We start from the raw sequence: 113,293 nt of genomic DNA, 5'->3' as shown, positions 1-113,293 counted from the left end.
GGGGCTCTCAATGTTTTTATGTCCTGCTCATATCGTCTCTGCCGGCACTCGGGGACACTCCTCACTCTGGTGCATTGGGGACAGGTTTGTTTGCACCAGGTTGGTGCAGATTAACCTGGCCCCATTGCACCAATTTCGTATGCGCTAGACAAAGAGCTCGCATTCCTTCCGCACGACGCAAACCTTGCTCAGCATCTGGGAAACAGCGGATAGCTTGTTGGGATCAAGCTTACGAGCGCCTCGCGGGCATACGGCAATGCAGCGCATGCAGGAGATGCACGCCTCGCCAGCTGCTCGTTTGGGGTCACCCTTGTCGATAGCACAAACGGGGCACGCCGCGGCGCATGCACCGCAGGAAACGCAATCCTCTGTTGCCTCAGGTGCCATGCGGTGACCTCTGGCTTGTTTGTAAGGACGATTGCCGGGAATAGAGGGCTCGGATGTATCCTCAGCCAACAGCTTTTGCTGAATTTGCTGCGCAAACTCTGCGAGCTGCGCCGCATCCTGCGCATCCGGTCGCCCAGCAGCAAACTGTCGCGCAATGGAATGTTCTGCAATGGCTGCAACTGCCGCGATTACCCGGAATCCCGCATGCTTCGCAACGTCCTCCAGCTCTACGAGCGTGTCCTCAAACGCGCGGTTTCCGTAGACGCACACCAGAACGGCCCGCGCTCCGTTGCCGTGAACCATGTTCAGTCGGTCGACCACCACGGCAGGGACTCTGCCGGCATACGCTGGCACGGAGATAACAGCCACGTCGTCCTTCGTCATCGAGACCTCGTGGAAATCCAACCCGCTATCGGTCAGATCGACGGTAACGGTATTCTTGTCCAGCGCTCCAGCCACAAGGCAAGACACCTTCTCCGTTCCACCCGTCGGACTAAACACAATTTCAAATACGCTCATCTAGACACCCTCCCCCTACGCTCAGCAACGCGTCAAGCCGTTTTCACATCCAGCCAGAGTATACGGCACGTGGGGTCCCCATTTTGGCGCACCAAGCACCCCAATGCACCAACCCTACGCTGCCTGCCTCTTCGTTTTGTATAAATTACGGTACAGATTGTATATATTTACGGGATGCTGCCGTGTTCTCCCAAGGTACCCCATCCTGGCCCGTGCAAAAAAACGGAGTATTCTGCAACGTGACCGCGCCAGCACCGCCGCGGGCGGGCAAAACTGTAGGGCGCTGCGTCATTTAGGGTTCCGACATAGCGAGAATGACGTACCTTTGCTTCGAAAAACGGCGAAATCTAACTCAAAACGCTCATAGGGAGTATCTGAAGGCCACCGTTGGCAATACCGAATCGTATGCAGCCAGCTAGAGCTGCTGAATACTCCAAAAAATGCACGGCGCACCCCATGGGACCCATTGCCGCATGGCAGGAAACAGGCCCACGGCATCCTCTAGATGCATTCCCGAGGAAATCACATTTGAACTAGCGATCGGATACGGCAAACAAAAAGGGCCCCGAGCGTAGTTGCTCAGGGCCCTTGGTTCACCTCGCTCTAGTGGGCGATGCGTATGCTATTTGCGCTTGCCGCCGCCGTCACCGGGACGACGGGAGCTGCCGCCGCGCTTGCCGCCACGGCTGTTGCCATAGCTGCCACGGTTATCGCGACCGCCGGCGCGGCCGCCGCGGGAGCCGGCCTGGTTGCCGCCACGCCCGCCACGATAGCCGCCACGACGCTCCTCGCGGGTATCGTCGTAGTTGCGCCAGTCATCGCGACGATCGCGGCTGGCACGCGGATCACGACGATCGCGCGACTCGTTAGAACGGCCAGCGCCGCTGCGGCCGCCATTGCCGCGAGCACCCTCGCGACGCTCGCCGCCGCGGCTACCGCGCTCTTCAAAGCACTTGCCGCCACGGGACTCACCGCCACGGGCACCTCGCTCACCGCGACCCTCGCCGCCGCGACGCTTATCACGGCCACCGCGCTCGTCATCGCGACCGGAACGACGACGGTCGCCCGAGCCGCGCTTGCCGCCACGCGAGCCACGGCCCTCGTCCTCGCGCTCGACACGACGACGGCCACCGCGGTCCTCGTCCTCGCGGCGACGGCGATGCGCCTCGCCCTGGAACTGCTTGGCACGACGCTCGGCACGGTTACCGCGCGGGGCCTGCTCGACGGCGGCAGCACCGCCGCGCTCCTCGGCAGCCACCTCGCGGGCCACGCTCTCCACAGCCTCGTCCACGCGAGCCTGAACGCCCTCGCGCACGCGGGTCTTGCCGCCGCGCTTGGGACGGCTCGGACGCTCGCCGTCGCCGCGGCGCTCGTCGCGACCGCGGTTGGAACGACCAGCCACGTCGCCGTAATCGTCGCCGTTGCGCTTGCCGTCGCGACGCGCTTGCTCGAGTTTCTTCTTGCTCTTGGACTTGCCGCGCTTGGTCTTCTTCTTCACCTTAAAGGCGGCAGGATCGCGCTCGGGGTCAACGGCGGGCGGGTTGGGACCCACGTGCAGGTCGCCCGCTTCGTAAATATCGGCCGTCTTGTCCATGAGCTTCTCAATCTCGTAGAACTCGTCGACGTCCTGCTCGGTCACAAACGTAATGGCCCAGCCCAGCTCGCCGGCGCGGCCCGTACGGCCAATGCGGTGGATATAGTCGGTCGGCTCGGCCGGCACGTCGAAGTTCACGACGTAGCGCACGTCGCTAATGTCGATGCCGCGGGCGAGAACATCGGTTGCCACCAGCACGTCGACGGTGCCGTCGCGGAAGGCAGAAAGCGCGCGCTCGCGCTGGGCCTGGCTGCGGTTGCCGTGAATCGCGGCGGCCTTGATACCCTTGCGCTCAAGGCGACGGCAGCAGCTGTCGGCGCGGTGCTTGGTGCGCATAAAGACGATGGTGCGCTCCGGGCCCTCCTTTTTGAGGAACTCAGGCAGCAGGTTGTTCTTTGCCTCGATGGACACCGGGAACACAAACTGATCGACGGTGTCGGCGGTCGACGTGGCCGGCGCGATCTCCACGCGGGCCGGGTCGCTCACCAGGTCGGTGATCTCGCCCACGGCCTCCTCGTCGAGCGTCGCCGAGAACAGCAGCGTCTGGCGCTCGGCCGGCGTCTCGCGCACAATGCGGCGGACGGCGGGCAAAAAGCCCATGTCGAGCATGCGATCGGCCTCGTCGAGCACCAGCACCTTGACCTCGTCCAGGTGGCAGGCACCCTGCTCGATCAGATCGACCAGACGGCCCGGCGTGGCGACCAGGATGTCGCAACCGTACTTGAGGGCAGCGGTCTGGGGCTTGTAGCTCACGCCGCCCACGACGGTCACGGCAACATGGCCGGTGACGTCGGCGATTTTGCTCGCGACCTCGTCGATCTGCTGGGCAAGCTCGCGCGTAGGGGTGATGACGAGCATCACGGGGCCACGGCCGTTGCCCTCGGGCTTCTTGGCACCGCGACGGCGGTTGCGGCCGCCGCGCTCACGCACGGGTTTGGGCGGAGCAATGTGCTCCAGGTTGTTCATGGTCGGCAGCAAGAAGGCGGCCGTCTTGCCGGTGCCGGTCTGGGCGGCGGCAAGCAGGTCGCGACCCTCGAGCACCACGGGGATGGAGCCGGCCTGAACGGGCGTGGGCGCCGTGTAGCCCAGATTCTCGATAGCACGGAGCATCTCGTCCGAAAGCCCCAGCTCGTCAAAGGCGGGCAGGCTCTCGGTAGCGGACTCGACGGCTTGGGCGGCATTGGCCTCATCGGCAGCATCGAAGGCAGCCTGGGTCATGGCCTCGCGGGTCTCGTCCAGAATCTCGGCGTCGGTGACGTCGGATACAGAATTACGCATATGTTGTTGTTCCTTATCTGCACGCGCAATGGGCACGGCATGCGGCCGCGCGGGCGTGCTTGGTAGTGCGCTAATACATACAAAAACGGGTGCGCACAGAGAGGACGTTGCTCAGCACGCTGGCGATCGCTTTGGCAGCCCTATCACGCGCCGTCCAGACGCAGCAGCACTAAGCGATGGAGCAGATTCGCCGCGGGTTAGTATACCCGTGCTTCGCATGCCCCCACGTAAACCACAGATGACGAGGCGGACGCGGCGGGCCCGGCTGATTGTCTCAATCTGTAACGGCTGCGAAGCAAAACCGGCCCTAAATGTTACAGAACAAGACAGAGGGGGATTTCCGTCCAGTCCAAACCAAATCTCTCAGTCTTCCTGCAATTTCGAACATGTGGCCTATAATGTTGCTTTGGTTACGCTATATATTGCGCAGCCATTTAATACGTCGCCCACCGGGGGCCATTAATTCCTATCGCCTTATTGGCTAGGAAGCAATCAAAGGAGGTATCCGTGGCAGCAGAGACGCCTTGCTCGGTCCTCTATAACGATATTCGCTCGTTCGGCGGTCTTAAACATCTCGAGATCGCCCGAATGCTCATCAATGGAAACTCTTATCTCGGCAGTACCCTGCTCGAGAAATGCTCTTCCAACCGCTCGTATCTCACCCGTTACATCGTCCATCGCGAGCCTGACCAGTGCGCGCCCGCCATCTACAGCGACTTTGCCGTCACCACGCTCAATCTTTCCGCGGCAATCTGCAGCAAGCTCGGCGGCGGCGAGTCCGCCTATCAGGCAATCGCCGAGCACTATCGCGGCCCGGCCGCCAACGAAATGATGTCGGCTCTCGCCAGCTACAAGCTGGACAGCCGCCTATATGCAAATGCCCTCAATCACATCGACAACTTTGACGGCAATGCCGTGCGCGAGAAGAGTACGCTTTACCTTATGCTCTTTGTGGCAACGGGGGCGCTCGCTGACCCCATCCAAGGCGTGGCCACCGTCGAGCGCTTTTGCAATAGCAAGACTGGCGGGCATTTTGGCACCACCGAGACCACCGTCGGCCGTGGTTTTTTGAGCAGCTTGGATCAACCGCGCACCGTCGCCCCCAACCTCGGTCTGCTCAGGACACATGCCGACAACTGCGTCGACATGCAAATCCATCCCCTCACACGCGATCCGCGCGGCACCGTGATTGGTTCTTTGCCCAAAACCTCGCCCAGCATCACCGATGTGGGCGCCGACGCATCGCGCGAGCATCTTCGCATTTGGCTTGAGGGTGAGCACTGGTACGCCCAGGGCCTTGGATCGACCAACGGCACAGTGCTCGAATCGGGCGCGGGCGACGGCTATATTGTGATTGAGCCGCCGCGCGACCAACGCGAGCCCGGCAAGATCTATCCCCCGGTTGAAATCGAAAACAGCGACAGGCTCCATCTGGGTCTCTACACGACATTCCTTGTCATTGTGGATTAGCGCGGGCGGTGATCGAAAGACGGTCGCCGTCCGTCTTTCGTCTTCTACCTTCTGCGTCGTAAACGACAATACTCAGCGGCATACGTGGACAGTGCGGTTATCATGGTATTTTACCGATATCCGCACTGCCCACGTATACGCGCGGCAACCCATGCCAGACAAAGGAACGCCATGGATACTACCGATAGCGCCTATGGCGACAAACTCATTCGTCTTGACACGTTCGACACCGCCGTGGCGGTCGACCCCAGCGCCAAGGACGACGCCAAGCGTCGGTTTATGACGCTTATTCTCCAGACGGCCCACCGCGACAACGGCAACATCGGGCACGTGCTGCGCGCGACCAACACGAGCGGCGAGGTCTTTGCCGTCAAGCTACTCAAGGACAACGCCATCCTTTCCCCCGCTGCCCCCGACCGCTCCGCCGAGCAATCGGCCGCGCACCTGGCCAACACCGCCGCGCTGTTCGAGGAGTACCGTCATCTGTGTACCGTCTCGCACCTGCGCGGATTTCCGCGCGTCTATGGCTACGGATCGTGCGAGAACGACCCGCTCATCCTCATGGAGTGGGTCGAGGGCACCTCACTCAAACAGGCGCTGCCCCTGCTTCCGCACGACGCCTTGGGCGGGCTAACCACCCAGATGGTGGCCGCCGTTGGAAACGCCGTGCTTCGTGCGCTCTTGATGACCCAAGACCTCGTGAATCCGGTCATCCATCGCGACCTGTCGCCTGCCAATATCATGTTCCGCACCACCAGCCGAACGCTCGAGCAGCAGATTGCCGATTGCTCCTTTGACCCCTGCCTCATCGACATGGGCTCCGCGACCATGGCTCTCGGCGACGCCACAATCACCCGGCGCGCCGACATCTGGCGCTTTGCCACGCCCGCATACGCCGCGCCCGAGATGCTCACGCAGGATATCGAAGGAATCGCGGCCCTTCGCCGTTCGCCGGCAATCGACGTCTATGCGCTTTCGAGCATTCTGTACCAGCTCTACAGCGGTCGCAAACCGTTTGACTTTGAGTCGACGGACGCCGCTGCAACCGGCTCGTTCTATCTCGTAAAGACCAAGACCAATCCGGCACCGCTCGAGCCGCGCTGCGAGGGCGATGAAGCGCTCGTCCAGATCATCATGAAAGGCATCTCGGTCGAACAGGGCGATCGCCCTACCGAGCAGCAGATGCTCGAGGTGCTCTCGGCATACCTCACCGACGCCGAATCCGAGGGCCGCGAAGGCACAGGAGACGAGGCTGCAATTGATATCGATTCCGGCACGCACCTTAAGGTCGACGTCGCCGGCGAGCGAGCGCGAGAGATTCTGGAGCAGGCCCGGCACGATGCCATGACCCGCCGCCGCTTTATTATCGGTGGCGTTGTCGCAGCCGTTGCGGGGCTCGGCGTTATCGGAGCCGCAACCCATGGCTTCGGCATCCCCGACTACCTGGACGGCATCCGCGGTACGCTTGACGACTACACCTGGGATCAGCTGCAAGAGATTTCGCTCAAGATTAAGGCGGCGAAGAGCAACGCCGAAGCTCGCAAGATCGCCAAGCGTTATCATCTGCTCGACGACGACGGCCGTATTCCCTACCCGAGCACCAAGCGCGTTACGCTCACCAACGGGCTGGAGGTCGGGGCGCAACTCGTGGGCATTCTTCACGACGACCTGGCGGATACCAACGGCAAGGCCGGTCTGTCATTTATCTTTGACGCAGGTATTGCCGAGCGCGATGCCTCAGAGCACCCGCTCAACGGTGGCTGGGAAGACTGCGAGCTGCGCACATGGCTCGATGAGGACGGCATTAAGCTGCTTCCCAAGGAACTGCAATCGGTTATCAGTCCGGTCAAGAAGATCTCGAACAACGTCGGCGCCACCAAAAGCACTTCGTGCCTGAGCGAGCTGCCCGCGACCCTTTGGCTGCCCGCCATGGTCGAGCTCTGCGGCGGACAGGCGCCCAAGGACTTTAGCGAGGACTGCCATTACCTATCCGGCATCTACAACGGCGAGGGCAAGGAATACCAGCTGTTCCGCGAGCTTAAGGTGAGCCCCTTTACCACGAACAGCATGATGATTCGCCAGTGGAAGGGCAAGGATGTCTGTTGGTGGGAGCGTACGGCGAGCCCCGACACGTCGGAGAACGAGGGCACGCTCTATATGAACCGCGTGGGCGACGACGGCGATGTCTTTAATTACGCCACGTCTGCAAGCAAGCCCGATAAACGGACCTGCGTGATTCCCGGATTCTGCATCTAGGCGGCGGGCGTCTTGCCGTGACGGGACCCCTCCCCGGCAATTGTCTCGATCTGTAACATTAGCTCGGCAGATACAGGTCTAGATGTTACAGAACGAGACAAACCCCAGCCCCGCGAGACAACATCTCAATCTGTAACAGTATGGGGTCAAAAACCTCTCTTGATGTTACAGATCAAGACATTTGAGTTGGCCGCGGGCGGTCTGTCTCGATCTGTAACAGTTAGAGGTCATATTTGCTGCTAGATGTTACAGATTGAGACATTGAGTTTTCTGCCAACTGTTTGTCTTGATCTGCAACAAATACTCGGTAAAACGGGGTCTAGTTGTTACAGATCGAGACGTTTGGCAGAGACGGCCACCGATTGAGCAGCCACCCTCATCTGTAATGAAAAGTCATACATTCCAACCATTACTGGACACCCCCAGGGGGTATGGGTGTATAGTATCAGCAGGTTAACAATTCCAACAGCGAACCACAGAAAGGAGAAGCCATGGCTCAAGATAAGTTCGACGTGGGTGGCATGACATGCGCCGCCTGCCAGGCGCACGTGGATCGTGCCGTGAGCAAGCTCGACGGCGTCGAGAGCGTCGCGGTCAATCTGCTCGCCGGCTCTATGCTGGTGGACTACGACCCCGCGCAGGTCACCCCCGACGACATCTGCACCGCCGTCGATCGCGCTGGCTACTCGGCCTCACCCGTCAGCACGGGCACCGACGCCGCCCAAAGCGGCAGTACGCAAGCCAGGTCCGGCGCCGCCCATATGGAGTCGCCCACCAAAAAACTGGAGGCCGCCGCCTCTGCCATGCGCACTCGTCTCATCGTCTCGATCGTATTCCTCATCCCACTGTTCTACATAGGCATGGGGCACATGCTTGGCTGGCCGCTGCCCGGCATTTTCACCGACCATACCCACAGCATGACGCTCGCCCTCACCGAGCTCGTCCTGCTTATCCCCATCGTCTATGTCAACGACGCGTACTTTATCAACGGGTTTAAATCGCTCGCGCACGGCGCGCCCACCATGGACGCCCTTATTGCCGTGGGCGCCACCGCTTCCGTCGCCTGGTCGTTCTATGCCATGTTTATCATGGCCGACCAGCTGGCCGCCGGGCAAATCCACGAGGCCATGATGACGAGCATGGGCAACCTGTATTTTGAGAGTGCGGGCACGATCCTGTCGCTCGTCACCGTGGGCAAATACCTCGAGACACGCAGCAAATCCAAGACCGGCGGCGCCATCGAGGCGCTCATCGACCTGGCGCCCAAGAGCGCGACCGTCGTGGCAGAGGACGGCACCGAGACCACCGTCGACGTCGACAGCATCCTTCCCGGCCAGGTTCTGCGCGTACGCCCCGGAGAGTCCATCCCCGTCGATGGCGTGGTGCTCGAGGGCAGCTCGGCCGTGGACGAGAGTGCGCTCACCGGCGAGTCTATCCCCGTGGAAAAGACCGCCGGTGCTACCGTTAACGCCGCCACGGTCAACCGCACGGGCTCGTTTACCTTCCGCGCCACGCGTGTGGGTGCCGACACGTCGCTCGCCAAGATTATCCAGCTCGTCGAGGACGCCAACGCCACCAAGGCGCCCATCGCCCGCATGGCCGACAAGGTCGCCGGCGTGTTCGTGCCCGTGGTGTTTGTAATCTCGGTCGTGACCTTTGTAGTGTGGATGGCACTGACCGGCAGCATGAACGAGGCGCTCACCTCCGCCGTGGCCGTGCTGGTGATCAGCTGCCCGTGCGCACTGGGTCTGGCCACGCCCGTCGCCATTATGGTGGGTACCGGCAAGGGCGCCGAGATGGGCATTCTGTTCAAGAGTGCCGAGGCGCTGGAGAATCTGCGCAGTGTGGGCACCGTGGTGCTCGACAAGACGGGCACGGTCACCCGCGGCAAGCCTGCCGTGACCGATATCGTAGTAGCCACGCGCGCTGACGGCTCGCCCGCCATGAGCGAAAAGTCGCTGCTCAAGCTGGCCGCCGCGTTGGAGCGCTCGAGCGAGCACCCGCTGGCCGAGGCGATTATGGCCGAGTGCGAGGCACGCGGAATTGTCGCGCGCATGGTCGAGGACTTTGCCGCCGTGCCCGGTCGTGGCGTAACGGCGCGCGAGGGGCAGAATGTCATCGCCGCCGGCAACGTACGCCTGATGAACGAGTTGGGCGTTACCGTGCCCGCGGGTCTTACCGAGCAATTTGCCGCCGAGGGCAAAACACCGCTGTTCTTTGCCAAGAACGGCGAGCTTGTCGGCACCATCGCCGTGGCTGACGAGGTCAAAGAGACGAGCGCCGGGGCTATCGCCGCGCTCCGCAAGCTCGGCGTCGACGTGCGCATGCTCACCGGCGACAACCGCGTGACGGCCGAGGCTATCGCCCGCCGCGTGGGACTCACCAGCGAACAGGTCATCGCCGACGTCCTCCCCGCCGACAAGGAACGCCACGTGCGCGAACTGCAGGATGCGGGCGGCAAGGTCGCCATGGTGGGCGACGGCATCAACGACTCCCCCGCCCTGGCGCGCGCCGACGTGGGCCTTGCGATCGGCACCGGCGCCGACATCGCCAAAGAAGGGGCAGATGTGGTGCTCATGCGCAGCGACCTCATGGATGTTGCGCGCGCCATCGAGCTTTCGCGCGCCACGATCCGCAACATCAAGCAGGACCTGTTCTGGGCGCTGTTCTACAACGGCATCGGCATTCCGCTGGCGGCAGGCGTGTTCTTCCCCCTCACCGGTTGGCAGCTCTCGCCGATGTTCGGCGCCGCGGCCATGAGCCTGTCGAGCGTGTGCGTCGTAAGCAATGCGCTGCGCCTACGAACCTTTAAGCCTAAAGTGGCAAAATAGGTTCACCCTTAAGTCCATTTAGAACGGGTTTTCCAGGTGCCCGAGATTGACCTGAAAGAGGAGCGACGCGTACTTTGGTACGCGAGCGACGGCTTGAAGGTCAAGGTCGGGTGCCTGGGAAAGCCGACACAACAGAGAGGAATACCCATGCGTTACACAATCAAGACTTCCGGCCTCATGTGCGGCCACTGCGACGCTACTGTCGAGACGGCACTGCTCAACGTGGCCGGCGTGACCGACGCCGACGCCGATCACGAGACCCAGACCGTCCAGGTGGAGTGCGCCGACACCGTGACCGCCGAGCAGCTCGCCGCCGCCGTCGAGGGCGCCGGCGAGAAGTTCCACGCCCTGTCCGTAACCGCCGCGTAACGACCCACGCGCACCCCGACCAGAAACGAGGACCCGCCATGATGGCAGACCATAAATCGGTGACCCGCATGCTCAAGACGGCACGCGGTCAGATCGACGGCATCCTGCGGATGGTCGAGGAGGACCGCTACTGCGTCGATATTTCCACGCAGCTTATGGCAACGCAGGCGCTCATTGCGCGCATCAACGCCGACGTGCTCAAGGCGCATATCGAGGGCTGCGTGACTTCGGCAATCGAATCGGGCGACGAAGACCTCAAGGCCGCCAAGCTCGCCGAGATCGAACGCGTCGTCGACAAGCTCTCCAAGTAATTGGGGCATTGGGGACAGACTTCTTTGCACCATCTTGGTGTATCGGGGATAGGTACGTTTGCACCATCTTGGTGTATCGGGGATAGGTACGTTTGCACCACCTTGGTGCAGATTAACCTGTCCCCCTTGCTCTAAATCGGGTATAAAGGCGTGCAGCATATCGAACGAAAGGCAATTTGCATGAATGACTTTATGAAGGGTCGCAATGGTGCCGATGAACTCACCATCGTGATGGGTTTTGCCGGCATTGTCATCGCGATGATCGGATCGATAGCCCGAATCCAGTGGCTCAGCTGGATCGCTATCGCCGTCATCGTGATTGGCGTGCTGCGCGGCCTGTCCAAAAACATCGACGCACGTCGCAAGGAGAACGAGGCCTTTGTCGCCGCGACCGCGAACGTCCCCGGCTTGGGCAAGTTCGTCTCCAGCTTGGGCGGTGGAACTGCAGCGGCCGGCACCTCGCGCGCGGCTGGAACGAGCAAGGAAGACTTTGAGCGTGCCAAGCGCACGGCCAAGAAGATGTGGAAGGGCCGCAAGACCACGGCATACCTCAAGTGCCCCAACTGCGGCCAGATGCTCTCCGTCCCCAAGGGCAAAGGCAAGATCCGCGTCACCTGCCCCAAGTGCCACGCCAAGATGGAAACCCGCTCCTAGCGCCCGCACGCGGGACAAATTAATCAGGTTTGTTTGTCTCAAATCTTAAGTATTTGTTCGATAAAAAAGCCGAGGCCTCGTGTTGAGCCTCGGCTTTTTGTATGCGGCAACGGAGCTGCACCTTTGTCACACCTACGCCACGCCGTCGCGGGCCAGCTCCTCGGCAAGCGCTTCTGCAGGCATGGCCATAATCGTGTCGAGCTCGGCGTCCACCTCGGGAATACGTTTCACCTTGAGCTTGCGTACCAGATCACCGCGACACATCACATGCGTCGGCTCACGCAGAGCGCACAGGTCATCGAGCGGATTCTTGCGCGTCACCAGGATATCGGCGGCCTTGCCGCACTCGATCGTACCGGTCTCGCCGCCCAGCCCCAGGAGCTCGGCATTGACCTGCGTAGCCGTATGCAGCACGAAGGCGTTGCTCACGCCGACATACTTGGCAAAATAGGCCACCTCACGCCACATGTCGTACTGCGTCACGAACGGGCAGCTCGAATCTGTGCCAAGGCCCACCTTAACGCCAGCTTCCAGCGCCGCACGAGCACTCTCGATAATGCCCGAGCACACGATGTCGCCGTTCTTCTTTTGCGTGTCAGTCGAATGGGTCTTCTCCGGATCGAGCAACACAAACGGCAGCGCCGGGCTGATCGTGCAGGTAACGCTGGGCGCACGATCCTCAAGCTGCGTGCCCGCGGCGCCACGGTACAGCTCCAGGATCTCGGGCGTCATCGGGGCACCGTGCTCGATCGTGTCGACCCCGGCCTCAAGCGCGGCCTTCACGCCCTCGGTGCTCTCGACATGAGCCATAACCGGCAGGCCCACCTCGTGCGCCGCCTTGCACGCCGCCGCGGCAACATCGATCGGCATGCGCAGCACGCCCGGCTCGCCAACTTCGGTCGCGTCGAACACGCCACCCGTCACGAACAACTTGATGACGTCGGCACCACGCGCGTACAAGTCGCGCACCTGTTCGGCCGCCTCGTCGGGCGTATTGGCGACCTGCGCGAACAGCCCCGCGCCGTGGCCACCCGGCACTGTAACGCCCGTTCCCGGCGCTACCAGACGCGGACCCTGATACTTGCCGGCATCGATAGCATCGCGCACGGCGATGTCGGCAAACAGCGGGTCACCCGCACCGCGCACCGTAGTCACGCCGCTTGCCAGCTGCTGCTGGGCGCTGCCTTTGAGGATGTGGCGAACGATGGCGCGGCCCACGGGATTGTCGAGCTTCTTCATCAGCGCGCCCGCATCACCCGCCGAGACCGGCATGCCCGAACCGCACAGATGCACGTGCATATTGATGAGGCCCGGCATGAGATACGCCCCTGCCAGATCGATGACCTCGGCCCCCGCTGGAGCTTGGGCCACAGCGCTCGGTCCCATCCAGGTGATGATGCCACGCTCGACGACCACGGCCATATCGGGCTGCGGCTCCATATGCTCCGAACCATCCAGAACGGTCGCATTGATAAACAATGTGGGACGATCGGCAGATGCCATATCGAGCTCCTCCCTCACGATTAACTTGAACATTTGTCCATTATCACCTAGTCCCGCTGGATTGCTGCAGACGCATCGGTTAACGGAAGGAAGAGGGGATGTGGGGAGACGGAACACGTTGCAGTCCCACCCCAGCGACACCAGGGAAATATCTCGATCTGTAACAGCTACAGGGTTATTAGGCCCCTTGATGTTACAGATCGAGACATTCGGTCGACGTTTCACCGGCTTGTCTCGATCTGTAACAATTACGAGCTCAAACAGCCTCTAAACGTTACAGATCGAGACAAAACCTCTCAGCGCCCATACCACTGGCATCTCCACTCCTCAGCCAATTCAACCTGCCGAGGAATACCCGCCAGCCTCATTTTCTCGATCAGCTTCCCCGGATTCTTGAGCTCATCAAACGTAAACCGAAGCACCTTATGCCCGAGCATTGTCAGATGAGATTCCCGCTGACGCTCTGCCACGAATGGGTCAGCCGACTCCCGACCCTCGCCGCTCTGCAAGGTGTACTTCCCCTTTCCGTCGAGCTCGCCGATGACACACGTCCCGTCCTCGAGCCGCCAAAAATAGTCGACACGAAACACCTGGCTCGGATCGAGCGGGTCGCAAAACTCCACCTGCAGCTCCGGAACCGGAAAGCCGTACGCAATAAAGAATGCTCGGAACCGAGACTCGCCGCCGTTTTCAGACAGCCCGTCCGCATACGACGCAATCACCTGTGCCCTGCGATACCCTCGCCTGCCCTCGCAATCGGCGCGGAGGCGCTCGCACAAATCCCCACGTGATACGCCTTTCGCCCGCAGTGCAGAATCGGCAATCGCCAACCCGTAGGAGAACGGTGCACGCAGTAGGCAATCCTCCACCGTGCGCCAAAACGACGTCACCTGCACGCCGTCGACTTGTTCAAGTGCGCCCGCCGCCTGCGGACGCAACAGCCGACATCCTGCACTCAGCGGCACCGAGCAACCTGTCTTAACAAGATATCGTGGCCCAAGCAGATCATTCGGCACCTCCAGACCCCACAAAAGTGCCGCGTCATAGCCCCAAAACGCCCAATCGGGATGAAACTCCGCAAGCCCTTTGATGGCCCGCAGCGCTCGCTCCGTCGGCGTCAGCGCATCCCAATCATGTTGAAAGCAGAACAAATACGGCTCGGGTTCCGCGATATCGTCGGTTCCAACATGACGCCGCAGCCACATGAGCTCGGCATTGTCATGCGTTGCGAGCAGCGCACCTTGCTCGGTCGCCTCCGTGAGTCGCGCGAGCATCCTATTCCGCGCCAACGTGTTGCGAGTCGTATGCTTGTGCTTGAAAACGGTATTAGACACTTCCATCACCACCACATCGGACAAATGGACCATCGTCACCGTTGCCTCCACCGACAAACGTCTTGATCTGTAACAAGAAGAACGATTTTTGGACTGTAGATGTTACAGATTGAGACATTCCCCCCCCCAGCCAGGTGCCAAACGTCTCGATCTGTAACAGTTAGACGTTCTCCAGGCCCCTAAACGTTACAGATTTAGACAAACCAGCGGCGCCCAAGCATTCGTCTCGATCTGTAACAGGTAGACCGGTGTTTTGCCCCCAAACGTTACAGATCGAGACAAAAAGGCAAAAGGCAAGGCAGGCGACAACTACCCATCCCCTACTCCCACTCCTGCTCGTAGATGTTGAGCGACTTTACGTACCGCCCCTGGGCGCCCATGATGTCGCGGACCAGACGCAAGAAGAAGCAGATGCACGAGGTGTCAAAGCCGTCCTGCAGGTCCTCCGGATGCACCGCACCCGGCCCATCGACCGCCGTATCGCTCAGCCGCGCGATGTCATACAGGTAGAGCTGTCCCGCCGTAAGCCAGACATCATCGACGCAGGCGAGGCGCACCGCAATCGCGCCGTCACTCCAGTGCTCCTTCTGCACGATATGCGGATCGTAGACATCAAAGCGATGATCGGTGCGCGTGTCCTTCAGCACGACCATGCCGGACGCAGGATCCTTGTCCAAAATGCCAAAGCGCGAGAAATACTGCGTGTCGCGTACCTGCTCGAGCCGCTTGAGCGAGGCAGGCGAAAGCGATGCCGGCGGCTCGTCAACATATAGCTCGAGCAGCGTTTTGCCATGGCGATAGGGGCGCTCAAACAGCAGCCAATCGGTAAACGCCATGTTGTAGGCCATGATTTCGTTTTGCGAAGGCTCGGTGCAATAGCTGAGCCACGGGTCGACAATGATCTCGAACTGTTCGCGCGCCGGCTCCAGGAATTGAAACTTCCGCAGCATCCAAAAGTGAGCCATGTCGGCAATATCGTTGCCGACGGCTTCAGCCAGCTCTGCTCGGTCAAAAGCGTGGTCAGTCATGGCATCCTCCTCAAACTGATGGACCTCAATTTGAGCTTACGAGGAGGGTGGGCAGCCACGACCAGCGCGGGCAAAATAGGCCTCCGGCTGCAAACCAGATGCTGACCAAACACTTGACGAAAAGCTTGACCGAAAATGCGCGCCGCAACAAAACCGCAGGTAAACATCGACGGCCAACCCGCCCTTTTGAGCCAGATGCCCGCAGCCACCACAGAAACAACAGGTGACCACAGCCCAAGAAGTCGACAAATGAACGCCCGTACGTCGACAAACGAGCAAACTGCTCGCAAATCCGCAAGGAGTGTCCCCGAATGCCGACAGAAAAGGAACGTCCCTAACTGTCGGCACTTAGGGACGTTCCTTTTGTGCCGGCAGTTAGGGACAGCCCTTGCCGATTCGATTGTTGAATATCTCCGTGACTACTTTACAGCTCCAGCGCGTCGGCGGCTTCGGCAGCGCAGGCCAGGGCGTCGGCCATGGCGTTCACCACGAGCGAGCTGCCGTTGCGGGCATCACCCGCCACATACACCGGCGCGGCATCCGCGGCGACACCCTCCGCGCGAGCCGCGAGATGCGAGCCCTCAGCAGCCATCACCGGCAGCGGACGACCGGCGGTGGCAACAGGCACGCTCACCGCATCGAACACGCCATGCTCGGGACCCGTAAAGCCGCAGGCGATGAGCACCAGCTGCGCCGGCACCTCGTGCTCGGAGCCCGCGATGCGCTCGGGCTTTCCCGCCGACCAGTCCAGATCGACCACGCGCAGGCCCGCGGCCGCACCCTTCTTGTCCAGCAGCACCTCGAGCGTATCCACGCCCCAGGCACGCATCTCACCACCCATCGCAGCGATAGCCTCCTGCTGGCCGTAGTCGGTCTTCTTCACGTTGGGCCACTGCGGCCAGGGGTTGCTCGCCGCGCGCTTATCGGGCGCAGCCGGCAAGAACTCAAACTGGCGCACGCTGCGCGCGCCCTGACGCACGGCGGTACCCACGCAGTCGTTTCCAGTATCGCCACCGCCAATGACCACGACATCCAGGCCGCGCGCGTTCACCGCGGGCTCGCTACCATCGAGCACCGAGACGGTCGAAGCCGTCAGGTAGTCCACCGCGTACACCACGCCCGGAGCGTCAATGTTCGCAGCCGAAAGCCCGCGCGGGGCACGGGCACCAGCAGCCACCACGACGGCGTCAAAGTCGTCGAGCCTGGCGGTAACCTTGGGATCGCTCACGTCAGCACCCAGCTCGAACACAATGCCCAGCTCACGCATGAACGCCACGCGACGCTCGACCACGGACTTCTCGAGCTTCATGTTGGGAATGCCGTACATGAGCAGACCGCCCGGGCGGTCGTCGCGCTCAAACACCGTCACGCGGGCGCCACGACGTGCAAGCTCCCATGCCGCCACCAGACCAGCAGGACCGGAGCCCACCACAGCAACCGCGGGTGCGCCCTCCCCTGCCGGCTCAAAGCGACGCGGACCGCCATTTGCCCACTCATGGTCGCTGATTGCACGCTCGTTGTCATGGATCGTCGTGGGCTGGCCGTCGACCGAACCCAGGTTGCACGCGGCCTCGCACAGCGCCGGGCACACACGGCTCGTAAACTCGGGCATGGGCGATGTGAGCGACAGGCGCTCGGCAGCCTCGTCCCAGCGGCCGCGGTACACCAGCTCATTCCACTCGGGAATCAGGTTGTGCAGCGGGCAGCCACTCGGGCGTGCCTTGCCAAAGCTCGCGCCCATCTGGCAAAACGCCACGCCGCACATCATGCAGCGGCTCGCCTGGGCGCGACGTGCATCGTCATCGAGCTCCACGTACAGCGGATCAAAATCATGGCTGCGCTCCTCCACAGGGCGCAGCTCGTGGGTCACGCGATCGATATCAAGAAAAGCACCGGGCTTACCCATGGCACTTACGCCTCCTTCTTGGTCGAAGCAACAGAGCTGGTAGCGGCCACGGGCGCAGCACCCGCAGCACCGCCCGCAGCATCAAAGCGGGCAACATCAGCAGCGTCGGCGCGACCGGTCACGATGTCAAACGCCAACTCCTCGCCCTGCGCATGTGTCTTGCCGGCAGCCTCGCTCGCAGCGACAATCGCCAGCACACGCTCGTACTCGGTCGGAATGACCTTCACAAAGTGCTTGCTCATCGTCTCAAAGCTGTAGAGCAGCTTGATGCCGCGCGGGCTCTGCGTCGCGTCCACGTGCTCCTGGATGAGCTCGCGAATCTGCGCCAGCTCGCCGGCAGTCGGGGCCTTGAGCTCAACGCTCTCGTGGTTCACGCGGGCATCGAGCGTGCCGTACTGGTCAAAGACATAAGCCACGCCACCCGTCATGCCGGCAGCGAAGTTCTGCCCGACCTCGCCCAGGATGAGCGCCAGGCCACCCGTCATGTACTCGCAACCGTGGTTGCCGCAACCCTCGACCACCACGGTGGCACCGGAGTTGCGTACGCCAAAGCGCTGGCCGGCCAGGCCGTTGATGAAGCCACGGCCGCTCGTGGCGCCAAAGAACGCAACGTTGCCCACGATGATGTTTTCGTCGAACTTATAGGTCGCATGCGGGTTGGGGCGCACCGACACCTCGCCGCCCGAAAGGCCCTTGCCAAAGTAGTCGTTGGCGTCGCCGCACACGTTGAGCGTAATGCCGCGCGGCAGGAAGGCGCCAAAGCTCTGACCGGCCGATCCATCGCAATCGATGGTGATGGAGCCGGCGGGCAGGCCCTCGGGATGTGCCTTGGTCACCGCGTTACCCAGGATGGTGCCCACGCAACGGTTGACGTTGGCGATGTCGGCATGGAAGCGAATCGGACGTAGGTGCGCACGGGCATCGGCCGTATAGGGCACGAACAACGTGGAGTCGAGCGTCTTGTCGAGCTCGCTGTCGGCAGCCATCTGCGGCAGGAAGTGGCGACCGTCGGCACCCGGGATATGGGCACCGAACTCGCAGGTCGCGCTTGCCAGCACGGGCGACAGATCGAGCAGGTTGGCCTTGCGGTTGCCCGGGACCTCGATCTGGCGCAAGCACTCGGGGTGGCCGACCATCTCGTCGACGGTGCGGAAGCCCAGGCTCGCCATGACCTCGCGCAGCTGCTCGGCAACAAAGAGCATAAAGTGCTCGACGTGCTCGGGCTTGCCGCGGAAGCCGCGACGCAGGCGGCAGTTTTGCGTAGCGATGCCGGCCGGGCAGGTGTCCTGCTGGCAGTCGCGCTGCATGAGGCAACCCATGGAGATGAGCGGCATGGTCGCAAAGCCAAACTCCTCGGCGCCCAGCAAGCAGGCGACGGCAACATCGGTGCCGTCCATAAGCTTGCCGTCGGCCTCGATCACCACGCGTGAGCGCAGCCCGTTTTGCAGCAGCGTCTGCTGGGCCTCGGCGAGGCCAAGCTCCAGCGGCAGTCCCGCATGCCAAATGGAGTCGCGCTCAGCGGCACCCGAGCCGCCATTGTGGCCGCTGATCAAGATCTTGTCGGCAGCGCCCTTGGCAACGCCGGTGGCGATGGTGCCGACGCCGGCCTCGCTGACCAGCTTGACCGACACGCGTGCGCCGGGGTTGGCGTTCTTAAGATCGAAGATCAGCTCTGCCAGGTCCTCGATAGAGTAAATATCGTGATGCGGCGGAGGCGAGATCAGGCCGATGCCGGGCGTGGACTGGCGGACCTCGGCGATCCAGGGGTAGACCTTCTTGCCGGGGAGGTGTCCGCCCTCGCCGGGTTTGGCGCCCTGGGCCATCTTGATCTGAATCTCGAAGGCACTGCACAGGTAGCGACTCGTCACGCCAAAGCGCGCACTTGCTACCTGCTTGATGGCGGAGTTCTTGGAATCACCGTTGGCCAGCGGGGTCTCGCGACGCGGATCCTCACCACCCTCGCCCGAGTTGGAGCGTCCATGCAGGCGGTTCATGGCGATGGCCATGCACTCATGCGCCTCTTTGCTGATGGAGCCATACGACATGGCGCCGGTGTTAAAGCGGCGGACGATGTTGAGCGCGGGCTCCACCTCGTCGAGCGAAACCGGCGTGCGGCCGCTGGCATTAAAGTCGAGCAAGTCGCGCAGGCGCACGGCACGGCCGGTGCGGTGCAGGCGGGCGCTGTACTCCTTAAAGGTGTCGTAGCTGTCCTCACGGCAGGCGGTCTGCAGCAAGTAGACAGTCTGCGGATCGATGAGGTGATCCTCGCCGCCGAGCGGGCGCCACTTGGTCAGACCCAGCGTGGGCAGCTGATCGGGAGCCGGGCTCTTAAGGATAGCGAGCGCGGCGTCGTAGCGCTCGTTTTGCTCGCGCTCAACGTCCTCGACACCCATACCGCCCACACGGCTCACCGTGCCGGCGAAGTACGCGTTGACGAACTCCGGCGTAAAGCCCACGGCCTCGAAGATCTGCGCCGAATGGTAGCTCTGTACCGTGGAGATGCCCATCTTGGACATGATGGAGACGATGCCGGCGGTCGCAGCCTTGTTGTAGTTGGCGATGCCCTGCTCGGCCGTCACGTCCAGGTCGCCGTGTGCCGCCAGATCGCGGATGCACGCATGCGCGTTATACGGATAGATGCCGCTCGCGGAGTAGCCCACCAGCGCCGCAAAGTCGTGCGGGGACACGGCGTCGCCGCACTCCACCACGATATCGGCAAAGGTGCGCACGCCGGCACGGATCAGATGGTTGTGCACGCAACCCACGGCGAGCAGCGACGGCACGGGGACCTCGCCCGCAGCGGCGCGATCGCTCAGCACCACGATGTTCACGCCATCGCGCACCGCAGCCTCAACGTCCTCTGCAAGCTGCTTGAGCGCAGCCTGCAGCGCACCCTCGCCGGCATTGCGGCGGTACACGGCACGAAAACGGCGGGTCTTAAAGCCCACGCGGTCGATGGCGCAAATGCGGTCAAACTCCTCCTTGCTCAGCAGCGGTCGCTCCAAGCGAACCAGCTGGCAGGCCGTACGGGAGTCCTCGAGCAGGTTACCGTGGTTGCCCAGGTAGAGCGTGGTCGAAGTCACCATGTGCTCGCGCAGGGCGTCGATCGGCGGGTTTGTGACCTGAGCGAACAGCTGATAGAAATAGTCGTAGAACGAGCGCGTCTTTTTGGACAGGCAGGCCAGCGGCGCATCGATGCCCATCGAGGCGAGCGGGGCCTTGCCCTGCTGGGCCATAGGGCGCACGACCTCGTCGACATCATCCCAGTGATAGCCGAGCTTGGCCATGCGCACGGCGGCGGGCACCTCGGCATCCTCGGCGGGCGCGGAGGGCTCATCGAGCGCGTCGACGGTCAGTGTCTCCTCGGCAATCCAGTCGCGGTAGGGCTTCTCCTTGGCATAGCGGGCGCGCAGCTCGTCGTTGTAGATCACGCGGCCGCGGGCAAAATCGACCTCGAGCATCTGGCCCGGTCCCAGGCAGCCGCTCGTCAGGATGTTCTCGGGGCTCACCTCGATGGTGCCCACCTCGCTTGCCAGCATAAAGCGGCCATCGCGCGTCACGTAGTAGCGGGCGGGGCGCAAGCCGTTGCGGTCGAGGGCGGCACCCAGGGTACGGCCGTCGGTAAAGGCGATGGCCGCCGGGCCGTCCCAGGGCTCCATGAGCATGGACTGGTAAGCGTCGTAGGCGCGGCGCTCCTCACTCAGGCTATCGTTGTGGTCCCACGGCTCGGGCAGCAACATGGACGCGGCACGCGTGAGCGGGCGACCGTTCATGACCAAGAATTCGAGCACGTTGTCCAGAATCGCGGAGTCGGAACCCTCGCGGTTGATGATGGGCATCACGCGCTCAAGATCGTGCTGCAGCACGGGGCTGTACAGGTTGGGTTCGCGGGCGCGAATCCAGTTGACGTTGCCCTTGAGGGTGTTGATCTCGCCGTTATGGATGATAAAGCGGTTGGGGTGCGCACGCTCCCAGCTGGGCGTGGTGTTGGTGGAGTAGCGCGAGTGGACGAGCGCCACGGCCGTTTTGACGGCGGCGTCGTTGAGGTCGATGAAGAAGCGGCGCATCTGTGTGGCGACCAGCATGCCCTTGTACACGATGGTGCGCGAGCTCATGGAGCACACGTAGAAGATCTTGTCTCGCAGGGCAAACTCGGCATCGGCCTTCTTTTCGATGGTGCGGCGGCACACGTACAGGCGACGCTCAAAGGCATCGCCGGCGGGCGTGTCGTCCGGACGGCCCAGGAAGGCCTGCAGGATAGTGGGCATGCAGGCGCGGGCCGTCTCGCCCAGGTCGTGCGGGTCGACGGGCACCTCGCGCCAAAAGAGCAGCGGCACGCCGGCCTCGGCACAGCCCTCCTCAAACACGCGGCGGGCATCCTCTACGCCCTTGTCGTCCTGCGGGAAGAACAGCATGGCCACGCCATAGTCGCCCTCTGCCGGCAGAATCTGACCGCACTTTTGAGCCTCTTTACGGAAAAAGTGATGCGGAACCTGGAACAGGATGCCAGCGCCATCGCCGGTATTCTTCTCGAGTCCCGTGCCGCCGCGGTGCTCCAAGTTGACCAGAATGGACAGCGCATCGTCCAGAATCTGGTGATGGCGCTCACCGTTGATATCGGCAAGCGCGCCGATGCCACATGCATCATGGTCGAATTCGGGGCGATAAAGGCCCTGCTGCTGAGCGGAATCTGCCTGCATCGCGATCCTCCCCTAGATATTTAGACAGTCAGTTGAATAGGCATACTAGGAGCATCGCCGGCCCGTTGTGTTTCCCACCCGTTTCGAAACAATCGCGTAACGCACGCCCTACGAGCGGACACCGCCGACCTCAAGGGCGACAACATAGGCCCCAAGTTCGGCCTGTTAGCTCACCACTTCAAACATCTCAATCTGTAACAGGAAGGCCCAATTACGACGACTAACTGTTACAGATTGAGATGTTTTCGAGAGACAGTTCCGAATGTCTCGATCTGTAACACAAAGGGCCGGTTTTGGCGGCAAACTGTTACAGATCGAGACATTCCATAGGACCATTTCTTCCTGTCTCGATCTGTAACACCTAGGCCCAATTTCCATCCCTCGTTGTTACAGATCGAGACATTTCGGCAGCCCCCTTTCACCATCCCATTCAAATACAACAATTTTGTTAGTCTTGGTTAACTTTTAAGCTTAAAACGGGTATCCTTTGCGGCGTCAAGCAAACGGCACGCACACCGTGCCAGATCAAGGAGGCCCCTATGGCGCACCAAGCAGACCAGCAGACGATGCAACTTGTCCTTATCCGTCACGGAGAATCCGAGTGGAACAAACTCAACCTGTTCACCGGCTGGACCGACGTAGAACTCACCGACACGGGCCGCGAAGAAGCCGCAGCAGGCGGTCGAGCCCTCAAAGAAGCCGGTTTCGACTTTGACGTCTGCTACACCTCGCGTCTCAAGCGCGCAATTCACACCCTCGACATCGTGCTCGGCCAAATGGATCGCGAGTGGTTGCCCGTCATCAAATCCTGGAAGCTCAACGAGCGCCACTACGGAGCGTTGCAGGGTCTCAACAAGGCCAATGCCGCGGCGGAGCACGGCGACGAGCAGGTGCTCATCTGGCGCCGCTCCTTCGATGTCTGCCCGCCGGCGCTCGAGCCGGACGACGCGCGCGATCCCCACACCCAGGAGCAATACCGTGATGTCGCGCCCGATCAGCTGCCCTATACCGAGTGCCTCAAGGACACGATCTCCCGCGCCTGGCCTTATTTCGAAGACGAGATTCGCCCCCAGATGCTCGCCGGCAAGCGCGTACTCATCGCCGCACACGGCAACTCCCTGCGCTCACTCGTCATGAAGCTCGAGCACCTCACGCCCGAGGAGATCCTCAAGGTCAACATCCCCACCGGCGTGCCGCTCGTCTACACCTTCGACACCGATTTCAACGTCCTCGACAAGCGCTACATCGGCGACCCGGCGACCATCGCCGCCAAGATCGACGCCGTGGCCAATCAGGGCAAAGCACACAAGTAGCCCCAACCCAAAACCGACGCGTGGCGCCGCACGGCCCAGATGCGACGTCACGCCGCCCATACACAGGAGCGCACCATGCTCAACCATCTCAAACAACACTTTGGTTCCCGGCGCACCGGCGGTCACGGAGGCCTAGACATTGCGCGGCATATCGGCCCCGGGCTGCTCGTGACCGTCGGCTTTATCGACCCGGGCAACTGGGCCTCCAATATGGCCGCGGGCTCGCAGTTTGGCTACGCGCTGCTGTGGATCGTCACGCTGTCCACGATTATGCTCATTGTGCTGCAGCACAACGCGGCGCACCTGGGTATCGCCACGGGCGCCTGCCTTGCCGAGGCCACGACACGTTACCTCCCCCGCTTCGTTGGACGCACGGTACTCGCCAGTGCCTATCTCGCGACTGTCGCCACCGCCATGGCCGAAGTCCTGGGTGGCGCGATTGCCCTTCAAATGCTCTTTGGGCTGCCCGTGCGCGCGGGCTGCGTCATCGTGGCGGCAGTATCGATGGCGATGCTCATGACGAGCTCTTACAAGCGCGCCGAACGCTGGATCATCGCCTTCGTAGGCGTGGTAGGACTCTCGTTTTTGGCCGAGCTTGCACTAGTCAAGGTCGACTGGCCGCAAGCCGCCGCAAGCTGGATCACGCCCAGTATGCCCACTGGCTCTGCCGCGATTATCGTGAGTGTCCTGGGTGCGGTCGTTATGCCACACAACCTTTTTCTGCACTCCGAGGTCATCCAATCCATGCACTTCGAAGGCCAAGGCGAGCAGGTTATCGAAGAGCGTCTGCGCTACGAGCTCTTCGACACGCTCTTTTCGATGGGCGTGGGCTGGGCAATCAACTCGGCCATGGTCATCCTGGCCGCAACGACCTTCTTTGCGCACGGCATGGTCGTAGACGACCTCGCCGTCGCAGCGGCCACGCTCTCCCCCATTCTGGGCCCGGCGAGCTCGACCATCTTTGCGGTAGCGCTGCTGTTCGCGGGACTATCGAGCAGCGTGACAGCGGGCATGGCGGCGGGGACCATCACTGCGGGCATGTTCGACGAGGAATACGATATCCACGACCGACATTCCTCGATCGGGGTGGCGGCCTGTTTCGTCGGCGCAGTGACGGCGTGCCTGGTCGTCCCAAATCCTTTTGAAGGTCTCATCTGGAGTCAGGCACTGCTGTCGCTTCAGCTACCGATTACGGTCTTTGTGCTCATACGGCTCACCAGTTCACCCCGCGTTATGGGCAAATACGCCAATTCGCGCCCGCTCAACGCGCTGCTCGTAGGGATTGGTGCCATCGTGACGATTCTCGATGTCGTGTTGCTAACGGGGATGTAATGAGACGGGGCACCTACCCAGGCAAACGTCTCGATCTGTAACATCTAGACCCGCTTTTGATGTCTAGATGTTACAGATCGAGATCATTCCGAGGGACAGCTCCGTTTGTCTCAATCTGTAACAAGTGGACCCAATTTCCACCGTTAGATGTTACAGATTGAGATCTTCTTCCGGACGGTTTTGGTTTGTCTCGATATGTAACAAGTGGGCCCAATTTCCACCGTTAGACGTTACAGATTAAGACAAAAGGTCGGCCGGACTCACAACAGACAGGATCGGCCAACAGCAACCGTGATCCCTTAGGGGCGGAGGAAAAGGGCCCCGGCCGAGAATTCGACCGGGGCCCTTGGACAGAGCTATGTGTTGCCGTGAGCCGCGTGCCGACGAGCTACTCCTCGACGAGCTCAAACTGATCGGGACCGACGCCGCACACCGGGCACACATAATCCTCGGGCAGCTCGGGCGTATCGACCTCAACCTCGTAACCGCAAACGACGCACACGAACTTATACGTCTTCTTCTCCTCAGCCATGATGTTCTCCTCTCAAACGCGACTGGTGATGTACTTCATTTATCAGTATAGATTCTCAATAATATAATGCAAGTATTTTTAAAACATTTCTAGCCTTGATACGAGGACGCCTTCGGAGGCGTCTTGCCCTTCAGGACCTTATGGTAGTAATCGTAGGTGAGCGGCGTCTCGTCACTCAAGCGCTCGGCATCCTCGACCTCGCCGATAAACAGTAGATGCGTGCCAACATCCACAGTGTCGATCAAATGGCAGCTAAACAGGGCCGCCGCGTGCTCGGGCACATAGGGCATGCCCAGAGCCGTCTCGCGGGTCTCGTATTTGGCAAACTTGTCATAATCGCTGCTAGTGCGGAACCCAAAGTTACCGATGTAGAGCATATCGGCGGTCTGATCGATCACGGTCAGCGCGAACGCTTTGGCCGAAGCGATGACGCCCGAGGTGACGTTGTCCTTGTTCACGGCAACCGAAATGCGCGGCGGCATGGACGTCACCTGCACCGCTGTGTTGATGACGCAGCCGGCGCGCAGCCCGTCTGCCGCGGCGCTCACCACGTACAGGCCGCTCGGCATGGTAAAGAACGCAGTTTTGTCCATAACGATCACTCCCCTAGCTCGGGTTGGAACCTCATGGATGTATGTACCCACAAAAAAGGCAGCGCCCATAGCGGACGCTGCCTTTGAAACATATGTGTCAGAACAGTAAGAAAGATGAGACGCCCGCAGTTGCGGTGAAATAAGGACTGAATAGCCCCTCAAACAGGCAAAACAGTCCGTATTCCACCGCAACTTATACAGAACGCCTAGCGATTGCGCTCCTTGAGGGCGCGGTCGATCTCGCGCTGGACATCGCGCTTGGCCATATCCTCGCGCTTGTCGTAAAGCTTCTTGCCGCGGCCTAGGCCCAGCAGCAGCTTTACGCGGCCGTCGGTATTAAAGTAGAGCTCCAGCGGCACCAGCGCATAGCCGCGGTTGCGAAGTTTGCCGTCAAGAAAGTCGATCTCCTTGCGGTGCAGCAGCAGACGGCGCCGACGGTCGGGATCGCGATTCCACACGCCACCATGGCTATAAGGGTGGATATGCAGGCCGACGAGCCAGCACTCCCCACCACGAATCAGTGCGAAGGTATCGGTAATCTGGCACGCGCGCTCGCGAATCGACTTGACCTCGGTACCGCTCAGCTCAATACCGCACTCAAACGTCTCATCGATAAAGTACTCGTGATGTGCCGAGCGATTCTTGGAAATGAGCTTGCGCTCGCGCTTACTGAGCATCGCCGGCCTCCTTGGCGCCATCGGCGTTTGAACCCGCAGCCTCGCGCTTTGCCCTGCGCTCGGCATTAAGCTCGGCATCGCTCTCGCGCACCAGCTTGATAATCGCCGCGCATGCCTCCTCGCCCACCAGGTCGCGGGCACGGACCGTCAGACGCGTAGCCTCCTGCTTGTCGCCGTCGCTTGCAGCATCGGTCGCGCACATGATCAGGCAGATGGCGATCTCGGCCGAAGGCGAGGTCGGCACGCCCTGCAGGGCGAGCTCACCCATCACATGGTCGTCACTCTCGTCCGCGGCATCCGGATAGGTGGTATGGATCTTGTTGAGCAGGCGCGTCGTATGCGCATCATTGGGCGCCAGGCGCAGCGCCAGACGCGCGCAGCCCACGGCTGCCGAAATGTTCTCGGTCTCGGGCTCCAAGAAGTACTGACCCAAGTTGGTGTAGGCACGTGCGGCGCACTTACCGTCGCTCGCGCGCTCCAGCACCGAGAACGAGAGCGATGCCCACTCCTGCTTGTCCTCGAGCGCGCGGAACAGCTCGGCCAAGTCCAAGCGATAGTTGCAGTTCATGGGATCCCAACGCACGGCCTGCATCAGGGCATTCCGAGCACTCACATAATCCTGCTGGCGAATGTAGGCAAACGCCATGTCGGAGTACAGGCGGTCAAAGGGAACCTCGACCTGCACCAGCTCGCGCGGATCCTTCTCCACGCGGCGATAGGCCAGGCGCTCAAACTTGCTGTCGAAGCTAAAGTACTGGCGCTTCTCCTCCGTCTTGCATTCAGCGTCGATATACTCCTCGGCAAGCTCCACCAGACGCTCCAGCAGCGGCGTCGCCGTAGCCAGGTCGCCCTGCGCCAGATAGTTCTCGGCATACGTGATGTCTTCCAAGCTGATAGGCAGGTCCATGACAACTCCTCGGTCCGGGCGGCAGACTCAACGCGCGCCTTAAATATCGGTCAATACACAAAACCCGGGTCTCTTACGAGGCCCGGGCGTTCAATTTTGGTAGCCCGTACCAGATTCGAACTGGTGATCTCCGCCTTGAGAGGGCGGCGTCCTAAACCGCTAGACGAACGGGCCATATGTAGCAAATGCAATGGCTGGGATGGAGGGAGTCGAACCCCCATTGACGGAACCAGAATCCGCTGTCCTGCCATTAGACGACATCCCAATGACTGCATCGCTGCGCTCGGCTGTGCCTTTGCGCAAGAAAGAAATATACGGGAAGTCCGGCCGTGACGCAAGCCCCAATTTTGACTTTTTTGAAATTCAGTCAAATACGGCCAACACGTGAAGGACCTGTGAAGTCGACCGCTGCACACGAAGGGCAAAACGCCGCGAGCGGTAGCCGTCAACCGTTGGCAGATTCTACCGCGAAAACGATAGCACCAGGCAACACAATCGAAGTATCAATGATCACGTAGATATCGAGGCGCCATGGACGAAGAGCTTGATTACCTATGGGAGACCCTGGGCCTCGAGATCACTGCTGACCTTTGGCCCGAACGGGACAAAATCCATCCCACTCTGCGCCCCGCCATCACGGTGATGCAGGCAAAATACCGCCGTGCATCCTTTTTGATCATGCGGATGTCATGGCACGCGGGACTCCCCGACCTTAAGCGAATCCAGGCAAGCCTCGTCGAGCTGTCCGGTATGCCGACCGTCATATCCGAGGCGCACCTGGAGCAGCGCCAGCGCGAGCGACTGCAACAGCAGCGGATCCCCTTTATCTGCCCCGGCGTTCAGGCATATCTGCCCTTTATGGACGAGGAGTACTGGAGCGGCAAGCCCAACAAGCACGTAAAGGTCTACGATCCGCACGAATGGGCGCAGTTGGAGGACTGACTGGGGCAAGCCTGCCGGCGGAAAGTGCGTCCCAGATTTCAAGCTCAAACCGGTCCCCACTTTCCCATCGAGCCCTCAACCGGAAACCGTATCCCGTAATCGAAGCTCAAAACGGGTCGCACTTTCCGCAGCCGCTACAGCAACGCCTCGACCCAAGCCGATTCCCTAAAGCCGGGAATCGCAAAGTCGTCGCCCACCAACAGCGGACGCTTGACCAGCATGCCGTCGGTCGCCAGCAGCTCGTAGCACTCCCGATCCGTCATGCCCGCATCTAGACGCGCCTTCAGGCCCAGCTCTCGATATTTCATGCCCGACGAATTAAAGAAGCGCCGCACCGGCAGTCCCGAACGAGCAATCCAGGTCGCAAGCTCATCAGCCGTGGGATTGTCCAAAACGATATCGCGGTCGATATACTCTACCCCGTGTTCGTCCAGCCATGCCTTGGCCTTCTTACAGGTCGAGCACTTGGGATATTCAACAAACAGTACGGTCATGGAAATCCTCCGAATATAGATCGGTCAACGCAGACACACGCCACACGAGGCGCCTTCGCATGATGGGCCAATTGTAGCCCACGGGTCACACGCTAAACGAACCGTACCCCGAATCCGCGTTTGATGAACGGCAGCAGCTCCATTGCCTCGGGCGTGATATGACCCGCAACGTTCATGCGCTCGTCACCGGGAAGATCGACCCGCGCAATCTCAAGCTCGCCTTCGTAGCGCCCATAGCCGCTATTGCTCACAGCGATCGACCCCGTCTTTCGTGACAGGCCGGCACCGGCATCCATCGGCACGGAATCCGGCTTAAGCGTCGTACGCGACTCCTGAGACCTAAAGATGAGGGTGCTCGAATCGGGTCGGTCGTGATGAATCTGCCCACGTACATAGGCATAACCGGGCTCAAGCTCGCATTGCAGGTCCACGTATCCGGTGGAAACATGAGCAAACTGCGTCCAGCCCGCATCGGAAAGATCGGGGTCGCCGACCAACACAATGTCGCAATCGGCGCCATGTGCAAGCTCAAGCATATTGAGAGCAACCTTTGACGCGCGACCGCGCTGCGCCTCGACCGTCGGCAGTCCCTCGAATACCGGCCCGCGAACGTTAGCATCACCCGGCACAAAAGCCATGATTTCGAATCCAAGCGCCGCAAGACGAAGATTCACCCGAGCAATGTCCTCCAGAGCTAAACCGGTATAAGGCTTGGGGTAAAAATTGTGGCAGGCGGCAAAACGAGTCACATCGGCACCGGCCTCACGCCACGATGTGATTTCATCAGAACTCACCGTCGATGCATTGACCACAATGCGAAATACACCGGACAGCTCCGCGACCCGCCGGGCGCTAAAGCCATAGTCCAAACGAAGGTATTCCAACCCCAGATCGCGCAGGTCCTCGATGCGCTCAAGCCCGAGCAAATCGCACGTGCGCGGCCCCACATCGGCAATGAGCGCAATGCCGCGGGCGGAAAGCAGCGACAGCACATGACGGACCTTATCGGCATACGCCGCTCCCCCATCCTCGGGAATATGCAGCGAGGTGAACGCATAGCGCGCACCCGCCGCGGCACCGTGTTCAATCGTCCGCTCAATATCCTGCAGAGGGCTGGAAAGATAAATCGAAATACCCGTTTTCACGCTTCAACACTCCTTTAAAAAAGGCCGGCGGAGCAGTTAGCCCCGCCGGCACAACCATAGCATCAAGAAATCTGCCGCGCGCCGCGAGCCCTAAGCAACACGGCTCGCGATATCAAACTACTCGCCAAAGAACTCGTTGATCTTCTGCTCGTCGACGCCAAAGAACCACGTCAGGACAAAGCCGGCGGCATAGGCAAGCAGCATAGCGGCAACGTAACCGAGCTGCTGGCCAGGAACGACGATCAGCAGGCCAAACAGACCGGAAACGCCCTGAGAAACCGTGCCGATGTGAAGCAGCGCCGCGAGCGCGCCGCCAAATCCGGCACCCAGGCAGGCCGTCACAAACGGACGAACGAGCGGCAGCGTAACAGCATACATCAGAGGCTCGCCCACACCCAGGATTCCAACGGGAATGGACTCTGCGACGTACTTCTTGAGCTTGGCGTTCTTGGTCTTAAAGTACAGCGCCAGACCGGCACCGACCTGGCCGCCGCCAGCCATCATAAGGATGGGGAGCAGGTAATTGATGCCCTTGGTAGCGCCGTCGGGATCGTTGAGCATAGCGTGGATCGGCGTGAGCGCCTGATGCAGGCCGACGGAAACCAGCGGCAAGAAGCCTGCCGACAGGATATAGCCGCCCAGGACGCCCAGCTTCTCGAAAATAAAGGTCAAAACGCTAAAGATGGCAGTCGTCAGCCATGCGCCAACCGGCTGGATGACGAGCATCAGAGCAAAGGCGCCGATGATGAGCACCAGCAGCGGGGACAAAAACGTGTCGAGTGCGTTGGGCATAACCTTGCGAATCTGACGCTCCATCCAGGCAAAAAATGCGCCAGCGATAAGAGCCGCGATCATGCCGCCCGCTGCGGGGTTGTACTGCGCATTGGTGAGCGGCAGCAGAATGGCAGTGGCAGGATCAGCCGCGCCAGGCGCAAGCAGGGGCATGGCACTGTTGGCGATACACATCATGCCGGCGATGCCGCCCAGCGCAGCGGAGCCGCCAAACTTACGTGCCGCGTTATAGCCCACCAAGATGGGCAGATAGGCAAACAGGGCCCAGCCCATGGAACGAATGCCCTGGTACCACCACTCGCCTGCAAGCGCGCCTGCCGTCGAGACGTTAATGACGTTGCAGATACCGTTGATGAGGCCAGCCGCAATGATGCCGGGAAGCAGGGCGACGAAGACATTGGAAATCTTCTTGAGGAAGGCCTGAACCGGCTTGGACTCGTACTTTGCCTTCTGCGCGGCCTTGTTTGTGGCCGCAGCGTCAACCACGCTCTCGTCGGCAACGCCTTTCGCAAGGCCGGTGAGCTTGGAGAACTCCTCGAGCACCTTATTCACCTTGCCCGGCCCCAGCACGATCTGCATCGTGTCGTCCTCGACCAAGCCCATCACGCCGTCGAGTGCCTTAATACCCTCCGTGTCGACGCTGCCCGTGTCTTTGACGGTCACGCGCAGGCGCGTCATGCACGCCGCGTTTGCCAACACGTTGTCTTTACCGCCCAAAAGGTCCAGCAGCTTTTGAGCCAGCTCTTTGTTCGTCATAACTCCTCCTTGTATTGGGTATCTCGTCTGGATGTCATATCAGCTCACGCCGCGCACCTATTGGGCATCGGCATTGCTCTTCTCATGGCCACTCACCGCAGCACGGACATGGCCTCTCGCTCGCTCAAGAGCTACCGCAGCCTGCTCGGCATCGCAGCCCAGCAGTACCGAGACAATAGCGGTTTTTACGTGGCCGCCGGCATCTGCAAGCGCCTGAATAGCGCGCTCGCGCGTGCAGCCGGTCGCCTCCATCACGATGTTCTGGCCGCGCACCACCAACTTCTCGTTCGTCTGCTGCACATCGACCATCAGGTTTTGGTATACCTTGCCGATCTTGACCATGGCACCGGTCGAAATCATGTTGAGAATGAGCTTTTGAACCGTTCCCGCCTTGAGCCTCGTTGAGCCGGTCAGCACCTCGGGACCGGGCACGGGTTCAATGGCAAGATCTGCGCTCTCCCCGATCTTCGACCCTTGGTTGCAGGCAATTGCAATGGTCTTGCACCCAGTTGCCTTGGCGTACACAAGGCCGCCCACCACATAGGGAGTACGACCGCTTGCCGCCAGGCCAACGACAAGATCCTTGTCCGAGAGTCCACGCTCCCGCAGGTCGCTCGCGCCAAGCTCCTCGCTGTCTTCGGCACCTTCGACAGCCTTGATAAACGCCGTCTCGCCTCCGGCAATGAGCCCGACAATCAGATCGGGTGACACGCCAAACGTGGGCGGACACTCCGAAGCGTCGAGTACGCCCAGACGACCGCTGGTGCCTGCGCCCATGTAAAAGACGCGCCCGCCGCGCTCGAGTGCCTCAGCAGCCCAGTCGATTGCTGTGGCAACCTGGGGCAGCACTTTTGTGACCGACTGGACGGCACGAAGATCCTCATCGTTCATCGTCGTAACGATTTGCAGCGATGTCATCGTATCGAGGTCCATAGACCTTTGATTACGCTTTTCGGTCGTGAATTTTGTTAAATCGAGCATTTCATTCACCTCATCTTTCCTGTTTCTCGATGTAGTTTTGCTTAATGACATGCGTCGCCCGTTCGTAGTCGCTGGCAACGTAAGCAGCGTACAGGGCATCGACAACCATAAGCTGGGCCATACGCGAAGCCATGGCACCGCTGCGGACCAAGGGCTCACTCGCAGCGACGCCGAGCACGGCATCGGCCATGGTGGCAAGCTTGGATGATCCATCTACTTTGGTCACGGCCACAACGGGACAGTTGTGACGTTGGGCCTCGGCGGTGCAGTCCAGCACCTCTTGCGTCAAGCCCGAGTAGCTAAAGGCGATTGCCATATCGCCCTCATGCATGTTCTTGGCACACAAGAGCTGATCATGCCAGTCGTCGTACAGATGGCACTCTTTGTCGACACGCATGAGCTTTTGCGCCAGATCGTGCGCGACCAAACGAGAGGCACCGATACCGAACAGATTGACTGCGCGTGCCCGCTTAAGATAGGCCGCGCATCGCTCCAAGACGGTGTAATCGAGCGTTCGCGCCGTCGCTTCGATCGTGCGCACGTTGCTTTTCATCACCTTCCCCACGATACGTTCGACGCTGTCATCCATGGAGATGTCCTCGAGGGCTACGTCTTTCTTGTCACCTAAGAGCGCCAGCTCGGCAATCAGTTCGCGCTGGAACTCCTTGTAGCCCGCAAAACCCAAACGCTTGCAAAAGCGCAAAATGCTCGAGGGCGAGGAGAACGTGGCATCGGCAAGACCGCGGACGGACAGCCCGACCACCTCGTGCGGATGATCGCTCACATATGCGATGACATTGCGTTCCGCCGGGCTCGCGCTGAGCTCACGCTCGCGAAGCCGCAAAAGCAATCCGTTTGCCATCTCAAACACCTCCGTTGAGAAGAATTAAAGACCAACGAATGATTCGTACCGGATACAAACAGCTTTTACGGTACATTGTGCCGCATCGTGGCGCACAAAGGGCGAGCGTTCTACCGCTCGCCCCTCAAATCCGACCGCTCGGAAATACGCGCGACACAAAATAATTCAACAAGGTCGCATGATCAGAAACGGGTTTGTTACCGGCTAGCGCCTCGCATGGGCGCCGATCGGCCGAGTCGCATAGCGCACCAACGCCGCTGCCAGCAATACCAACAGCATCGCGGTAACATAGCCCGCAGCATCGAATCCTAAATCGATAACGTCGAAATGCCTGCCGGGAACAAAGATCTTATGTACCTGATCGCCAACGGAGCAGACGGCGCAAAAGAGCAACACGGGCACGCAACGGGAGCATACGCTCCACGGACGCCTGGAAAAGCAAACCACGACCACCGAGGCGAACAATCCGACGAAGAAAAACTCTACGGTATGGGCAACGCGACGGACGTTCGCGCCCACCCACATGCGAATGGAAGCAAGTCGGCCAGACCGGACATTCGAAGCAGCCGAATCGGTGCCCCCGGTCATCCCGTTCTCGGTCTGAGCTTCACCCGTGGCATCGGCAGCCTGTACGCCCGTAGCCTGACCCTCCACCACACGCGCGGTGGACTCGCTCAGCAACGACGTCTGCACCGCGTTTTGCTCCGTCAGCACCCAGATGCCCGCCAGCGTTGCGACGAACAGAGCGATCGCGGTCCATCCGATTATTTGTTTTACGCGTGCCAAAGGCCAACCTCCGTTTTTTGAATATCAGCGAGTGTAGTCCAAAATGGCATCGTCACCGTATCAAAATTTGAATCGCAACAGGAAGCAACAAAGCGACGCAAACTCCTACCCCGCCTCGCGCATCCAGCGATCGAACGTCCCCACGCACACGCCCAGGCACTTTGCTGCCTGGCTGCGGGTAATATCGCCTGCCTCATAGCTATCGCGCACCAGCTCAAACTGAGGAGGGCACGGCTTGCGAGGTCGACCGAAACGAACCCCTCGCGCCCGCGCCGCTGCAATTCCCTCCGCCTGGCGCCGATGGATATTCTCGCGCTCCACCTGCGCCACGTAGCTCAGCAGTTGCAGCACAATATCGGCAATCAGGATGTTGGTCACATCCGGCGTGCCGCTGGCCCTGGCGCGCGTGTCAAGCAATGGCATGTCCAACACCACAATGGCAACCCCGAGCTCCTTGGTAATGCGTCGCCATTCCTCAAGAATCTCGGAGTAATTACGACCAAGTCGGTCGATAGAAAGCACCACTAGCACGTCCCCGTCTCCCAGGACGTGCAGCAGCTCGCGATAACGCGGTCGATCGAAGTCCTTGCCGCTCGCATGGTCGGCATAAATATTCGCCGAGCCCACGCCATAGGCGCCCAGCGCATCCAGCTGCCGATTAAGATTCTGATCGCGCGAACTCACCCGCGCATAACCATACACCGTCGCCATCTCATCCCCGCTTTCTTGTAAACCTGCCAAAAAGGGACAGGTTTATTTTGGTAGGTTTTACCTCTCCAATAGCAGGCAAGCAGGCGGCCGAGCAGACGGCAAGATAGCCACGATTCAAATGCGAAGGGCGGTCCCGAAAGGCCGCTCTCCGCCCCCACACCATGAGTCGGAATTTGGCTAATGGATAAGCTTAAAGTCCAAGTGCCCGCGCGTGGTATTGACGCGTGAGACCTCGATGATCACACGCTGCCCCAGTTCATAGCGGGTCCCCGTGTCGACACCTGTGAGCGTGAGCGCGTCCTCGTCAAACTCGAACCACTCGTTGCCCAGGCTCTTGATCGAAACCAAGCCTTCGACCTGTGTCAGGTCCAAGCGTACGAACAGGCCCATACTGCTGACCCATGAGACCGTTCCGGCATAGCGCTCGCCCAGGCGATCCTCATAGTACTGGGCAATCTTGATCTTTTGCGTCGCATGGCTAGCGGCATCTGCCGCGCGCTCGGCATCGCTGCATGCGCGGCAGATCTGCGGCAGAATGCGCGGCAGCGACTCGCGCCCCTTGCCGATCAGCCGCGGCGTACGGACCAGGGCGTCCTTGCCGCCGAGCTGCTCATAGGCCAACTGCAGTTTGAGCACGCGGTGCACCACCAGATCGGGGTAGCGACGGATGGGACTCGTAAAGTGACAGTAGCACGGCGCGGCGAGCGCAAAGTGGCCCTCGTTGCGCGGCTTGTACAGTGCGCGCTGCATGCTGCGCAGAAGCAGCGTGTTGACGAGCGGTGCGTTGGCCGTACCGGCGGCAGCATCAACTGCAGCCTGTAGCTCATCGGGACTCCCCAGGGCGATACCGGCAGCACGGCGATCGTCGATGATGCCTAGCTGCGCCAGCGCAACGGCGGCACCGTGCAGGCTATCGGGGCTCGGATCCTCATGCACGCGATAGCAGGCCTCGATATCACGGTCTGCCAGCCACTCTGCAACGCACTCGTTGGCGAGTAGCATGGCTTCCTCGATAAGCGACGTGGCACACGAACGCTCGCGCGCCACAATCTGCACGGGTACTCCGTCCTCATCCAATAGAGCGCGAATCTCGGCCGTGTCAAAATCGACTGAGCCGCGGGCACGACGAATACGACGGCGAAGTTCGGCGAGTTCGTTGGCGGCGACAAGGAAATCGCCGAGGTCGACGTTATAGCCGCGAGCAGTTTCCTCGCACGCAAGACCGCGCTCAAGCGCCTCCTCGCGCGAGGCCTCAGCAGCCGCAACATCCTCAGCGGCGCCTTCCAGCACCGAATACTCAACCGCGCCGGCACGCACCAGCAGCGCCTCGGCGCCGTCATAGTCCATACGCACACGCGAGCGAATCACGCTGGGGTAAGGATCGTAATGCCGCACGCGACCCTGCGCATCGAGCTCAATGTCAACGGTAAACGCAAGACGGTCCTCGTCAGGGCGAAGCGAGCATAGGTCACAGGACAGGCGTTCGGGCAGCATGGGAAGCACGCGATCGGCCAGATACACCGATGTCGTACGATGGCGAGCCTCAAGATCGATATGCCCGTCCCAAGCCACATAGTGAGAAACGTCAGCGATATGCACACCCAGCTTGTAGCCACCCTCGGGCGTGCGCTCAAGCGAAATGGCATCGTCAAAGTCGCGCGCGTCGACCGGGTCGATCGTGATGACAAAGCGGTCGCGCAGATCGCGGCGGAGCGGGTCCTTAAGCGCCGCGGACACATCGAGCGAAAGCCCCTCGGCCTCGTCCAGCGCGGCCTCGGGATAGCTATCGGTATAGCCGTAACGCGCCATCACGTATTGAACGCCCAAATCGGGCGCGTCATCTCCGCCAATGCGGCGTTCGATCGTCACGGTGCCCGATTCCAGGCGCGTCGGGTAGGTCAAAATGCGCGCGACAACGGCATCACCCGGGTGGACGCCCAGACGATCCGCCGAGGCATCCTCGGACAGAATGAAGAAGTCGGCCTTCAGGCGCGAATCGAGCGGCTCGATCACACCGAGCGGACCAGCGGTCTGGTACGTACCCACCACGCTTATGGCTGCGCGCTCAACCACGCCTTCGATCACGGCGCGCCGCTCACCGTGCGGGCTGTTCTTAATGCTCACGGCAACGGTATCGCCATCCATGATCTCGCGCTTACCGCGGCCCATAACCTTGTAGTCGCCGCTCTCGGTTATGACATAGGCGCCATGCTCATGGAGCTGCACGCGCCCGGTCAGGCTCAGACGGCGTTCGCTGCGCACCGGCCCACGCTTATTGCGAGCACCGCGCTTATGCTTGTTATTGCGCCCCATGGCGCCTCCTTGCTATCGATGACGAACTCCAAAGAGTCTACCCAAATGATTCGCTTTCCTGCCGTCCCCTAGAGATCAAAAAACGGGCCGCCCCATAAGAGACGACCCGTTGGAAGGGATGAATTCCAGGCATGCCTACACGCGCAGGTAGCGGCGCATGGCTATGGCAGAACCAAAGAGACCGATAATCACACCGACCAGAATCAGCGCAGCATAGGTCACCAGGTAGTACTGCATCGGCAGGGCAAACGACATCCAGCCGATGCTCTCCTGCAAACGCGGAATCATCAGATTGCGCAGCAGCTCCAGAACGCCGATGGAAAGCAGCGAGCCCAAAATGGCCTGCAGTACGCCCTCGGTGATAAACGGGCCGCGAATGAAGCCGTTGCTGGCGCCGACCAGACGCATAATCGCAATCTCACGACGACGCGCCGTGATGGACAGGCGAATCGTGTTGTTGATGAAGATGAATGCGATAAAGGTCAAAAGGCCAACGAGCACCACGGCGGCGATGCGGATGTAGTTGGTCACCTGGAACAGGCGGCTCACTTCCTCTTGGCCGTACAGCACGCTCGCGTTGACGTCGCCGTCATCCGCGATCTTCTGGAAGTCGGCGTTCTTCTTGAGCTTCTGGGCCGTGCTCTCGACCTTGGACGGATCGTCCATCTCAATTGCAAACGAAGCCGGCAGCGGGTTCTGGCCATCGAGCGCGCTCATGGTGGCGTCGGCGTTGCCCGACATCTTGCTCGTATACTCGGCCAGCGCGTCGTCCTTGTCCTTGTACGTCACGGACTTGACGTTGCTCCACGTCTTGAGCTCAGCCTCAAAGGCCTGAACATCTGCCTGGTCGGCGTCATCGCTAATAAAGGCGTTGATGACGACCTGATCCTCGACGGTGCCGATCACGGAGTTCAGCATCGCGGAGCCCATGATGAACAGGCCGATGATAAACAGCGAAAGGAAGATCGTGATGACGGCGCCGAGCGAGGTAGTCCAGTTACGGAAGAAGTGACTGATTGCCTCTTTGAAGGAGTAGCCCACGTTAGTTGGTGCCATAGTTGCCGTAACCTCCCCTCTCCTGGTCGCGGATAACGTGGCCGCCCTCGAGGGCGATCACGCGACGGTGCATGCTATCGACCATCTCGCGGTCGTGCGTGGCGACGATCACGGTGGTGCCGGTGCGGTTAATACGCTCGAGCAGCTTCATGATGCCCAGCGAGATCGCCGGGTCGAGGTTACCCGTGGGCTCGTCGCAGATCAGCAGCGGCGGACGGTTGACCATAGCGCGGGCGACGGCGACGCGCTGCTGCTCGCCACCGGAAAGCTGGTCGGGCAGCGAGTCCATCTGATCGGCCAGACCGACCAGACGCAGCACCTCCGGCACCTGGCTGCGAATGACGCCCTTGGGCTTGCCGATGCACTGCAGGGCAAACGCCACGTTTTCGTAGGCGGTCTTTTGCGGCAGAAGCTTAAAGTCCTGGAACACGGCGCCAATCTGGCGGCGCAGGAACGGAACCTTGCGGTTCTTGATCTTCATGAGGTCCTGACCGGCAACCAAGATGCGGCCGCTCGTCGGCTTGACGTCGCGGTTGAGCGTCGACAGCAGCGTGGTCTTACCCGAGCCGGAATGACCGACCAGGAAGACGAACTCGCCCGGATAGATCTCGATGTTGATGTCGTCGAGTGCAGGCTTGTTGGGCTGTGCCGGATAGATCTTGGTGACATGCTCCATAAGGATGACGGGCTCGACACCGGCCTGCTTGGCCATCTTCTTGCGGCTGGCTTGCGGATCGATGGGCGCAAACACCGACGTAAAATCGGGGTTGTTGAGCGCGTTATCGAGGCTTGCGACCTCGGCGGCCTGATCGCTCTCGACCACCGAGGCAGCAGGCTGCGTGGGATCGGGAATAGCGGCAAAGAGACCGGACTGCGCAGGCTGAGGAACCGGCGTCGCAGGGGCCATGGGGTCGGGAATGCCGGCCATGGTAGGCTGCGGCGTGGCGGCGCCAGCCTGAGGCTGCTCCACGCGAGCGGTCACGGCCTGAACGGGCTCAAAACCCGCCGTGCCGGAAAGCGCGACATCGCTGGTGGGATTGTAGGCAAAGGGATCGGATGCCGGCTGTGCCTGATCTGCCGGCTGAGCGGGGGCCTGAGCAACAGGCTGGCCCTCTGAATCCGGAGTGGCGAAACGACTGCCCTGGACGCCCGTCTGCGTCTTGGGGGCATCATCGCCCGCACCGGAGGTACGGAAGTGGTTACCCACTGGTGCTCCTTATCGTCGTGCGTTTAAACTACATGAGCGCTTAGTATTTTAGCAGCATTAGCTTTGCTGCACATAAGAAGCATGGCGGGCTTTGGGATCCCACCGGCCGGGCGCAGGGTTACCTCCCAAATCGTCCTCGCGCATGGCCGGCATTTGTCCTGCTCCTGCGGAGCTGCGGACAAACGCCGGCCTGCGCTGCGGAAAGATTTGGGAGGTAACCCTGCGCCCGGTCTGCGGCTACTATGGGGCCGACGCACCAACTTGAGATGCTGCGCATACAAAGTTGGAAGGGTCTGAATTGCACTTTGTTGGGATGGGCCCGTTTCCCCATGGGAACTTTGCTTGGCAGGACTCTAATTTAAATTCAACAAAAACAGGGGCGCCCTCTTTGGGGATGCCCCTGTTCTGGCTTGGATGTGGTTGTTGAGACGATACTTTGCCTCGTCTTGCCTTATGCCAAGAACTCCTTGGTGGTCGCCACGATGTTGGCGGCGTCCAGGCCGTACTTGTGCAGGAGCTCGGCACCCGGGCCGGACTCGCCGAAGGTGTCGTTGACGCCAATCTTCTTGAGCGGCGTCGGGCACTGCTCACACAGGACGTCGGCAACGGCGCTGCCCAGGCCACCGATCACAGAGTGCTCCTCGACGGTCACGACGTGGCCGGTCTTGGTGGCGCTCTTGACGATCAGGTCGGCATCGATGGGCTTGATGGTGTGCATGTTGATGACCTCGGCGTCGATGCCCTCGGCAGCGAGCTGCTCGGCGGCCTCGAGAGCCTCGCCGACCATCAGGCCGCAGGCGATGATGGTCGCATCGGCGCCCTCGCGCATGACAATGCCCTTACCCAACTCGAACTTGTAGGTCTCGGGGTCGTTGATAACCGGCGAGGCCAAACGGGCAAAGCGCATGTACACGGGGCCGTCGCACTCGTAGGCGGCGCGCGTCACGGCGCGGGCCTCCACGTCGTCGGCGGGAACAATTACGGTCATGCCGGGGATGACGCGCATGAGGGCGATATCCTCGCAGCACTGGTGCGTGGCGCCGTCCTCGCCCACCGAGATGCCGGCGTGCGTGGCACCGATCTTAACGTTGAGGTGCGGGTAGCCGATGGAGTTGCGGACCTGCTCAAAGGCGCGACCGGCAGCGAACATGGCAAAGGTACTCGCGAAGGCAACACGACCAGTGGTCGCGATACCGGCGGCGACGCCCATCAGGTTGCTCTCGGCAATGCCCACATCGAAGAAGCGGTCGGGGCAAGCGGCCTTAAACTTACCGGTCTGCGTGGCGGCGGCCAGGTCGGCGTCGAGGACCACAAAGTCATCGTGCTCGTTGGCGAGCTCGACGAGGGCCTCGCCGTAGCTTACACGCGTGGCGATTTTCTTGACGTCTGCCATCCTAGAGCTCCTCTCCGGCGGCCGTGAGCTCTGCCATGGCCTGCTCAAACTGTTCATCGTTGGGGGCCTTGCCGTGCCAGCCAACCTGGTTCTCCATAAAGGACACGCCCTTGCCCTTTGTGGTCTCGGCGATAATGGCGGTCGGCTGCCCCTTGGTGGCGCGAGCCTCGGCAAAGGCGGCGCGGATCTGGTCGAAGTCGTTGCCGTCGGCGAGCTCAACCACGTGGAACTTGAACGCGCGGAACTTGTCGGCGAGCGGCATGGGGTCGTTGACCTCCTCGACGGGACCGTCAATCTGAAGGCCGTTGTGGTCGACGATCACGCAGAGGTTATCGAGCTGCTGGTTGCCGGCAAACATGGCGGCCTCCCAGACCTGGCCCTCCTCGCTCTCGCCATCACCCAGCAGGGCGTACGTGCGATAAGTATCGCCCCAGTGCTTGGCGGCAACGGCCATGCCCACGGCGGCGGAAATGCCCTGGCCGAGCGAGCCGGTGGACATGTCGACGCCCGGGGTGTCGTTCATGTTGGGGTGACCCTGCAGGTGGCTGCCGATATGGCGCAGCGTCTTGAGGTCCTCTTTGGGGAAGAACCCGCGCTCGGCGAGCACGGCGTACAGGCCCGGAGCGCAATGGCCCTTGGAGAGCACAAAACGGTCGCGATCGGCCTTGCGGGGATCGGACGGGTCGACGTTCATTTCCTCAAAGTACAGATAGGTCATGATGTCGGCAGCACCGAGCGAACCGCCCGGATGGCCGGACTTGGCAGCGTGCACGCCGGTGACGATGCCCTTCCTTACCTCATTGGCAACCTTTTTGAGCTCTTCGTCGCTCATTGTGCCTTCCTTTCATCCTCTTTAGACAAGATGCGCACGGCACCGAAGGTAATCCCAACACAGCCGCAATGCACGTACGTCATTCATTATGCTGGAAACTGATGGCTTTACCAGAGTTTTTATCATTATTTGAACAATTTAGCAGGCAGAACCGCTGATGAAACGGTTTATCAATGTGAACGTCTTTTGGATGGAACGCGGTCGCCCCTACGCGCTAATGTCCTTGAATCCCTCGCCGAAGGCTTCCGTAACGTCAGCGACCGTCACAATGGCGTGAGGATCGCGCTCGCGCACGATCGTCTTGAGGGTATTGAGCTCTCGACGGCTCACGATGACCATGATCACCGGCTTCTCGGCACCCGAATACATGCCAGTCGCCTTAAACTTGGTACAACCACGACCCAGGCCATACATAATATCGGCAGCGATATCAGGGAACTTGTCCGAGATGATGAGTACCATACGGCGTTTGTTGCCACCATCGACCACGGCATCGATCACGTAGCCGCTAATGACCATCGAAAGGCCTGCATATAGTGCATTTTCGATTGAAAAGACCGGAGCCGACAGCGCACATACGGCAACATCGATCGCCATGACGGTCGAGCCCACGGGCAGCGAGGTATTACGCGAGATGATTTGGCCAATCGTGTCCGAGCCGCCGGTGTTGGCGCCGGCGCGCAGCACCATGCCATAACCGATGCCCGTGATGATGCCGCCCCACATAGCGGGCAGCATCAGATCGGCATGTGCCAGCGGCGCCACAAACGGAGCGAACAGGTCGGTGAAAAAGCCCAGCAGCACAAAGCCCGTCGCCGTCTGCACCACGTAGAACATGCCACCCTCGCGCATAACGACCAGCAGCAGCAAGGCGTTCATCACGATCGTCTGAATACCAACGGGAAGCGATAGACCGCGCGATGCGCCGACCGCCTGGATAATGGTGGCAAGGCCCGTAACGCCACCGGCAGCAAGGCCGTTGGGAATCAAAAACAGGTCGGTCGCAATAGCGGCCAGAGCGCACCCCAACATAATCTGGGGCAGGTCGTGAAAGAAGTTCATCGAAAGAATACGCTTAATGTCCAGACGATATGCCATGCTGCCTCCCTCAAAAAAGCGCACCCAAACGGATGCGCTTCGAACTTCTTGCTGTATTCGATTCTACCGATTCGCCGGACAAAAACCACCCCTGCGCAGGGTTTATTCCGGATACAAACCCGTCCAACCGTTGGGCTTAGCATCGGCTTGAAGCCGCCCGATGTTTTAGATCTCCGAGCCTTCTGCATCGGCGTTGCCAGTGGCCCAGCGATGATAGCCAATAACAAACGGGTCCAGGTCGCCATCGTCAAGAACTGCCTCGACGTTGCTGGTCTCAACGCCCGTGCGTAGGTCCTTAACCATCTGATACGGGTAGAGCACGTAGCTGCGGATCTGGTTGCCAAAACCAATCGTGGTTTTGGGTCCGCGAATCTCATCCAGGGCCTCGGCGCGCTTCTCGAGCTCAATCTCGTACAGGCGAGCCTTGAGGATCTGCATGCACGCGGCCTTGTTCTGGATCTGGCTGCGCTCGTTTTGGCAGGTAACCACAATGCCGCTGGGGAAATGCGTCACGCGCACGGCGGAGTCGGTGGTGTTAACGCCCTGACCGCCCGGGCCGCTCGCGTGGTACACGTCCACGCGGATGTCATCGGGACTGATTTCGATGTCGATATCATCGGGTAGCACGGGGATGACCTCGACGCCGGCAAACGTGGTCTGGCGGCGCTTCTTGTCGTCGGTGGGGCTAATGCGAACCAAGCGGTGGACGCCGGCCTCGGCGCGCAGCATGCCAAATGCGTCCTTGCCCTCGACGGTAAAGGTCGCGCGGTCGATGCCGATGACCTCGGCTGCGGGACAGTCGTTGATGGTGACCTTCCAGCCGCGACGCTGGCAGTACTTCATGTACATCTTAAAGAGCATGAAGGTCCAGTCCTGGGCCTCCAGACCACCCTGTCCGGGCTTGATGGTCACAATGGCATCGCCGTGATCGAACTCACCGGTAAACCAGCTCGAAAGCTCAAGCTCATCGATGGCACGGGCCAGGCGCTCAGCCGTGGCTGTAGCCTCCTCGCGAAGGGCGGCGGCATCGGGGTCATCCCCCATCTCCTCGGCAAGCTCCAGCGCGGCGCGGGCATCGGAAAGCTCGCCGCGCGCGTTGTCCACGGCAGCGATATCTTCCTTGGTGCGCGCGATTTCCTCCATGGTGACACGGGCGGCGTCGGCGTCATCCCAAAAGCCGGGGGCCACGCTTTTGGCCTCGAGCTCGGTCACGCGCGTGCGCTTTTCGTCCAAGTGGAGATACGACTCGACCTCGCCGAGCCGGTCCGCAAACGCGTCCAGCTCGGCGGGCGTTACCTCTAAAGCCTCAGCCATTAACGATTCCTGCCGTGGCAGTACTTAAACTTCTTGCCGCTACCGCAGGGGCACGGGTCGTTGCGGCCCACGTTGACGTACGGATCGTCGCTCTCGGACTTGCGATAGGTGGTCACCTTGCCACCGTTGTTGACGGCAGCCGGACCACCCTGGACAGCCGTGCGGGCCTGCACCTGCGCCTGCTTGCGCAGCACCGAGTCGCCGTTGTCACCATCGACCTCGGCAGGACCGGAGAAGTGCGCACTCTCGAGCGCGGGCTCCTCCTTGTGCTCCACGGCACGCGGGGCAGCCTTGATCTCGATGCGCAGAACCGTGCGCAGGTAATCCTCGTACATGGTGTCGACGAGGATCTGGAACGCGCCGTAGGCCTCGGTCTTGTACTCGACCAGCGGGTCGCGCTGGCCAAAGCCGCGCAGGCCGATGCCGGTCTTGAGATAGTCCATCTCCTGCAGGTAGTTCATCCAGCGGGTATCGATGACGCGCAGCATGACCTGGGTGTTGAGCTCGCGCATCAGGTCCTCGCCCAAGCGCTCGGCCTTCATGTTGTAGCACTTCTCTACGTAAGCCAGGACATCGGCAGCCAGAGCCTCATAATCCTCGTCGGGGAACTTCGGCGTATCAATGTGGCCGGTGAGCTCCACAACCCACTTGCGCAGGCCCTCCAGGTCGCGCTCGCCATCGTGACTGTCCTTGGTGCAGAACTCCTGAACGCAGCGGTACACGGTGTCGTGCATGACCTCGGTGATGTGGTCGGTCAGGTCCTTGCCGTCCAGAATCTTATTGCGCTCAGCGTAGATGACCTGGCGCTGCTTGTTCATGACGTCGTCGTACTCAAGGACGCTCTTGCGCATGGAGAAGTTGATGCTCTCGACCTTGTGCTGGGCGCTCTCGACGGCCTTGGAGATGATCTTGTGCTGGATGGGCATGTCGTCGCCCATGTCGGCCGTGACCATCATCTTGGAGACGCGGTCCATCTTGTCGCCGCCGAACAGGCGCATGAGGTCGTCCTCGAGCGACAGGTAGAACTGAGTCTCGCCCGGATCGCCCTGACGACCGGAGCGGCCGCGCAGCTGGTTGTCGATACGACGGGACTCATGGCGCTCGGTGCCGATGACGGTCAGACCGCCGGCGGCAAGCACGCGCTCGCGCTCGGCCTTGCAGGTCTCCTTGGCCTCGGCGTTAAACTGCTCGAGCTGCTCGGGTGTCACGTCCTCCATGGTCAGGCCCTCGTACTCAAGGCGCTCGCGCACCAGCTCGTCGGGGTTGCCGCCCAGCAGGATGTCGGTACCACGACCGGCCATGTTAGTAGCGATGGTCACGGCGCCGTAGCGTCCGGCCTGGGCAACGATATGAGCCTCGCGCTCGTGATGCTTAGCGTTGAGGACCTCGTGCGCGATGCCGCGCTTGGTAAGGGCGGCCGACAGTTTCTCGGAGCTTTCGATGGAGACGGTGCCCACCAGGACCGGCTGGCCCTTGGCGTGACGTCGCTCGACGTCGTCGGCAACGGCGTTGTATTTGGCCTGGATGGTGCGGTACACCAGGTCCTCGTGGTCAACACGCTGCACGGGCTTGTTGGAGGGGATGACCTCGACGGGTAGCTTGTAGATCTCGCGGAACTCGGCATCCTCGGTGAGTGCCGTACCGGTCATGCCGGAGAGCTTGTCATACAGACGGAAGTAGTTCTGCAAGGTGATGGTGGCCAGCGTCTGGTTCTCCTCGCGCACGAGCACGCCCTCTTTGGCCTCGATGGCCTGATGCAGGCCCTCGGAGTAGCGGCGGCCTTCCATGATGCGGCCGGTGAACTCGTCGACGATCTTGACCTCGCCGTTGGTGACCACGTACTGCTTGTCGCGGTGGAACATGTACTGGGCCTTCAGCGCCTGCTGCAGGTGGTTGACCAGCTGGCCTGAGAGATCGGCATAGATGTCATCGATACCCAGGCGGCGCTCGATCTTCTTAAGACCGCGCTCAGTGGCGGCGATGGTGTGCTTGGCCTCGTCCATGACGTAGTCGCCCGTGGGTTCAACGTCCTCGGTGGCGGTAAGCATGTCGTGCGACACGTCCTCGCCGCGCTCAAGGCCGCGCACGGCACGCGCGAAGTCCTTGTAGGTGCTGGCGGACTTGGTGCCGGCACCCGAGATGATGAGCGGGGTACGTGCCTCGTCGATCAGGATGGAGTCGACCTCGTCGACGATGGCGTAATGGTGGCCGCGCTGCACGCGCTGCTCGGGGCGAGTGACCATGTTGTCGCGCAGGTAATCGAAACCGAACTCGGAGTTGGTGCCGTAGGTGACGTCTGCCTGGTAGGCCGGACGCTTGAGCTCGAGCGGCATGTTGTTCTGGAGCAGACCGACGGTCATTCCCAGGTACTTGTAGATGCGGCCCATCCACTCGGAGTCGCGCTTGGCCAGGTAATCGTTGACGGTAACGACGTGTACACCCTTGCCGGCAATAGCGTTGAGGTAGCCGGCCAGCGTGGAGACCAGGGTCTTGCCTTCGCCGGTCTTCATCTCGGCGATATGCCCCTCGTGCAGTGCCATGGCGCCAATGAGCTGCACGTCAAAGTGACGCATGCCCGTGATGCGCTTGGAAGCCTCACGCACGGTGGCAAAAGCCTCGGGGAGCATGTCGTCGAGCGACTCGCCGTTGGCGTAACGCTCACGGAACTTATCGGTCTGGGCGCGGAGCTCTTCCTCGGTCATCTTCTCAAACTGGGGCTCAAGACCGTTGATCTGATCGACGATCTTGTAGTAGCGCTTAAGGTCCTTATCGGATCCAAAGGACAGCAGCTTTGACATGAATCCCATGTGGTTTTCCTTTTTGGCCATCGCCCACGCCGTGCAGCTGCGGGCGAGTTAAACACAGATGATTGTACTTTAGCCAAACAAGGCGCGGCCTATACGGTCGACCTCGACCGCCACGTAATAACTATGACCAACCTGCCGCAATGGAACGGGTTTATTTTGGCAGGTTTTATCTGAGCAAACGCCGTCTCTCTGCCATTTGGTGCCACGGGGACAGGTTAGCTTGCACCAATAAAAAGAAAAGGGCCGCGCACCCAAATGGATGCACGGCCCTCATGCCATGAATGCGAGCGATTCCTCGGCGAGCTATTTACTCAGCAGCCTCGGTGGTCTCGGCCTCGGCAGCGGCCTCCTCGACGGGAGCCTCGGCGGGAGCCTCGGCGGCCTGCTTGGCAGCCTCCTCGGCAAACTTAGCAGCACGCTTGGCCTTCTCGGCAGCCTTAGCCTCAGCGGCGGCCTTGCGAGCGGCCTCGGCCTCAGCAGCCTTGGCAGCCTTGGCAGCCTTGGCCTCCTCGGCCTTCTTGAGCTGGGCGGCAGCGGCGCCACCGAACTTGTCGGCGAAGCGCTGGACGCGTCCACCGGTGTCGACGAACTTCTGCTGGCCGGTGTAGAACGGGTGGCACTCGTTGCAAAGCTCAACCTTCATCTCGGACACGGTAGCGTGCGTCTTGAAGGTGTTGCCGCAGGAGCACGTCACCGTGCACTCGACATACTGGGGATGGATACCCTGCTTCATGGTAGGACTCCTTATTGGTCAGGCGCTGGTTACCGATCAGCGCATAAGGCGTCTTGGTTTCCGACCAAGACAACAAACTCGGCTATGGTACCACGGCGCCGCGTGTCCCACAAAAGGTTCACGGTCTTTTCGGCACAACACGAGCTGGACCTTAAATATCAACTTCATCCGAACACTCCCCCACATTCATCTCTCGTATGTATCGAGATATTCCTGCTTGAGCGTCTGCGAGGACGACTTGATCTTTTCCACGAGCGTGCCGGCCTCGATGAAGTAGAACGAGTCGGTGAGGTCTGCCAGGTCGTCGAGCAGATGGCTTGAAATGAGCACGCTTCGTCCCCGCGCCACCTCGCTGCGCATCGCGTCGCAGGAGGTTTTCCGCTTTCCCGGATCGAGGCCGTTCAGCGGTTCATCGAGGATAAGGTACGGGCAATCGGTCGATATCGCCATGGCAAGCTTTACCTGCTGCTTCATTCCTGTCGAGAGTTTACGGGTCGGCTTGTCGAGATATGAGGAGATTCCGAGGGAGCTGCAGAGCGAGTCGATGTCGGTGGCCGATTTCCACGCCTCCCTAACGAAAGCAAGGTGCTCGAGGGCTGATAGCGTGGGGTAAAGATCCGTGCCGCCTGAAGAGCTCAGGTAGACGAGTTCTGCAAATTCGGCTGATTGACGTTGGCTGATTCCGTCTGCCACCAGGCTTCCCGAGTGGATACGGATGGGAAATTGGCCCGACAGCGCTTCAAGAAAGGTGGTTTTCCCCGAGCCGTTGGGAGCAATGAGGCCCGCCGCCGTTCCCGGGCTCAAGAAAAGCGATCCGATTGAAAGTATCGTCGTGCTTCCGTATCCCACGCTCACGTCCAGAAGCTCGAGCCCATGGCGCTTTTTCGCGGGTCCAGACTGTTTGGGCGAACGTGTCGCAACGGCGCCGACCGCAAAAAAGACCGCGACGTATATCAGGGCCACGGCAAGCATCGATGCACCGCTTGAACCGGAGCCAATGAATTCTGTTGGGAAGCATCCTACGTAACCCGTTGCCTCGATAGGCGAGAATACGGCCAGCGGCAGGAGATTGAGCGCGGCGTTATGCTCCAGTGCCGAATCGGACAGTAACGGGAATACCGGGGCCGCGACAAGCAGCGCGGAGGTAAGGGGGCCCGCGAGGACGCGCCTCGTTGCGGTCGATAGGACGACGGAACAAACGGATATTAAGGTTCCGCCCGCAAGAAGCGCGATAAGCAGGGCTGTGAAGACGTTTCCCGCAGTCGTGGTGGTAAGCGCGCCGTCATGGAAGAAGGCGATCGGGTACCCAATTTGCCCGAAGCCGTTTAGGGCCAAGGCGTAAATGCCCCCGGGTGCGAGGCCGGCGAGGAGCATCGCGGTCCCCGCGGCGATTATCGAAAACACGATCTGGATAAGGCGCCGGAATTTGGGCGCGGGCGCCTTTGCCGCCAGGGTCCCGGGCCTTGTGGCGCCGAGCACGAGTATCGACGAGAGAAGGAAGGGGATGAAGGGAAGGAAAGACGGCGCCGTGGCAATGGCGTAAGGCAGGAAGGAAAGGAATGGCAGGTCGTTTGCGGAGGCCGGGATATCCGTGATGCCGGAGCTGCTCAGGGCACGGCAATATGCGAGCGCTGCGTCATTGGTCTCTCGGTCTCCCACGATGGACCCGGATTGGAAGCCTTCGCCCATGAGCGCGTAGTAGCTCTCGGCAGAATCGAGAAAGGCGGCGTCGGTTTGAGCGGCAAGGGCGGCGTTCGCGTATCTTGCAAGCTCCGCGTCAGCTTGCTGCTCTGGCGATAGGTCTGTGCCGCTGGCCTGGGGCGCGCGCGTATTGAATGCGTCGACAAAGCCCTGCATGCCCTGCTTCATAAAGAAGGGCCCGTAGATGGGTGAATTGAACGCAATGGGGACGGAAAAGGCTGCAGCGAGAACGAGCGTACAAATCCATGCGGCCTTGTCTCTTAGGATCAGTTTGAGAAGAAGTCGACAGTACATTCAGAAGCACCTACGTTCCTCAAAGAATCGTTAGATTAAAAGTAACAGACCGGATGAAGATACGTGCGACGGGGGCGAGGCGAATGGCTGAGCGGTATCGATACGCGGGTTCAACGGCATCATATTGACCACATAGATTTTTAACTTGCATTTCTACCCGCCCTTTTCGTAGAGTCGCCGATACGTGCTTAGCGCACCCTCGGCGCGTCCGGCAGGCTTTGCGAAATGGGATCCAGGAGACTTCGGCGCAGCATCATCTTGCGGAATGCTTCTAATGAGCCTCCCATCCTTCAAAAACAGAATCTCATCGCACAGCCTATCGACCGAATCCAAGATGTGGGATGACATGATGATGCACGTACCAGAATCGGCCAGCTTCCTGAGAATCTCGGAATGCAAGTCCACCCTGCTGGGGTCGAGCGCGTTCATGGGCTCATCTAATAGAAGGTACCGCGCGCCCGTCGCATACGCAATCGCCAGGGTAAGCTGCTGCTTCATGCCCTGGCTCAGAGTGCGGGTCCTCATCTTCGCGAACTCGCCTATCTGCGTTTGTTCCACTATCTCTTCGATATCGCGAGCATGCGGCCACATATCGCAAACCATCTTGAGGTGATCTTCCGCACGCAATCCGGGATACAGCAGCGTCCCCTCACCAGGTGCATAGAAGATCATAGAACGGACCTCTCTCGCACCCGTACCCTGCACCTCATCCAGAACGATGCTCCCGTCCACGCGAGGACCCGGCAAACCTGCCATCGCACGCAGCAACGTCGTCTTTCCATGCCCGTTCGGAGCGACGAGACCGTAGACCGTACCCGGGGCAAACTCAGCGTTCACCGAATCTACGAGCACCTTCTTTCCATAAGAGATCGTCAGCGTTTGAAGGTCAATCATCGAGATCATCCCCTTTCGATCTTTGGAACACTCAGGCGCACCATCAACGGAGATACGGCGCCCAAGACCACCAGCAGAGCGCCCGATGCGCCGACGACCTCTCCAAAAGGCATCGCGTTCGTCCCTCGCCCAAGGAACCCAATCGTCCCCACCTGGGAAGCGGGATCAAACGAGGCGAATGGAGCCAGCAGCGCGACGCCCATGCCCACGCTTTCAACATGAGCGCTCAACGAACCCAACACCAAGAGAACCGCGCAAACCATTCCGGTGACAACGGGGTTGCGGCTAATCGCTGCTGTCAACGCAGCGACGACGGAAATCACGCCGTATGCCATGACCAGCAACGGAATACTGCACAACACCGCCTCCCCCACCATGGACGTTGTCGAAGCTCCCGCCCGAATGAGAGCGACGGGATACTCCGATCCACCCGCACCGTTCTTAATCACGGACACAACGACAGCGGGAACCATCGACACCAAAAGCAGCACCAAGCCAAGCAGGAGAGCCAGCGCAACAGCCGTCAGAAAACGCACATGCGCTGTTGCGGGGATCTGGAGAACCAGAAGGGAACGACACTGCAGGTGGGTGCACGCGAGCGATGTGACAACCACGGGCAACAGCAAAAATAAGGAGGGAAGCGCTGCCTGGAGATACGAAAGGAGGATTAATGGGGGCATCTTCGTACTTAACTCGTAAACCTTGGGGTCCGGCAAGCTCGCGATCGACTCAAGCAGAAGGGCGCGCGCCTCCGCACGAGAAGGAGTCTCCGGCTCGATTCCGATCGATTGCAGGAGAGTCGCATCTGCCGCGCCCAGCTCACCTCGAGCGCGCTCGTACGTCGCAAGGCTTCGAAACCCCTCCGCAGGCATAGGCGCGTACACGAAACCCGAAAGAGCATCCCGCATGTCTTCCAGGGCCGCTTTGCCCTCGACGTCCATATTCGCAGCGTTCTGCTCTAAATACCGATCTATTGAACGGAGCTCCCCATCCCTATACCGAACAGCGGAAACGTTATCAGCGTCAGGAAACATCTCGACCAGAGCCGGGGCCAGCATCGTCGTCGACATTGCAATCGCGCATACGGCGAGGGTAGGAGAACGCAGGAGCAGTTTCCCCATCGTTCTTACGTATGCAACGGCGGAGGCACAAGCGCTCGAACGAGTTGCCGTTCTCGATGCAGTGAAGGAACCTCTCTCAAGACAAATCGGGGATATCGGGCACGCGCAGCCGCTCTTTCCAGCAACGCAAAGCAGGCTAATTGCCAGCACCTCGATCCCGATTGCGCATACGAGGGCAATCGCGCCACGCTCGAAGCAAAGTCCAGGCAGATTCACTATCTGCGTTGTCGGGTACGGGCTATAGGCGCCGACGGTCAACTCAGTGTTCGCATACGTAAGGGGATTCAACAGGGCGAACTCACGTAAAGCGATGGATCTTCCGTAATACCCGGGAACCATCGTCACCCCCATCAGGGCACATACGAACACGATTCCAAGCGTAGGGTTATTGGCAATCTTCACGGCAAGGTGAACGACAAGCGAGATGAACGCTGCCACCAAGAATTGCAAGATGGCCGTCTGCGCGAACACCAGCCAAGCCGGTTTGATAACCGGAGTCGCATATTGAATGTAGCCTATCGGATAGAACGGCGAGCCCGGGCCATTCTTCACAAGCGCGGCGATTATCCCTGGAAGATTGATGGCGAGGACGGCAAGCATTGCAAAAACACTCGCCCATACGCTCGATGCAACAAGTCTACCCAGCTCGCCCATCGGCGCCTGGATGATGAGCTTTTCACGTTTGTTAAGACGCGCGGCAAGGAACGAGACGGCAACGGCCGTTGCGACCCATAGCAAGTACTCCTTCGATCCGTCATAATAGGTGTACTCTCCATCCGATATCTGCAGAAACGGAAGTAGGGGAGAGAGCGGTGCCAAGATAAGACGTCCCGCGGCAAGAGGGTACAGAAGCGCGGGCATGCTTGATGAAGAGGTGTAGACACCGTCCTCCCCCGCATTCACAAGCGCATCCGCATAGGATGCTGACAATTCCTGCTCAACACGGGTTATTCCCGACTCGAGGTATTCGACCCGTCCGTCGATGCCAGCCGCGCTCCTGAAGACGGGCAGAGCACAAAGAACCATCAACGCAACAACGGCAACACAGAGTGACCTGGAGGAGAGGAGCGACCTAAAGATTGCCTTCGAGATTTTGAGCATATTCATCGCCAACCTTAACCTCATCCAGTCGGAATAGAGGGGCCGAACAAAATGCTCGGCCCTTATTACTTGCCGGCAAAGTCAATTTAACATAAACTGTTAAAAAGTAACCTGAGTTTTTTAAATTCTTCGGAGGTTATTATGAGTTCCGACAATCGCACTCCCCGGCTTCATTCCTTCCGCATCGCATGTGCGATAGCCTCTGCGACCCTTTGCGCCACCGCCATCGCACAAGTGGCGTTCTCCTTAAAGCCAGCAATCGAAGTGCTCGACAACCCTGTAATTGCAGACTCCCCCGCGTATCCAGCCCTTGCGATCTCGACATTGGTCCCTGCCGTCATCGGTATCGCTACGACCATCCTCAGCGCCGTTCTCGTGTGGACGATCAAGAGCGGAGACCCCTTCAAGAAAGGGTCTGCGACATGCTTGAAGGTGCTCGGCATTCTCTTCGTTGTTCAAGCTGCCACCAGCCTCTACGCCGGCTCACTCAAAACCTCCGTTTCGATGTTTGGCGGCGAGGGGGCCGTCGGCGCCCAAGAGATCGCTTCATCATTCGATTGGACCTCTCTGGTTCTCGGCATCGTCCTGTTCATGCTTTCCCAGCTCTTCTTGTACGCCCGAGAGCTGTACCTCGACTCCGACGAGATTGCGTAAGGAAACGCCATGCCCGTAATTGTTCGCCTCGACAAGATCATGGCCGAGCGAAAGATTTCCTCGAACGAACTTGCCGAAAGGATTGGAACCACGCCCGTGAACCTGTCCCGTATTAAAAAAGGGCATATTCGCGGCATTCGCTTCAACACACTCGAGCAGCTATGCCTCGCCCTTCGTTGCCAACCCGGAGACCTTCTCGAAGTCATGAGCGAAGAGGATGCCCGAAAGGAGTTCGGACTCGATTGGTCCGCCGAGGATTAGAGGGCGGTCGTACTCGCCCTGCACACGGGGATGCGAATCGGCGAGGTCTGCGGCCTTCGGTGGTGCGATGTGGATTTCGAGACGGGCCTGATCTCGATCAGACACTCGGTGGCGTACGCGAAGGGAATGGGTTCGTTCATCAAGGACACCAAGACCCATGACGCCAGGGGTATCCCCATCGACCCGGTCGGCCTACTCCCCATCCTGAAGGAGACCCACGAGATCGACTGCGGAAAGCTGCGCTTGCGCGGCCTTACCGGAGCGGTCGAGATCGGGGACTGCTACATCCTGTCGGAGCCGGGCGCGACCTTCGCGACGACAAGCTATATCCGCAGGGCGTTCAAGACGTTCTCGGAGACCAACGGCCTCATGGGCACCAACGACGAGCTGATCACGTTCCACGGCCTTCGCCACACGTTCGCAACGCAGTGGATCCGCCAAGGCGGCGATATCAAGGCGCTCCAATCGATCCTCGGCCACAAGGACGCCATGGCGACGCTCAACGTCTACGCCGACATCGAGCCCATCTCCAAAATCCATAACATGCTGCGCGCCACGCCGTGCCTTTGGCGCGGGCACCTCGGGCCGAGGGTCGATCCGGGTCCCATGTTCCAACAGAGGATCCAGGAGTCCATCGAGACGCTCCAGGCGTTCGGCTACGGCATCACCGAGCCGGACGACCGAAATATCGCCATACGCGACGTGAAGACGAACAGTTGGCTCTAGCTCACCGAGTACGCGGCAGTGCTGGGCCCATCCCAACTGAGGTCACGGTGGTCCGATAGGGGCGCCGCCCGCGGCATGCGCCGCGGAGCGGTATCCCCTACCGAAGGGCGGGGATGCCCTCCGCTTCCAGTTCGGAATCAGCCGTCGGAGGCGTTCGGCTGACTGCGGGAACGGCCTGTCCGCTCAATGTGTTCGGCTGAGATCGGAAATCAACCCAACACGAGCCGGACACGCGCCAGACGGCTCTTCCCCGTGCGGCCTAACCCCTTACGCTCATGTTGCAGGCATGTAACGCCGCAGCGAGCGCGCCTTTTTTGCGCCAGACAGGTACAATGATGAACACTGTACCGTAGCGGAGCGCCCCGCGCGCGCCGCGACCACGCGAAAGGGTTTCCCATGGCCGAGATCTCGTCCTCCCGTATCGTCATCACCGTCCTTGGCAAGAACCGCCCCGGCATCGTCGCCGGCGTCACCCGTGTCCTGGGCGAGGCCAACGTCGACATCCGCGACATTACGCAGTCCATTATCGAGGACATCTTCACCATGACCATGCTGGCCGACACCGCTGAGTCCAAGCTCGATTTCGCCGAGCTGCAGAAGGCCCTGGCCGAGGCCGGCGAGCTTTCGGGCGTCAACGTGTCCATCCAGCGCGAGGACGTCTTTAACTTTATGTACCGCCTGTAGCGAACAAGCCGCTCGGGGCAGCTTGACGTCATATCGTCCAAGCGCGCCGCCCCAAAGCGGACCGGAGAGGAGCGCACATGGCCTACGACGCCAAGAAAATCTACTACCGCTTCGACGATCACCTGAGCCGCCTGGTTCTGGATTACGAGGCGAGCCGCCAGATTTCGTCTGAGAGCGAAAACCTCTACCACGGCCTGCCGACCGACCCTTATGACGAGGGCCTGTTTGTCGAGCACAATGTCAAGCGCGGCCTGCGCAATGCCGACGGCTCGGGCGTGGTCGCGGGTCTCACTCGTATCTCGGATGTGCACGGCTACAACAAGGTCGACGGAAAGGTCGTGCCCGATCAGGGCAAGCTCACGCTTCGCGGCTACAGCATCGAGGATCTGGTCAACAATGCCCAGGCCGAGAATCGCTATGGCTACGAGGAAGTCGCCTATCTGCTTATCACGGGTTCGCTGCCCAACAAGGAAGAGCTCGACGGCTTTTGCGAGCGCCTGGGCGCCTTTAGACATCTGAGCGACGAGTACGTTAAAGAGTTCCCTATGACCACGGTATCGTCGAGCATCATGAACGTGCTCCAGCGCGCCGTACTGCTGCTCTACGCCTTCGATGCCGAACCAGACGTGATCACGCCCGAGCACGAAATCGACGTCGCCATTTCCATGCTCGCACGTCTCCCGCGCATCGCCGCCTTCGCACACATGGCCTCGGTCGCCAAGCTTCGCGGCTCCGAGGTTCACGTGCCGCACCCTACGCCCGGTCTCTCCACCGCCGAGACCATCCTACAGGTCCTGCGCGGCGGCATGGCGTTCACCCGCGATGAGGCGATGCTGCTCGACGTTATGCTCATGCTGCATGCCGAGCACGGCGGCGGCAACAACTCCACCTTCGCTTGCCGCGTGCTGTCGTCTTCGGCCACCGACCCGTATTCCGCCTACGCCGCGGCTATCGGCTCGCTCAAGGGCCCGCGCCACGGTGGTGCCAATGCCAAGGTCGTGTCTATGCACGAGGACATCCGCGCGCATGTCTCCAACTGGGAGGACGAGGACGAAGTCGCGGCCTACCTGGGCAAGATCCTCGACAAGCAGGCCTTCGACGGCACGGGCCTCATCTACGGCATGGGCCACGCCGTCTATACGCTCAGCGACCCGCGCGCCGAGGTCTGCCGTCGTTACGCGCGCTCGCTGGCAGCCAAGAAGGACTTGGGCGAAGAGTTCGCGCTCATCGAGCGCATCGAGCGCCTGGCACCCCAGGTCATGCGCGACCACGGCATGACCAAGCCCATCTGCGCCAACATCGACCTGTACACGGGCTTTATCTACAAGATGCTCGGCGTGCCCGAAACGCTCTTTACGCCGCTATTCGCCGTCGCCCGCATGGCCGGCTGGTCGGCACACCGCATGGAAGAGCTCTTCTGCGCGCACCGTATCATCCGCCCCGCCTATCGTCCGATGATCGAGCCGCTGGAGTACAAGCCGCTCGCCGACCGCTAGGACGCGGACCGTTATAGAACTCGAGCGTGGCCAGGGCATCACCGCCCTCGGCCACGCTTTTTATGCCAGTAGAAAGGGCTGCATCAAATGATTGTGTTTTCCGATATGGACGGAACGCTGCTGACGAGCGATAAGCAAATGAGCGATGCCACCTGGGCGATGCTCGACGAGCTCGCACGTCGTGGCATCGAGTTTGTTCCCTGCACGGGACGTCCACTGTCGGGCATCTTTGAGCCCATTCTCGCCCATCCCGCCGTGCATTACGCGGTCTGTGCCAACGGCGCCAGCGTCTGGCAGCTCGACGAGGATACGCCCACCGACGCCTCGCGCGCCACGTGCATCTTGAGCCGTCCGCTCGACCGTGGCATTGCCCACCGCATCCATCGCATTGCCGCCGGCCACGATGTGACCTTCGATATCTTCGCGGATGGGCAGTGCTTCCTCCCCCGCTCGCTATACGGGCGTCTGGATGAGTTCTGTGGCGGCGACCCCCACATCGCGGCTTCGCTCAAGCGCACACGAACGCTGATCGACATGAATATCGACAGCAAGATCGACGAGGTCGAGGCGCTCGAACGCATCGCTATGTACTGGCACGACCCGGCCGATCGCGACGCCATCGCGGCGGCGCTCGACACGCTCGGAGGCATTGAGGTCACGCGTTCGTACGCCATGAATATCGAGGTTATGGGCGAAGGCGCCACCAAGGGAACGGCCCTCACGTGGCTGTGTGAGCATCTGGGCGAGCGTCTCGCCGACGCCTGGGCGTTCGGCGACAACATCAACGACATCCCCATGCTGCAGGCAGCGGGCCATGGCATGGCCATGATCAACGCCGAGCCCGAAGATCGCGAGGCCGCCGACGCCATCACCGAATACGACAACGACCGCGACGGCGTCGCCCGCACCATCATGGCCGCCCTCGCCTAGTCATTGGTCAGTCATGGACGTTCTTAAACGACTAGTCACTGGGGACACTCTTCGCAAAAAGCTGCAAGGACCGTCCCCCACTGTCGGCAGAAAAGGAACGTCCCCATCTGCCGGATTAGGAGAGACTCTCCAGCACGCGACGGAGCTCCTGCTGGACGGCGTGGTCGCGGTTACAACCCACCACGCGATCGGCCACCGCCTTAAGCGCGGGGCGCGCGTTTTCCATCGCGCAGCCCGTGCCGACAAAGCGAATGATCTCGTAGTCGTTCATCGAGTCGCCAAACGCCATGACCTCGTCGCGACCAATGCCGTAATGCTCCGCGAGCTGCGCGATACCCGAGGCCTTCGACACACCGGGCTGCATGGCATCGATCCACGCGTTGCCCGAAGGCGCAAAAGTAAAGAGCTGACCAAGTTCGCGCTGTAGCACGTACGCACTGTCCATAACCGCACTGTCGTCGCAAAAGATACTCGCTTTGATGATATTTACGCTGGGATCGGGCAGCTCCCAAATACGCTCGGCATTGGGAAGGTCCTTATCGACCTCACGCACGAACTTGCACTCGTCATCGAGCAGGAAGGACTTGGTTCGGTCAAAGAGCGCAAGATGCAGATTGGGAAACGTCCTGACGGCTTGGGCGAGCCTTCGAATCGCCAGGTGGGAATACACCTCACGGTCTACCATCTTACCGTCGGCGTAGACTTGGGCGCCGTTAGCGGCGACAAAGTCCATCTTGTCGCGAACGGGCGCAAAGAACTCGCACAGGCGATCGTAGCGACGACCTGACGATGCGGCGAAATGCACGCCATGCTCGTGTAGCGCCAGAATCAGTTCGTAGGTCTCGGGAGGCACCTGGCCGTTTTCGTCAAGCAGTGTGCCGTCCATATCGGATGCAATCAGTTTAAACATAGAAAAGCTCCCTTCGGGCTTGTTGGAATCGAACGTGTATCCGATTCCAACGTACCCAAAGGGAGCTCAAATAAGACTCCGCGGGCGTAAACGTTACAAGGACCTGGCAAATAGCTCACACATGCCAGAGGTCTCACGGTCGCGGCGTCAGGCGACACGCCACCCCGACGGCTAGTCGTTTAAGAACGTCCCCGATGACTAGTCGGCGTAGGTGAAGGTCGTGACGTCGAACATGCCCTCGGGGCGGATGCGGAGCGTCGGGATTACCGGCAGGGGCAGGAAAATGATGCCCATGATGGGGTCGAGCGGCGGCTCGATACCCATGGCGCGCGCCTTGACCATAAAGTCGTCGTGCTGCGCGGCGACATCCTCGGCCGTGCCCTCGCTCATAAGGCCACCGAGCGCCAGCGGAATGCGCGCCACGACCTCGCCGTTGCGCACCAGCACGTGGCCGCCCTGGCCCACGGCCTCAACGGCAGCCATCATATCCGCCGCGTTGTCGCCCACCACGCACACGTTGTGCGAGTCGTGGCCAATCGTGGAGGCAATGGCGCCACCCGTGATGGTAAAGCCGCGCACCCAGCCGCGACCGATATGCTTGCCAACCAAGCCCAGACCCGCGGGGCCGTCACCGTCGGCGCCCTCGGCCTGCAGCGACACGCCGCGGCCGTGGCGCTCGATCAGCATAATGCGGCGCAGGCCCTCGGCACTCTCGGGGCGAGCCATACCTGTGATAGCCATACCCGGGATGACATCGATAACGGCCTCGCCCGGCTTAAAGGCATAGTCAAACACGTCGAGCGAAAGCTTCGGCAGCTTAACGGAGGCGCGCAGCTCATCGGCAAGGGCCGCAACCTCGGCCATCTCGGGTGCGATCTCGCCCACAAAGGTGCCATCCTGCGCCACCAGAGCACCGGCGGCATATACGCAATGCGGAGCCGTAGCAAACGTCAGGTCATTGAGCACCAGCAGGTCGGCACGCTTGCCCGGGGCAATCGCACCACGCAGCTCGTGCGGGTCGCGGCAGCCGTGATCCAGGCCAAACGCCTCGGCCGTGGAGAGGGACGCCATAGAGATAGCGACCACGGGGTCGATACCGGCCTCAATCGCCACGCGGCAGGCATTGTCGATCATGCCAGTCGCAAGCGCATCGGAAGGGGCGCGGTCGTCAGTCGCAAAGCAGCAGCGGCGGGCGCGCGCGGGGTTCTCCAGCAGCATCGGCGACAGATTGGCCAGGTCATGGCTGCACGTGCCCTCGCGCAGCATCACGTACATGCCACGAGACAGTTTATCGAGCGCCTCCTCGGGAATCGTCGACTCGTGATCGGCGATAATGCCCGCCGCGGCATAGGCATTAAGGTCCTTGCCGGCAACGAGCGGTGCATGGCCGTCGACCTGCTTGGACGGCGTCTGGTTGGCAGCATCGATGCGAGCACAGGTCTCGGGGTCGGCCATAAAGACACCCGGCAGGTTCATCATCTCGCCCAGGCCAAAAACATCGCCCGGATGCTCGGCAAAAAACGCCTGCATATCGGCAGCCGAAATAACGGCACCGGCCTGCTCGTCGGGCAGCGCGGGCACGCACGAAGGCATCATGTACTTGATGGAGATGGGTGCGCGGCGGCCGTCCTCGATCATAAAGCGCAAGCCGTCGAGACCGGCAACATTGGCAATCTCGTGGCTGTCGGCAATGGCGGTGGTAGTACCGCGCGTCGCGGCCATGCGAGCATACTCGGCGGGACGGATGTTCGAGGACTCAATATGCAAATGCCCGTCAATAAAACCGGGAGCGAGATAGCGACCCTGGCAGTCGATGACCTCAGTTGCCTCGTAGGTGCCAGCAGCATCGTCGCGACCATCGTAGAGCACGCCGACGATCACACCGTCCTTGACGGCAACGCTACCGGGCGCCACACGCTGGCCATACACGTCGACGATCTGCGCATTGGTAAACAGCGTGTCGACGGGCACGCGCCCCTCGGCAGCATCGATCACAGACCTCATGACCTCAACGGACATACATACTCCTTTAACCGTAGAAAAAAGCTGCGGAGCGGACAGACCTTCACCGCAGCAAGCCAATAGCCATTGTATGCCCAAAAGAAAGTCCCGCTAACACCCCTTCCGCTTAACGGCACCGCCAAATGATCCCTCCGTCCCCAAGGGATCGTCGTAACCAAAAAGGCCGCAGTCGGGATTCCCGGCTGCGGCCTTATTGCACTTGTGAGGTCAACTCGCTCGTTAGACCAACTTAAAGCCCTTGCGCTTGCCCACGGAGAGGGTGTCGCCCAGCTTGAGGGCGCTCGGATCGATGTTGTAGCTCTTGGGAGCCACAGCCTTGCCGTTGATCTTGACGCCGCCGCCGTCGATGTCGCGGCGGGCCTGACCGGCGCTGGCCGAAAGGCCCAGGTCCTTGAGCAGGCCAGCGAGGTAAATCTGGCCCTCGTCGTTGACGGTCAGCTCAACGTGCTTCTCGGGGAAGTCGGCAAGCTGGCCCTCCTTGAACACACGGTCGAACTCGGCCTGAGCCTCGTCGCCGGCGCCAGCACCGTGGTAGGTGTCGCACAGGTCGCGGCCTAGAGCGCGCTTGAGCTCGTAGGGGTCGGCGGAGCCATCGGCCAGGGCGGCATCGATCTTGTCGACCTCGGCCGGGGTGAGCGAACTGGCCAGACGATAGTACTTGCCAATCATCTCGTCGGGGATGGACATGGTCTTGCCGAACATATCCTTGGGAGCATCGGTCAGGCCGATGTAGTTACCGTAGGACTTGGACATCTTACGGACGCCGTCGGTGCCCTCGAGCAGCGGCATGGTGAGCGCGATCTGCGGTTCCATGCCCATCTTCTCCATGAGCTCACGGCCGGCGAGCAGGTTAAAGAGCTGGTCGGTGCCGCCCATCTCGACGTCGGCCTTGATCTGCACGGAGTCGAAGGCCTGCATCACGGGGTACAGAAACTCGTGCAGGGCAATCGGCGTCTGGGACTGGTAGCGCTTGGTAAAGTCGTCGCGCTCGAGGATGCGGGCGACGGTGAACTTGGAGCACACCTGCAAAAGACCGGCCAGGTCCATCGAAAGGATCCAGTCGCCGTTGTGCACGATGGTGGTCTTCTCGGGGTCCAGGATCTTCATGGCCTGGCTCACGTAGGTCTCGGCGTTGGCCTCGATCTGCTCCTGCGAAAGCTGCGGACGGGTGGAATTCTTGCCCGAGGGGTCGCCGATCAGCGCGGTACCGTTGCCAATGATAAGGGTGACGTTATGGCCCAGGTCCTGGAACTGGCGCATCTTGCGCAGGGGCACGGCGTGGCCCAGGTGCAGGTCGGGGCTGGTGGGGTCGACGCCGAGCTTGATGTTGAGGGGCTCGCCCTTCTCAAGCTTCTTGCGAAGGTCGGCCTCGGGGACGATCTTCGCGGCGCCCGAGGTGATGATACGCATTTGCTCGTCAACAGACAGCATTGGGTATCCTCCTTTTGCCATAGCACCCTCACCGGATACGGCGGTGCTGGAAGTTCATAAACTCTCTTATGATAACCAAAACGGCGCGGCCGAACACCTACGACAGGAAAATCCTCGTCCTGCCGCACGCATCAACGGCGACCGGCAGGCGCATGCCGTCGCGCTCGACCAAATATCGTGTTTGCTGACGGCGCGAGCAGTCACGGCAACGGATCTGCCCCGTTGCATCCGTGGCGCAGGCGCCCTCGGCAGTCAGCAAGCAGTGCTCGCACACCATGAGCTCGGGACGGTCGGCATCGACAGGCCCCAAGACACCGGGACAAGCGGCAAGCTCGGCAATACGCTCCGCATCATTGCCGAGCAACTCGGCCGGCAAGTACACCCGCCCCGCACCGAGTCCGCGCAGCCAGGTAAGCGTGGCCCGATTCGCGCAGAACACCGGCGCCGCCACGTCAAACGTCACGCCCAGCTCGCGAGCAATCACCACCTGTCCCAGGTTGCGGCAGACGACGCGCCCGGCACGCTGCATCAGCGAGCGGGTCCGGTCAGCGTCACCCGTGCGGCACACCTCGTCAAGCACCACAACGGTGTCGGACAAATCGAGTTCTCTGCGCGGGTCGGTATCCATCAGCTGCCAAGCAAAAACCATGCGAGCGGGAACCGCGCACTCCACCAACTCCGGCGACGCACCGCTATCCACCGCAACGTCCTCAAAGGGCAGCACCTCAACGGCACGCGCAACGGGCGCAATCGCATCCGCCTCGGCCCGCATGCGCTCCAACACCGCCGCCGTCTGATCCAACACGCCGGCGCTACGAATCAGGTATACCTCGCAGCCCGCGTCCACCTTACGCTTGCAATGCACGACGACGCGCTTCCCCGCTGCGGCATCCACCGGGCAGGGCACCTGCGGCCAGCGCTTGGGCACATCGGGACGCGCGTCGACACCCGGATAGAACCGAATCTCGAGCGTGTCACCCGCCGCCACGGCGGCATCGAGCTCAACGGTCACCTCTTCGTGGCCCACAGCGACCAAGCGCCCCACGCGCACGCCCTGGTTAATTGCACGCTCAAAGCTCATCAGCTCGGCACCCGAACGCCCTCGCAGGTACGCATCGGTAAACCCACGGTTAAACGACCTTCCCAGCTCGCGCTCAAGCTCTTCCACGGCACCGGGGTCCCACGCGCCGTCGCGCAGCATATCGAGCGCCCGGCGCCAAACCCGCACCACGTTGAATACGTAATCGGGGTTCTTCATGCGTCCCTCGATCTTGAGCGACGCAACGCCAGCATCTACAAGCTCGGGCAGATGCGCAATACCCAGATAGTCATGCGGACACAGCAGACGATCCCCCTCAACGGCGACAACGCTCTGCCCCGCCTCGTCCACTAGGTCGTACGCCAGACGGCACGGCTGCGTGCAGTCGCCGTGCATCGCCGATCGTCCACGCCGCAGGGCCGAGAACTCGCACGCCCCCGAATAGCCGATGCAAATCGCACCGTGGCAGAATACCTCGATGGGCACGCCCGTGGCACATAGCGCCGCAATCTCGTCGACCGTCAGCTCGCGTGCCGTCGTCACGCGCTCGACCCCCAGCTCATCGGCGGCAAGCCGCACGGCACCCTCGCTATGAGCGCCCGCCTGCGTGGACAGGTGAATCTCGACCCCGGGAATCGCCGCGCGCAGCGCGCAGGCCAACCCGGCATCGGCGACAATCAGAGCATCGGCGCCCAGCTCCAGTGCATGAGCTCCCAACGCCACCGCGTCGGACAACTCATCGTCAAACACGAACACGTTGAGCGTTACGTACACACGCACGCCATGGGCATGCGCCACGGCGCAGCCGCGCGCAAACTCGTTATCCGTAAAGCCATGGGCGCTCACACGGGCGTTAAAGCCGCCCAACCCCGCATAGATGGCATCGGCGCCCGCGGCGATGGCCGCAAGCATCTGGTCGAGCCCGCCCGCCGGCGCCAGCAGCTCGGGCAGCGCCGCACCGGCAGCATCCAATCCAGTCTCGTATTGTCCGCTCGGCCCCATCGTCCGAATCGCCATCGACAAACTCCTTACCAAGGTATGCATTCACTCTGAAAAATGCCGTCTTCCAGCATACACGAGGCCTCGCGCGCCCCGTTTGGTTTATCGTGTAATAACTTATGTCCATCCTGCCCCGACGGCACATCCACCGTCTGGCACGACATACCTGGAGGTCAATATATGGGTCCTCGCCAACGACAGGGACACAGCCGTTCAAAGACGCACGCCCTGCCCATAATCCTGCTCTCGTTTTTGGGCTTTCTGCTGATTGCGGGCGTGGCGTTTGGCATCGGCATGCTCGGTAACGTCAACCGCTGGCTGTCCGATCTGCCCGACTACACCGACGCCAACGCGTATCTGGTGAGCGAGCCCACCGAGATCGTCGACTGCAACGGCAACAAGATCGCGAGCTTCTACACGCAAAACCGCAAGTCCATCACCAAGGACGAGGTCTCCCCCTACGTGCTGCAGGGCACCGTTGACGTCGAGGACGAGCGCTTCTACGAGCACGGCGGTATCGACCTGTGGGGTATCGCGCGTGCTGCGGTGGCAACCCTCGGCGGCGGGCACGAAGGCGCCTCGACGATCACCCAGCAGCTTGTGCGCAACACCATCCTGCAGGAGGAGCAATTCGACTCGACCATTGAGCGTAAGGTGCGCGAGGCCTACATCGCTATCAAGATGGAGGACATGTACTCCAAAGACGAGATCCTCATGATGTACCTCAACACCATCTATTACGGCCACGGCGCCTACGGCATCGAGGCCGCAGCCGAGACCTATCTGTCCAAGAGCGCCGCCGACCTCACCCTGAGCGAGGCCGCGCTGTTGATCGGCCTTCCCAACTCGCCCTCGCAGTACGACCCCACGGTCAACCCCGACCTGGCGCTGTCCCGTCGCAACAAGGTCCTCGACAACATGTTGCGCCTGGGCCACATCACCCAGGAGGAGCACGATGCCGCACAGGCCGAACCCATCACCCTCAATGTGACCGAAATCTCGGGCAGCGGCGTCGACGTATACTCGCAGCCCTACTTTGTCTCCTACGTCAAGCAGCTGCTGGAGCAGGAGTTCTCGACCGACGTGCTCTTTAAGGGCGGCCTGACCGTCAAGACCACCATCGACCCCACGATGCAGCAGGTGGCAGAGAATGCCGTCCGCGAGCAGCTCGACACGCTCTCGCTTGGCGGCCTGGACATGGGCATGGTCGTCGTCGACCCCAAGACCGGCTACATCAAGTGCATGGTGGGCGGCTACGACTACAACGCCGACGAGAACCACGTAAACCATGCCACGGCCAAGCGTCCCGTCGGCTCCACCTTTAAGGCCTTTACGCTGGCAACTGCCATCCAAAACGGCATGAACCCCAACGTCACCCTCAACTGCAACTCGCCGCTCAAGGCCAAGGGCACCACGACCGAGGTCCAAAATTACGCCAACCAGAGCTATGGCAACATCACGCTTAAGCAGGCGACGGCATACTCCTCCAACACCGGCTACATCCAGGTGGCGGAAGCCGTCGGTAACAGCAAGATCATCTCGCTCGTCAAAAAGCTCGGCATCGACCCCGCCAAGGACAACATCGAGGACGTTCCCGTCATGACCCTCGGCACCGGCTCGATCTCGCCGCTCGAGATGGCCGCCGCCTACGCGACGTTTGCCAACGGCGGCTACTATCGCCAGCCGATCGCCATCACCGAGATTGACTCTCGTACCGGTTCGGTGCTGTACCAGCACACCGACAATCCCTCACAGGTGCTTACCGAGGGCGAGGCCGCCGCGGTCACCGATGTTCTGTCCGGCGTCATGAAGGGCAGCGGTACGGGTGCTGCCGGCGCTCTGAGTGTCAACCAGCCCTATGCCGGCAAGACGGGCACCACCGACAACACCACCAACCTGTGGTTCTGCGGCTATACCCCGCAGCTGGCGTGCGCCCTGTGGACCGGCTATTCCGCGGGCGAGATCCCCATCCAAAAGTACGGCACGGACCTGCTGGGCGACAGCACCAACCTGCCTGTCTTTAAGCGGTTTATGAACACCGTTCTGACCGGTACCGAGCGCGAGGAGTTTGCGACCGGAACGGCGCCCACCTACAAGAACAACAGCGTCTGGAAGTTCTACGGCACCAACAACACCAAGAAGTCGGAGAACGACGACAAGGACGAAGAGGAAGAGGAAACCACCACAACGACTACCACGACGACCACGACCACCGAGACCACGGGCGGCGACACCACCGGCGGCACCGGTACGACCGGTGGCTCGACGGGTGGCTCCACTGGTGGTTCGACCGGCGGCGATGGCGGCACGCCTACGCCTACGCCTACGCCTACGCCCACTCCCGACCCCTCGCCCACGCCTGACGATACGGTCGGCTAAGAAGTACGCGACTAAAGCCAACAAGGCCCCGAGCAGCTTATTGAACTGCTCGGGGCCTTTTAGTTTGAAGCGACCTGGTGGGCGGTCTTTATACCGGCAAACAAAAAGGGGTACCGACCAACGTCGATGCCCCTTACAAGCCACTATGTCAGCGCACACAATGCCGAGCGCACGACCCGCACACCTACTTGCGAGAATTGCTCAACTTATTGATCAGCGCCTCGAGACGCTCGCCGTCCTCGGCCGTCTGGGCAATAACCAAAATCGTATCGTTGCCGGCAAGCGAGCCAAGCACATCGGGTAACTCTGCCGCATCAACGGCGGCGGCGATGCCGGAAGCCGTGCCAGGCTGAGCCTTGATCATAACCAGATTATCAGTACGCAGAACGCCCGTTACGAGCTCGGAAACCATACGCTGCAGGTGCAGGTCCTCTGCCAGAACATAGATGCCCTCAGGGAGCTTACGCAGCCCCATATCGGCAATATCGCGAGAGACAGTCGCCTGCGTGCAATCAAAGCCCATAGCACGGAGCTCATCGACCAGCACGCGCTGCGTGCGGACATCCTTATTGCGCACAATATCTCTAATGGCATCCTGGCGCCCATTGCGTTTTTTAGCCATACAAACCCTCTCTCCAAAAGATGGCGGAGACAATCAATCAGTGATTGAATAGTTTAACGCTATTTGAAGGCTTTTGTGTATAAGAACGCATTTCGAAACAATTCTATGCAAGTTTGTTTCGTAATGAGCCGTTTAGGCGGTTTTTGCGCCCGTCCGGTTAAGAAAAGCTGCCAGATGCGTACACATCACGCAGCGCGCGGGCTTGGCGCTGGCGATCGGCCCAAACAACAGACCGAGTCCCCGATGGTTATCCTTGAGCGCGGCGACCATCTGACGGGTTCGAGGCGCCTCGAGCATATCACGCATGCGGGCGGAACGCTCGATTGACGACACCCCATGCGGGCTCAGACACAAATTCTCGATGCAGGCGACCAGTCCGGCAAAGTAGAACTTTTGGCTTGCCAGCTTGAGCCGACCACCGCTATCTGCTTCCGAGAGTGAGTCCGCAAGCTCGTCGAGCGCTCGAGTGTCATCGGATATCCTGGCATACATGGTGGGATCAAAGGCATCTGTAAGCTTAGGTGCCGCCGCGTGGAAACAAGCGTCGCCGCAGCCGGACACGAATCGTGCCTGCGAGAGCGCATAAGCCATAAACTCAACCGTACGGTACGCCTTGCCGCGCGACAGGCATGCCTCAAACAGCGGACGGCTATACATCACGCCAGAGGTCTGAGCGACTAGGCCGCCCAAAATCAACTGGGGCAGCCCAGTCACCATAGAAGACTCGTCTTCTATGGCAATAGAGGCAGCATCCAAGACGCGCGAATGACGCTCGCGATGCGCATCGTATCGATCGAGCGACACCGAGGGGAGCACAATGTCTGCCGCAGTATCGCACGCGATATCGACCATCTTGGAAAGGGCCTGCGGAGCAAACCACTCATCGGCGTTCATGACGATGATTTGAGAGCCGCGCGAGGCATCAAAACCGGCACGAAGACAAGCGCCGCGCTTCGCGTCCTCGACGTCAATCAAATCAATATGGATGTCCCTGTCGGCAGCAACTTGAAGCGAATGGCGCACACCGGGCGCAGCATCGCGGCAGACAACGACAATCTGCAAATCGTAGAGGTCTTGGTTCTGGATACTCTCGAGCGCACGCATCGCATAGCTGGGCGAACCTTCTACCACAAGGATCACCGAAAGTCGCGGATGCGAACCACGTCGAACCAAGTTTTCCATCCTCTCGATAGCACCAAATCAAACTGTCGTTCATGGTACACCCGAGCTATAAAAGCAACGAGCCGCCTAACATGTTGCACGCCAAGAACAGATGTTGCACACGCGCAGCTCACACATAGTATGTGCAAGGCACAGACGCGCCGAGCACTCCCCTAGTCGAGAACGACAAGCTCGTCGGGGCCGTAATCCACACCCATAAACGTAAGGCCGCAGGCAGGCGCCGTGGGACCCGCAGCGGTTCGGTCACGGGCGTCAATAACCTCGCGCATCCACTGGGGATCGCGACGATGCATGCCAATCTCCACGAGCGTTCCTACAATGGTACGCACCATCGAGTGCAAAAACGCATTGCCCTCGATAGTGAAGGTCAGGATATCCTCGCCAAAAGCGACCTCGTGGCCAAACTCCGCACGCATCACGCAGCGGTGCGTGGGCTTGCCCACAGCAGAGGCAACCTTGCAAAAGCTCTTAAAGTCCTGCTCGCCCAAAAGCGCAGGGCAGGCGGCCGCCATCGCATCTACGTCGAGGGGATAGCGATGCCACCACACCGCACCGCGCGAGAGCACGGGGCGCGCATCGCGATCGGCAATACGGTACGTATACGTACGGGACCGCGCGTCAAAGCGGGCAGAAAAGCCCCTACGGGCCTTGTAGACCTCGTTTATGGCGATATCTTTGGGCAGGAGGGCATCCATAGCCCTCAGCCACCTACGGCGCGTACACGCGAGCTCAGCGTCCGTAACGGGCACGCTGATGTACTGAGCCACGGCATGCACGCCGGCATCGGTACGCCCCGCACACGTCAGATCGATCGGGCGGCGAAGCAGCGTCTCGATGGCTCGACGTAGCTCACCCGCAACCGTCGTCTGTCCCGGCTGCTCGGCAAATCCGCTATACGACGAGCCATCATAGGCCACGCGAAATACGAGCGTGGCGTCAAGCTCGGAAATCGAATTGAAATCAGACGGCGCAGTCATGGGCGCTCCCAACAAACAAGCAACGGTATCGCGACAAAAAAAGAGGGGTACGCGAACGTACCCCTCGAATATAGCCTATGCAGACGGAATGTCTACTCAGCGGTCTCCTCAGCAGGAGCCTCCTCGGCAGCGGTCTCCTCGACAGCCTCGACCTTCTTGGGAGCAGCGGCCTTCTTGGGGGCCGGAGCAGCCTTCTTGGCCTTAGGCGTGCAAGGCTCGGTGACGAGCTCCATGATAACGATGGGAGCGTTGTCGCCCTTACGGTTACCGAGCTTCATGATGCGGGTGTAACCGCCGTTGCGGTCCTGCCACATGCCCTGAGCAGCCTTGTCGAAGATCTCGGCAACGAGCTGCTTATCGCCGAGCTTGGCGATAGCCAGACGACGAGAGTGCAGGTCGCCCTTCTTGGCCCAAGTGATGATCGGATCGACGACCGAACGCAGCGCCTTAGCGCGGGTCTCGGTGGTCTTGATGCGGTCGTTCTCGAAGAGGGCCTTAGCAAGGCTCTTCTTCATGGCCTTGGTGTGGCTCGCATCGGTGCCGAGCTTCAGGCCCTTCTTAACGTTGTGACGCATGGTCTAGTTTCTCCTCAAATATGCGAAGCATTAAGCCTTCAGGCTCAGGCCCATGGACTCAAGCTTGTCCTTCACTTCCTCGATCGACTTAACACCGAAATTACGGATGTTGAGCAGATCGTTCTCCGAGAACTCAACGAGCTGACGGACCGAGTGAATGCTGGCGCGCTTAAGGCAGTTGTAGGAACGGACGGAAAGGTCCAGATCCTCGATCTGCTTGTCCAGCTCGGCGTTGTCGTTGGTGACCTCGGGAGCGAAGATCGAAGCCTCCTCCTCGACCTCGGGGGTCTCGGCAAGGTTCATAAAGGCGGCCATATGCTGGTTGATGATATTGGCAGCCTGGACCACGGCGTCGCGCGGGGCGATGGAGCCGTTGGTCTCGATCTCGAGGACAAGGCGGTCGTAGTCGGTATGCTGACCGACACGGCAAGCCTCAACGAGCTTGGCGCAACGGGAAACCGGCGAGTACAGCGAGTCGACATGGATCACACCGATGGGATCGTTGTCGCGCTTGTTGGCCTCGCCAGAAACATAGCCGCGGCCATAGCCGATGCGCATGCTCATGGTGAGATGGCCACCCTCGGTGAGCGTAGCGATGTGCTGCTCGGGGTTGACCAGCTCAAACTCGGACGGAATAAAGAAGTCCGCACCGGTGACCTCGCAGGGGCCGTCAACCGAGATGGTGGCGGTCGCCTCGTCGGTCGTGCCGAGAGCCCTGAAGACAAGACCCTTGACATTCAGGACGATGTCGGTGACATCCTCGACCATGTTAGGGATGGTCATGAACTCGTGCTGCGCACCATCGATCTGAATAGCCTCGACGGCGGCACCCTCGAGCGAGGACAGAAGAACGCGACGAAGGGAGTTACCCAGCGTATCGCCGTAGCCACGCTCGAGCGGCTCGACGGAGACACGAGCAGACGTCTCGTTGATCTCTTCGACCTGAACCTGAGGCCTAATGAATTCTGACATGTATTACCTCCAGCCTCAGCAGCCCGGATGGACTACTTAGAGTAGAGCTCGACGATGAGCTGCTCGTTGATATCACCGCTGATCTGCTCACGCGTCGGCAGAGCGAGCACGTTACCAGACAGCTTCTCGATATCGACCTCGAGCCAGCCAGGGACCTCAAAGCGCTCGGAGGAAATCAGAGCCTCCTTGATGGGGAGGAGGTCACGGAACTTCTCGCCGACAGCGACGACGTCGCCGGCCTTGACGCGGTAGGACGGGATGTCCACGCGCTTGCCGTTCACGGTGAAGTGACCGTGACGGACGGACTGACGAGCCTCTTTGCGGGTGCGGGCGAAGCCAAGACGGAAGACGACGTTGTCGAGGCGAGACTCAAGGATGATCATGAGGTTCTCACCGGTGACGCCGTTCATCTTGCGGGCCTTGTTGAAGTAGCCGTGGAACTGCTTCTCCAGAACGCCATAGATGAACTTGACCTTCTGCTTCTCGCGCAGCTGCATGCCGTACTCAGATTCCTTGCGACGGCGCTTGGGCTGACGGATAGATTCCTTCTTGCTGCTGTAACCGAGCTCAGCGGGATCGATCCCGAGCTGACGGCAGCGCTTAAGAACAGGAGTCCTGTCGATTGCCATATTGATACGATCCTTTCAGTTACACGCGGCGACGCTTCTTGGGGCGGCAGCCGTTGTGCGGAATGGGGGTCTTGTCCTGGATGCTCGAGACCTCGAGGCCAGCAGCCTGGAGGGAGCGAATGGCGGTCTCACGACCGGAGCCGGGGCCCTTGACGAAGACGGAAACCTTCTTCATACCGTGCTCCATGGCCTGCTTGGCAGCAGCCTCGGCAGCCATCTGGGCAGCGAACGGCGTGGACTTACGGGAGCCCTTGAAGCCCACCTGGCCAGCCGACTTCCAGGAAATGACGTTGCCCTGGGGATCGGTGATCGAAACGATCGTGTTGTTGAACGTAGAACGAATGTGAGCCTGGCCCACGGAAATGTTCTTACGGTCCGCGCGCTTCAGACGGGCAGCGCGAACGTTCTTCTTAGCAGTAGCCATCTATCTAGCGCTCCTTATTTCTTCTTCTTAGCACCGATCTGACGCTTCGGGCCCTTGCGGGTACGAGCGTTAGTGTGGGTGCGCTGGCCGCGGACCGGGAGGCCCTTGCGGTGACGAAGGCCGCGGTTGCAGCCGATGTCCATAAGGCGCTTGACGTTCTGGTTGCGCTCACGGCGGAGGTCGCCCTCAACCATGATCTGGTTCTTATCGATATAATCACGGATGGCGTTAACCTCATCCTCGGTGAGGTCCTTAACGCGCGTATCCACGTTAACGTTGCACTCGACGCAGATCTTCGTCGCAGTGGTGCGGCCGATGCCGTAAATGTAGGTCAGACCGATCTCAACGCGCTTCTCACGCGGGAGGTCGACACCATTAATACGGGCCAACGTAGTCTCCTCTCTTAACCCTGACGCTGCTTATGACGGGGGTTCTCGCAAATGACGAGGACCTTGCCATGGCGCCTAATGATTTTGCACTTATCGCACATCTTCTTGACCGAAGGACGTACCTTCATCGTTCTTCCTTTCGGTAGCGCTCAAACTACTTCCCTACTATCTACTCGCCCAGCCGCAGGCGTTTAAAACTATGGCTGGTCTTCACACACAATCCGACCGTAGGTTGAGCTAAGCCTGCAGTCGGAAATGGAGTGCGCGTATGCGTGCCGCTATTTGTAGCGATAGGTGATGCGGCCGCGGGTCAGGTCGTACGGGGAAAGCTCCACGACAACCCTGTCACCGGGGAGAATACGGATGTAATTCATTCGGATCTTGCCAGAAATGTTGCACAGAACCGAATGACCGTTCTCGAGCTCGACCTTAAACATGGCATTGGGCAGCGGTTCCTTTACCGTACCCTCGAGCTCAATTGCGTCTTCCTTCTTCACAAGCAATCATCTTTCTCTAGAAAACGACAGCGATTGAGTATTCTACAACACGTATGCACGCATCGTAATAACTTCGTAATGGCTCCACAACTAAGTGGAACTTGTTACATTTCTCCGCCTTGGAGCGAACACCAAGCACCTTGGGCATCCGTGGTGATAATCACCGGACCGTCATTGGTAATGGCGACGGTGTTCTCGTAGTGTGCGGCGGGCAGGTGGTCGTTGGTCGTAACAATCCAACCGTCGGAGCCCGTGCTCACATGGTTGGAACCCATCGTAACCATCGGCTCGATGGCAATGACCATGCCGGCCTGGAGGCGAACGCCCCTCCCCTTCTTTCCATAGTTAGGAACGTTGGGGTCCTCGTGCATCACGCGGCCAATGCCATGGCCCACATAGTCACGAAGCACGCCGTAACCGTGAGACTCGGCGAGGGACTGAACGGCGTAACCAACATCCCCGATATGGTTACCGGGAACAGCCTGCTCGATGGCAGCCTTAAGGCAATCGCGCGTGACCTCGCACAGGGCCTTGGCCTCGGGCGTGGGTGTGCCGACAAAAAACGTCCAAGCGTTATCGCCAACCCAACCGTCGACAACGGCTCCCGTATCGATGGAGATGATATCGCCATCGCGCAGGATCATGTCGGGGTTGGGAATACCGTGGACCACGGCATCGTTAATCGATGCGCAAATGGTACCGGGGAACCCGCCGTAACCCTTAAAGGCCGGGGTGCCGCCATGCATACGGATAATCTGCTCCGCGAGCTGATCGAGCTCAAAGGTCGAAACACCAGGGCGCACCATGGCTCCAACGTGGCGGAGCGCCATCTTAGATAGCGCTCCTGCCTTCTTCATCTGCTCGATTTGCGTTGCAGACTTAATCTTGATCATAGACCGAGAGCCTCTTTGACATCCCCGTACACGGTCTCGCGAGCCTGGTCACCGTTGACCGACTTGAGCAGACCCTGGCCACGATAGTAGTCGACGAGCGGGCTCGTGGACTTCTCGTAGACGTCGAGACGGTTCTTGATGGTCTCGGGCTTGTCGTCGTCGCGCTGATACATCTCGCCGGCGCACTTGGGGCAGGTAGCATCGGCAGCGGTGCCGGTGTAACCGCAGGCGCGGCAAGTGCGACGCGAAGACAGACGAGCGATGATGACCTCGGGGGCCACGTCGACCAGAAGGGCGCAGTCGATCTCGCGACCCATGGCGGAGAGCTCGGAATCGAGCGTCACAGCCTGGGCGGTGTTGCGCGGGAAGCCGTCGAGGATGAAGCCCTGCTGGGCGTCATCGGCAGCAAGGCGCTCCTTGACAAGGTCGATCACGAGCTGGTCGGGAACGAGCTCGCCAGCGTCCATGTACTTCTTAGCCTGAATACCAAGCTCGGTGCCACCCTTGACGGCAGCACGCAGCAGGTCGCCCGTGGAAATGTGAGCGACGCCAAACTCGGCGACGAGCTCCTGTGCGACGGTGCCCTTACCGGCACCCGGAGCTCCGAGCAATACGAGGTTCATGAGCAATCCTCCTCTAGCCTATTTAAAGAATCCATCGTAATCATACATCTTGATCTGGCCTTCGAGCTTATCGACCGTGTCGAGCACGACGCCGACCATGATGAGGATGGACGTGCCGCCAAATGCCTGGATCAGATGGTTACCCGTGAAGGAGAAGATGATCGAAGGCACGATGGCGATGAGCGCCAAAAAGACAGCGCTGGGAAGCGTGATCTTGTTGAGCGCGTTCTTGATGTAGGCCGCGGTAGCCCTACCCGGACGGACGCCCGGAATAAAGCCACCCTGCTTCTTAAGGTTGTCGGCCGTGTCATCGGGGTTGAACACCATGGAGGTGTAGAAGTACGCGAAGAACACGATGAGGACAACGTTAAGCACCCAGTTGAGCCAACCGGTCGAAAGCGCAGAGGCAACTGCCTGAATCCAGCCGATGCCGGGGAAGAACACGGCAATCTGAGCCGGGAAGTACAGCAGCGCCGAGGCAAAGATGATCGGCACGACGCCCGCGGTGTTGACCTTGATGGGCAGGTAGGTGGTCTGGCCACCCATCATGCGACGGCCCACGACGCGCTTGGCATAGGAGACCGGGATGCGGCGCTGGCCGCGCTCAAGGAAAACAATCAGCGGGATAACCAGCAGGATGATGGCGCAGATGATCACCATGGTGATGATGCCACCGGCATTACCCTCGGTGCTGGAGAAGATAGCCTGCGGAAGGCCGGCCATGATGTTCGCAAAGATGATCAGCGACATGCCATTGCCGATACCGCGCTGGGTGATGAGCTCACCAATCCACATGATCAGCATGGCGCCCGCAGTGAGCGTGCCGACGACCATGAGGTCGAAGATGATCTCGGGAGCGCCGGCGCCATTAAAGCTGATGCCGAAGCTCTTAAAGAGGAAGAGGTAACCCACGGAGTTGAGGATTGCCAGAGCCAAGGTGAGGTAACGCGAATACTGCGTAATCTTGGTCTGACCGACCTCGCCCTCGCGGGCAAGCTCATGCAGGGAAGGCACGACGGCCTGGAGCATCTGGAGGATGATCGAGCTGGTGATGTAAGGCATGATGCCCAGCGAAAACACCGACACATAGCTCAACGCGCCGCCAGAGAAAAGATTCAGGAGGGCCATAGCACCTGCGGCGACCGAATTGTTATCGGTCGAGAAAAGGCCCAGCATCCCCTGGAAGGGAATGCCGGGCACAGGAACGTGCGCACCAATGCGGTACACGACGAGCATAGCTATGGTAAAAAGAATCTTTTCGCGCAATTCTTTGATGCGGAAAGCATTCTTAAGACCATTTAGCACGGCAGCTCGACCTTTCCGCCGGCGGCCTCGATCTTGGCCTGCGCAGAAGCGCTGACCTTGTCGACCTTGACCGTGAACTTCTTGGTGAGCTCACCATTGCCGAGCACCTTGACGGGCTCGAACTCGCTCTTGGTGATGCGAGCGGCCTTAAGAGCGGCACCGTCGATCACAGCGCCATCCTCGAACTTACGCTCGAGACGCTCAACGTTAACAGCGGTGTACTCGATACGACGGGGGTTGCGGAAGCCCGGAAGCTTGGGCAGGCGCATAGCCAGCGGAGTCTGGCCACCCTCGAAGCCGGCACCCTTGGTGCCGCCAGAGCGGGAACCCTGGCCCTTCTGGCCGCGGCCAGAAGTGGTGCCGTGACCCGAAGAATTGCCACGGCCGACGCGCTTACGGTTCTTGGTGGAACCGGGCGCGGGAGTAAGATCGTGAAGCTGCATTTGCTACTCCTCTACAATCTCGACAAGGTGCTTGACCTTGAAGATCATGCCGCGGACGGACTCGTTGTCAGCAATCTCGCGAACCTCGCGGATCCTGTGGAGACCGAGGGCACGGACAGTACGGACCTGGTCCTGCTTGCAACCGTTGGTGCTGCGGACCTGCTTGATCTTGATGGTGTCAGCCATGCTTAGTTCTCCTTACCGACGAACATCTCGGAGACCGTCAGGCCACGGCGAGCCGCGACGTCCTCAGGGCTGGAGAGCTCCTTGAGGCCCTCGACGGCAGCCTTGATGATGTTGAGGCCGTTGTCGGTACCGAGGGACTTGGACAGGACGTTCTTGATGCCAGCAAGCTCGAAGAGGGGACGCACAGCGCCGCCGGCGATAACGCCGGTACCCTCGACAGCGGGCTTGATGATGATGCGGCCGGCACCAAAGTGGCCGAGAACCTCGTGCGGGATGGTGCCCTGCTCGGTCACCGGCACGTGGAACATGTTCTTCTTGGCATCGAGAGACGCCTTGGAGATGGCCAGGGGCACCTCAGCGGACTTGCCCATGCCAACGCCGACGTTGCCCTTGCCGTCGCCAACGACGACGAGAGCGACGAGGCTCATGCGACGACCACCCTTGACGGTCTTCGACACGCGGTTGATGTAAACGACGCGCTCCTCGAACTCGGAGGCCTCGCGCTGCTGCTTCTGATTACGAGCCATGTGCTACATACCTCCTAGAACTCGAGACCGGCGGCACGAGCACCGTCGGCGAGGGCCTTGACGCGGCCATGGTAGATACGGCCACCACGATCGAAGGCGACCTTGGTGATGCCGGCCTCGATGGCGCGCTTGCCAACGAGCTGACCGACCTTCTCCGCAGCCTCCTTGTTCGAGGTGTGGGTGCCCTTGAACTCGGCCTCGAGGGTCGAGGCAGAGACGAGCGTCAGGCTGGAGCCCTTGCTGTCGTCGATGATCTGGGCATAGATGTTGGCGTTAGTACGGGTCACGCGAAGACGCGGACGCTCGGAGGTACCCGAGACCTTGCCGCGAACACGACGCTGACGACGCTTGAGGCCTTCCAGCTTCGCCTTATGCTTGTTCATACGTAAACTCCTAAAAAGGTTGATCTTGCCAGCACCTGACGGGGTGCTGGTCTTATGCGAGTGAGTCGGTTACGACTACTTGGCGGCCTTACCCAGCTTGCGGCGGATGTGCTCGCCAACGTAGTGGATACCCTTGCCCTTGTAAGGCTCGGGAGGACGATGGCCGCGGATCTCAGCGGCGATCTGACCGACCTGCTGCTTGTTGATACCCTTGACGTTCACGTGGGTGTTGTCGGGAACCTCGAAGGTGATGCCCTCGGGAGCCTCGACGATCACGGGGTGCGAGAAGCCCAGGGAGAACTCGAGGTTCTTGCCCTTCTGCTGCACGCGGTAACCGACGCCGGCGAGCTCGAGCTTCTTCTCGAAGCCCTCGGAAACGCCAACCACCATGTTGTGGATGAGGGCGCGGGTGAGGCCGTGGCGGGCACGGGTCTCACGCTCGTCGTCGGGACGGGAAACGGTGAGGACGTTGTCCTCGATGTTGATAGCGAGCTTCTCAAAGACATCGAGCTCGAGCTGGCCCTTGGGGCCCTTGACGACAACGTTGTTGCCGTTGACTGCCACTTCGACTCCGGCGGGAATCTGGACAGGCTTATTACCGATACGAGACACGGTGATCTCCTTTCCTTCTACCTACCGAGCGAATTACCAGACGTAAGCGATGATCTCGCCGCCGACGTTGTGCTTGCGAGCATCGCGGTCGGTCATAACGCCATGGCTGGTGGAAATAATGGCGGTACCAAGGCCACCGCGGACGCGGGGCATGTCGGCAACGCCGGTGTACTTACGCAGGCCCGGCTTGGAAATGCGGCGGATGCCGTTGATGACCTTAGCCTTCTTGGGACCATACTTAAGCGTGATGTGCAGAGTCTTCTGGGGAACGGTGTCCTCGACATCGTAGCCCTCGATGTAGCCCTCCTCGTGCAGAACACGAGCGATCTCGACGAGCTTCTTGCTGCTCGGCATGGAGACCGTGGCCTTGTTCACAGAGTTAGCGTTACGGATGCGCGTAAGCATATCTGCGATCGGGTCTGTAAGGTTCATACAGATTCTCCTTCGTTCTTGATGAACACGTGCTCTTGGTTCTTCGCCGCCCTTAACGGCAAAGCCTTTTTAGCGCGTTTTCCCTGTTCCAAACGGATGCTTGAAACGCTGGTAGTGACTTACCAGCTGGCCTTCTTAACGCCGGGAAGCTCGCCCTTGAGTGCAAGCTCGCGGAAGCAGACACGGCACAGGCCGAACTTGCGGTACACAGAGTGCGGACGGCCGCAGCGCTGGCAGCGCGTGTACTCACGAGTAGAGAACTTCTGCTTGCGATTGCACTTGACGATCATCGATGTCTTAGCCACTTATATCCTCCTCACATAGAGTATTGTTCGCCCCAAGCGCCGCCCCCTTCTGGGAACGGCGCTCATAGGGCAGGTGAACCTATTTCTTGAACGGGAAACCGAAGGCGTCCAGAAGGGCCTTGGCCTCCTCATCGGTATTGGCGGTGGTCACGAAAGTGATGTCCATACCACGCTGGTGATCGACGGAGTCGAAGTCGATCTCGGGGAAGATGAGCTGCTCGGTGACGCCCATGGAGAAGTTACCACGGCCGTCGAAGCTCTTGGCGGAGATGCCGCGGAAGTCGCGGATACGGGGAATCGCGACGGAGGTCAGACGATCGAAGAACTCCCACATACGGTCGCCACGCAGGGTAACCTTGCAGCCGATCGGCATACCAGCGCGCAGGCGGAAGGTAGCGATGGACTTGCGGGCACGGGTGATCATCGGCTGCTGGCCGGTGATGGCGCGCAGGTCGCGCACGGCACCGTCGATGGCCTTGGAATCGGTAGCGGCCTCGCCGACACCCATGTTCACGACGATCTTCTCAAACTTGGGGATCATCATGACGTTCTCGTACTGGAACTTGTCCTGAAGCTGCTGCTTGACCTCGTTGTTGTACTTGGTCTTCAGACGCGGCACATACTTCTCTTCTGCCATTGTTCACTCCTTCTTGGGGTTTTAAGCACGGGGCGTGGCCACGATGGGTTGTCCTCGTGCCTCCTGGCTGCATCCGCGCCGCTCATGGCATTTCGCGGTTTGGACTCGACGCAGCAGGAGCCGACAAAACAATCGGTACTATACGCGCATCGGGAGCGTATTTCCAGAAAAACCTCGTCTGCCTGCACAACTCCACAACTCCCCCGCACAAATTGATCCCTAGGGCACGGAGGAAAACAGCAGTTGCGGTGAGATAGGGACTGTTTGATGGCTTAAAAGGCTTAAACAGTCCCTATTCCACCGCAACTCATATATGGGGCGTTATTTTTGGCGCGGGAGGACCAGGTTGAGGATCACAGCAACGAGCGCGGCGACGGCAATGGAGGATCCGCCAAAAACGGTGCCAACCCATGCGGGGAATCCAGCGCCGGCAAGCGCGCCGGCCGTGCGCTCAATGCCCGTGCCAAAGGCGATAGAGAGACCCATGAGCGTGGTATCGCGCTGAGACAGGCCGTGGCGGGCAAACATGACCACACCGTTCATACCGATGGTCGCGAACACGCCAATCGTGGCGCCACCGATGACCGGCTGCGGAATAGACGTGAGCACCGCCGCACACTTGGGCAGCAGGCCCGCGATGAGCAGGATGGCAGCCGCAAGCGTAAAGACCATGCGGTTGACGACCTTGTTCTCGGCGATAATGCCCACATTCTGGCCAAAGGTTGCCGTGGGGACGCCGCCAAAAAAGCCTGACAGCATACCGACCAGGCCGTTGGCGATCAGGCCACCCGAGATCTGGCTATCGGTCGCAGGGGTATCGAGCGCAGCGGACGACACGGCGGCAAACTCGCCCATGACCTGTACTGCGTTGACAATGGCGACAACGCCCACAACGGCGCACGCGGCCGGGTCGAACACCAGGCGATGGGCGCCCAGGGCCGGCGGGGCGAACCAGCTGGCGGTCGCGATGGCCGAGAAATCGACCATGCCCAACACCGCAGCCAAAACAAAGCCCGCGCAGATACCAGCCAGGATGCTGCCCAGCCTAAGCGCGCCCTTGCCGTAGTTGCCAGCCATAAAGGTGACGACGAACGTCACAAGTGCGACGGCCCAGTTGGTGACACTGCCAAAATCGGCCGCGCCCTCCCCGCCCGCCATGGAGGCAACTGCCACTGGGCATAGCGACAGGCCAATGACAAAGATGACGGTGCCAAGCACCGGGGCCGGAAATAGAAAACTCACGCGCCTAAACAGTAGGCCGAAGAGCGCGACGAGCGCGCCGCCGATTACCTGGGCGCCCAGTACGGCCTCAAAACCAAGCTCAAGACCGACTGCCTTGAGCGCCGGCACGAAGGTAAAGCTCGCACCCATCACAATGGGCAGGCCCGAACCGACGACACCTTTTATGGGAAACTGTTGAAGGAAAATGTCAAGCGCCGAGAGGACGAGCGACGCCTGGATGACGGCGGCCTCCTCCTGAGGGGTAAAGCCACAGACCGACGCGATAATGATGGCGGGCGTGACGATACCCGCGAATGCCGCCAGCACATGCTGCAGTGCATGGGGTAATACCTGCACAAACGAAACTTTTCCCGTACGCTCGAACAGGGCATCCCCTGCTGCCGACTCTGCCATTTGCGCCTCCCATACCCTAGGCAGCGGCCCCATGCCGCTCAACGGTCGGACATTATAGGGCATATGGCACAGGTAGCATTTTGACCCGCATGCGGCAGAGGGCTGGGGCAGCTCATTTGGGATGCGACTAGCGCTTGCGGGGGACGAGTTTGGTGCGACGCAGGTGGATCATCTCGGCGGCGATGGAGATGGCGATCTCCTCGGGGTCCTCGGCCTCGATGGCGACACCAATCGGCAGGTGCAGCTCGTCGATCTGCTCCTGCGTAAAGCCCTCCTGCTCCAGGCGGGCGCGCACAAAGGCGGTCTTGCGGCGCGAGCCCAAGCAGCCCAGATAGGCGGGTTTGGCGCGCATGGCCTGAATCACCACATCGATATCGGACTTGTGACCCGCCGTGGCGACGACCACCAGGTCGCGCGGGCCGATGGGGCACTGCTTGCTCAGGCTCTTGTAGTCGACCAGACGACGGTCGTAGACACCGGGCACCCAATCGGGGGTCAGCGTGCCGGGGCGGTCGTCGCAAGCCACGACGGCAAAGCCCGCCGCCGTGAGCACGCGAGCCGTCGCAGCGCCCACGTGGCCGCAGCCAAAGATATAGGTCAGGCCCTCGGGGCAGAGCGTCTCGATGTGCGCCGTGGGAATCTCGGAGGCGGCGTTGGTGTAGGTGACCTTACTCCCCTCCTCCACCAGCGAAAGCCCGGGGCAGCCCGCAATGGTGCGGCGCGATTCCTCGCCATGGTACTCGGCCACATCGCCCTCGAGCACGCTCGCGATAAACGGCTCAAAGTCGATGACGAAGTCGCCGATGCGCCGATAGGCCAAGATGTCGGCAACCGACTGGAACAACGGCGCCTGCGATACATCCAGGCGCAGATAGCACAGGCAGATGGCTCCGCCGCAGATCATGCCGGTATCGGAGTTCTCACCGCCCATGGTGTAGCGGACCAGACGCGATTGACCTGCGGCCAGCAGCTCGCGCGCCTCGTCCAGCGCAAAGAGCTCAATCTTGCCGCCGCCGATGGTGCCCGCTTGGCTGCCATCGGCAAAGACGGCCATCCAGGCGCCCACGCCGCGCGGCGATGACCCTGCCGTGCCGGCCACGACCACGAGCTCGCACGTCTCGCCAGCACGCAGGGCGGCAAGCGCCGCATTCACCACATCGAGCTTTTCCATTGCCGCCTTCTATCCTCTAAAGACATCGGTGAGCATAGCGAGTGCCTCGAGCACGCCGCCGCCGACCGACGTCGCCTTGTCCGAAATATAGTTGATATAGCTGGCATCGCCGCGCGGATCGACGTCGGCGCATTTAAAGCCCTCAGTCACCCGCACGCCGTTCGCCAAAAGCCCGCGCAGACAGCCATCGATCTGCGTGCACATGGGTGTATCTCCCGCGTAGCCAATCACGTCTCCGGCGCTCACGATGTCGCCGATTGCGCGGTCGGACCGAAACACGCCGGCGGCGGGGCTGTGGATAACTCGTTCCTTGCCGTAGCCGGCGATGACGCCCGGCACGCCCGTGTTGGGCTGGGGCGAACCTTGGGTAATGACGCGGCCCAAAAAATGCCCGCGCATGGTTTCGACCGCTGCGTCGCAGTCAACCGGCGCGGTGAAGCCCGGTCCCACGGCGATGACGGCAGGCGCCATATCGCGCGTGGTGCCCAAGTTGCGCTTAGCCAAAATCGCGTCGACCACAGCCGTGGGTTTAAGCTCATCGAGCATCTTGGCCTGAGGGTCTACCACGACGGCGACGTCTCCAGCCTCGGCAATCGCAAGCGCCTCAGCCGGCGTCTGTGCCAAGCGAGCGCGAATGCCCTCGACCTCGACCTCGCCCAGGCGAATGGCCTCGCAAAAACTGATTGTGCGGCGGATGCACGTGGGAACCGCGATATCGGCCATAACGACCGACACGCCGGAGCGTACCAAGCGAGCGGCGACGCCCGTGGCGATATCGCCAGCGCCGCGAACATAAACGAGCATTCCCGGGACACCTCCCTGTGCTACGGTTTGAGCAGAGCAAAGCGGTTCGACCGCTACTCTGATGATTTTTTATTATCACAGTATTATACGGCGGTGAACAGATGAAAACGACGAGCGGAAACCTTGCCTCCGCGCTCAAGATCGAGCCGGGCATTACCGCGATTGTCGGCAGCGGCGGCAAGTCGACGCTGCTAAAGACGCTCGGCCTTGAGCTTATGCGCGCTGGCGGCCGCGTGCTCCTCTGCACCACCACGCACATGTTTCCCGTCGCCGGCGTGCCATGGGACGGGTCGAGCCGTCGCCTGGACGCCGCGCCTTGGAAGCCGGGGACCCTGCATGCCCCCGGCTGCACCTGCGAGGCCTGCGCGGGCCTTGTGCGCGGAAGCATCTGCCAGGCAGGCGTCTTGGACCCGGAGACAGGCAAGCTCTCCGCCCCCGCTGAGCCGCTCGACCAGCTGGCGCAGCGCTTTGACTATGTGTTGGCCGAGGCAGATGGCAGCAAGCGACTCCCGCTCAAGGCGCATGCCGCCTGGGAGCCGGTAATTCCCGCCGCCACGGCAAACGTTGTCTGGGTCGTCGGCGCCTCAGGGCTGGGCAAGCCCGTCGCCAAGGTTGTCCACCGCCCCGAGCTCTTCTGCGAGCGCTGCGGCTGCGAGCCCACCGACGCTGCCACCCCAGAGCGCGTCGCCATGGTGCTCAATGCCGAGCTGCAGATGCTGAACCTCGACAATGCCCGCATCATGCTCAACCAAGTCGACACGCTCAGCGACCCCACGATGGCCGACCGCTTCGAGACAGCTCTCGACCGCCCCATCGTCGCCACCAGCCTCCAGGGGTAGCTAATTTGGGACGGGGCTCTTTTAGCTACCCCGGCGCCCTTTCTGCTAGCGGGGGACGTAGCGGCCGGGCTGGGCTCCGGTGGGCTCGCCGTCGCGCGCAGCCAGTACGCCGTTCACAAACACGGCCTTGGCGCGGCCGTGCGCCTCAAAGCCCTCGAGCGGCGTGTAGTCCACAGCCTGATGCTGCGTCGCCGCGCGAATGGTCCAGCGCGCCTTGGGATCCCACACGCACACGTCGGCATCGGAGCCCTCGGCAAGACAGCCCTTGCGCGGATACATGCCAAAGACGCGCGCCGGGTTCTCGCTCATCAGGCGGCACAGATCCTCGGGGCCCAGCTGTCCCTCAAAGCTCGTGGCGATCGCGACGGGGCGATGCTCCACACCGGGTCCGCCGTTGGGAATCGCGCGGAAGTCGTCGCGCCCGCGATCCTTTTGCCCGTGCAGGTTAAAGCTGCAGTGGTCGGTCGCAATCGTATCGATCTCGCCGGCCACAAGCGCCTCGCGCAGTGCCGCACGATCACCCGCATGGCGCAGCGGCGGGCTCATCACATACTTGGCGCCCGCAAAGCCGTCCTCGCCCTGCTCCAAGTAGCACGTATCGTCGAGCATCAGATACTGAGGGCAGGTCTCGACATAGATATTCTTCTGCCCGCGCGCCTTGGCGGCACGGATGGTCTCGAGCCCCAGCTTGGTCGAAAGGTGCACCACGTTGACCGGTGCGTCGCCGGCCAGATGCGCCAGATACAGCAGACGGCTCACGGCCTCGGCCTCGCACACATCCGGACGGCTGAGAGCATGTCCCTCGGGCCCGTGGATACCCTGCTCAAACACGCGCTTCTGCAGCTCGTTCACCAGCGTGCCGTTCTCGCAATGCACGCACAGGATACCGCCCACGCGCTTGAGCTCCTCCAGCACCTCGAGCGTCTCGGCATCGTCCAAGCGCAAATGATCGTAGGCAAAGTAGGTCTTGAACGACGATACGCCCGCCTCGCGCATGGCAGAGAGATCGGCGCGGTTGCGCTCGTTCCACTCGGCGAGCGCCATATGAAAGGCGTAGTTGGCCGTGCAGGTTCCGTCGGCGCGGCGATGCCACTCGGCCAAGGCATCGGGCATGGTCACACCGCGATCGGCCGTGGCGTAATCCACAATGGTCGTCGTGCCGCCGCAGGCAGCCGCACGTGTGCCGGTCTCAAAGCTATCGGCCGTCCAGTCCATGCCAGTCCAGCACTGCATGTGCGTGTGCCCATCGATAAAGCCTGGGAACACCCAGCAGCCCGCGGCATCCTCGACGGTATCGCCCTCGGCCGGCTCAATCGCCGCGGCGATCCGCACGATCTTATCGCCATCCATGGCAAGATCGGCGCGGCGAAGCCCCTGGGGCGTCACGAGCGCGCCGTTTTTGATGATGATCATAATTGCTCCTTATTGATTGATGCAGTTGGCCACGCGATCAAAATACGAGCAGGCGGCGATATGCTCCGTTATGCGTCGCTGTCCCTTGGCGGTATCGACGTCCCACAGCTCGTAGGCACGTGCCTCAACCAACGCAACGTCGGTGCGGCCCTTGAGAATCGACCCACCACCGTCCTTGCCCTCGAGAAGCATGAGCGAAGGGAACAGTTGCCTTGGGAAGAGCACCGGGCTCGAAGGCTCACCGTTGCACGCAAGACGCACCGGATGCCTGCGGCCACGCTCGTCAAATGCACGAACCATAGCCTCAAAAGAATCCGAACTCACGAGCGGCTGGTCACCCGGCAAAAAGAGGCAACCTTTCCAGTTGCGTTCGACTCCCCACGAAAGGCCCGCACGGACGCTTTCGCTGCGCAGCTCGCCATCGTGCAGCACGCACGGGCAATGCTTGTCATCACAAATCTGAGCGGCCTCGGGCCAACGCGTCGAAACCACGACGTCAAAGCCCCGGGGAACCGAATCAATGGTCCGGGCAATCAGCGGCTCGCCATAGATATCGGCGAGCATCTTGTTAGAGCCAAATCGCTTGCCCTCGCCCGAAGCCATAATGACGCAACCAAGTTTCATGGCGATACCTCCCCTGAAACCATCGTACCCATAACTCGCGTCGCGGGGCATCTACATCGAAAGCGCTTATCCCGCACGCCCACGATGCAAAAAGGGGCACCCCGCCGGTTGGCAGAGCGCCCCCTTTACATGGCTTACCTCAGCGCGGCTTTAGGCCTGGAACCAACGGGCGGTGTTGCGCTCGTCGAGGGCCTTGAGGGTAGCGGCGGGATCGGCAACCTTCTGCAGGAACATCATGGCTGCGATGGCGTACGGCTTGTAGCTGGCCTCCTTGTACATGCCCACGCGGTGCATGTCAAAGACGTCGGCGTTGACCTCGCCGCGCTCGCAGGAGACACCGGAGATGTCGGCGGGCAGCGGGTGCATAAAGATAGTGTCCTGGCCGTTGGCGGTCTTCTCCATGAGCTCGGTCGTGGAGCACCAGTCCTGATGGGTGGCGTTCTGAGCGAGCAGCTCCTTCTCGAGCGCTGCGATGCCGGCGTCGTCGCCCTCCGCGTACAGGTTGGTACGCTTCTCCATGGCGGCAAACGGAGCCCAGCTCTTGGGGATCACGATGTCGGCGCCCTCGAAGGCCTCGGCCATGGTGTTGACCTGCTTAAAGGTGGTGCCGGACTCGGCGGCGTAGCCCTTGGCGCGCTCGACGACCTCGGGCATGAGGTCGTAGCCCTCGGGGTGGGCCAAAGTGACGTCCATGCCAAAACGGGGCAGCAGGCTGATCAGCGACTGCGGACAGGACAGCGGCTTGCCGTAAGAGGGCGAGTAGGCCCAGGTGACGGCAACCTTCTTGCCCTTGAGGTTCTCGAGGCCGCCAAACTCGTTGATGAGGTAGAGCATGTCGGCAGAGGACTGCGTGGGGTGATCGGAGTCGGACTGCAAGGAGATGAGCGTGGGACGGTGATCCAGAACGCCGTCCTCGTAGGCCTGCTGGACAGACTCGGAGACCTCGGCCATGTAGGCGTCGCCCTTGCCGATGTACATGTCGTCGCGGATGCCGATGACGTCGGCCATGAAGGAGATCATGGTAGCGGTCTCGCGGACGGTCTCGCCGTGAGCGATCTGGGACTTCTTCTCGTCCAGGTCCTGCAGCTCGAGGCCGAGCAGGTTGGCGGCCTTAGAGAAGGAGAAGCGCGTACGGGTGGAGTTGTCGCGGAACAGGGAGACGGCCAGGCCCGAGTCGAAGATCTTGGACGAAACGTTGTTCTCACGCAGCTCGCGCAGGGCGTCGGCAACGATGTAGAGAGCCTTGAGCTCATCGGTGGTCTTATCCCAGGTGTGCAGGAAGTCGCTGCCGTACATGCCCTTAAAATCGAGGCCGTTCAGCTGCTCGACGAGCTCGGTAAACTTGGCGTCCATGTAAATATCCTTTCCATAGATGAAACGATCGCAATGAGTAGATGTGCTCCGGCATGCGCGTGTGGCTAGAACATGCAGAGCGCTATGACGAGGACCCGCTACCGTTGAGGAAGCATGGGAGATAACGACCGCGGGCCCCAAGTCAACAGGGGGTGCCGGGGACACAGGCTGTCCCCGGCTCAACAAGATCAAGGAATGGGACTAGTCGATCTTGTTGTTGGTCAGACCAGCGCGGAACACGGTAGCGTCGCCATCGGCCTGGCTCGGATCGTAGAGGTTCAGGGCAGCCACGTACATGGCAGCAGCGGTGACCAGGTCGTCCTTGTAGGTGACCTCGTTGGGAGCGTGAGCCTGAGACTCGGCACCCGGGCCAAAGCCAACGCAGGGGATGCCATAGCGGCCCTGGATGGAAACGCAGTTCGTGGAGAAGGTCCACTTGTCGCACAGCGGACGACCGGTGCGCTTGTCCATGCTGGGCTCGCAGCCGATGCGCTCGTCACCGAACATGGCCTTGTGGGCGTCGACGAGGGCCTTGACGTGCGGAGCGGTCTCCTTGTTGATCCACGTGGGGAAGTAAGCCTCGGTCTCGTAAACCTCGCCGGTCCAGGACGGACGGTCGTACATGTACATGGAGACCTTCACGTCGTCGCCGTACTTCTTGGCGGCCGGCAGGTTGCGGATCTCGTCCAGGCAGGACTCCCAGGTCTCGCCGGCGGTCATGCGACGGTCGATGGAGATGGCGCAGGAGTCAGCGACAGCGCAGCGGCTGGGGCTGGTGTAGAAGATCTGGCTGACGGTGCAGGTGCCGCGGCCCAGGAAGCGGGCGTCCTCGAAGTGCTCGGGGTTGTACTTGGGGTCGAGCATCTTGACGAGGCCCTTGATGTCGGTCGACTCGTCGCAGCCGTTGTTGTTGAGGGCGCGGACGTCGGCGATGATGTCGGCCATTTTGTAAATGGCGTTGTCGCCGCGGTCGGGAGCGGAGCCGTGGCAGGAGGTGCCGTGAACGTCGACGCGGATCTCCATGCGGCCGCGGTGACCGCGATAGATGCCGCCGTCGGTAGGCTCGGTGGAAATGACGAACTCGGGCTTAATGCCGTCCTTGTTGTAGATGTACTGCCAGCACATGCCGTCGCAGTCCTCTTCCTGGACGGTGCCGACGACCATGATCTTGTAGCCCTCGGGGATGAGGCCCATGTCCTTCATCATCTTGGCAGCGTAGGTAGCAGAAGCCATACCGCCCTCCTGGTCAGAGCCGCCGCGGCCGTAGATGATCTCGTCGGTCTCGTAGCCCTCATAGGGATCGGCATCCCAGTTCTCGATGTTGCCGATGCCGACGGTGTCGATGTGGGAGTCGATGGCGATGATCTTGTCGCCCTCGCCCATAAAGCCCATGACGTTACCCAAGCCATCGACCTTGACCTCGTCATAGCCAAGGCTCTCCATCTCGGCCTTGATGCAAGCGACAACCTCGCCCTCCTCGCAGGACTCAGAGGGGTGCGAGATCATGGCGCGCAGGAAGCGGGTCATGTCAGCGCGGTGAGACTCAGCAGCGTTTTTAATTGCCTCGAAATCGAGTTCCTTAGTCATAACAGTCAACCTTTCTACAAGGGTTTACCTACAGGTAGATATTTCAGATTGATCACTTGTGCCAAGCAGCGTGAGGTCGAGCACCCGGCAAGCAAGCAACCATAGGAGGCGGACGGAGGACTTTGCTCCGTCGCGAGTTCCGCACGAGCCGGAGAGCACTTAATGTGCTCTCCGTGCGAGCAGGACTGTCCGAGCAGGGAGTAAAGTCCTCCGGCTGCCTCCGGACAGGTCAGCCTGCTAGCAAGTCGGGTACTCGCCCTCCCAGACGATGCGACGGTACTGATCCGGATCGGTGTCGCCCTCGGTGGAGAAGCAGAGCACGGAGCTCGTCTTGTCCAGGCCGATGAGCTCCTTGAGCTCGGCGTACTCGGGGTCGAGCATGAGGGTCTCGACCAGACCGGTGGTCACTGCGCCGGACTCGCCGGAGATGACGCGCGGGTCGCCCTTCTCGGGAGCGCCCAGGGTGCGCATGCCGCGAGCGGTGACCCAGTCGGGGCAGGACACGAAGGCGGTGGTGTGGTTGCGCAGGATATCCCAGCCCAAGATGTTGGGCTCGCCGCAGCACAGGCCGGCCATGATGGAGGGCATGTCACCGTCCACGATGCGCGGATCTCCGTCGCCGGCGGCAGCGCCCTTGTACAGGCAGGCGGCCGGTGCGCACTCAACCACGACGAAGGTGGGCGGGTTATCGGGATACAGGTTGGTGAAGTAGCCCACCACGGCGCCGGCGAGCGAGCCTACGCCAGCCTGGACAAAGACGTGCGTCGGGCGGTTGATAGCCATCTCGCGCAGCTGCTCGGCAGCCTCGGAAGCCATGGTGCCGTAACCCTCCATGATCCAGGACGGGATCTTCTCGTAGCCCTCCCAGGCGGTGTCCTGAACGATGACGCCGCGCTCGCAGGCGTCGGCCTCGGCGGCGGCCATGCGCACGCACTCGTCGTAGTTGACCTCTTCGATGGTCACCGTGGCGCCCTCGGCGGCAATGTTATCGAAGCGGGGCTTGGTGGAACCCTTGGGCATGTGCACGACGGCCTTCTGGCCCAGCTTGTTGGCAGCCCATGCCACGCCGCGGCCATGGTTGCCGTCGGTGGCGGTAAAGAAGGTGGCCTGGCCAAAGTCCTTGGCAAGCTGATCGGAGGTCAGGTAATCGAAGGTGCACTCGGCAACGTCCTTGCCGGTCTCGTCGGCAATGTAGTTGGCCATGGCAAACGATCCGCCCAGGACCTTAAAGGCGTTGAGGCCAAAGCGATAGCTCTCGTCCTTAACGCACAGGTTGGACAGGCCTAGGCGCGCGGCCTGGCCATCCAGGCGGGCAAGCGGAGTGACGGTGTACTGGGGGAACGACTGGTGGAAGGCGCGGGCCTTCTTCACGTGGTCGAGGCTCATGATTCCCAAGTGCTTGTCATCGCTCTTGGGCATCGTGTTGCCCGCCCACTGGATCTTATCGGCCATACGGTGAACTCCTTAAGTTCTCTCTTGCCGGCCCCCGCATACGCGTTTCAGCCCGATCCCATTCACACGGCTGAACTTTTATGTGGATGCCAAACAAAAAGTTTGTTAGCACTGTTCTATCACACTTTTTGATTGGAAAACCTAACAAATTGTTTGTTGCCGTAATCGGTACCTTTTCGCCGCCGAACGGTCACATAACACAGCGACGCTTTCGTTATTTGCGAACAAGTGGGGTTTATGGCACAGTGAGCCCAAACTAATTTTTAGGAAGGCACCCATGACCCCCGCACAGATTGAGTTCTACAAGCGCCTTGCACACGGCCTGGCGCTCCAATTTGGCCCCAACTGCGAAGTCGTCGTCCACGACCTGGAGACCGAGGACGTGGACCGCTCCATCGTAGTGATCGAAAACGGCCACGTTAGCGGGCGCAAACTGGGTGACGGCCCCAGCCATATTGTGCTTGAATCCATGCACGAGGGCACCGCCGACGTGCACGACCGCGAGCCGTACCTCACCAAAACCGCCGATGGCAAGCTGCTCAAGTCCTCGACCATCTTTATCCGCAACGACGAGGGCAAGCCCGTCGGCATTTTGGGCATCAACTTTGACATTACGCTTATGAAGGCTTTTGAGCGTTCGCTCGACGCCTTTACCGGCACCGGCGGCACGGGCTACACCGAGCCCGAGCCCATTACCAAGAACATCGGCGACCTGCTCGAGGACCTGCTGCACGAGTGCGAGCAGTTTGTGGGCAAGCCCGCGGCGCTCATGACCAAAGACGAGCGCATTCGTGCCATTGGCTACCTCGACCGTCGCGGCGCCTTCCTCATTTCCAAGTCGAGCGAACGCGCCTGCGAGTTCTTTGGCATCTCCAAGTACAGCTTCTATAGCTACCTCAATGAGGCCAAGGCGGCAGCAGGCGACAAGTAGGCACTCGCCTGGATTGCCCCTCCCCTTTTGGGCGCGAGTTCTGGAAAGCATGAATCCAAGACCGAGCCGCTTGGAAAGTTCCATATAATCGATGTCATTAGTATTTCGGAAGGATGGAACAGAATGGCGTTGAGCAAGGCATCATGCACCGGTCGCGGATTGATTCCGGCAATTGGTGGACATGTGCACCGCATGTTCGATGAGGGTGAAGACGACCTGTTTTCGCTGAGCCTTGACGACGTGATGAATGATCGCCCGTGGACCGCCGACGAACTCATGGGCGGCGGGGCTCGTCCGTCAAGCCTCAATCCCGCACTTGCGCCTAAGCCCGCATCTGCGCCGACTCCTGCGCAGTCGCCTGTTTCGACGCCCGCACTCACTTCGGCGACCACGCCCGCTCCCCGCCCCGCAAGCGACCCGTCCGAAACGGCGGCATTTCTCGCTGCAGCGACGCAGGGCAAATCGGCCGACAGCACCGTTATGTACAGCGCCCAGCAGTTGCCTGTTCCTGCGGCACGCAAGCCTCCGGTCACAAGGCTCGATGAGCCCGTTGCCCATCAGGTTGCCTACGATTCCTGGGCTGCAACCGATCTGGATGAGACCTCTACCGGCATGCCGGCGCTCGACGTTCCAGTTAACCCGCTTTTTGCCGCCAACACGAGTGCCGCGGACTATGAGAGCGGTACGGCATTTTCCGATTATTCCGATGGCTATGCTGGCAACGGTCGCATCGAGACCGAGGATTATGGCACCGCATCGAGCGATTATCTCAACGATCCGTACGCTGCCACGCCTGCACCGGAATATGACCCGGAGGCCGCGTCCGCGCCGGTGTATACCAAAAGCACAGGCGAAGAATGCTTCGCCGATTATTACGCCGAGGAAAAGGCGCTGCGTTTCTCGGAATTTCCGCAGGCAGTCAAGGTTGCCTTTATCGCCATTGTCATTGCCCTGCTCGGTGTCATTGCGTTTGAGGGATTCCGGCTGTTCTCCGGCCCCACCCAAGCGGAGTCGGAGACCCAGCAAAAAGAGGACGATAACGAGTATCTGGACATCAACACCCTCAAGGGCGACCCCAACGACGGGGACGACGAGTAGCGAGGGCTAAGGGAGGGTCGGAAGAGTCGGCGGCACGTTACGGCTCCAAAAGCCCTGCCATAAAGATGGGCAGATACAGCACGTCACCATCGCGGTGAAGATTACATTCCGCAAGTACCAGGGCGCGATCGATTCCGTAGCCCTTCGTTGCCAGTGCGTTATCGAGCGCCGCGTGGGACTTAAAACTCTTGCCCGATTTGACCTCGATGGCGAGCACTTCCCCATCGAACGTCTCTTCCACAAAATCGAGCTCACCGACCTTTTTGGACGTAAAGTAGCGCAATCTAAATCCGTGGGCTTTGAGCTCTTGGGCAACGAAGCCCTCGAATGCCGCCCCCATATTCATGCCAAAGGGGCCTTCTGCCTCCCCATCAAAAACGCCTTGGGCGACCCTTTTGGAATACGACGACATAAGCATTCCGGTGTCCAAGTAAAACAGCTTAAACAGATTTCGTTGCTCCCCCAATAAAAGGGGTGCCACGGGCGCCGTTACGCTATACACAGGAAGCGCGACACCCGCCTCCGATAGCCAGAGGAAATGATCTGTCACCTGCGAAAAACGTTTGACACCGTTAATCGATGACAGTTTGAATCGCTTGTTTTTGGAACCGGCCTCGCTGGGAATCAGATCATAGATATCGCGAATAACCAAGCGCAGCTCGGGCGGAGCGTACTTTGCGATGTCATCGCGATACAGGGCGTGAAGATCGCGGTGGATGTTTCGAACCTCGTCGACATTGCGCGTCGCCAAGAAGGAATTGACCGCGTCGGGCATGCCTCCCACCACCACATACTGATGGAACAGATCGAGCAAGCGGTCATACAGATAGCCGGGAAGCTCCCCCTCATTCTTTAGACAGCCCCTGAGCATGTCAAACACGCTGGCACCAACGCCATTTGCCCAGCAAAACTCCTCAAAGTCGAGCGGGTACATCTGGACCTGCTCGACATACCCCACCGGCAGGGAATCGATGCCCTCGAGCTCAACGCCAAGGAGCGATCCGGTAAGGATGTATCGAAAGTCGCCGCGCTGGACCAGATATTTGATAAACGTCACCACGTTGGGGCATCGCTGCACCTCGTCGATAACCACAACGGTCTTGTTCGCAACCATCGGCTGCGTTGCAGCAATAGACATACGCATAAGCAGATCATCCGCACTTTTCGCCGCCAAAAACGAATCGCGCACGGACGCGTCGGCGATAAGGTCGAACGTCACGACATTTTCGAACGATTCATTTGCAAAGACGTTGACCAAATATGACTTTCCTACCTGTCGGGCGCCCTTGACCAAAAGAGCCTTGTTAGGCGACGAGGCAAGCCAAGATTCAAACTGTGCTTTCGCTTTTCTCTGTAGCATAAGCGCACCCCTTATTACGTGCTGTTTTAGCATTAGGATACACTTTTCCGTGGTTGCTAGATGCTCATTTCGACACTTTTTCGAGATTTTGAAGTGTGTATTACGATACTTTTCCGTACTTTTACACGGGATATTTCGACACTTTTTCGGATTTAAGCCTAACAGCAGCCGGCGAAATCAAGCGCCGTCTGCACATCATTTCGCAGGCGGCGCTTGATTTGTGTCCGCGCGCGCTGATAGACTCCATCGTGCCAGCAAGGAGCGGGCGCGTTTTATCCAGAGTCGGGGTAGAGAGTTGGCTCCACGATCCCGACGCCAACCGGCCAAGAGGCACGGTGGCCCTGCCAACATCGATGAAAGGAGTCCGTATGGACAATTTCTCCGTGCGCAGTGAGCGCAACTTCCACAACCTGGTAGCCAAGCCAAAACGAATGCATCTTCTGGACAAGCCGAACGGCTATGCCTCGGCCATGGTCAAGAGCAGCCTCTCCCACCAGATGCGCTTTACCGTGCAGGTGCTCGAGGAAGAGCTCTGCGTTGCCGGCGACCCGCACGTGCTACAGATCAAGCTGCTCGGAGACGACTCGCGCGAGTCGTCCAGCTGGAAGCTCTTTGCCGACGGCTCGTGCGTCGCAAGCGGCTCGGGTGACTTTGCCCGTGAGTGCTTCTGCGAGGGCGCCGAGGTGTTTTTGGACTTGTGTCGTGATGCCGTCGAGGCTGCCAAGCTGCACCAGTGGAGCCAGAGGGAGTATGAGCTGCTGAGTGCCGCGCGCGGGATTGCGGGGGTGTAAACAGGCGGAGCGCTCCTGAAGCCTTATTCCACACGATCGGGTGTACTCATCTGCAACTCGACTTGCTACCAGATGGTGCAATCACGTTCCACGTCGGTTAAGCCAGACCCCGGCCGGTCGTTGGCAAGTGAAACAACATCTCCCACCCATAGGCCTCTAAGACCGACCGTCCACTATAATCCAAGCGGTTAGCGTCTCCCAAAATCGCCATGGACACGTCTTCCAAGATGCCCTCTCAACTGTGCAGAAATAACAGCCGCCCATACGGTCGATGTGCTCCTTGCACGTCTCGCTGACCACGCAACGATGGAAAACAGGTTCCTGGACGGATGACCCCTGAGGGGATGCATGAAATCGGCATCGAGGCCATCGTCTGTCGAACAATACCTGCCCATACCTTTAAAACATGAGAACAAGACGCCGGCGTCGGTATCGTTTTCAATTCAGTTTAAAACTGAGGAGATTCAGGAGCCAGCCGAATAAACTAAGACTCACTTAGTAATTGCTAAATTTCTGACTGGGTATATAATATCTGACAGTAATAAGGATTCTTTACTATATGTGAGGCAGAAATGACTTCAACGGATGATGAACTAGTCAGCAGGCTCCAAGCTCACCTGTCAACCATTCGCAAGGCGGCGGGCTGGAGTGGCGAACGGCTTGCGAACGAACTAGGCATAACAAAGCAAACCGTCAGCAGCCTTGAGACGGGTAAAACGCAGATGACGAAGATGCACTATCTCGCCATCAGGGCGGTATTCAACAACGAAATCGCCGTCAGCGGAAACGAGGATCTGGCAAAAATAATTCAGCTATTCGTTGACCAACCAGTAGCACCCAAACTAGAGAAGATGCAAAATGCCCTTAAAGAAGGGGATGAGAAGGGGACACAACAAGAGGCAGCTACTAAGCAGAGCGCCATAGTTGGAGCAACCGCTCTCACCGCCGCCCTAATCCCCGCTTCATCGGCATTGATTCCGGCATTGGGCTCTCTTGCATATCAACTTGCAAAATCAATCAAGAAATGAGGTGTACAGAAATTGGAGTCGGAAAACACTGATCTGCCCGCAAAGAACAAAGGCCTCGTGTGGCTCGAGCAGCACAAAGTCCAGATTGGCATCGGTGTATTTGTGGCAATCAGTTCAATCGTTAGCATTACGATTGCCGCGAAAACGGGCCATACGCCTAAATTCAAAACTATTTGCAACGGCGCAGACAAAGGTGTTGCCACGATTGCTAAGGCAGCAGAAAAGGCCTCCTTGCCAGTGGTCAACCTTACCGGAGTCAAGAAGACTGCAACGGGACTCGGACATGACTTGCTTCTTTCGAATCAGGCAGTTAACAAGCGTCTCGTCTCCAGCGGAATGATGACAAAAGAGCCCTGGGGTTACAAGCTCACAGAAGTCGGCAAACTCTTTGGGAAAGAAACAGTCAAAGTAACGCGCGCCGGTTATACCTTCTCAAATATCGAATGGGATGAAGCGGTTGTCCCGTTTGTTTTTACTTCCGACGAACTTGCGAGCATTAACGCCAAAAAAACTCACATTGCGCAAGTCATAGCCCAGTAGTCAAATCTGATACACCGTGCGCCCCGCGTACGCAAACGAAAAGGAGACACCATGGTCATATACAGAACTCAAGAATGGAACGGATACGGAAAGCAAAACTACTACTGGAATGAATACCGCCGTGAGGGCGACACGGTTGTCAAATACAAGTGTAATAGGCGCAAGTTCTTCGATGGGGACGAAAGCAACTGGGAAGAAAGCGAGCATGAAGAAGATTCGTGGAGCATTGACGATCCCAATATGCCCGATTGGCTGAACGGCTACCTCTAATAACTATTAACTAGCAGCCCTTGAAAGCCCCACTTCCCACAGGGAACGTGGGGCTTGATATTGCCCTCCTGTCCGAAAGCACTTTCCATCTCAGCTTTCAATCTAGGCAACCACAATGGTATGGGCCATGGCCGTCAGTTCACCAATCTCAATAAACCTGTCTTTTGTAATGCGATTGACCAATGCGCCGACTCTCTGGTCGGTCGCATCGACATCACAAGCGATGCGCAGCCCGGGAGAGCCGCCAAAAGCAGCTGCTTGTCTGATGCACAAAAGCGCAGAAACCCGCATCCCGAATATGGTGGGATGCGGGCACGGACAATCGTGTGTCCCATTCCAGGCGCGGATTCTGGGATGCAATCTCCGCCGAGGGCTCCAAGGGGAAAGCGCATCCCATTCTGAGCGCCTATTCCGGGACACAGTTTCCGCTCCAAACAAAAGGCCCCGGCTCGCGATTGAACTGCGCCCCAAAGGCACAGCATATGCAGTTGATGGTGAGCGCGAACAGCCCGTCAGAAATGCCATCCGCGCTCTACCCTACCCGCGGTGACGGGCGCGGCTGTACGGCGTATCCACCATGGGCAGATCCGGACGCAGCTTGCCGTCAAATGCGCGATAGGCATTCTGTACGGCGGGCGCCGTGGGGATCGTTGCGATCTCGCCGATGCCCTTGCCGCCGTATGCCACGGGCAGTAGCTCGTCCTTCTCCACGTAGATGGCGTGGATATCCGGAATCTCGGGCGCACGGAACAGCCCGAGCGTGCCGTACCTTGCCTGGGGCACGCAGTCCTTGAGCGGCCAATCCTCGCTAAGCGCATAGCCCATACCCATGAGCACGCCGCCTTCGATCTGACCCTGGATGGAGATGGGGTTGACCACCTTGCCGGAATCGTGCGCGGCATAGACCTCGCTCACGCGGCCGTCATCATCCAGAATGACCACATGCGTGGCAAAGCCGTAGCAGATGTGGCTCTTGGGGTTGGGGACGTCGGCGCCCAGTTTGTCGGTCGGCTCCAGATACACGTAGCCAAACTCGCATCCCTCGAGCGCCTTGATGGCGGTCGCGGGGTCCTGAGGATGCATACCCTGACCAGCGACGAGCTCCTGCGCGCGCAGCTGATAGGCGCGACCGTCGTCGTACTCGATCTTGACGCCGTCGCCATGCGCGCTCACGGGAGCGGCGGGCGCAGGCTTGCCGGCCTCGATGCCAACCATGGCATCGCGCAGCAGGAAAGCGGCGCCGCGCACAGCCTCGCCGGTCACGACCGTCTGACGCGAGCCAGACGTGGTGCCGGAGTCGGGAGCGTTCTCGGTAGAGCACTCGCCGTTGGCGATGCAGCTCAGCGGCAGACCGCAGGCCTCGGCAACGTCCTGCAAAAAGACGGTGTTGCAGCCCTGGCCGATGTCGGACGTGGCGGCATAGACCACGGCCACGCCATCCTCGACGCGAATCTTGCAGCGGCCGGCATCGGGCAGGCCCACGCCCACGCCGGCGTTCTTCATGGCGCAGGCGATACCGGCGTGTCCGGGATGCGCATAGTAGGCATCCTTGACCTCGAGCAGCGTCTCCTTAAGCGCCGTGGAGCAATCGGCAATCTGGCCGTTGGGCAAAACCTCGCCCGGCTCGATGGCGTTTCTGTAACGAATCTCCCACGGGTCCAGGCCGACCTTCTCTGCCAGCAAGTCGATCAAGCTCTCGAGCGCAAACTCGGACTGGCAAACGCCAAAGCCGCGGTACGCGCCGGCGGGCGGGTTGTTGGTGTAGTAGCCAAAGCCGCGAATGTCGGTGTTCTGGTACTTGTAGGGGCCGACGGCATGCGTGCAGGCGCGCTCGAGCACCGGGCCGCACAGCGACGCGTAGGCGCCGGTGTCAAAGTTGATCTCGCAGTCCAGGCCGGTAAAGTTGCCCTCGGCGTCGCAGCCCAGCGTAAAGGTGCCGTCCATGGCGTGGCGCTTGGGATGGAAAGCGAGCGACTCGGCACGTGTGAGCTTGCACTTCACAGGACGCTGGAACTTATAGGCGGCGAGCGCGGCCAAGTGCTGGATGGACACGTCCTCCTTGCCGCCAAAGCCGCCACCCACGAGCATGGTCTCGACGACCACGCGCTCGGGCTCGTTGTCCCAGCCAAACATGTGGGCGCACTCTTTGCGTGTGTCGTAGGCACCCTGGTCGGTCGACTGCACCTTGACGCCGTTCTTGTACGGGAAGGCAACGGCGCACTCGGGCTCCAAGAAGGCATGCTCGGTAAAGGGCGTGGTAAAGCGCTGCGTCACGGTGAACGCGCTCTCTGCCAGCGCCTTGGCGGCGTCGCCGCGCGTCACATGGCGGCTCTGGCACACGTTGTCCTTGAGCTCCACCGTGTTGCCAAAGGCAAAGAAGCTGTCGTGCAGACGCGGGGCGTCGGCAGCCCTGGCCTCGACAATGTTGCGCACGGGCTTCAGCGGCTCGTAATCGATCTTTACGAGCTTCTTGGCCTTCTCGAGCGTCGCCTCGTCCTCGGCAACCACCAGCACGATGGCGTCACCCACGCAGCGGGTGATATCGCCCTGGGCGATCATGACGTCCCAGTCCTGGATAAGGTGGCCGACCTGGTTGACCGGCACGTCCTCGGCGCGCAGGATCCCCACCACGCCGGGCAGGGCCTCGGCCTTGGAGGTATCGATGGAGAGCACGCGGGCGCGCGGATACTTGGAGCGCACGGCGCTGGCGTAGGTCAGACCCGGCTGATCGAGCTCGTCGATGTCATCGGGATACTTGCCCTCGCCGAGCACCTTCTTGCGCACGTCGATACGGAAGGCGCGCTTGCCCACGCCGTAGTCGTCGCCGCGCTCCAGGTCCTCGTCGATCTGCTTTTCGCCGCGGAGCACCGCAGCTGCCAGCGAAATGCCCTCGATGATCTTCTTGTAGCCGGTGCAGCGGCAGACGTTACCGCGGATGGCGTACTTGATCTGCTCCTCGGTGGGCTCGGGATCCTCGGCTATGAGCGCGGCACCCGCCATGACCATGCCGGGGATGCAAAAACCGCACTGCACGGCACCCACGGCGCCAAAGGCGTACACAAAGGCCTCGCGCACGTCCTCGGGCAGGCCCTCGACGGTCACGATGTTGCGGCCGGCGGCAAGGGCGGTGGTCAGCACGCACGCCTTGACGGCCGCGCCGTCTACATGGATGGTGCAGGTACCGCAGGCACCCTCGGAGCAGCCGTCCTTAGCGGAATGGATGTGCAGGTCGTCGCGCAAGTAGCGGAGCAGCGGCTTGTTCTGAGTCGTCGTGCGCTCGACGCCGTTAACGGTAAAAGTGAATTCCTGTGCCATGGTGATTCCCTTCTACACGCCGGCGGCGATGCCGGTGCGGTCGTGGATGGCGCCATGCGGGCAGACGACAGCGCACATGCCGCACGACAGGCAGTCCGCGCCGTCGATATGGGCGCAGTTGTCCTCAATGCGGATAGCGCCGGCGGGGCACTTTTTGGCGCACATGCCGCAACCGATGCAGCTCGTGTCGCAGATCTTGCGCGCAATGGCGCCCTTATCGGTATTGTTGCAGCGCACCAGGATGTTCTGATAGCCGGGAACGAAGGCAATTACACGCTGCGGGCACGCCATGCCGCACAGGCCACAGCCCGTGCACTTGGAGCGATCCACGCGGGCGATGCCATCGACCAGCGCAATGGCACCGTGGGGGCAGGCCGTGACGCAGGCGCCACAGCCAATGCAGCCTTCGCTGCAGCGGGCGTCGCCGCCTGCGGAGGCGCAACCGCTTCCGCAGGCAACGTAGGCCACGTTATGTTGAATGGATTTGGCCATAAGAGACTCGCCTATTTCTTAAGAAGGTACGAATAGTTGTCGCGCACGGCCCTGATGGTCAGGCGGACGGCCTCGGGAAGACCGGTGTTGACGGCATCGACCGAGACGGTGCGGACCGTGCCGGCGACGCGGACTTTAAAGTGGTCCTCGTCCACAGCCAGGAAGCCCTCGTTCTCGGAGTTCTCCATGTCCTGCTCGCTCCAGAACAGGGTGAGCTTGTCCTTATAGGGACGACCCTCCTGGTAGGGGCAGAACACGGCGCAGTTGCCGCACTCGTTGCACATGCCGTCGACATGTACCACCTGATGCTTGGCCAGGCCCGGCACCTTAATTGCCACGTTGGCGCGGTTGGGGCACACGTCGCAGCAGACCTCGCACACCGAGCCGCAGCCCAGGCAGCGGGTCTTGGTGCAGTTGCGCTTGTCGCGGCATAGCGACCCCTTGCGCTCGTAGCAGGTGTCCTCGCGACCGGCCTGCTCGTTGCAGTCGGCGTACTTGTTAAAGTCCACGCCGGCAATGGCACGGGCGACCTCGGCGGCGTCGGCGATAGCCTCGACCACGGTGGCAGGACCGCGGCGGCAGTCACCGGCAGCCCAAATGCCCTCGACGCCGGTGGAGGTGGCGGCAAGGCGGCCGCGACGGTCGTGCTCGACGCCCGCGGCATCGTACAGGCTGGCATCGATGCCCTCGCCCACGGCGCAAATCACCGTGGTGGCGGAAAGCTCGACGGTCTCGCCCGTGGCGACGGGGCTGCGACGACCGCTTGCATCCGGCTCGCCAAGCTCCATAACGTCGCAGGTCAGCACGGCGCCGTTGAGTACCTTGGGCGCCAGCAGCTCGCAGAACTCAACGCCGTCAGCAAGAGCAAGATCGAGCTCTTCCTCGTCGGCGGGCATCTGCTTCTTGGTGCGGCGATACACCAGGCGCACGTTCTTCACGCCTGCCAGGCGCTTGGCCACGCGGGCGGCGTCCATGGCGGTGTTGCCGGCACCAATGACCACGACGTCCTCGCCCAGCTCAAGCTTCTCGCCCTTCTTGGCGGCCTCGAGGAACTCCAGCACGTCGAGCTCGGCACCCTCGCCCAGGCCCGCAGAGCCGGGCATCCAGGCACCGGTGGCCACGACCACGTCGGTAAAGCCCTGGGCCTTGAGCTCGTCAATGGACTCCACGCGGGCGTTGAGCTGAACCTTGGCACCAAAGGCCAGGCAAAGCTCGGCGTCGTGGGAGATATCGTCGCTGGCAATACGGAACTCGGGGATCACGTGACGGACCACGCCGCCGAGCGAGTCGCGGGCCTCGAAGATGGTGACGGGCACGCCGGCGCGCGTCAGGAAGAACGCCGTCGCCAGGCCGGCCGGGCCGCCGCCGATAACGGCAACGTTGCGCTCGCCGTCGTTGGCGATGGCCTGGGCGCGCAGCTTGGGCAGCACGGCGGTCATGGCCTCGCGGGCGGCCTTGAGCTTGCTGGCGCGAATCTGGGCGCCCTCGGGCTCGTAGAATGCACGCTCGCAGGCACGGCCGCAGGGATGCGGGCAGATGGTGCCGGTAATGAACGGCAGGGCGTTGCGCTCGATGATGATGTTGAACGCGTCCTCGTAGCGACCCTCGTCAACAGCCGCCAGGTAGGCGGGAATATCCTGCTGGATGGGGCAGCTCGTGCGGCACGGCGTGGTAAAGCAGTCGGAAAGCGGGCTTTTGCCGGCGACCTTGCGGTCGGGCAGCGGGCGCAGCGGCTTCTTGTAGAGCGGGTTGGTGAGCGAGTCGGTCTGGATCGCAGTCACGGCCTCGAGCGAGACGCCCGCGAACGGCTTGCCGTCCAGGTCGGCAAACTCGCCGGCCATCTGGCTAAAGCGCTCGTAGCCACCGGGCTTGAGCACGTCAGTCGCCAGGGTAACGGGCCAAATGCCGGCGTCATACAGGGCACGGATGTTGTAGACCGTGGCACCGCCGGAGTAGCTGATGCGCAGCTTGCCATCGAACTGCTCGGTAATGCGGCGGGCGGCCTCGATGGTCAGCGAGAACAGCGAACGACCGGACATGTACATCTCGGTGGAGGGCAGCTCGTTCCTCGTCACGTCGACGGGGAACGTGTTGGTCAGCTTGACGCCAAACTCCAGGCCGCGCTCGGCGCACAGGGCAATCAGGCGCTCGAACATGGGCACGGCGTCGGCCCACTGCAGGTCCTCGCGGAAGTGCGTGTCATCGAAGACGATGTAGTCAAAGCCCAGCTCGTTGAGGCGCTGGCGGGCAAACTCATAGCCCAGCAGCGTGGGGTTGCACTTGATGTAGGTGTTGAGGCCCTTCTCGGTGATCAGATAGGTCGCGATGCGCTCGATCTCCGCTGGCGGGCAACCGTGCAGGGTAGACTCGGTGATAGAGTTGGAGACGCGCGCCGGGATGGACTCGACAAACGCGGCGTCGACATGCTCAAACTTGTCCAGGTTGGCGAGCGCCCATGCGCGGCACTCATTCCAGACGTCAGAGCCGCTGGCGTCCTTCATACCCTCGATGTAGGCGTCGACCTTGGGGCTCTTAATACCCTCGAGGTCATAACCCACGGACATGTTGAAGACAAAGCCGTCCGGGCTGCCCAGACCGTACTCGCGAGCGATCAGGTGGCAGGCAAACCATGCCTTCACGTACTCGGCAAAGGCCTGCGGAACCTCGAGCTCGGTCGACCATTCGCAGTTGTAGCACTCGTCCTGAGCCACGATGCAGGGCTTGTTCACACACTTGGAGAGCTCCTCGCCGTCCATAACCTGGACGGTCTTGAGCTCAAAGAAACGAGAACCGGCCACGTAGGATGCCACGATGTTCTGGGCAAGCTGCGTGTTGGGGCCGGCAGCCGGGCCAAACGGGGTCTCGATGCGCTCGTCAAAAATGGGAAGCGCGCCCTCCTGGTTGGTCGTGACCATCTTGCGCACGCCAAAGATGGCGTCCTGGGTCTTATGCTCCTCGATGATCCAGTTCATCAGCTGCGAAAACGGGATCGGCCTCATGATGTCGCTCATAGTGAGTTCCTCTCTGTAACGCCCGGCGAGACCGCGCGGCGGGCGCAAATACGGTGTAGCGCTAGCACAGCGCCGGCGACCCCGCGGAGGTCGCCTATACGCGCGTCGGATGCGGCGAAACATCCGGCGCGCGTGAATCTACTTGTAACTAGTAGGCGCGATCGTTGAGCGTGCTCCAGAGCTTTTTGGACTCAGCCATGGTCCACGCGTTGATCTTGTCCTCATCGATACCGACAAACTCGCGATCCTTGTACAGGACGCGGCCATTGATGATGGTGGTACGGCAGTTTTTACCCATCATGCCAAAGAGCATGTGGCCGTCGATGTTCTCCTCGCTCAGCGGCGTAAAGGGCTTGTAGTCCATAACGATGACGTCGGCGGCAGCGCCGGCCTCGAGCACGCCGAGCTTGCGATCGAAGTACTTGCTCGCCATCTTGGCGTTGTTCTCAAAGAGCATCGTCATGGCCTCGCACCAGCCCACGTTGGGCATGGCGGCGTTGTGGCGCTGAATGATCAGGAAGACCTTGAGGCTCTCGAGCATATCGTGGGTGTAGGCGTCGGTGCCCATGCACACGGGGATGCCGCGGCGGAAGAACTCGAGCACGGGGGCGCAGCCCACGGCGTTGCCCATATTGGATTCGGGGTTGTTGACGAGCCAGGTGCCAGACTCCTTGACGATATCCATCTCGGCAGGCGTCACGTGGATGCAGTGGCCGAGCATGGTGTCGGGACCCAGAAGGTTATGCTGCAGCAAGCGCTCGACGGGGCTGATGCCGCCGCGGTTGAGGCGGGAGTCCCACACGTCATTCATGCCCTCGCACACATGGATGTGGAAGCCGGTCAGGCCGTTGTTGGCCTCGGCCATCTTGTCCATGGTCTCGTCCGAAAGCGTAAAGGTGGCGTGACCGCCAAACATGGCGGCGATCATGTGGTTGTCGTTATCGCGACGCTCCTTGGCGGCCCACTGGGCAAATTCGGCGTTCTCGGCAATGGCCTGGTCGCATTTTTCCTGACCGCGGCGGTCGGAGACCTCGTAGCACAGGCACGAACGCATGCCCAGCTCCTGCGCGGCATCCTTAATGGCAAAGAGGCTGCCCGGAATCTCGCAGAAGCTCGCGTGGTGATCGAAGATCGTGGTGACGCCATCGCGGATGGAGTCCAGAATCGTGGCATAGGCGCTGGCCTTGGTGCCGTCGAGCGTCAGGTTGTCGTCGATCTTCCACCACTGCTGCTCAAGATTCTCCAGGAAGTTGGTGGGGTTGCAGCCCTTAATGGCAAGGCCGCGAGCCAGACCCGAGTAGATGTGGGTGTGGCAGTTAATGAGTCCGGGCATGATGAGGTTGCCCTGGGCGTCGACGTACTCGGCATCCGGGTACTTGGCCTTGAGCTCGCACTCGGGGCCCACTTCGACGATCGTATCTCCGTCAATGGCGACCGCACCGTTGGGAATGAACGGGGTCTGAGCGTTGCGGGTAAAAACGGAACCGTTAGCGACCAGAAGCATGAATGCTCCCTTCAACATCAGAGGCGGGGTTTGACACCTCTGACATGGCGGAGTGCGAAGCGCCGGCCTACACCGGAAACGGGCCCTCTCCCGTCAACGCTTCACCAAAGGGACAAACCCTTTGAAGTGCGGCTTGACGCCGCATGACGTCGGCGGACGAGGCGATGCGTCCGCCGACGAATAGCACCGAATTGGTTACTTCTTGCTCTCGGGCAAGACCAGATCCACGGCAGCGTCCTTGGCAGCATCGATGTGCTGAGCCACGACCGGCGTCTGCGGAAGAATCAGGTTAAGGACGATGGCCATGATGGCGGTGGGGGTTACGGCATTGGAGCCGATGACGGTGGACACCCAGGCGGGCATACCCTCGCCGGCAAGGCAACCGCTGGCCATCCAGATACCCAGGCCAAAGACGACGGAGGTACCGACGATGGTGGTAGTGCGCTGCGTGAGGCCCTCGCGGGTGAACATGCGCACGCCGTTCATGGTAATGGTGCCAAAGACGCCGACGGTCGCGCCGCCGATGACGGGCTGCGGGATAGCGGAAAGGACGGCAGAGAGCTGCGGGAACAGACCGGCGATGGCAAAGACGGCCGCGATGATCACAAAGACCCACTTGTTGACGACCTTGTTGGAGCAGATGATGCCCACGTTCTGGCCAAGGGCGCTGGTGGGAAGACCGCCCAGCAGGCCGCCGACCATAGAGGTGAGGCCCTGGGACACGATAGCGCCGGAGAGCTCGCGCTCGGTGGGCATACGGTCGATGGAGCCCAGGCAGGCGGCGGAGACGTCGCCGATAACCTGGATGGCAACCATGGGGAACACGACGGCGAGGGTAATGCAGACCTCGGGATCAAACTCGAGCGCATAGGGCATGAGCTTGGGAAGGGCGAAGACCTGAGCGGTGGCGACGCTTGAGAAGTCGATCATGCCAAAGGGGATGGAGACGATCATGCCAACGATCATGCCAAAGAACACGGATCCCAGCTTGAGCGTGCCCTTGCCAAAGTTGGCGAGCGCAAAGACCACGGCGAAGGTGATAAGAGCGACGCACCAGGCCTGCGGGGTGCCCCACAGTGGCGTACCCATACCGCCGGCCATATACTTGACGGCCGTGGGATACAGCGAAACGCCGATGGAGAAGATGACCGTACCGGTCACGACGGGTGGGAACAGCCACTTAATCTTGCTGTAGGCCAGACCAAAGAGGACCGCGACGGCACCGCCGACAATCTCGCCGCCCAACAGCGCGCCAAAGCTAAAGCCCGAGGCGCCCATGGCCTGCAGGGCCGGGAGGAACGCGAACGAAACGCCCATGACGATGGGCAGGCCGCCGCCGATGCGACGGAAGGGGGCAAAGGCCTGAAGGGCCGTGTCGATCGCCGAAAGAATGAGCGCGACCTGGATGATGTCGGTGCTCTGCTGGCTATTAAAGCCGTAGACGCCGGCCATGATGACAGCCGGGGTGATGATGCCGGCAAACGATGCCAGTACGTGCTGAAGGGCACACGGGATCATTTCCTTAACGGGAGGCATGCCTTCACGAGTGAACAGGGCTTCAGTGCCGTTCGTAACCGTCTCCTGGGTCATTTGACCACCAATCCTCGAAATAGTTGTTTTCGCATCTAACGCCCTATTGTGACGCAGTGCGGGGTTGAGGTTGTGCCTTCGTTGCATATCGTATTAAAGATGATTCTCATTCTCAATAATAATTTTTTGTTATCAGACTATTCTTCAGCTGAGATAATGCATTTCCGCAGGTCAGGAAAGTGTCTGGTCAAAATAGCATCTAACTTTTCTTTTGGTCAACCGTTTACCGCCAAAATCATACCGTTCGTCTGCATTACGTCATGTACCTGCGGATATACGAGATGATGAGCAGCGTGTTACCATGAGAAAAAATTGTTATGAAACTTCCGCTTTCACCCAAAGGAGTTGCCCGTGAACGAGACCGTACGTCGCTTTTTGCCGATGGTCGATTTCCTGGAGCAGATACTCGGCAAAAACAGCGAGATCGTGCTGCACGATTTCTCGGATCCCGACCACGCCATCGTCGATATTCGCAACGGCATCGTGAGCGGCCGTAAGGTCGGCGGTCCCGCCACCGATCTGGCGCTCAAGATCATGCACGACCCAAAGTATCGCGACCTGCCGTTTATTACGGGCTATGAGGGGCGCGGTGCCGGTGGCAAGACGTTGGAGTCAGCGACGTACTTTATCCGCGAGGATAAAGAGATCGTCGGCATGCTCTGCGTCAACACCGATCTCTCGACCGTGCGCTCCATCAACGCCATGGCACAGCAGCTCATGGCCTGCTTCGACGCGGCGCCGACGCGCACGGAGCCCGCCCCTATCGAGGTCGAAAGCCTTTCGGAGTCCACACAGGAGCTCATCGACCGCAGCATTGCCGAGTTGCTGAGCGCGCGCGGGCTGGATGTAGCGTCGCTTGGCCAGAGCGACCGCGTGGACGTCATTCGCCACCTCAACGGCAACGGCGTGTTTATGCTCAAGGGCGCCGTGGCCTGCGCCGCCACCGCGCTGGGCATCTCGGAGCCCAGCGTCTACCGCTACCTGCAAAAAGTTCGCAAGGAGGGCTAAACGTGATCCCTTGGGGACGAAGGGAAACGGATCATTTTTGTCGCATCGCTTGACAAAAGACCCTGCAGCTCGCACGCGCTGCAGGGTCTTTTTGCATGTCATGTTTAGTTGTTACCAACACCTTAGAGAGCGGCGACAACCTCGATCTCGACCAGACCGCCAGCCGGAAGAGCGGCAACCTGGAAAGCGCTGCGCGCGGGGAACGGGGCCTCGAACTTGGAGGCGTAGATCTCGTTTACGGCAGCGAAGTCGGCAATGTCAGCCAGGTAGACTGTGGTCTTGACGACATCGGCAAAGGTGGCGCCGGCAGCGGTCAGCAGGGCCTCGACATTAGCAAGGGACTGCTTAGCCTGGGCCTCGACACCCTCGGGCAGCTTGCCGGTCGCGGGATCGATGCCCAGCTGGCCGGACAGAAACACCATGTTGCCAGTCTGGATACCGGGGGAATACGGGCCGATGGCTGCGGGTGCGTTATCGGAAGACACGACGGTCTTGCTCATGTTTTTCTCCTTACAAGTAAAAGGGAACGGGAGCGCGGCGTTCACACCGGGAGGCACAGTTCGGTCTGAACACCGCGCTTGATTGGGATAGTACTCAAGGTTTCCGCGCGATGCAAGATTATTATCACGTTGCGAGAATATTTTATCGCCCAACGGTTTCCCCGGACCGCTGAACGGTTCTCATGTGAAGCAGCCAGTCCAAGCTGCTGAAGACTTTATCCCGCTTAGAGCACGGGCATCGCCTGCCGCGACGGCACCACTATACTTTTGAGTATCTGAGCATTTTGAAAGGCAGGATATGACCGCAACCGCCAGTCGAACCACCAACCGCAGACCCGAACTCTTGGCCCCCGCCGGAGGCCCGGAGCCCTTTGCCGCCGCGCTCGCCGCCGGGGCAGACGCCATCTACTGCGGCATGGGCAGCTTCAACGCACGCCGCAAGGCCACCAACTTTACCGACGAGGCCTTTGAGCAGGCCTGCCGCGCCGCGCATCTGGCCGGCTCGCGCGTCTACGTCACGGTCAACATCGTCATCAAGGAATCCGAGATGAGCGATGCGCTGCAGCTCATCCATCGCTGCTCCACGCTGGGCGCCGACGCCTTCATCATCCAGGACTGGGGCCTGTTCTTTGAGGTCAAGCGCACGATGCCCGGCATCGAGACGCATATCTCGACCCAGGCGAACATCCACGACGACCGCGGAACCCTTTGGTGCCGCGAGCAGGGCGCCGACCGCGTGACCCTCTCGCGCGAGCTTTCCATCGACGAGATTGCCGCCATTCACGATGCCGCGCCCGATGTGGACCTTGAGGTCTTTAGCCATGGCGCCATCTGCTTTTGCTACTCTGGCCTGTGTCTGCTTTCGAGCTTTGCCATGGCGGGACGATCGGCCAACCGTGGCATGTGCGCCCAGCCCTGCCGCTTGCCCTACGAGCTGATCGACGAGAACGGTCGCTCGCTCTCCCCTGCCGGTCGCGAGCGCGCGCTGTGCCCGCGTGACACCAACACTTCACAACTTGTTCGCCGCCTGTATGACGCCGGCGCCGCGTCGCTCAAGCTCGAGGGCCGCATGAAGGCGCCCGATTACGTGTATTCCATCGTCGACGTGTATCGTCATCAGATTGATGACATGCTGGCCGGAACCACCGTTGCCAAGGACGAGAAAGACGCCCGCCAGCGCCAGCTCAAGCGCTGCTTTAACCGCGACTTTACGCACGCCTATCAGGACGGCACCTCGGGCGACGAGATGATGAGCTATGAGCGTTCCAACAACCGCGGCCAGATCGTGGGCACGGTGCTGGGCAGCCGCCCGGCCAACCGCGATGTGCGCGGCCTCAAGCCCGACGACCGCCGTCGCCGCGCCGCCATCGCCCGTATTGAGCTGTTTGAGCCCGTGGGCAAGGGCGACCTGCTGGAGCTTCGCCACGATAACGAGTTTGACCAGTTCCTGACCACCATTGCCGCCGATGATGCCGCAGCCGGTGAAGTCATCGAATGTCGCGTACCCCGCAGCATGCCCGAGGGCTGCCGCGTCCGCGTGATTCGCAGTCAGCGTGCCATCGACGCCGCCGGCGCCGCGCTCAAGCGCGATGTGCTGCGCCGCCGAGCTGTTGATGTGTCCGTCGTGGCGCGTCTGGGCGAGCCGTTTACCGTTACGCTCACCTGCTGCGACGACCCTTCGCTTACGGCCACGGCCACGGGCTTTACCGTCGAAGCCGCCAAGACCCGTGCGGTCGAGGCGTCCGATCTGGTTGAGCACGTCGGCCGCATGGGTTCCTCTCCCTTTGAGGCTGCGAGCTTTGAGGTGGCGCTCGATGAGGGCTGTGGCATGGGTTTCTCCGCCGTACATAAGGTGCGCGCCGCCGCTTGCAAGGCGCTGGAAGAGGCCATTCTGGCGCCGTACGCGGAGCGCGCGAAAACGCTCGAGCTGCCGGCGATTGTCACCAGTGATTCCCGCCCCGCGCCCGAGCACTACCGCGACGAGCCGCAGATCTGCGCCACCGTCACCTCGCTCGAGGCCGCCGAGGCAGCGCGGGCGGAGGGTGCAACGCGCATCTACATGACCACCGACGCGCTCGATGCGGCCAAGCTCTCCCCCGCCGATACGTTTGAGCAGGGCATCGTACCCGTGCTCGATGAGGTCTGCCGCGCCGTTGACCACGTCCGCGTTGACCCATGGGTTGTTGCCGGCGCCACGGTCGCTATTGGCAACATCTCTGAGCTTGCCCTGGCCGCCCAGGTTGGCGCCACGGCCGAGATTCGCTCTTGCCTGCCGGTGCACAACACGCCCTGCATGGAGGCGCTTGCCGAGCGCGGAGCCGGTGCGTTTTGGCTCTCGCCCGAGATCACGCTCGACGAGATTATCTCGCTCGGCACCGCCGCGCCCGCGGCTCTGGGCATCACCGTCTTTGGCCGCCCGCGCGTCATGACAAGCGAGCATTGCATTCTGCAGGTTGCCAACGGCTGCATCCACGATTGTGCCAACTGCCGCCTGCGTGCCCGCAAGCTCTCGCTCAAGAATATCGACGGCAAGGTCATGCCGGTGCGTACCGACATCCACGGCCGCTCACGCCTGTACGACGCCTACCCCATCGACCTCACGCCGCAAGTTCCGCAGCTGCTCGATGCCGGCGTGCGCCGTCTTATGGTCGACGGAACCTTGCTCGAGGCCGATGAGATTGGCCGTGCCGTCGCTCGCGTCCGTCGCGCTGTCGAGGCGGCTCAAGCCGGCCGCAAGCCGGCCGCCCGCCTGCGCGGCGCCACCTCGGGCTGCATGTTTGTGGGAATTAGCTAACCGAAAGGCTTACACGTGAACGAAGAACCTCAAGTCCTCTACTGCGACGCCTGGCTCATGGCCATCGACAAGCCCGCCGGCATGATCGTCCACGGTGACGGCACCGGCGAGCGCACACTTACCGACTACGCCAGCGACCTGCTGCTGGCGATGGGCGACGGCTTTGCCGCGACCGACATGCAGCCGCTCAATCGCCTGGACCGTGACACCACCGGCGTGGTGCTGTTCTCACTCGACAAGCAGACGCAGCCCGCCTTTGACCAGATGATCATCGACCACGCTTTCGAAAAGCACTACCTGGCGCTCGCCGAGGGCAAGATCGACTGGAACGAAAAGCTCATCGACAAACCCATCGCCCGCGACCGACACGACAGTCGAAAGATGCGCGTCGGCGCCAGCGGCAAGCCGTCTCAAACGCGCGTGAAGGTACTCAAGCGTCTTAAGAGCCGTCGTGGCCTGCCTACGCGCTCGTATATCGATGTCGAGCTGCTCACCGGCCGCAAGCACCAGATCCGCGTGCACCTGGCCAGCGAGCATCATCCCCTGGTTGGCGACGACCTGTACGGAACGCCGCGCCCCTGCGGCCTGATGCTCCACGCCCACAGCGTGTCCTTTACGCATCCCGTAACCGGCGAGCACATCCACATCGAAGCCCCTTGCCCCTGGGAGCCCTAAACCACCACAAAGGGGACAAGCACCTTTATGGTGGTTTTGCCGCAATGGCTCAGCCGCGGTCCCAAAACGTCTCGATCTGTAACAGTTAGAACCCATTTTCCGGTCTATCTGTTACAGATCGAGACATTCGAATCCCCCTTAAGGGAAAATCTCAATCTGTAACAGTAACTCGGCAAAATCGATCCCAGATGTTACAGATTGAGACAAAGGGACGGCGCGGTTCGGAAGCATCTCAATCTGTAACACCTATCCCACTTTTAACGGTCCAGTTGTTACAGACTTAGACAGAACCAGTAGACGACGAAAGCGGCAACGTCCGTGATGGACGTTGCCGCTTTTCTATTGAGAAAACTAAATGGTTTTGACCTTGCCCCGCCGCTAGACCGTGACGACGTTGTCCATTGCCCGGTACTTGGCGGGGACCTCGCCCGCGGTGATGATCGTCGCGTCGCGGAAGTCCGCGAACTTGACGGGCGCCACCATGCCAAATTTACTGGCGTCCGAGATTACGAAGCGCTTGGCCGTATGGCGCATCGAGATACGCTTTACTTGCGCCTCCTCGATATCGGGCGCCGTGAAGCCCTGCTCGGCGGCAATGCCGTTAGAGCCCCAAAAGCCACAGTTGAAGTTGTAGCGGTCTAAGGTTGCCAAGGCATCGGGGCCAACGAGCGCCTCGGTCTCGGGTTTGAGCTCGCCACCCAGCACCACGGTACGCATGCCGCGCAAAGCAAGGCGTTGAGCATGGAGCACGGAATCGGTCACATAGGTGACATCTTCAAGGTGTGGAAGATGCTCGATGAGCCTGAGCGTCGTCGAACCCGAGTCGATGTATACAAAGCTCTCGGGCTCCACAAGTGCCGCCGCACGGGCGCAGATACGCTCCTTGTCGTCGTTATGGAGGTCGCTGCGCTCATTAAGCGTTAGGTCGCGCGTCACGTGCGCGCGCTCCAGACTTGTCGCGCCTCCGTGCACCTTGGCGATACGGTGTGCTCGGTCGAGCGTCTGCAGGTCGCGCCGAATGGTAGACGCCGTCACGCCCAGGGCTTCGGCAAGCTCCGGCACGGTAACCGAGCCGGTCTGCTGAACCATCGACACGATCGCGTTGAGCCTATCTTCCGCTAGCATCGCTTACTCCTCCTCGGGGTACACGACTCCCCAGTCGGCGCGTAGCTTGGTCATCAGCTCCATAACATCAGAAGCATAGCCCAGAAGCTCACGCTTAGAGTCGTCGCCGGCAACGGCCTTCTCAAGATCGGCCATCTCATAGCAAAGGGCGTAAGCCTCGGTGCCGGCGTGGACCTCCTCGCGGTGGCCGTCCGCAGTCCACACGATAGTCGCGTGATCGGCGCGCGGATACTCGTTGACCTCGATATAGCACTTATCGAAGCTAATAATCGAGCGCTTGGGTTGCTTGGAGTGGAGCGTGAGGCTCACAACACCCAGCTGCTGCTCGGCATTACGGCAGACGATGCCGCCCGCAACGTCAACACCGGTCTCACAGGTGTTGCCCAACGAAACGACCTCAATGGGCTGGCTTGCCATAAAGAGACGCATGACGGACAGGGCATACACGCCAATGTCGAGCATGGCACCGCCAGCAAGGTTGCGGTTGTAGAAGCGATTGGTCAGATCGCCGTACTCCTTGTAGCTACCAAAGTTGAGCTGGGCGAGGTTCATGCGACCAAACTCGCCGGCATCCATGCGACGGCGCAGCTCTTGATACAAGGGCATATGAAGCACCGTGGTGGCGTCCATGAGGACGACGTTGTGCTCGTCGGCGATGGCACGCGCCTCGTCGAGCTCAGCGGAATTGAGGGTAATGGCTTTCTCGCAGAGCACGTGCTTGCCGGCGGCCAGCGCGTCACGCAGATAGGTGATATGCGTGTTGTGCGGCGTGGTGATATAGACGGCGTCGATGCCCGGATCGGCGTAGAGGTCCTCAACCGATTCATAGACCTTCTCGATGCCATACTGCTCAGCAAAAGCCTGAGCCTTGGACAGCGTACGGTTGGCGACGCCCGCAAGCTTGCGGCCGGCAAGAGCGAGAGACTGGGCCATCTGGTTGGCGATAACGCCGCACCCGATCACAGCCCAACGAAGCTCGGGAGCCGTAAAGATATCATCGGGGAATGGCTTGTCCTGGACCGAAGCGAACGCTGCTTTTGCGGCTGCCGCGGAGTCGAGTGGAGCCTGCTTGGAATCTACCATATGTGCCTCCTGTGTCATAGAACGTCTTGCATTTCGGATAGCTCTATATTCGCAAAAACACGCGCGTCTGTGCGCGTTTTTGCGTATCTCACCGCTAAACGGTCATTTTTGTCCCGTAAACGGCGCATCTATACGCATATTCACGCAATCCCACGCACGCAAATACGCACAAATGCGAACCGGTCATTGCTCAGAGACAGGGGCTTATGCTTAGAACTCAAAAGACAGGATGATCCGCTTCGCCTTCGCTCATGGCGCGCTGCAGCTCTAAGGACCGTCCCAAACTGCCGGCACAGACGATATGAGCAGGACATAAAACATTGAGAGCC

General features: G+C 60.7%; 98 protein-coding genes, 2 tRNA genes and 1 riboswitch. Of the genes, 26 read left to right on the top strand and 74 right to left on the bottom strand.

Annotation, left to right across the window (positions count from 1 at the left end; all coding sequences use genetic code 11):
* Positions 1–144: 144 nt before the first annotated feature.
* Together DXD48_RS04900 and DXD48_RS04895 are read right to left on the bottom strand one after the other, a co-directional pair.
* A complete protein-coding gene (locus tag DXD48_RS04900; RefSeq protein ID WP_233502373.1) occupies positions 145–846 on the bottom strand; it encodes a 4Fe-4S dicluster domain-containing protein in 702 nt (233 codons plus the stop codon).
* Positions 847–1,528: 682 nt separating this feature from the next.
* Entirely contained in the window at positions 1,529–3,778 is a 2,250-nt protein-coding gene (locus DXD48_RS04895; RefSeq protein WP_117564225.1) for a DEAD/DEAH box helicase, read from the bottom strand.
* Positions 3,779–4,285: 507 nt separating this feature from the next.
* On the opposite strand from DXD48_RS04895, the gene DXD48_RS04890 reads away from it, so the two are divergent.
* From DXD48_RS04890 to DXD48_RS04865, 6 genes are all read left to right on the top strand, one after another.
* The gene (locus DXD48_RS04890) at positions 4,286–5,248 is read left to right on the top strand and encodes an FHA domain-containing protein (protein ID WP_117564224.1); all 963 of its coding nucleotides are present in this window, start codon (positions 4,286–4,288) and stop codon (positions 5,246–5,248) included.
* Between the two features lie 171 nt (positions 5,249–5,419).
* Positions 5,420–7,504: a DUF6273 domain-containing protein gene (locus tag DXD48_RS04885; protein WP_158548931.1), complete on the top strand. Its 2,085-nt coding sequence runs from the start codon at positions 5,420–5,422 to the stop codon at positions 7,502–7,504.
* Positions 7,505–7,995: 491 nt separating this feature from the next.
* Complete coding sequence (locus tag DXD48_RS04880) at positions 7,996–10,335, top strand: cation-translocating P-type ATPase (protein ID WP_117564222.1); 2,340 nt, start codon at positions 7,996–7,998, stop codon at positions 10,333–10,335.
* A gap of 147 nt (positions 10,336–10,482) precedes the next feature.
* Positions 10,483–10,704: a heavy-metal-associated domain-containing protein gene (locus DXD48_RS04875; protein ID WP_006235338.1), complete on the top strand. Its 222-nt coding sequence runs from the start codon at positions 10,483–10,485 to the stop codon at positions 10,702–10,704.
* Positions 10,705–10,742: 38 nt separating this feature from the next.
* Positions 10,743–11,015 (top strand): metal-sensing transcriptional repressor, encoded by a 273-nt coding sequence (locus tag DXD48_RS04870; RefSeq protein WP_006235337.1) that lies wholly within the window; start codon positions 10,743–10,745, stop codon positions 11,013–11,015.
* Positions 11,016–11,195: 180 nt separating this feature from the next.
* Positions 11,196–11,669 (top strand): hypothetical protein, encoded by a 474-nt coding sequence (locus tag DXD48_RS04865; protein WP_117564221.1) that lies wholly within the window; start codon positions 11,196–11,198, stop codon positions 11,667–11,669.
* Between the two features lie 132 nt (positions 11,670–11,801).
* Here DXD48_RS04865 and DXD48_RS04860 read toward each other — a convergent pair whose 3' ends face one another.
* From DXD48_RS04860 to gltB, 5 genes are all read right to left on the bottom strand, one after another.
* Positions 11,802–13,172 carry an amidohydrolase family protein gene (locus DXD48_RS04860; protein ID WP_233502372.1) on the bottom strand — a complete coding sequence of 457 codons (1,371 nt, stop codon included), beginning with the start codon at positions 13,170–13,172 and terminating at the stop codon, positions 11,802–11,804.
* A 296-nt stretch (positions 13,173–13,468) separates the two neighbouring features.
* Positions 13,469–14,557: a hypothetical protein gene (locus DXD48_RS04855; RefSeq protein ID WP_147324142.1), complete on the bottom strand. Its 1,089-nt coding sequence runs from the start codon at positions 14,555–14,557 to the stop codon at positions 13,469–13,471.
* A gap of 269 nt (positions 14,558–14,826) precedes the next feature.
* Positions 14,827–15,534 (bottom strand): hypothetical protein, encoded by a 708-nt coding sequence (locus tag DXD48_RS04850; RefSeq protein ID WP_117564218.1) that lies wholly within the window; start codon positions 15,532–15,534, stop codon positions 14,827–14,829.
* A gap of 424 nt (positions 15,535–15,958) precedes the next feature.
* Positions 15,959–17,440, bottom strand: coding sequence for a glutamate synthase subunit beta (locus DXD48_RS04845; RefSeq protein ID WP_117564217.1), 1,482 nt, complete (start codon positions 17,438–17,440; stop codon positions 15,959–15,961).
* A gap of 5 nt (positions 17,441–17,445) precedes the next feature.
* Positions 17,446–22,140: a glutamate synthase large subunit gene (gene gltB / locus DXD48_RS04840; RefSeq protein ID WP_117564216.1), complete on the bottom strand. Its 4,695-nt coding sequence runs from the start codon at positions 22,138–22,140 to the stop codon at positions 17,446–17,448.
* Between the two features lie 566 nt (positions 22,141–22,706).
* Between gltB and gpmA the strand changes: the two genes are divergently transcribed.
* Together gpmA and DXD48_RS04830 are read left to right on the top strand one after the other, a co-directional pair.
* Positions 22,707–23,453 (top strand): 2,3-diphosphoglycerate-dependent phosphoglycerate mutase, encoded by a 747-nt coding sequence (gpmA, locus tag DXD48_RS04835; protein ID WP_199407896.1) that lies wholly within the window; start codon positions 22,707–22,709, stop codon positions 23,451–23,453.
* Positions 23,454–23,528: 75 nt separating this feature from the next.
* On the top strand, positions 23,529–24,785 hold the full coding sequence (locus DXD48_RS04830; protein ID WP_117564214.1) for an Nramp family divalent metal transporter: 1,257 nt from the start codon (positions 23,529–23,531) through the stop codon (positions 24,783–24,785).
* Between the two features lie 388 nt (positions 24,786–25,173).
* Here the strand turns inward: DXD48_RS04830 and DXD48_RS04825 are convergent, their stop codons facing one another.
* From DXD48_RS04825 to DXD48_RS04800, 6 genes are all read right to left on the bottom strand, one after another.
* A complete protein-coding gene (locus DXD48_RS04825) occupies positions 25,174–25,317 on the bottom strand; it encodes a rubredoxin-like domain-containing protein (protein WP_055251878.1) in 144 nt (47 codons plus the stop codon).
* 89 nt (positions 25,318–25,406) lie between these two features.
* Complete coding sequence (locus tag DXD48_RS04820) at positions 25,407–25,910, bottom strand: flavin reductase family protein (protein ID WP_055251877.1); 504 nt, start codon at positions 25,908–25,910, stop codon at positions 25,407–25,409.
* Positions 25,911–26,116: 206 nt separating this feature from the next.
* Positions 26,117–26,587, bottom strand: a complete 471-nt coding sequence (gene smpB, locus DXD48_RS04815; protein ID WP_117564213.1) for an SsrA-binding protein SmpB — start codon at positions 26,585–26,587, stop codon at positions 26,117–26,119.
* A complete protein-coding gene (locus DXD48_RS04810) occupies positions 26,577–27,494 on the bottom strand; it encodes a hypothetical protein (RefSeq protein WP_117564212.1) in 918 nt (305 codons plus the stop codon). The genes smpB and DXD48_RS04810 overlap by 11 nt, the downstream gene beginning before the upstream one ends.
* A gap of 97 nt (positions 27,495–27,591) precedes the next feature.
* Positions 27,592–27,668: transfer RNA gene (locus DXD48_RS04805), tRNA-Glu, on the bottom strand.
* A gap of 17 nt (positions 27,669–27,685) precedes the next feature.
* Positions 27,686–27,759: transfer RNA gene (locus DXD48_RS04800), tRNA-Gln, on the bottom strand.
* 266 nt (positions 27,760–28,025) lie between these two features.
* Here DXD48_RS04800 and DXD48_RS04795 point away from each other — a divergent pair.
* The gene (locus DXD48_RS04795) at positions 28,026–28,436 is read left to right on the top strand and encodes a hypothetical protein (protein ID WP_117564211.1); all 411 of its coding nucleotides are present in this window, start codon (positions 28,026–28,028) and stop codon (positions 28,434–28,436) included.
* A 134-nt stretch (positions 28,437–28,570) separates the two neighbouring features.
* Here the strand turns inward: DXD48_RS04795 and DXD48_RS04790 are convergent, their stop codons facing one another.
* The 19 genes from DXD48_RS04790 to DXD48_RS04700 form a co-directional block, all read right to left on the bottom strand.
* Positions 28,571–28,930: an arsenate reductase family protein gene (locus tag DXD48_RS04790; RefSeq protein WP_117564210.1), complete on the bottom strand. Its 360-nt coding sequence runs from the start codon at positions 28,928–28,930 to the stop codon at positions 28,571–28,573.
* Between the two features lie 92 nt (positions 28,931–29,022).
* A complete protein-coding gene (locus DXD48_RS04785; RefSeq protein WP_117564209.1) occupies positions 29,023–30,075 on the bottom strand; it encodes a MupG family TIM beta-alpha barrel fold protein in 1,053 nt (350 codons plus the stop codon).
* Between the two features lie 117 nt (positions 30,076–30,192).
* The gene (locus DXD48_RS04780; protein ID WP_117564208.1) at positions 30,193–31,623 is read right to left on the bottom strand and encodes a PTS transporter subunit EIIC; all 1,431 of its coding nucleotides are present in this window, start codon (positions 31,621–31,623) and stop codon (positions 30,193–30,195) included.
* Between the two features lie 57 nt (positions 31,624–31,680).
* On the bottom strand, positions 31,681–32,604 hold the full coding sequence (gene murQ, locus DXD48_RS04775) for an N-acetylmuramic acid 6-phosphate etherase (RefSeq protein WP_117564207.1): 924 nt from the start codon (positions 32,602–32,604) through the stop codon (positions 31,681–31,683).
* Positions 32,605–32,614: 10 nt separating this feature from the next.
* Entirely contained in the window at positions 32,615–33,466 is an 852-nt protein-coding gene (locus DXD48_RS04770) for a MurR/RpiR family transcriptional regulator (protein WP_117564206.1), read from the bottom strand.
* Positions 33,467–33,670: 204 nt separating this feature from the next.
* On the bottom strand, positions 33,671–34,252 hold the full coding sequence (locus tag DXD48_RS04765) for a VanZ family protein (RefSeq protein WP_117564205.1): 582 nt from the start codon (positions 34,250–34,252) through the stop codon (positions 33,671–33,673).
* Between the two features lie 105 nt (positions 34,253–34,357).
* Positions 34,358–34,963 (bottom strand): recombinase family protein, encoded by a 606-nt coding sequence (locus tag DXD48_RS04760; RefSeq protein ID WP_117564204.1) that lies wholly within the window; start codon positions 34,961–34,963, stop codon positions 34,358–34,360.
* Positions 34,964–35,140: 177 nt separating this feature from the next.
* Positions 35,141–37,276: a ribonuclease R family protein gene (locus tag DXD48_RS04755; protein WP_117564203.1), complete on the bottom strand. Its 2,136-nt coding sequence runs from the start codon at positions 37,274–37,276 to the stop codon at positions 35,141–35,143.
* 135 nt (positions 37,277–37,411) lie between these two features.
* Positions 37,412–38,332, bottom strand: a complete 921-nt coding sequence (gene ftsX, locus DXD48_RS04750; protein ID WP_099432018.1) for a permease-like cell division protein FtsX — start codon at positions 38,330–38,332, stop codon at positions 37,412–37,414.
* Positions 38,319–39,539 carry a cell division ATP-binding protein FtsE gene (gene ftsE / locus DXD48_RS04745; RefSeq protein WP_117564202.1) on the bottom strand — a complete coding sequence of 407 codons (1,221 nt, stop codon included), beginning with the start codon at positions 39,537–39,539 and terminating at the stop codon, positions 38,319–38,321. Before ftsE ends, ftsX begins: the two co-directional genes overlap by 14 nt.
* A gap of 451 nt (positions 39,540–39,990) precedes the next feature.
* Complete coding sequence (locus tag DXD48_RS04740) at positions 39,991–40,932, bottom strand: transketolase family protein (RefSeq protein WP_117564201.1); 942 nt, start codon at positions 40,930–40,932, stop codon at positions 39,991–39,993.
* A gap of 1 nt (position 40,933) precedes the next feature.
* Complete coding sequence (locus tag DXD48_RS04735) at positions 40,934–41,764, bottom strand: transketolase (protein ID WP_117564200.1); 831 nt, start codon at positions 41,762–41,764, stop codon at positions 40,934–40,936.
* Positions 41,765–41,971: 207 nt separating this feature from the next.
* On the bottom strand, positions 41,972–42,862 hold the full coding sequence (locus DXD48_RS04730; RefSeq protein ID WP_117564199.1) for a YitT family protein: 891 nt from the start codon (positions 42,860–42,862) through the stop codon (positions 41,972–41,974).
* A gap of 165 nt (positions 42,863–43,027) precedes the next feature.
* On the bottom strand, positions 43,028–44,176 hold the full coding sequence (gene prfB / locus DXD48_RS04725; protein ID WP_117564198.1) for a peptide chain release factor 2: 1,149 nt from the start codon (positions 44,174–44,176) through the stop codon (positions 43,028–43,030).
* On the bottom strand, positions 44,176–46,983 hold the full coding sequence (secA, locus tag DXD48_RS04720; RefSeq protein WP_117564197.1) for a preprotein translocase subunit SecA: 2,808 nt from the start codon (positions 46,981–46,983) through the stop codon (positions 44,176–44,178). The genes prfB and secA overlap by 1 nt, the downstream gene beginning before the upstream one ends.
* Before the next feature lie 307 nt (positions 46,984–47,290).
* A complete protein-coding gene (gene rpmE, locus DXD48_RS04715; protein ID WP_006235303.1) occupies positions 47,291–47,716 on the bottom strand; it encodes a 50S ribosomal protein L31 in 426 nt (141 codons plus the stop codon).
* A 186-nt stretch (positions 47,717–47,902) separates the two neighbouring features.
* Positions 47,903–49,711, bottom strand: a complete 1,809-nt coding sequence (locus tag DXD48_RS04710; protein WP_117564196.1) for an ATP-binding cassette domain-containing protein — start codon at positions 49,709–49,711, stop codon at positions 47,903–47,905.
* Between the two features lie 153 nt (positions 49,712–49,864).
* Positions 49,865–50,605 carry an ATP-binding cassette domain-containing protein gene (locus DXD48_RS04705; RefSeq protein ID WP_158548930.1) on the bottom strand — a complete coding sequence of 247 codons (741 nt, stop codon included), beginning with the start codon at positions 50,603–50,605 and terminating at the stop codon, positions 49,865–49,867.
* 5 nt (positions 50,606–50,610) lie between these two features.
* Complete coding sequence (locus DXD48_RS04700) at positions 50,611–52,833, bottom strand: hypothetical protein (protein WP_117564194.1); 2,223 nt, start codon at positions 52,831–52,833, stop codon at positions 50,611–50,613.
* A 135-nt stretch (positions 52,834–52,968) separates the two neighbouring features.
* On the opposite strand from DXD48_RS04700, the gene DXD48_RS04695 reads away from it, so the two are divergent.
* The 6 genes from DXD48_RS04695 to DXD48_RS04670 all read left to right on the top strand — a co-directional run bounded on the left by DXD48_RS04695 (position 52,969) and on the right by DXD48_RS04670 (position 57,578).
* Positions 52,969–53,481 (top strand): DUF2975 domain-containing protein, encoded by a 513-nt coding sequence (locus DXD48_RS04695; RefSeq protein WP_006235293.1) that lies wholly within the window; start codon positions 52,969–52,971, stop codon positions 53,479–53,481.
* Between the two features lie 9 nt (positions 53,482–53,490).
* Positions 53,491–53,742 (top strand): helix-turn-helix transcriptional regulator, encoded by a 252-nt coding sequence (locus DXD48_RS04690; RefSeq protein WP_006235292.1) that lies wholly within the window; start codon positions 53,491–53,493, stop codon positions 53,740–53,742.
* Between the two features lie 18 nt (positions 53,743–53,760).
* Positions 53,761–54,468, top strand: a complete 708-nt coding sequence (locus DXD48_RS04685) for a site-specific integrase (protein WP_255413113.1) — start codon at positions 53,761–53,763, stop codon at positions 54,466–54,468.
* A gap of 396 nt (positions 54,469–54,864) precedes the next feature.
* Positions 54,865–55,152, top strand: a complete 288-nt coding sequence (locus DXD48_RS04680; RefSeq protein ID WP_006235289.1) for an ACT domain-containing protein — start codon at positions 54,865–54,867, stop codon at positions 55,150–55,152.
* A gap of 77 nt (positions 55,153–55,229) precedes the next feature.
* Positions 55,230–56,648 carry a citrate synthase gene (locus DXD48_RS04675; RefSeq protein WP_117564192.1) on the top strand — a complete coding sequence of 473 codons (1,419 nt, stop codon included), beginning with the start codon at positions 55,230–55,232 and terminating at the stop codon, positions 56,646–56,648.
* 87 nt (positions 56,649–56,735) lie between these two features.
* Positions 56,736–57,578 (top strand): Cof-type HAD-IIB family hydrolase, encoded by an 843-nt coding sequence (locus DXD48_RS04670; RefSeq protein ID WP_117564191.1) that lies wholly within the window; start codon positions 56,736–56,738, stop codon positions 57,576–57,578.
* A gap of 115 nt (positions 57,579–57,693) precedes the next feature.
* Here the strand turns inward: DXD48_RS04670 and DXD48_RS04665 are convergent, their stop codons facing one another.
* The 4 genes from DXD48_RS04665 to DXD48_RS04650 form a co-directional block, all read right to left on the bottom strand.
* Positions 57,694–58,488 carry a Cof-type HAD-IIB family hydrolase gene (locus DXD48_RS04665; protein ID WP_006235286.1) on the bottom strand — a complete coding sequence of 265 codons (795 nt, stop codon included), beginning with the start codon at positions 58,486–58,488 and terminating at the stop codon, positions 57,694–57,696.
* A gap of 198 nt (positions 58,489–58,686) precedes the next feature.
* Positions 58,687–60,507: an adenine deaminase gene (locus DXD48_RS04660; RefSeq protein ID WP_117564190.1), complete on the bottom strand. Its 1,821-nt coding sequence runs from the start codon at positions 60,505–60,507 to the stop codon at positions 58,687–58,689.
* A 222-nt stretch (positions 60,508–60,729) separates the two neighbouring features.
* Positions 60,730–61,941 carry a tyrosine--tRNA ligase gene (gene tyrS / locus DXD48_RS04655; protein ID WP_117564189.1) on the bottom strand — a complete coding sequence of 404 codons (1,212 nt, stop codon included), beginning with the start codon at positions 61,939–61,941 and terminating at the stop codon, positions 60,730–60,732.
* 97 nt (positions 61,942–62,038) lie between these two features.
* Positions 62,039–63,997 (bottom strand): U32 family peptidase, encoded by a 1,959-nt coding sequence (locus DXD48_RS04650; RefSeq protein ID WP_158548929.1) that lies wholly within the window; start codon positions 63,995–63,997, stop codon positions 62,039–62,041.
* Between the two features lie 162 nt (positions 63,998–64,159).
* Between DXD48_RS04650 and DXD48_RS04645 the strand changes: the two genes are divergently transcribed.
* A complete protein-coding gene (locus tag DXD48_RS04645; RefSeq protein ID WP_117564187.1) occupies positions 64,160–66,358 on the top strand; it encodes a transglycosylase domain-containing protein in 2,199 nt (732 codons plus the stop codon).
* A gap of 184 nt (positions 66,359–66,542) precedes the next feature.
* Here DXD48_RS04645 and DXD48_RS04640 read toward each other — a convergent pair whose 3' ends face one another.
* The 24 genes from DXD48_RS04640 to yqeB form a co-directional block, all read right to left on the bottom strand.
* Entirely contained in the window at positions 66,543–66,980 is a 438-nt protein-coding gene (locus tag DXD48_RS04640) for an arginine repressor (RefSeq protein WP_006235280.1), read from the bottom strand.
* 132 nt (positions 66,981–67,112) lie between these two features.
* Positions 67,113–68,111 carry a glycosyltransferase gene (locus DXD48_RS04635; protein ID WP_158548928.1) on the bottom strand — a complete coding sequence of 333 codons (999 nt, stop codon included), beginning with the start codon at positions 68,109–68,111 and terminating at the stop codon, positions 67,113–67,115.
* A gap of 203 nt (positions 68,112–68,314) precedes the next feature.
* Positions 68,315–69,139 carry a tRNA pseudouridine(38-40) synthase TruA gene (gene truA / locus DXD48_RS04630; protein WP_117564185.1) on the bottom strand — a complete coding sequence of 275 codons (825 nt, stop codon included), beginning with the start codon at positions 69,137–69,139 and terminating at the stop codon, positions 68,315–68,317.
* Between the two features lie 92 nt (positions 69,140–69,231).
* Positions 69,232–69,714, bottom strand: coding sequence for a 50S ribosomal protein L17 (gene rplQ / locus DXD48_RS04625; protein ID WP_089573564.1), 483 nt, complete (start codon positions 69,712–69,714; stop codon positions 69,232–69,234).
* Between the two features lie 30 nt (positions 69,715–69,744).
* Positions 69,745–70,686, bottom strand: a complete 942-nt coding sequence (locus tag DXD48_RS04620; protein WP_006235276.1) for a DNA-directed RNA polymerase subunit alpha — start codon at positions 70,684–70,686, stop codon at positions 69,745–69,747.
* 32 nt (positions 70,687–70,718) lie between these two features.
* Positions 70,719–71,315, bottom strand: a complete 597-nt coding sequence (rpsD, locus tag DXD48_RS04615) for a 30S ribosomal protein S4 (RefSeq protein ID WP_006235275.1) — start codon at positions 71,313–71,315, stop codon at positions 70,719–70,721.
* Positions 71,316–71,334: 19 nt separating this feature from the next.
* Entirely contained in the window at positions 71,335–71,739 is a 405-nt protein-coding gene (rpsK, locus tag DXD48_RS04610; protein WP_006235274.1) for a 30S ribosomal protein S11, read from the bottom strand.
* Positions 71,740–71,753: 14 nt separating this feature from the next.
* Positions 71,754–72,128, bottom strand: coding sequence for a 30S ribosomal protein S13 (gene rpsM / locus DXD48_RS04605; RefSeq protein WP_022094275.1), 375 nt, complete (start codon positions 72,126–72,128; stop codon positions 71,754–71,756).
* 14 nt (positions 72,129–72,142) lie between these two features.
* Positions 72,143–72,256: a 50S ribosomal protein L36 gene (gene rpmJ, locus DXD48_RS04600; RefSeq protein WP_006363204.1), complete on the bottom strand. Its 114-nt coding sequence runs from the start codon at positions 72,254–72,256 to the stop codon at positions 72,143–72,145.
* Between the two features lie 150 nt (positions 72,257–72,406).
* Positions 72,407–72,625, bottom strand: a complete 219-nt coding sequence (infA, locus tag DXD48_RS04595; protein ID WP_035137443.1) for a translation initiation factor IF-1 — start codon at positions 72,623–72,625, stop codon at positions 72,407–72,409.
* 104 nt (positions 72,626–72,729) lie between these two features.
* The gene (gene map, locus DXD48_RS04590; RefSeq protein WP_117564184.1) at positions 72,730–73,518 is read right to left on the bottom strand and encodes a type I methionyl aminopeptidase; all 789 of its coding nucleotides are present in this window, start codon (positions 73,516–73,518) and stop codon (positions 72,730–72,732) included.
* Positions 73,515–74,141, bottom strand: a complete 627-nt coding sequence (locus tag DXD48_RS04585) for an adenylate kinase (protein ID WP_117564183.1) — start codon at positions 74,139–74,141, stop codon at positions 73,515–73,517. The genes map and DXD48_RS04585 overlap by 4 nt, the downstream gene beginning before the upstream one ends.
* Positions 74,142–74,159: 18 nt before the next feature.
* Entirely contained in the window at positions 74,160–75,446 is a 1,287-nt protein-coding gene (secY, locus tag DXD48_RS04580) for a preprotein translocase subunit SecY (RefSeq protein ID WP_089573561.1), read from the bottom strand.
* Entirely contained in the window at positions 75,440–75,889 is a 450-nt protein-coding gene (gene rplO, locus DXD48_RS04575; RefSeq protein WP_006235267.1) for a 50S ribosomal protein L15, read from the bottom strand. Before rplO ends, secY begins: the two co-directional genes overlap by 7 nt.
* A 3-nt stretch (positions 75,890–75,892) precedes the next feature.
* A complete protein-coding gene (rpmD, locus tag DXD48_RS04570; protein ID WP_006235266.1) occupies positions 75,893–76,075 on the bottom strand; it encodes a 50S ribosomal protein L30 in 183 nt (60 codons plus the stop codon).
* Positions 76,076–76,077: 2 nt separating this feature from the next.
* A complete protein-coding gene (rpsE, locus tag DXD48_RS04565; protein ID WP_055252236.1) occupies positions 76,078–76,602 on the bottom strand; it encodes a 30S ribosomal protein S5 in 525 nt (174 codons plus the stop codon).
* A 14-nt stretch (positions 76,603–76,616) separates the two neighbouring features.
* Positions 76,617–76,985 (bottom strand): 50S ribosomal protein L18, encoded by a 369-nt coding sequence (gene rplR, locus DXD48_RS04560; RefSeq protein WP_006235264.1) that lies wholly within the window; start codon positions 76,983–76,985, stop codon positions 76,617–76,619.
* A 75-nt stretch (positions 76,986–77,060) separates the two neighbouring features.
* The gene (gene rplF / locus DXD48_RS04555) at positions 77,061–77,597 is read right to left on the bottom strand and encodes a 50S ribosomal protein L6 (protein ID WP_117564182.1); all 537 of its coding nucleotides are present in this window, start codon (positions 77,595–77,597) and stop codon (positions 77,061–77,063) included.
* A 33-nt stretch (positions 77,598–77,630) separates the two neighbouring features.
* Positions 77,631–78,029, bottom strand: coding sequence for a 30S ribosomal protein S8 (rpsH, locus tag DXD48_RS04550; protein WP_006235262.1), 399 nt, complete (start codon positions 78,027–78,029; stop codon positions 77,631–77,633).
* Between the two features lie 119 nt (positions 78,030–78,148).
* Positions 78,149–78,334: a type Z 30S ribosomal protein S14 gene (locus DXD48_RS04545; RefSeq protein WP_022094280.1), complete on the bottom strand. Its 186-nt coding sequence runs from the start codon at positions 78,332–78,334 to the stop codon at positions 78,149–78,151.
* 79 nt (positions 78,335–78,413) lie between these two features.
* Positions 78,414–78,971 (bottom strand): 50S ribosomal protein L5, encoded by a 558-nt coding sequence (gene rplE, locus DXD48_RS04540; protein WP_006235260.1) that lies wholly within the window; start codon positions 78,969–78,971, stop codon positions 78,414–78,416.
* Positions 78,972–79,292: 321 nt separating this feature from the next.
* On the bottom strand, positions 79,293–80,606 hold the full coding sequence (locus tag DXD48_RS04535; protein ID WP_158548927.1) for a uracil-xanthine permease family protein: 1,314 nt from the start codon (positions 80,604–80,606) through the stop codon (positions 79,293–79,295).
* A gap of 127 nt (positions 80,607–80,733) precedes the next feature.
* A complete protein-coding gene (locus DXD48_RS04530; protein WP_117564180.1) occupies positions 80,734–81,777 on the bottom strand; it encodes an XdhC family protein in 1,044 nt (347 codons plus the stop codon).
* 9 nt (positions 81,778–81,786) lie between these two features.
* Positions 81,787–82,581 (bottom strand): selenium-dependent molybdenum cofactor biosynthesis protein YqeB, encoded by a 795-nt coding sequence (gene yqeB, locus DXD48_RS04525; RefSeq protein WP_117564179.1) that lies wholly within the window; start codon positions 82,579–82,581, stop codon positions 81,787–81,789.
* A 101-nt stretch (positions 82,582–82,682) separates the two neighbouring features.
* Between yqeB and yqeC the strand changes: the two genes are divergently transcribed.
* Positions 82,683–83,420, top strand: a complete 738-nt coding sequence (yqeC, locus tag DXD48_RS04520) for a selenium cofactor biosynthesis protein YqeC (RefSeq protein ID WP_117564178.1) — start codon at positions 82,683–82,685, stop codon at positions 83,418–83,420.
* 45 nt (positions 83,421–83,465) lie between these two features.
* On the opposite strand, the gene hydA is transcribed toward yqeC, so the two are convergent.
* From hydA to dpaL, 5 genes are all read right to left on the bottom strand, one after another.
* Positions 83,466–84,833: a dihydropyrimidinase gene (gene hydA / locus DXD48_RS04515; RefSeq protein WP_117564177.1), complete on the bottom strand. Its 1,368-nt coding sequence runs from the start codon at positions 84,831–84,833 to the stop codon at positions 83,466–83,468.
* Between the two features lie 9 nt (positions 84,834–84,842).
* Entirely contained in the window at positions 84,843–85,457 is a 615-nt protein-coding gene (locus tag DXD48_RS04510; protein WP_158548926.1) for a nucleotidyltransferase family protein, read from the bottom strand.
* Positions 85,458–85,607: 150 nt separating this feature from the next.
* Positions 85,608–86,810, bottom strand: coding sequence for a knotted carbamoyltransferase YgeW (gene ygeW, locus DXD48_RS04505; RefSeq protein WP_117564175.1), 1,203 nt, complete (start codon positions 86,808–86,810; stop codon positions 85,608–85,610).
* Between the two features lie 201 nt (positions 86,811–87,011).
* Entirely contained in the window at positions 87,012–88,397 is a 1,386-nt protein-coding gene (locus DXD48_RS04500; RefSeq protein ID WP_117564174.1) for a YgeY family selenium metabolism-linked hydrolase, read from the bottom strand.
* A 237-nt stretch (positions 88,398–88,634) separates the two neighbouring features.
* The gene (dpaL, locus tag DXD48_RS04495) at positions 88,635–89,849 is read right to left on the bottom strand and encodes a diaminopropionate ammonia-lyase (protein ID WP_055252227.1); all 1,215 of its coding nucleotides are present in this window, start codon (positions 89,847–89,849) and stop codon (positions 88,635–88,637) included.
* Positions 89,850–90,126: 277 nt separating this feature from the next.
* Between dpaL and DXD48_RS04490 the strand changes: the two genes are divergently transcribed.
* Entirely contained in the window at positions 90,127–90,780 is a 654-nt protein-coding gene (locus DXD48_RS04490) for a transcriptional regulator (protein WP_117564173.1), read from the top strand.
* 123 nt (positions 90,781–90,903) lie between these two features.
* Positions 90,904–91,878, top strand: coding sequence for a hypothetical protein (locus DXD48_RS04485; RefSeq protein ID WP_117564172.1), 975 nt, complete (start codon positions 90,904–90,906; stop codon positions 91,876–91,878).
* 37 nt (positions 91,879–91,915) lie between these two features.
* On the opposite strand, the gene DXD48_RS04480 is transcribed toward DXD48_RS04485, so the two are convergent.
* Positions 91,916–93,238 carry an ATP-binding protein gene (locus tag DXD48_RS04480; RefSeq protein WP_117564171.1) on the bottom strand — a complete coding sequence of 441 codons (1,323 nt, stop codon included), beginning with the start codon at positions 93,236–93,238 and terminating at the stop codon, positions 91,916–91,918.
* A gap of 269 nt (positions 93,239–93,507) precedes the next feature.
* Positions 93,508–93,598, top strand: a riboswitch (SAM riboswitch).
* Positions 93,599–93,606: 8 nt separating this feature from the next.
* On the opposite strand from DXD48_RS04480, the gene DXD48_RS04475 reads away from it, so the two are divergent.
* The 4 genes from DXD48_RS04475 to DXD48_RS04460 all read left to right on the top strand — a co-directional run bounded on the left by DXD48_RS04475 (position 93,607) and on the right by DXD48_RS04460 (position 95,867).
* The gene (locus DXD48_RS04475; RefSeq protein WP_117564170.1) at positions 93,607–94,029 is read left to right on the top strand and encodes a hypothetical protein; all 423 of its coding nucleotides are present in this window, start codon (positions 93,607–93,609) and stop codon (positions 94,027–94,029) included.
* A gap of 572 nt (positions 94,030–94,601) precedes the next feature.
* On the top strand, positions 94,602–95,057 hold the full coding sequence (locus DXD48_RS04470) for a helix-turn-helix transcriptional regulator (RefSeq protein ID WP_117564169.1): 456 nt from the start codon (positions 94,602–94,604) through the stop codon (positions 95,055–95,057).
* Positions 95,058–95,114: 57 nt separating this feature from the next.
* Positions 95,115–95,597, top strand: a complete 483-nt coding sequence (locus DXD48_RS04465; RefSeq protein WP_117635331.1) for a hypothetical protein — start codon at positions 95,115–95,117, stop codon at positions 95,595–95,597.
* Positions 95,598–95,648: 51 nt separating this feature from the next.
* On the top strand, positions 95,649–95,867 hold the full coding sequence (locus tag DXD48_RS04460) for a hypothetical protein (protein WP_117564167.1): 219 nt from the start codon (positions 95,649–95,651) through the stop codon (positions 95,865–95,867).
* Between the two features lie 537 nt (positions 95,868–96,404).
* On the opposite strand, the gene xdh is transcribed toward DXD48_RS04460, so the two are convergent.
* The 5 genes from xdh to DXD48_RS04435 all read right to left on the bottom strand — a co-directional run bounded on the left by xdh (position 96,405) and on the right by DXD48_RS04435 (position 105,779).
* Positions 96,405–99,182 carry a selenium-dependent xanthine dehydrogenase gene (gene xdh, locus DXD48_RS04455; protein WP_117564166.1) on the bottom strand — a complete coding sequence of 926 codons (2,778 nt, stop codon included), beginning with the start codon at positions 99,180–99,182 and terminating at the stop codon, positions 96,405–96,407.
* 12 nt (positions 99,183–99,194) lie between these two features.
* Entirely contained in the window at positions 99,195–99,674 is a 480-nt protein-coding gene (locus DXD48_RS04450) for a 4Fe-4S binding protein (RefSeq protein WP_055252516.1), read from the bottom strand.
* A gap of 11 nt (positions 99,675–99,685) precedes the next feature.
* A complete protein-coding gene (ygfK, locus tag DXD48_RS04445) occupies positions 99,686–102,685 on the bottom strand; it encodes a putative selenate reductase subunit YgfK (RefSeq protein ID WP_117564165.1) in 3,000 nt (999 codons plus the stop codon).
* Positions 102,686–102,833: 148 nt separating this feature from the next.
* Positions 102,834–104,189 (bottom strand): putative aminohydrolase SsnA, encoded by a 1,356-nt coding sequence (gene ssnA / locus DXD48_RS04440; protein WP_117564164.1) that lies wholly within the window; start codon positions 104,187–104,189, stop codon positions 102,834–102,836.
* Between the two features lie 195 nt (positions 104,190–104,384).
* On the bottom strand, positions 104,385–105,779 hold the full coding sequence (locus DXD48_RS04435) for a uracil-xanthine permease family protein (protein ID WP_055285183.1): 1,395 nt from the start codon (positions 105,777–105,779) through the stop codon (positions 104,385–104,387).
* Between the two features lie 351 nt (positions 105,780–106,130).
* On the opposite strand from DXD48_RS04435, the gene DXD48_RS04430 reads away from it, so the two are divergent.
* Positions 106,131–106,787 carry a transcriptional regulator gene (locus DXD48_RS04430; protein ID WP_233502309.1) on the top strand — a complete coding sequence of 219 codons (657 nt, stop codon included), beginning with the start codon at positions 106,131–106,133 and terminating at the stop codon, positions 106,785–106,787.
* 122 nt (positions 106,788–106,909) lie between these two features.
* Here the strand turns inward: DXD48_RS04430 and DXD48_RS04425 are convergent, their stop codons facing one another.
* Positions 106,910–107,287 (bottom strand): RidA family protein, encoded by a 378-nt coding sequence (locus DXD48_RS04425; protein WP_089572469.1) that lies wholly within the window; start codon positions 107,285–107,287, stop codon positions 106,910–106,912.
* A 298-nt stretch (positions 107,288–107,585) separates the two neighbouring features.
* Here DXD48_RS04425 and DXD48_RS04420 point away from each other — a divergent pair, with 298 nt between their 5' ends.
* Both DXD48_RS04420 and DXD48_RS04415 read left to right on the top strand, forming a co-directional pair.
* Positions 107,586–110,081 (top strand): U32 family peptidase, encoded by a 2,496-nt coding sequence (locus DXD48_RS04420; protein ID WP_117564163.1) that lies wholly within the window; start codon positions 107,586–107,588, stop codon positions 110,079–110,081.
* A 15-nt stretch (positions 110,082–110,096) separates the two neighbouring features.
* A complete protein-coding gene (locus tag DXD48_RS04415; RefSeq protein ID WP_233503005.1) occupies positions 110,097–110,756 on the top strand; it encodes an RluA family pseudouridine synthase in 660 nt (219 codons plus the stop codon).
* Between the two features lie 378 nt (positions 110,757–111,134).
* On the opposite strand, the gene DXD48_RS04410 is transcribed toward DXD48_RS04415, so the two are convergent.
* Positions 111,135–111,881, bottom strand: coding sequence for a DeoR/GlpR family DNA-binding transcription regulator (locus DXD48_RS04410; protein WP_117564161.1), 747 nt, complete (start codon positions 111,879–111,881; stop codon positions 111,135–111,137).
* A gap of 3 nt (positions 111,882–111,884) precedes the next feature.
* Complete coding sequence (locus tag DXD48_RS04405; RefSeq protein ID WP_117564160.1) at positions 111,885–112,964, bottom strand: Gfo/Idh/MocA family protein; 1,080 nt, start codon at positions 112,962–112,964, stop codon at positions 111,885–111,887.
* Positions 112,965–113,293 lie beyond the last annotated feature (329 nt).

It is taken from the genome of Collinsella sp. TM05-37 (assembly GCF_003436455.1).
Lineage (GTDB): Bacteria > Actinomycetota > Coriobacteriia > Coriobacteriales > Coriobacteriaceae > Collinsella.
The sequence above is the reverse complement of the archived record's forward strand: the minus strand, read 5'-3'. Positions and strand labels throughout refer to the sequence as shown.

Excerpts from the sequence above, each read along its gene's own strand:
- rpsK (WP_006235274.1), bottom strand. The coding sequence starts at position 71,739 with ATGGCTACTGCTAAGAAGAACGTTCGCGCTGCCCGTCTGAAGCGCGCG.
- DXD48_RS04880 (WP_117564222.1), top strand. The coding sequence starts at position 7,996 with ATGGCTCAAGATAAGTTCGACGTGGGTGGCATGACATGCGCCGCCTGC.
- rpsD (WP_006235275.1), bottom strand. The coding sequence starts at position 71,315 with ATGGCAATCGACAGGACTCCTGTTCTTAAGCGCTGCCGTCAGCTCGGG.
- DXD48_RS04680 (WP_006235289.1), top strand. The coding sequence starts at position 54,865 with ATGGCCGAGATCTCGTCCTCCCGTATCGTCATCACCGTCCTTGGCAAG.
- DXD48_RS04470 (WP_117564169.1), top strand. The coding sequence starts at position 94,602 with ATGACTTCAACGGATGATGAACTAGTCAGCAGGCTCCAAGCTCACCTG.
- DXD48_RS04425 (WP_089572469.1), bottom strand. The coding sequence starts at position 107,287 with ATGAGCAAGACCGTCGTGTCTTCCGATAACGCACCCGCAGCCATCGGC.
- yqeC (WP_117564178.1), top strand. The coding sequence starts at position 82,683 with ATGAAAACGACGAGCGGAAACCTTGCCTCCGCGCTCAAGATCGAGCCG.
- DXD48_RS04490 (WP_117564173.1), top strand. The coding sequence starts at position 90,127 with ATGACCCCCGCACAGATTGAGTTCTACAAGCGCCTTGCACACGGCCTG.
- DXD48_RS04755 (WP_117564203.1), bottom strand. The coding sequence starts at position 37,276 with ATGGGGCGCAATAACAAGCATAAGCGCGGTGCTCGCAATAAGCGTGGG.
- DXD48_RS04485 (WP_117564172.1), top strand. The coding sequence starts at position 90,904 with ATGGCGTTGAGCAAGGCATCATGCACCGGTCGCGGATTGATTCCGGCA.
- DXD48_RS04875 (WP_006235338.1), top strand. The coding sequence starts at position 10,483 with ATGCGTTACACAATCAAGACTTCCGGCCTCATGTGCGGCCACTGCGAC.
- DXD48_RS04730 (WP_117564199.1), bottom strand. The coding sequence starts at position 42,862 with ATGGCATATCGTCTGGACATTAAGCGTATTCTTTCGATGAACTTCTTT.
- DXD48_RS04770 (WP_117564206.1), bottom strand. The coding sequence starts at position 33,466 with ATGGCAAACGGATTGCTTTTGCGGCTTCGCGAGCGTGAGCTCAGCGCG.
- DXD48_RS04860 (WP_233502372.1), bottom strand. The coding sequence starts at position 13,172 with ATGGCATCTGCCGATCGTCCCACATTGTTTATCAATGCGACCGTTCTG.
- DXD48_RS04735 (WP_117564200.1), bottom strand. The coding sequence starts at position 41,764 with ATGAGCGACGAAGAGCTCAAAAAGGTTGCCAATGAGGTAAGGAAGGGC.
- smpB (WP_117564213.1), bottom strand. The coding sequence starts at position 26,587 with ATGCTCAGTAAGCGCGAGCGCAAGCTCATTTCCAAGAATCGCTCGGCA.
- rplE (WP_006235260.1), bottom strand. The coding sequence starts at position 78,971 with ATGGCAGAAGAGAAGTATGTGCCGCGTCTGAAGACCAAGTACAACAAC.
- tyrS (WP_117564189.1), bottom strand. The coding sequence starts at position 61,941 with ATGCTGTCTGTTGACGAGCAAATGCGTATCATCACCTCGGGCGCCGCG.
- secA (WP_117564197.1), bottom strand. The coding sequence starts at position 46,983 with ATGGGATTCATGTCAAAGCTGCTGTCCTTTGGATCCGATAAGGACCTT.
- dpaL (WP_055252227.1), bottom strand. The coding sequence starts at position 89,849 with ATGGCCGATAAGATCCAGTGGGCGGGCAACACGATGCCCAAGAGCGAT.
- DXD48_RS04510 (WP_158548926.1), bottom strand. The coding sequence starts at position 85,457 with ATGAAACTTGGTTGCGTCATTATGGCTTCGGGCGAGGGCAAGCGATTT.
- DXD48_RS04740 (WP_117564201.1), bottom strand. The coding sequence starts at position 40,932 with ATGGCAGACGTCAAGAAAATCGCCACGCGTGTAAGCTACGGCGAGGCC.
- DXD48_RS04895 (WP_117564225.1), bottom strand. The coding sequence starts at position 3,778 with ATGCGTAATTCTGTATCCGACGTCACCGACGCCGAGATTCTGGACGAG.
- DXD48_RS04830 (WP_117564214.1), top strand. The coding sequence starts at position 23,529 with ATGCTCAACCATCTCAAACAACACTTTGGTTCCCGGCGCACCGGCGGT.
- DXD48_RS04700 (WP_117564194.1), bottom strand. The coding sequence starts at position 52,833 with ATGAATATGCTCAAAATCTCGAAGGCAATCTTTAGGTCGCTCCTCTCC.
- DXD48_RS04870 (WP_006235337.1), top strand. The coding sequence starts at position 10,743 with ATGATGGCAGACCATAAATCGGTGACCCGCATGCTCAAGACGGCACGC.
- rpmJ (WP_006363204.1), bottom strand. The coding sequence starts at position 72,256 with ATGAAGGTACGTCCTTCGGTCAAGAAGATGTGCGATAAGTGCAAAATC.
- DXD48_RS04675 (WP_117564192.1), top strand. The coding sequence starts at position 55,230 with ATGGCCTACGACGCCAAGAAAATCTACTACCGCTTCGACGATCACCTG.
- rplR (WP_006235264.1), bottom strand. The coding sequence starts at position 76,985 with ATGAACAAGCATAAGGCGAAGCTGGAAGGCCTCAAGCGTCGTCAGCGT.
- DXD48_RS04790 (WP_117564210.1), bottom strand. The coding sequence starts at position 28,930 with ATGACCGTACTGTTTGTTGAATATCCCAAGTGCTCGACCTGTAAGAAG.
- DXD48_RS04690 (WP_006235292.1), top strand. The coding sequence starts at position 53,491 with ATGCCCGTAATTGTTCGCCTCGACAAGATCATGGCCGAGCGAAAGATT.
- DXD48_RS04450 (WP_055252516.1), bottom strand. The coding sequence starts at position 99,674 with ATGGCCAAATCCATTCAACATAACGTGGCCTACGTTGCCTGCGGAAGC.
- prfB (WP_117564198.1), bottom strand. The coding sequence starts at position 44,176 with ATGGCTGAGGCTTTAGAGGTAACGCCCGCCGAGCTGGACGCGTTTGCG.
- DXD48_RS04780 (WP_117564208.1), bottom strand. The coding sequence starts at position 31,623 with ATGACGAACAAAGAGCTGGCTCAAAAGCTGCTGGACCTTTTGGGCGGT.
- DXD48_RS04475 (WP_117564170.1), top strand. The coding sequence starts at position 93,607 with ATGGACAATTTCTCCGTGCGCAGTGAGCGCAACTTCCACAACCTGGTA.
- murQ (WP_117564207.1), bottom strand. The coding sequence starts at position 32,604 with ATGCTCGATTTAACAAAATTCACGACCGAAAAGCGTAATCAAAGGTCT.
- DXD48_RS04710 (WP_117564196.1), bottom strand. The coding sequence starts at position 49,711 with ATGTACTGTCGACTTCTTCTCAAACTGATCCTAAGAGACAAGGCCGCA.
- DXD48_RS04760 (WP_117564204.1), bottom strand. The coding sequence starts at position 34,963 with ATGGCGACGGTGTATGGTTATGCGCGGGTGAGTTCGCGCGATCAGAAT.
- DXD48_RS04500 (WP_117564174.1), bottom strand. The coding sequence starts at position 88,397 with ATGACTAAGGAACTCGATTTCGAGGCAATTAAAAACGCTGCTGAGTCT.
- DXD48_RS04460 (WP_117564167.1), top strand. The coding sequence starts at position 95,649 with ATGGTCATATACAGAACTCAAGAATGGAACGGATACGGAAAGCAAAAC.
- truA (WP_117564185.1), bottom strand. The coding sequence starts at position 69,139 with ATGACTGCGCCGTCTGATTTCAATTCGATTTCCGAGCTTGACGCCACG.
- hydA (WP_117564177.1), bottom strand. The coding sequence starts at position 84,833 with ATGATCATCATCAAAAACGGCGCGCTCGTGACGCCCCAGGGGCTTCGC.
- DXD48_RS04820 (WP_055251877.1), bottom strand. The coding sequence starts at position 25,910 with ATGGACAAAACTGCGTTCTTTACCATGCCGAGCGGCCTGTACGTGGTG.
- rplQ (WP_089573564.1), bottom strand. The coding sequence starts at position 69,714 with ATGCGTCACAACGTTAAGAAGGGCCTGAAGCTCGGCACCGATGCGAGC.
- DXD48_RS04650 (WP_158548929.1), bottom strand. The coding sequence starts at position 63,997 with ATGGCGATTCGGACGATGGGGCCGAGCGGACAATACGAGACTGGATTG.
- ygfK (WP_117564165.1), bottom strand. The coding sequence starts at position 102,685 with ATGAGCGACATCATGAGGCCGATCCCGTTTTCGCAGCTGATGAACTGG.
- DXD48_RS04535 (WP_158548927.1), bottom strand. The coding sequence starts at position 80,606 with ATGGCAGAGTCGGCAGCAGGGGATGCCCTGTTCGAGCGTACGGGAAAA.
- DXD48_RS04640 (WP_006235280.1), bottom strand. The coding sequence starts at position 66,980 with ATGGCTAAAAAACGCAATGGGCGCCAGGATGCCATTAGAGATATTGTG.
- rpmD (WP_006235266.1), bottom strand. The coding sequence starts at position 76,075 with ATGGCTGACACCATCAAGATCAAGCAGGTCCGCAGCACCAACGGTTGC.
- rpsH (WP_006235262.1), bottom strand. The coding sequence starts at position 78,029 with ATGAACCTTACAGACCCGATCGCAGATATGCTTACGCGCATCCGTAAC.
- DXD48_RS04585 (WP_117564183.1), bottom strand. The coding sequence starts at position 74,141 with ATGAACCTCGTATTGCTCGGAGCTCCGGGTGCCGGTAAGGGCACCGTC.
- DXD48_RS04405 (WP_117564160.1), bottom strand. The coding sequence starts at position 112,964 with ATGGTAGATTCCAAGCAGGCTCCACTCGACTCCGCGGCAGCCGCAAAA.
- DXD48_RS04705 (WP_158548930.1), bottom strand. The coding sequence starts at position 50,605 with ATGATTGACCTTCAAACGCTGACGATCTCTTATGGAAAGAAGGTGCTC.
- DXD48_RS04695 (WP_006235293.1), top strand. The coding sequence starts at position 52,969 with ATGAGTTCCGACAATCGCACTCCCCGGCTTCATTCCTTCCGCATCGCA.
- DXD48_RS04420 (WP_117564163.1), top strand. The coding sequence starts at position 107,586 with ATGACCGCAACCGCCAGTCGAACCACCAACCGCAGACCCGAACTCTTG.
- DXD48_RS04410 (WP_117564161.1), bottom strand. The coding sequence starts at position 111,881 with ATGCTAGCGGAAGATAGGCTCAACGCGATCGTGTCGATGGTTCAGCAG.
- DXD48_RS04865 (WP_117564221.1), top strand. The coding sequence starts at position 11,196 with ATGAATGACTTTATGAAGGGTCGCAATGGTGCCGATGAACTCACCATC.
- DXD48_RS04825 (WP_055251878.1), bottom strand. The coding sequence starts at position 25,317 with ATGGCTGAGGAGAAGAAGACGTATAAGTTCGTGTGCGTCGTTTGCGGT.
- rplO (WP_006235267.1), bottom strand. The coding sequence starts at position 75,889 with ATGCAGCTTCACGATCTTACTCCCGCGCCCGGTTCCACCAAGAACCGT.
- DXD48_RS04660 (WP_117564190.1), bottom strand. The coding sequence starts at position 60,507 with ATGTCCGTTGAGGTCATGAGGTCTGTGATCGATGCTGCCGAGGGGCGC.
- ygeW (WP_117564175.1), bottom strand. The coding sequence starts at position 86,810 with ATGGACGCCAAGTTTACCGAGCTCGTCGAGCAGCTGAACGGCCTCGAT.
- DXD48_RS04620 (WP_006235276.1), bottom strand. The coding sequence starts at position 70,686 with ATGTCAGAATTCATTAGGCCTCAGGTTCAGGTCGAAGAGATCAACGAG.
- DXD48_RS04845 (WP_117564217.1), bottom strand. The coding sequence starts at position 17,440 with ATGGGTAAGCCCGGTGCTTTTCTTGATATCGATCGCGTGACCCACGAG.
- DXD48_RS04795 (WP_117564211.1), top strand. The coding sequence starts at position 28,026 with ATGGACGAAGAGCTTGATTACCTATGGGAGACCCTGGGCCTCGAGATC.
- rpsE (WP_055252236.1), bottom strand. The coding sequence starts at position 76,602 with ATGGCTCGTAATCAGAAGCAGCAGCGCGAGGCCTCCGAGTTCGAGGAG.
- yqeB (WP_117564179.1), bottom strand. The coding sequence starts at position 82,581 with ATGCTCGTTTATGTTCGCGGCGCTGGCGATATCGCCACGGGCGTCGCC.
- gpmA (WP_199407896.1), top strand. The coding sequence starts at position 22,707 with ATGCAACTTGTCCTTATCCGTCACGGAGAATCCGAGTGGAACAAACTC.
- DXD48_RS04670 (WP_117564191.1), top strand. The coding sequence starts at position 56,736 with ATGATTGTGTTTTCCGATATGGACGGAACGCTGCTGACGAGCGATAAG.
- DXD48_RS04530 (WP_117564180.1), bottom strand. The coding sequence starts at position 81,777 with ATGGAAAAGCTCGATGTGGTGAATGCGGCGCTTGCCGCCCTGCGTGCT.
- DXD48_RS04645 (WP_117564187.1), top strand. The coding sequence starts at position 64,160 with ATGGGTCCTCGCCAACGACAGGGACACAGCCGTTCAAAGACGCACGCC.
- DXD48_RS04810 (WP_117564212.1), bottom strand. The coding sequence starts at position 27,494 with ATGGACCTGCCTATCAGCTTGGAAGACATCACGTATGCCGAGAACTAT.
- DXD48_RS04850 (WP_117564218.1), bottom strand. The coding sequence starts at position 15,534 with ATGACTGACCACGCTTTTGACCGAGCAGAGCTGGCTGAAGCCGTCGGC.
- gltB (WP_117564216.1), bottom strand. The coding sequence starts at position 22,140 with ATGCAGGCAGATTCCGCTCAGCAGCAGGGCCTTTATCGCCCCGAATTC.
- DXD48_RS04435 (WP_055285183.1), bottom strand. The coding sequence starts at position 105,779 with ATGACCCAGGAGACGGTTACGAACGGCACTGAAGCCCTGTTCACTCGT.
- DXD48_RS04665 (WP_006235286.1), bottom strand. The coding sequence starts at position 58,488 with ATGTTTAAACTGATTGCATCCGATATGGACGGCACACTGCTTGACGAA.
- DXD48_RS04885 (WP_158548931.1), top strand. The coding sequence starts at position 5,420 with ATGGATACTACCGATAGCGCCTATGGCGACAAACTCATTCGTCTTGAC.
- ftsX (WP_099432018.1), bottom strand. The coding sequence starts at position 38,332 with ATGGCACCAACTAACGTGGGCTACTCCTTCAAAGAGGCAATCAGTCAC.
- ssnA (WP_117564164.1), bottom strand. The coding sequence starts at position 104,189 with ATGCTTCTGGTCGCTAACGGTTCCGTTTTTACCCGCAACGCTCAGACC.
- rpmE (WP_006235303.1), bottom strand. The coding sequence starts at position 47,716 with ATGAAGCAGGGTATCCATCCCCAGTATGTCGAGTGCACGGTGACGTGC.
- xdh (WP_117564166.1), bottom strand. The coding sequence starts at position 99,182 with ATGGCACAGGAATTCACTTTTACCGTTAACGGCGTCGAGCGCACGACG.
- DXD48_RS04480 (WP_117564171.1), bottom strand. The coding sequence starts at position 93,238 with ATGCTACAGAGAAAAGCGAAAGCACAGTTTGAATCTTGGCTTGCCTCG.
- map (WP_117564184.1), bottom strand. The coding sequence starts at position 73,518 with ATGATCAAGATTAAGTCTGCAACGCAAATCGAGCAGATGAAGAAGGCA.